Annotated in this window: 97 protein-coding genes (2 of these 97 only partly in view); 45 read left to right on the top strand and 52 right to left on the bottom strand. The window is 64.8% G+C overall.

Annotated features, from left to right (window positions below; all coding sequences use genetic code 11):
* From DBR47_RS10265 to DBR47_RS10280, 4 genes are all read right to left on the bottom strand, one after another.
* On the bottom strand, positions 1-1,394 hold the 5' portion of the coding sequence (locus tag DBR47_RS10265; RefSeq protein WP_197046981.1) for a cell wall metabolism sensor histidine kinase WalK. Its footprint begins 460 nt before the window's first position; the window shows 1,394 of its 1,854 coding nt (coding positions 1-1,394); its start codon is at positions 1,392-1,394; its stop codon lies beyond the left edge, outside the window.
* Between the two features lie 375 nt (positions 1,395-1,769).
* Positions 1,770-2,960, bottom strand: coding sequence for an ABC transporter permease (locus tag DBR47_RS10270; RefSeq protein ID WP_124449616.1), 1,191 nt, complete (start codon positions 2,958-2,960; stop codon positions 1,770-1,772).
* Positions 2,957-3,790, bottom strand: a complete 834-nt coding sequence (locus tag DBR47_RS10275) for an ATP-binding cassette domain-containing protein (protein WP_124449618.1) — start codon at positions 3,788-3,790, stop codon at positions 2,957-2,959. The genes DBR47_RS10270 and DBR47_RS10275 overlap by 4 nt, the downstream gene beginning before the upstream one ends.
* The gene (locus DBR47_RS10280; RefSeq protein ID WP_231512237.1) at positions 3,787-5,328 is read right to left on the bottom strand and encodes an alpha/beta fold hydrolase; all 1,542 of its coding nucleotides are present in this window, start codon (positions 5,326-5,328) and stop codon (positions 3,787-3,789) included. Before DBR47_RS10280 ends, DBR47_RS10275 begins: the two co-directional genes overlap by 4 nt.
* A gap of 286 nt (positions 5,329-5,614) precedes the next feature.
* Here DBR47_RS10280 and DBR47_RS10285 point away from each other — a divergent pair, with 286 nt between their 5' ends.
* Positions 5,615-5,968 (top strand): PspC domain-containing protein, encoded by a 354-nt coding sequence (locus DBR47_RS10285; protein WP_124449620.1) that lies wholly within the window; start codon positions 5,615-5,617, stop codon positions 5,966-5,968.
* Positions 5,969-6,050: 82 nt separating this feature from the next.
* On the opposite strand, the gene DBR47_RS10290 is transcribed toward DBR47_RS10285, so the two are convergent.
* A complete protein-coding gene (locus DBR47_RS10290) occupies positions 6,051-6,506 on the bottom strand; it encodes a MaoC family dehydratase (RefSeq protein ID WP_124449622.1) in 456 nt (151 codons plus the stop codon).
* 169 nt (positions 6,507-6,675) lie between these two features.
* Between DBR47_RS10290 and gstA the strand changes: the two genes are divergently transcribed.
* Positions 6,676-7,284: a glutathione transferase GstA gene (gstA, locus tag DBR47_RS10295; RefSeq protein WP_124449624.1), complete on the top strand. Its 609-nt coding sequence runs from the start codon at positions 6,676-6,678 to the stop codon at positions 7,282-7,284.
* Positions 7,285-7,480: 196 nt separating this feature from the next.
* On the opposite strand, the gene DBR47_RS10300 is transcribed toward gstA, so the two are convergent.
* The 6 genes from DBR47_RS10300 to DBR47_RS24990 all read right to left on the bottom strand — a co-directional run bounded on the left by DBR47_RS10300 (position 7,481) and on the right by DBR47_RS24990 (position 13,865).
* Positions 7,481-9,064: a thioredoxin family protein gene (locus tag DBR47_RS10300; RefSeq protein ID WP_124449626.1), complete on the bottom strand. Its 1,584-nt coding sequence runs from the start codon at positions 9,062-9,064 to the stop codon at positions 7,481-7,483.
* Between the two features lie 175 nt (positions 9,065-9,239).
* The gene (locus DBR47_RS10305; RefSeq protein WP_124449628.1) at positions 9,240-9,575 is read right to left on the bottom strand and encodes an antibiotic biosynthesis monooxygenase; all 336 of its coding nucleotides are present in this window, start codon (positions 9,573-9,575) and stop codon (positions 9,240-9,242) included.
* Positions 9,576-9,616: 41 nt separating this feature from the next.
* A complete protein-coding gene (locus DBR47_RS24565) occupies positions 9,617-9,766 on the bottom strand; it encodes a hypothetical protein (protein ID WP_156089042.1) in 150 nt (49 codons plus the stop codon).
* Between the two features lie 41 nt (positions 9,767-9,807).
* Positions 9,808-10,452 carry an NF038129 family PEP-CTERM protein gene (locus DBR47_RS10310; RefSeq protein ID WP_197046982.1) on the bottom strand — a complete coding sequence of 215 codons (645 nt, stop codon included), beginning with the start codon at positions 10,450-10,452 and terminating at the stop codon, positions 9,808-9,810.
* A gap of 35 nt (positions 10,453-10,487) precedes the next feature.
* A complete protein-coding gene (locus DBR47_RS10315; RefSeq protein WP_197046983.1) occupies positions 10,488-12,830 on the bottom strand; it encodes a CehA/McbA family metallohydrolase in 2,343 nt (780 codons plus the stop codon).
* 213 nt (positions 12,831-13,043) lie between these two features.
* A complete protein-coding gene (locus DBR47_RS24990; RefSeq protein ID WP_124449632.1) occupies positions 13,044-13,865 on the bottom strand; it encodes a PEP-CTERM sorting domain-containing protein in 822 nt (273 codons plus the stop codon).
* Between the two features lie 486 nt (positions 13,866-14,351).
* Between DBR47_RS24990 and DBR47_RS10325 the strand changes: the two genes are divergently transcribed.
* Complete coding sequence (locus DBR47_RS10325; RefSeq protein WP_197046984.1) at positions 14,352-15,074, top strand: DNA alkylation repair protein; 723 nt, start codon at positions 14,352-14,354, stop codon at positions 15,072-15,074.
* Here the strand turns inward: DBR47_RS10325 and DBR47_RS10330 are convergent.
* Positions 15,069-18,092 carry a response regulator gene (locus tag DBR47_RS10330; RefSeq protein WP_124449636.1) on the bottom strand — a complete coding sequence of 1,008 codons (3,024 nt, stop codon included), beginning with the start codon at positions 18,090-18,092 and terminating at the stop codon, positions 15,069-15,071. The genes DBR47_RS10325 and DBR47_RS10330 overlap by 6 nt on opposite strands.
* Before the next feature lie 242 nt (positions 18,093-18,334).
* Positions 18,335-19,705 (bottom strand): DUF4397 domain-containing protein, encoded by a 1,371-nt coding sequence (locus DBR47_RS10335; RefSeq protein WP_124449638.1) that lies wholly within the window; start codon positions 19,703-19,705, stop codon positions 18,335-18,337.
* 182 nt (positions 19,706-19,887) lie between these two features.
* Between DBR47_RS10335 and DBR47_RS10340 the strand changes: the two genes are divergently transcribed.
* Positions 19,888-21,951 (top strand): NADPH-dependent 2,4-dienoyl-CoA reductase, encoded by a 2,064-nt coding sequence (locus tag DBR47_RS10340; RefSeq protein ID WP_124449640.1) that lies wholly within the window; start codon positions 19,888-19,890, stop codon positions 21,949-21,951.
* Between the two features lie 208 nt (positions 21,952-22,159).
* Positions 22,160-24,505 (top strand): GGDEF domain-containing phosphodiesterase, encoded by a 2,346-nt coding sequence (locus DBR47_RS10345; protein ID WP_197046985.1) that lies wholly within the window; start codon positions 22,160-22,162, stop codon positions 24,503-24,505.
* Here DBR47_RS10345 and DBR47_RS10350 read toward each other — a convergent pair.
* Positions 24,485-25,393, bottom strand: a complete 909-nt coding sequence (locus DBR47_RS10350; protein WP_124449644.1) for an HDOD domain-containing protein — start codon at positions 25,391-25,393, stop codon at positions 24,485-24,487. The two genes, DBR47_RS10345 and DBR47_RS10350, sit on opposite strands and share 21 nt — an antisense overlap.
* Before the next feature lie 189 nt (positions 25,394-25,582).
* Between DBR47_RS10350 and DBR47_RS10355 the strand changes: the two genes are divergently transcribed.
* Complete coding sequence (locus DBR47_RS10355) at positions 25,583-26,014, top strand: BLUF domain-containing protein (protein WP_124449646.1); 432 nt, start codon at positions 25,583-25,585, stop codon at positions 26,012-26,014.
* 64 nt (positions 26,015-26,078) lie between these two features.
* Here the strand turns inward: DBR47_RS10355 and DBR47_RS10360 are convergent, their stop codons facing one another.
* Complete coding sequence (locus tag DBR47_RS10360; RefSeq protein ID WP_197046986.1) at positions 26,079-27,959, bottom strand: DUF885 domain-containing protein; 1,881 nt, start codon at positions 27,957-27,959, stop codon at positions 26,079-26,081.
* A 283-nt stretch (positions 27,960-28,242) separates the two neighbouring features.
* Here DBR47_RS10360 and ppk2 point away from each other — a divergent pair, with 283 nt between their 5' ends.
* The 5 genes from ppk2 to DBR47_RS10380 all read left to right on the top strand — a co-directional run bounded on the left by ppk2 (position 28,243) and on the right by DBR47_RS10380 (position 32,100).
* Positions 28,243-29,127, top strand: a complete 885-nt coding sequence (ppk2, locus tag DBR47_RS10365; RefSeq protein ID WP_124450074.1) for a polyphosphate kinase 2 — start codon at positions 28,243-28,245, stop codon at positions 29,125-29,127.
* Between the two features lie 67 nt (positions 29,128-29,194).
* The gene (locus DBR47_RS10370) at positions 29,195-29,926 is read left to right on the top strand and encodes a phosphatase PAP2 family protein (RefSeq protein ID WP_124449650.1); all 732 of its coding nucleotides are present in this window, start codon (positions 29,195-29,197) and stop codon (positions 29,924-29,926) included.
* 504 nt (positions 29,927-30,430) lie between these two features.
* Positions 30,431-30,817: a DUF6869 domain-containing protein gene (locus DBR47_RS25475; RefSeq protein WP_370454900.1), complete on the top strand. Its 387-nt coding sequence runs from the start codon at positions 30,431-30,433 to the stop codon at positions 30,815-30,817.
* Positions 30,818-30,885: 68 nt separating this feature from the next.
* On the top strand, positions 30,886-31,257 hold the full coding sequence (locus DBR47_RS10375) for a hypothetical protein (RefSeq protein WP_124449652.1): 372 nt from the start codon (positions 30,886-30,888) through the stop codon (positions 31,255-31,257).
* A 282-nt stretch (positions 31,258-31,539) separates the two neighbouring features.
* Positions 31,540-32,100: a hypothetical protein gene (locus DBR47_RS10380; RefSeq protein ID WP_124449654.1), complete on the top strand. Its 561-nt coding sequence runs from the start codon at positions 31,540-31,542 to the stop codon at positions 32,098-32,100.
* Positions 32,101-32,284: 184 nt separating this feature from the next.
* Here the strand turns inward: DBR47_RS10380 and DBR47_RS10385 are convergent, their stop codons facing one another.
* Positions 32,285-32,764: an Lrp/AsnC ligand binding domain-containing protein gene (locus DBR47_RS10385; protein WP_124449656.1), complete on the bottom strand. Its 480-nt coding sequence runs from the start codon at positions 32,762-32,764 to the stop codon at positions 32,285-32,287.
* A 161-nt stretch (positions 32,765-32,925) separates the two neighbouring features.
* On the opposite strand from DBR47_RS10385, the gene DBR47_RS10390 reads away from it, so the two are divergent.
* Together DBR47_RS10390 and DBR47_RS10395 are read left to right on the top strand one after the other, a co-directional pair.
* Positions 32,926-36,537 carry an L-glutamate gamma-semialdehyde dehydrogenase gene (locus DBR47_RS10390; RefSeq protein WP_124449658.1) on the top strand — a complete coding sequence of 1,204 codons (3,612 nt, stop codon included), beginning with the start codon at positions 32,926-32,928 and terminating at the stop codon, positions 36,535-36,537.
* Between the two features lie 134 nt (positions 36,538-36,671).
* Entirely contained in the window at positions 36,672-37,238 is a 567-nt protein-coding gene (locus tag DBR47_RS10395) for a hypothetical protein (protein ID WP_124449660.1), read from the top strand.
* Here DBR47_RS10395 and DBR47_RS10400 read toward each other — a convergent pair.
* Positions 37,189-37,560: a hypothetical protein gene (locus DBR47_RS10400; RefSeq protein WP_124449662.1), complete on the bottom strand. Its 372-nt coding sequence runs from the start codon at positions 37,558-37,560 to the stop codon at positions 37,189-37,191. The two genes, DBR47_RS10395 and DBR47_RS10400, sit on opposite strands and share 50 nt — an antisense overlap.
* 186 nt (positions 37,561-37,746) lie before the next feature.
* On the opposite strand from DBR47_RS10400, the gene DBR47_RS10405 reads away from it, so the two are divergent.
* The 6 genes from DBR47_RS10405 to DBR47_RS10430 all read left to right on the top strand — a co-directional run bounded on the left by DBR47_RS10405 (position 37,747) and on the right by DBR47_RS10430 (position 43,721).
* A complete protein-coding gene (locus DBR47_RS10405) occupies positions 37,747-39,225 on the top strand; it encodes a PLP-dependent aminotransferase family protein (protein WP_124449664.1) in 1,479 nt (492 codons plus the stop codon).
* A gap of 250 nt (positions 39,226-39,475) precedes the next feature.
* Positions 39,476-40,051: a YSC84-related protein gene (locus tag DBR47_RS10410; protein ID WP_124449666.1), complete on the top strand. Its 576-nt coding sequence runs from the start codon at positions 39,476-39,478 to the stop codon at positions 40,049-40,051.
* Between the two features lie 96 nt (positions 40,052-40,147).
* Complete coding sequence (locus DBR47_RS10415) at positions 40,148-41,683, top strand: carboxylesterase (RefSeq protein ID WP_197046987.1); 1,536 nt, start codon at positions 40,148-40,150, stop codon at positions 41,681-41,683.
* A gap of 54 nt (positions 41,684-41,737) precedes the next feature.
* On the top strand, positions 41,738-42,553 hold the full coding sequence (gene proC, locus DBR47_RS10420; protein ID WP_124449670.1) for a pyrroline-5-carboxylate reductase: 816 nt from the start codon (positions 41,738-41,740) through the stop codon (positions 42,551-42,553).
* Between the two features lie 12 nt (positions 42,554-42,565).
* Positions 42,566-43,144 (top strand): chorismate lyase, encoded by a 579-nt coding sequence (locus DBR47_RS25480; protein ID WP_124449672.1) that lies wholly within the window; start codon positions 42,566-42,568, stop codon positions 43,142-43,144.
* A gap of 37 nt (positions 43,145-43,181) precedes the next feature.
* A complete protein-coding gene (locus tag DBR47_RS10430) occupies positions 43,182-43,721 on the top strand; it encodes a hypothetical protein (RefSeq protein WP_124449674.1) in 540 nt (179 codons plus the stop codon).
* 62 nt (positions 43,722-43,783) lie between these two features.
* Here DBR47_RS10430 and ubiA read toward each other — a convergent pair whose 3' ends face one another.
* Together ubiA and DBR47_RS10440 are read right to left on the bottom strand one after the other, a co-directional pair.
* Complete coding sequence (ubiA, locus tag DBR47_RS10435) at positions 43,784-44,704, bottom strand: 4-hydroxybenzoate octaprenyltransferase (protein WP_124449676.1); 921 nt, start codon at positions 44,702-44,704, stop codon at positions 43,784-43,786.
* A gap of 31 nt (positions 44,705-44,735) precedes the next feature.
* Entirely contained in the window at positions 44,736-45,653 is a 918-nt protein-coding gene (locus DBR47_RS10440; RefSeq protein WP_231512238.1) for an AraC family transcriptional regulator, read from the bottom strand.
* Positions 45,654-45,783: 130 nt separating this feature from the next.
* On the opposite strand from DBR47_RS10440, the gene DBR47_RS10445 reads away from it, so the two are divergent.
* Positions 45,784-46,686: a DMT family transporter gene (locus DBR47_RS10445; protein ID WP_124449678.1), complete on the top strand. Its 903-nt coding sequence runs from the start codon at positions 45,784-45,786 to the stop codon at positions 46,684-46,686.
* Between the two features lie 5 nt (positions 46,687-46,691).
* On the opposite strand, the gene DBR47_RS10450 is transcribed toward DBR47_RS10445, so the two are convergent.
* The 4 genes from DBR47_RS10450 to DBR47_RS10465 all read right to left on the bottom strand — a co-directional run bounded on the left by DBR47_RS10450 (position 46,692) and on the right by DBR47_RS10465 (position 51,633).
* Positions 46,692-47,843, bottom strand: coding sequence for a sensor domain-containing diguanylate cyclase (locus DBR47_RS10450; protein WP_124449680.1), 1,152 nt, complete (start codon positions 47,841-47,843; stop codon positions 46,692-46,694).
* Between the two features lie 122 nt (positions 47,844-47,965).
* Positions 47,966-48,850, bottom strand: coding sequence for a 3-hydroxyisobutyrate dehydrogenase (gene mmsB / locus DBR47_RS10455; protein ID WP_124449682.1), 885 nt, complete (start codon positions 48,848-48,850; stop codon positions 47,966-47,968).
* A gap of 13 nt (positions 48,851-48,863) precedes the next feature.
* Positions 48,864-50,369: a CoA-acylating methylmalonate-semialdehyde dehydrogenase gene (locus DBR47_RS10460; protein ID WP_124449684.1), complete on the bottom strand. Its 1,506-nt coding sequence runs from the start codon at positions 50,367-50,369 to the stop codon at positions 48,864-48,866.
* 19 nt (positions 50,370-50,388) lie between these two features.
* The gene (locus tag DBR47_RS10465) at positions 50,389-51,633 is read right to left on the bottom strand and encodes an ABC transporter substrate-binding protein (protein ID WP_124449686.1); all 1,245 of its coding nucleotides are present in this window, start codon (positions 51,631-51,633) and stop codon (positions 50,389-50,391) included.
* A 150-nt stretch (positions 51,634-51,783) separates the two neighbouring features.
* Between DBR47_RS10465 and DBR47_RS10470 the strand changes: the two genes are divergently transcribed.
* A complete protein-coding gene (locus tag DBR47_RS10470; protein WP_124450078.1) occupies positions 51,784-52,674 on the top strand; it encodes a LysR family transcriptional regulator in 891 nt (296 codons plus the stop codon).
* A gap of 113 nt (positions 52,675-52,787) precedes the next feature.
* Here DBR47_RS10470 and DBR47_RS10475 read toward each other — a convergent pair whose 3' ends face one another.
* The 8 genes from DBR47_RS10475 to DBR47_RS10510 all read right to left on the bottom strand — a co-directional run bounded on the left by DBR47_RS10475 (position 52,788) and on the right by DBR47_RS10510 (position 61,038).
* Positions 52,788-53,255: a hypothetical protein gene (locus DBR47_RS10475; RefSeq protein WP_124449688.1), complete on the bottom strand. Its 468-nt coding sequence runs from the start codon at positions 53,253-53,255 to the stop codon at positions 52,788-52,790.
* Between the two features lie 234 nt (positions 53,256-53,489).
* Entirely contained in the window at positions 53,490-54,524 is a 1,035-nt protein-coding gene (locus DBR47_RS10480; RefSeq protein ID WP_124449690.1) for a branched-chain amino acid ABC transporter permease, read from the bottom strand.
* Positions 54,524-55,411 (bottom strand): branched-chain amino acid ABC transporter permease, encoded by an 888-nt coding sequence (locus tag DBR47_RS10485; RefSeq protein WP_124449692.1) that lies wholly within the window; start codon positions 55,409-55,411, stop codon positions 54,524-54,526. The genes DBR47_RS10480 and DBR47_RS10485 overlap by 1 nt, the downstream gene beginning before the upstream one ends.
* Before the next feature lie 89 nt (positions 55,412-55,500).
* The gene (locus tag DBR47_RS10490; protein WP_197046988.1) at positions 55,501-56,709 is read right to left on the bottom strand and encodes an ABC transporter substrate-binding protein; all 1,209 of its coding nucleotides are present in this window, start codon (positions 56,707-56,709) and stop codon (positions 55,501-55,503) included.
* 80 nt (positions 56,710-56,789) lie between these two features.
* Complete coding sequence (locus tag DBR47_RS10495; RefSeq protein ID WP_124449694.1) at positions 56,790-57,503, bottom strand: ABC transporter ATP-binding protein; 714 nt, start codon at positions 57,501-57,503, stop codon at positions 56,790-56,792.
* A gap of 2 nt (positions 57,504-57,505) precedes the next feature.
* Positions 57,506-58,276 (bottom strand): ABC transporter ATP-binding protein, encoded by a 771-nt coding sequence (locus DBR47_RS10500; protein WP_124449696.1) that lies wholly within the window; start codon positions 58,274-58,276, stop codon positions 57,506-57,508.
* A 254-nt stretch (positions 58,277-58,530) separates the two neighbouring features.
* Complete coding sequence (locus DBR47_RS10505; RefSeq protein ID WP_124449698.1) at positions 58,531-59,151, bottom strand: PEP-CTERM sorting domain-containing protein; 621 nt, start codon at positions 59,149-59,151, stop codon at positions 58,531-58,533.
* A gap of 258 nt (positions 59,152-59,409) precedes the next feature.
* Positions 59,410-61,038, bottom strand: a complete 1,629-nt coding sequence (locus DBR47_RS10510; RefSeq protein ID WP_124449700.1) for a peptide chain release factor 3 — start codon at positions 61,036-61,038, stop codon at positions 59,410-59,412.
* Positions 61,039-61,219: 181 nt separating this feature from the next.
* On the opposite strand from DBR47_RS10510, the gene DBR47_RS10515 reads away from it, so the two are divergent.
* Together DBR47_RS10515 and DBR47_RS10520 are read left to right on the top strand one after the other, a co-directional pair.
* On the top strand, positions 61,220-61,708 hold the full coding sequence (locus DBR47_RS10515) for a DUF1203 domain-containing protein (protein ID WP_124449702.1): 489 nt from the start codon (positions 61,220-61,222) through the stop codon (positions 61,706-61,708).
* 31 nt (positions 61,709-61,739) lie between these two features.
* Positions 61,740-62,720, top strand: coding sequence for a GyrI-like domain-containing protein (locus DBR47_RS10520; protein ID WP_124449704.1), 981 nt, complete (start codon positions 61,740-61,742; stop codon positions 62,718-62,720).
* Positions 62,721-62,738: 18 nt separating this feature from the next.
* Here the strand turns inward: DBR47_RS10520 and DBR47_RS10525 are convergent, their stop codons facing one another.
* The 3 genes from DBR47_RS10525 to DBR47_RS10535 form a co-directional block, all read right to left on the bottom strand.
* A complete protein-coding gene (locus DBR47_RS10525; RefSeq protein ID WP_124449706.1) occupies positions 62,739-64,220 on the bottom strand; it encodes a DUF1254 domain-containing protein in 1,482 nt (493 codons plus the stop codon).
* An 80-nt stretch (positions 64,221-64,300) separates the two neighbouring features.
* A complete protein-coding gene (locus tag DBR47_RS10530; protein ID WP_124449708.1) occupies positions 64,301-65,722 on the bottom strand; it encodes a hypothetical protein in 1,422 nt (473 codons plus the stop codon).
* Between the two features lie 22 nt (positions 65,723-65,744).
* Entirely contained in the window at positions 65,745-67,751 is a 2,007-nt protein-coding gene (locus DBR47_RS10535; RefSeq protein WP_231512239.1) for an alkyl/aryl-sulfatase, read from the bottom strand.
* Between the two features lie 164 nt (positions 67,752-67,915).
* On the opposite strand from DBR47_RS10535, the gene DBR47_RS10540 reads away from it, so the two are divergent.
* The gene (locus DBR47_RS10540) at positions 67,916-68,896 is read left to right on the top strand and encodes a LysR family transcriptional regulator (protein ID WP_124449710.1); all 981 of its coding nucleotides are present in this window, start codon (positions 67,916-67,918) and stop codon (positions 68,894-68,896) included.
* Here DBR47_RS10540 and DBR47_RS10545 read toward each other — a convergent pair.
* Positions 68,856-69,479: a DJ-1/PfpI family protein gene (locus DBR47_RS10545; protein WP_124449712.1), complete on the bottom strand. Its 624-nt coding sequence runs from the start codon at positions 69,477-69,479 to the stop codon at positions 68,856-68,858. The genes DBR47_RS10540 and DBR47_RS10545 overlap by 41 nt on opposite strands.
* 57 nt (positions 69,480-69,536) lie before the next feature.
* On the opposite strand from DBR47_RS10545, the gene DBR47_RS10550 reads away from it, so the two are divergent.
* Positions 69,537-71,363, top strand: a complete 1,827-nt coding sequence (locus DBR47_RS10550) for an OPT/YSL family transporter (protein WP_231512240.1) — start codon at positions 69,537-69,539, stop codon at positions 71,361-71,363.
* Between the two features lie 90 nt (positions 71,364-71,453).
* Here DBR47_RS10550 and DBR47_RS10555 read toward each other — a convergent pair whose 3' ends face one another.
* The 7 genes from DBR47_RS10555 to DBR47_RS10585 form a co-directional block, all read right to left on the bottom strand.
* Positions 71,454-74,102: a TonB-dependent siderophore receptor gene (locus DBR47_RS10555; protein WP_124449714.1), complete on the bottom strand. Its 2,649-nt coding sequence runs from the start codon at positions 74,100-74,102 to the stop codon at positions 71,454-71,456.
* Between the two features lie 457 nt (positions 74,103-74,559).
* Entirely contained in the window at positions 74,560-75,720 is a 1,161-nt protein-coding gene (locus DBR47_RS10560; protein ID WP_231512241.1) for an ABC transporter permease, read from the bottom strand.
* A gap of 2 nt (positions 75,721-75,722) precedes the next feature.
* On the bottom strand, positions 75,723-76,889 hold the full coding sequence (locus DBR47_RS10565) for an ABC transporter permease (protein ID WP_231512242.1): 1,167 nt from the start codon (positions 76,887-76,889) through the stop codon (positions 75,723-75,725).
* Between the two features lie 7 nt (positions 76,890-76,896).
* The gene (locus tag DBR47_RS10570) at positions 76,897-77,880 is read right to left on the bottom strand and encodes an HlyD family secretion protein (protein ID WP_231512243.1); all 984 of its coding nucleotides are present in this window, start codon (positions 77,878-77,880) and stop codon (positions 76,897-76,899) included.
* Between the two features lie 20 nt (positions 77,881-77,900).
* Positions 77,901-79,313: a TolC family protein gene (locus DBR47_RS10575; RefSeq protein ID WP_231512244.1), complete on the bottom strand. Its 1,413-nt coding sequence runs from the start codon at positions 79,311-79,313 to the stop codon at positions 77,901-77,903.
* Positions 79,310-79,819 carry a Dps family protein gene (locus DBR47_RS10580; RefSeq protein ID WP_124449720.1) on the bottom strand — a complete coding sequence of 170 codons (510 nt, stop codon included), beginning with the start codon at positions 79,817-79,819 and terminating at the stop codon, positions 79,310-79,312. Before DBR47_RS10580 ends, DBR47_RS10575 begins: the two co-directional genes overlap by 4 nt.
* A gap of 120 nt (positions 79,820-79,939) precedes the next feature.
* Entirely contained in the window at positions 79,940-80,947 is a 1,008-nt protein-coding gene (locus DBR47_RS10585; RefSeq protein WP_231512245.1) for a YafY family protein, read from the bottom strand.
* Between the two features lie 92 nt (positions 80,948-81,039).
* On the opposite strand from DBR47_RS10585, the gene DBR47_RS10590 reads away from it, so the two are divergent.
* Entirely contained in the window at positions 81,040-81,693 is a 654-nt protein-coding gene (locus tag DBR47_RS10590) for a LysE family translocator (protein WP_124449722.1), read from the top strand.
* Positions 81,694-81,863: 170 nt separating this feature from the next.
* Here the strand turns inward: DBR47_RS10590 and katG are convergent, their stop codons facing one another.
* Positions 81,864-84,071, bottom strand: coding sequence for a catalase/peroxidase HPI (gene katG, locus DBR47_RS10595; RefSeq protein ID WP_124449724.1), 2,208 nt, complete (start codon positions 84,069-84,071; stop codon positions 81,864-81,866).
* Positions 84,072-84,409: 338 nt separating this feature from the next.
* Between katG and DBR47_RS10600 the strand changes: the two genes are divergently transcribed.
* Positions 84,410-84,730 carry a DUF4148 domain-containing protein gene (locus DBR47_RS10600; protein WP_197046989.1) on the top strand — a complete coding sequence of 107 codons (321 nt, stop codon included), beginning with the start codon at positions 84,410-84,412 and terminating at the stop codon, positions 84,728-84,730.
* 59 nt (positions 84,731-84,789) lie between these two features.
* On the opposite strand, the gene DBR47_RS10605 is transcribed toward DBR47_RS10600, so the two are convergent.
* Complete coding sequence (locus tag DBR47_RS10605; protein ID WP_197046990.1) at positions 84,790-85,638, bottom strand: methylated-DNA--[protein]-cysteine S-methyltransferase; 849 nt, start codon at positions 85,636-85,638, stop codon at positions 84,790-84,792.
* Positions 85,639-85,846: 208 nt separating this feature from the next.
* Positions 85,847-86,770 (bottom strand): LysR substrate-binding domain-containing protein, encoded by a 924-nt coding sequence (locus DBR47_RS10610; RefSeq protein ID WP_124449730.1) that lies wholly within the window; start codon positions 86,768-86,770, stop codon positions 85,847-85,849.
* A 211-nt stretch (positions 86,771-86,981) separates the two neighbouring features.
* On the opposite strand from DBR47_RS10610, the gene panB reads away from it, so the two are divergent.
* Positions 86,982-87,788, top strand: a complete 807-nt coding sequence (panB, locus tag DBR47_RS10615; protein WP_124449732.1) for a 3-methyl-2-oxobutanoate hydroxymethyltransferase — start codon at positions 86,982-86,984, stop codon at positions 87,786-87,788.
* Between the two features lie 36 nt (positions 87,789-87,824).
* Positions 87,825-88,667 carry a pantoate--beta-alanine ligase gene (gene panC / locus DBR47_RS10620; RefSeq protein ID WP_124449734.1) on the top strand — a complete coding sequence of 281 codons (843 nt, stop codon included), beginning with the start codon at positions 87,825-87,827 and terminating at the stop codon, positions 88,665-88,667.
* Positions 88,668-88,753: 86 nt separating this feature from the next.
* Here the strand turns inward: panC and DBR47_RS10625 are convergent, their stop codons facing one another.
* Positions 88,754-89,233 carry an FKBP-type peptidyl-prolyl cis-trans isomerase gene (locus DBR47_RS10625; protein ID WP_370454901.1) on the bottom strand — a complete coding sequence of 160 codons (480 nt, stop codon included), beginning with the start codon at positions 89,231-89,233 and terminating at the stop codon, positions 88,754-88,756.
* Between the two features lie 242 nt (positions 89,234-89,475).
* Between DBR47_RS10625 and DBR47_RS10630 the strand changes: the two genes are divergently transcribed.
* The 6 genes from DBR47_RS10630 (at position 89,476) to DBR47_RS10655 (ending at position 94,446) form a co-directional block, all read left to right on the top strand.
* Positions 89,476-90,171, top strand: coding sequence for a peptidylprolyl isomerase (locus DBR47_RS10630; protein ID WP_231512246.1), 696 nt, complete (start codon positions 89,476-89,478; stop codon positions 90,169-90,171).
* On the top strand, positions 90,150-91,259 hold the full coding sequence (locus tag DBR47_RS10635) for a hypothetical protein (RefSeq protein WP_124449736.1): 1,110 nt from the start codon (positions 90,150-90,152) through the stop codon (positions 91,257-91,259). Before DBR47_RS10630 ends, DBR47_RS10635 begins: the two co-directional genes overlap by 22 nt.
* Before the next feature lie 21 nt (positions 91,260-91,280).
* The gene (locus DBR47_RS10640; RefSeq protein WP_124449738.1) at positions 91,281-91,901 is read left to right on the top strand and encodes an ATP-binding cassette domain-containing protein; all 621 of its coding nucleotides are present in this window, start codon (positions 91,281-91,283) and stop codon (positions 91,899-91,901) included.
* A gap of 69 nt (positions 91,902-91,970) precedes the next feature.
* A complete protein-coding gene (gene yegQ / locus DBR47_RS10645) occupies positions 91,971-93,374 on the top strand; it encodes a tRNA 5-hydroxyuridine modification protein YegQ (RefSeq protein WP_370454902.1) in 1,404 nt (467 codons plus the stop codon).
* 82 nt (positions 93,375-93,456) lie between these two features.
* Positions 93,457-93,897: an excalibur calcium-binding domain-containing protein gene (locus DBR47_RS25245; protein ID WP_124449740.1), complete on the top strand. Its 441-nt coding sequence runs from the start codon at positions 93,457-93,459 to the stop codon at positions 93,895-93,897.
* Between the two features lie 66 nt (positions 93,898-93,963).
* On the top strand, positions 93,964-94,446 hold the full coding sequence (locus DBR47_RS10655) for a GrpB family protein (protein ID WP_124449742.1): 483 nt from the start codon (positions 93,964-93,966) through the stop codon (positions 94,444-94,446).
* A 7-nt stretch (positions 94,447-94,453) separates the two neighbouring features.
* Here DBR47_RS10655 and DBR47_RS10660 read toward each other — a convergent pair whose 3' ends face one another.
* The gene (locus DBR47_RS10660; RefSeq protein ID WP_231512247.1) at positions 94,454-96,607 is read right to left on the bottom strand and encodes an ATP-dependent DNA helicase RecG; all 2,154 of its coding nucleotides are present in this window, start codon (positions 96,605-96,607) and stop codon (positions 94,454-94,456) included.
* Between the two features lie 143 nt (positions 96,608-96,750).
* On the opposite strand from DBR47_RS10660, the gene DBR47_RS10665 reads away from it, so the two are divergent.
* Complete coding sequence (locus tag DBR47_RS10665; protein ID WP_124449744.1) at positions 96,751-99,114, top strand: YCF48-related protein; 2,364 nt, start codon at positions 96,751-96,753, stop codon at positions 99,112-99,114.
* Between the two features lie 95 nt (positions 99,115-99,209).
* Here the strand turns inward: DBR47_RS10665 and DBR47_RS10670 are convergent, their stop codons facing one another.
* Entirely contained in the window at positions 99,210-99,779 is a 570-nt protein-coding gene (locus tag DBR47_RS10670) for a hypothetical protein (RefSeq protein ID WP_124449746.1), read from the bottom strand.
* A gap of 106 nt (positions 99,780-99,885) precedes the next feature.
* Here DBR47_RS10670 and DBR47_RS10675 point away from each other — a divergent pair, with 106 nt between their 5' ends.
* Positions 99,886-100,752, top strand: coding sequence for an alpha/beta hydrolase (locus tag DBR47_RS10675; RefSeq protein ID WP_197046991.1), 867 nt, complete (start codon positions 99,886-99,888; stop codon positions 100,750-100,752).
* Between the two features lies 1 nt (position 100,753).
* Here the strand turns inward: DBR47_RS10675 and DBR47_RS10680 are convergent, their stop codons facing one another.
* Both DBR47_RS10680 and DBR47_RS10685 read right to left on the bottom strand, forming a co-directional pair.
* Complete coding sequence (locus DBR47_RS10680) at positions 100,754-101,134, bottom strand: hypothetical protein (protein WP_124449749.1); 381 nt, start codon at positions 101,132-101,134, stop codon at positions 100,754-100,756.
* Between the two features lie 99 nt (positions 101,135-101,233).
* Entirely contained in the window at positions 101,234-101,635 is a 402-nt protein-coding gene (locus tag DBR47_RS10685) for a TraR/DksA C4-type zinc finger protein (protein ID WP_124449751.1), read from the bottom strand.
* A gap of 154 nt (positions 101,636-101,789) precedes the next feature.
* Here DBR47_RS10685 and queA point away from each other — a divergent pair, with 154 nt between their 5' ends.
* The 6 genes from queA to DBR47_RS10715 all read left to right on the top strand — a co-directional run bounded on the left by queA (position 101,790) and on the right by DBR47_RS10715 (position 109,500).
* A complete protein-coding gene (gene queA / locus DBR47_RS10690) occupies positions 101,790-102,851 on the top strand; it encodes a tRNA preQ1(34) S-adenosylmethionine ribosyltransferase-isomerase QueA (RefSeq protein WP_124449753.1) in 1,062 nt (353 codons plus the stop codon).
* 100 nt (positions 102,852-102,951) lie between these two features.
* Positions 102,952-104,718: a bifunctional diguanylate cyclase/phosphodiesterase gene (locus DBR47_RS10695; RefSeq protein ID WP_197046992.1), complete on the top strand. Its 1,767-nt coding sequence runs from the start codon at positions 102,952-102,954 to the stop codon at positions 104,716-104,718.
* A gap of 33 nt (positions 104,719-104,751) precedes the next feature.
* Entirely contained in the window at positions 104,752-105,939 is a 1,188-nt protein-coding gene (locus DBR47_RS10700) for an amino acid aminotransferase (RefSeq protein WP_124449757.1), read from the top strand.
* Positions 105,940-105,965: 26 nt separating this feature from the next.
* The gene (locus DBR47_RS10705; protein ID WP_124449759.1) at positions 105,966-106,889 is read left to right on the top strand and encodes a carboxylesterase; all 924 of its coding nucleotides are present in this window, start codon (positions 105,966-105,968) and stop codon (positions 106,887-106,889) included.
* Between the two features lie 108 nt (positions 106,890-106,997).
* The gene (locus tag DBR47_RS10710; RefSeq protein ID WP_124449761.1) at positions 106,998-108,248 is read left to right on the top strand and encodes a D-amino acid dehydrogenase; all 1,251 of its coding nucleotides are present in this window, start codon (positions 106,998-107,000) and stop codon (positions 108,246-108,248) included.
* A gap of 4 nt (positions 108,249-108,252) precedes the next feature.
* Positions 108,253-109,500, top strand: coding sequence for a hypothetical protein (locus DBR47_RS10715; RefSeq protein WP_124449763.1), 1,248 nt, complete (start codon positions 108,253-108,255; stop codon positions 109,498-109,500).
* A gap of 67 nt (positions 109,501-109,567) precedes the next feature.
* Here DBR47_RS10715 and DBR47_RS10720 read toward each other — a convergent pair whose 3' ends face one another.
* Complete coding sequence (locus DBR47_RS10720) at positions 109,568-109,870, bottom strand: hypothetical protein (protein WP_124449766.1); 303 nt, start codon at positions 109,868-109,870, stop codon at positions 109,568-109,570.
* Between the two features lie 414 nt (positions 109,871-110,284).
* Here DBR47_RS10720 and DBR47_RS10725 point away from each other — a divergent pair, with 414 nt between their 5' ends.
* Together DBR47_RS10725 and DBR47_RS10730 are read left to right on the top strand one after the other, a co-directional pair.
* Complete coding sequence (locus DBR47_RS10725; RefSeq protein WP_124449768.1) at positions 110,285-111,034, top strand: DUF6345 domain-containing protein; 750 nt, start codon at positions 110,285-110,287, stop codon at positions 111,032-111,034.
* A 3-nt stretch (positions 111,035-111,037) separates the two neighbouring features.
* Positions 111,038-111,997 carry a hypothetical protein gene (locus tag DBR47_RS10730; RefSeq protein ID WP_124449770.1) on the top strand — a complete coding sequence of 320 codons (960 nt, stop codon included), beginning with the start codon at positions 111,038-111,040 and terminating at the stop codon, positions 111,995-111,997.
* Between the two features lie 72 nt (positions 111,998-112,069).
* Here the strand turns inward: DBR47_RS10730 and DBR47_RS10735 are convergent, their stop codons facing one another.
* Positions 112,070-113,758: the 3' portion of a TonB-dependent receptor gene (locus tag DBR47_RS10735; protein ID WP_124449772.1), read on the bottom strand. It continues 1,122 nt past the right edge of the window; the window shows 1,689 of its 2,811 coding nt (coding positions 1,123-2,811); the start codon falls outside the window, past its right edge — the gene reads right to left on this strand; the stop codon is at positions 112,070-112,072.

The following is a 113,758-nucleotide window of genomic DNA, read 5'->3' on the forward strand; positions in this document are numbered from 1 at the left end:
ATATCGCTCAGATCCAGGGTCTCGAACTTGAAGTCGCTGGCGCCACGCGCCTCGATGCGGGCCAGGTCCAGCAGCTCGTTGAGGATGCTGATCATCAGCTTGCTCTGCCTGTGGATGCGCGAGAGCATGGCCTGGCGCTTGGGCTCGCTCATCTCGCGGTCCAGCATCAGCTCGATGAAGCCGAAGATGCTGGTCATGGGCGTGCGCAGCTCGTGCGCCGCCAGGGACAGGAACTCCGACTTCATCCGGTCCAGCTCATGCTGCTGGGTCACATCGCAAACATACAAGACCCGACTCACCGAGGCTGAGTAGCTGTGCTGGCCGCTGAGCGTGAGCACGCGGGGTTTTTCACCGCGCAAGGTCAGGGTTTGGGCCTCGCCGACCTCGGTGTCGGGGGCGGCGAAGCAGGCTTGCAGGCCGGCGAATTCCTCGCCATCAACGGCGCGGGCCAGCAGCAAGGACTCCAGTACCGTGTCGTTCTGGCCCAGCACATCGCCGGGCTGCAGATCGGTCAGGGTCAGAAAGGCGCGGTTGGCAAACTGCACCCGACCCAATGGGTCGAAGGTCAGCAAGCCGTCGGGGCTGAGGGCAAAGATGGCGCTGAGCTGGTCGTTTTGCTCCTCCATCTGCGCCTCGTGGGCCTGCTGGCGGTTCATGGCGTCCTGCAGCACGATCATCTGTTGCAGCAAGAGCACCGAGGCTTCGTTGAGGGCCCGGCCCAGCTCGACGAACTCGATCGGGCCCTCGTCCACGGGGTGGGTGACCCCGCGCGCATCGGCCAACTCATTGGCAAACTGACGGGCCTGTTCCAGCGCCCGCATAGGCCGGTTCAGCATGGCGTGCAGCAGCACGGCGCAAAGGCCGACCAGCAGCAGCGCCACCAGCACCGTGTCGCGCCAGATGTCCCGCTGCAATTGCTGCAGCGAGCTCAGGTCAAAGTCCAGCTTGACCCAGCCCAGCAGGCGCTCGCCAACCACTGGATGCCAGACCTCCAGATGCGAGCCGTCGGCCGCCGCCTTCAGGCTGGGCAGCACCTGGGCCGGGACGGCCTCCTGGGGTCGAGCCGCGCTGGCGCCTAGCGCCGCCTGCTTGAGCACCGGGTTGGCAAATGCCGCCTGGTGCATGGGCTTGACCATCTGCACCAGCAAGAGCCCCTCGGGGGAGATCACTTGCAAGGCGCGCACACCCTCAAAGCCGGCGTAGCTGAGCACCAGAGCGTCCAGCTCGGCGCGTTTGGAGGACTCAATCAGCTGCGCGCTGGCCACCGCCAGGCTGCGCGCCAGGGCCGCCGCCTGGGTTTGCATGGCTTGGTGGGCGTTCAGGCTTTGCTGCTTGACGGTGAAGGCCCCCAGCAAGGTAGTGGCCAGGATCAGCAGGCCCGCCACCAGCAGCATCAGGCGATGCTTGAATCGCCGCGGCCAAAGTTTGCTTGCGAGCGGGAATGAGGGCATTGAGCAGGCTCGGCTCAGGAATTCTGGGCCTGCGGACCTGCGCTGCCGAGCGCGCTCTCCCGCTCAGACTCAGCCGCGCGAATCCACAGGCCGGCTGCGTGCCGGCTGGACGGGCTTGAATCAGATGAGCAAGGGCAAGGCATCATGCGAGCTCCACGGGGCGAATTCCGACCTCCGCGGGCATTATGTGCATGAGCTGTCGATCCAGACAACGCCCCGCTGTTGCCCTCGCGCATCCGGCTGCCTGCTGCTTTACTTCAGCGCATGAAAAAAGCCTCAAGGAGGCCTTTTTCTTGTTCAAGCCGGGGGCTAGGGCGCTTACTTGGCCACCGCGCCCCGCATGGAGCGGGCCACAAAGACCAGGCTGCCCACGGTCAGGACCAGGCCGGTGATCACGCTGGGCAGCACCTGCAGCAGACGCAGGCTTTCGCCCTTGAGCACCTGCATCATCAAGGTGTTCTGGGCCAGACCCGGCACCCACAGATACCAGGGCGCATCGCCGCCGGGGTTGAGCAGGGTGACCATGGGCGCCATCGCCACCAGGGTGATGATCAGGCCGCTGCTGGCCTGCGCCTCCTTGAAGCTCTTGGTACGGATGGCGATGGCCATCAGCACCGCGCCCATGGCGGCGGCCAGCGGCAGCTGCAAGAGGAAGCAGGCGATGACTTCTTGCGCGCCGAACTGGAACATGGCTTGCAAGCTATCGCTTTGCAGCAGCCACTGGGCCGGGATGAAGCTCAGATTGGACAGCAAGGCCACGGCCAGGCCCAGGGCCGCCACGGCCCCCCATTTGCCCAGCACCAGGGCGAACTGCTGCACCGGGTTCATCAACAAGGGCTCCAGCGAGCCGCGTTCGCGCTCACCGGCCGTACTGTCCAGCGCAGCGGTGAGGGCGCCGTAGAGCACGGCCATGATGATGAACATGGGGATCATGCTGGTGATGCGGGCGGCGCGGGCTTGCGTGCTGGCCAGGTCACGCTCCTGCAGATCGACAGGCTGCAAAAGCTGCACCGAAACCCCGCGCAGGGCCAGATTGAGGCTGGCGCGCTCGCGGTTAAAGCTATTGATCAGGCGCTGCACGGGGGCTTGGCCGGCTTCGGCGCGTTGGTTGGCGCTGTCGCTGACCAGTTCCAGCGTGGGCTGTTCGCCCGCCAGCAACTCCTGCTCAAAGTTCTTGCCCACCACCAGCACCGGCTCCAGCAAGGTGTTGGCGCGCAGGCCTTTCTCATAGTCGGCCGGGGCGGTCTTGATGGTGTAGGTCTGGCGCTCGATGAAGTTGCGCAGGGTGGGGGCGTGCTCAATGCCGGCGATCAAGATCTCGCGCTTCTCGGCCCGGCTCTCGAAGGAGGAGATCAGGCCCGACATGGCCAGCAGCAGCAGCGGCCCCATCAGCACCGCGGGCACCATCAGGCGCAAGAGGGTGCGGCGGTCCCGCAGGGCGTCGCTGGCTTCCTTGAAAAAGACGATGCAGAAATTGCGCCAAAGGCTGGTCTTAGGACTTGTGCTCATGCGGCACTCCTGATGTTGTTTTGATCTGCGGCCTCAAGGCTTTCGAAGGCCAGTTTGACGAAGGCGTCCTCGAAGCGGGCTTCGCCCGCCAGCTCCAGCAGCTCGGGCACCGAGCCCTCGGCCACACTGCGCCCTTTGGCCACCACCACCACATGCTCACAGAGCTGTTCCACCTCCTGCATGATGTGGGTGGAGAAGATGATGGTTTTGTTGCCACCTGCCGCCGAGCGCAGATGGCGCAAGGCCTCGCGCAGAGCGCGGGTGGCCAGCACGTCCAGGCCGTTGGTGGGCTCGTCCAGCACGATATTGGCGGGGTCGTGCACCAGGGCACGGGCCAGGGCCGTCTTCATTCGCTCGCCCTGGCTGAAGCCCTCGGCGCGGCGGTCCAGGATGTGCTGCATTTCCAGCAAACGCGCCAGCTCCAGGGCGCGCTCGTTCGCGGCATCGGCTTCCATGCCTTGCAGGCGACCGAAGTAAATGATGTTCTCCCGGGCCGACAGGCGCGGGTAGAGGCCGTGGGCATCGCCCAGAATGCCCATGCGGGCCAGGGCTTCGCGCGGATGAGTGGCGACGGCGATGCCGTCCACCGTGATGTGGCCGCTATCGGGCTGGAACAGGCCGCCCAACATGCGCAAGGTCGTTGTCTTGCCCGCGCCGTTGGCGCCCAACAGGCCGGTGATGCGGCCGCTGGGCGCGTGCACGCTGACGTTTTTGACGGCCTGCACCATTTGCGGCGCACTGCGCTTGCCCAGCAGGCTAGCCAGGCTCAGGCCCGGCTTGCTGCCGCCACGCGAGGCGAACTGCTTGCTGACGTTGTCGATCTGGATCATGGGGCAACCTTTGCGTTGGCGGCGGCGCTTTGCACCGGCAGAAAAGCCGTGGGCCGCGGGATCTTGCTGGCGCAGCCGGCGTCCTGGGGCAGGGCGGCGGTGTCGGTCTTGGCGTCGATGAAGCGGAACAGCACATCGCGCATGCAGACGATGCTGCTGACGCCATGGCCAGCCTCGGGCACGACGATGTGCTGAGCGATGGCGGGATTTTTGGCGGCAAGGGCCTTGGCCGTGCGCTCACCGTGGCGGGGCGGCGTGGCCGGGTCGGCGCCGCCGCTGAGCAAGAGCACGGGGGAGGGCGCGGGCGGGATGCTGAAGAACTCGGGCGCCACCTGGGCGCGTGGCCAGTTTTTGCAGACCTGGGTGTAGAGCTTGGCGTCGTTGTCGGCGAAGTCGCGGCCCGGCGCGTCCTTGCTCAGACCGGCCTCCAGGCGCGGCACATCCTCGGCGCAAACCACGGAGAAGTGCATGCCCTCGGCCATGCGCATGCCCTTGCCTGAACCCATGGCACCGGACAAGCCCAGCAAGCCCTCCCAGCGGCCGGCAGAAGCGGCGTGGATGGCGGCGGGCAGGGCGGAGGCCAGGGTGGGGCTGTACAGCGGCATGCGCACGCTGCGCATGAGCTGCTCGCGCGTCAGGCTGAACTGCTCCACCCTGCCGGTCAGCGGGTCGCTGACGCTGATGGGGCGAGGCAGGCCTTGCTGCAGATTCGCCCATTCCTGGCGCAGCTTGGGGTATTGCTGGCTGCAGGCCGCATCCTTCTCGCAAAACTGCAGCATGGCGTTCAGCGCCTGCTGGCCGTCGGTCGAGAAGCTGGCGGGCAGCACCATATCCGGCGGCGCCACGCCGTCTAGCACCGTGCGGCGGACCTTGCTGGGGAACAGGCGCAGATACTCCAGCGCCGCGCGGGTGCCGTAGCTAGCGCCGATCAGATTCCACTGCGGTGCACCCAGGGTCGCGCGCACCGCGTCAAAGTCCTGCATGGCGATGGTGCTGCTGTACTGGCGCAGATCACCGTGCGGCAGCTTGCCCAAGTCCTGGCGGCACTGGGCCATATTCTTCAGCATGAACTGCGGATCCAGCACCTGGGTCACCGGCAGCTTGGAAACATCGGCGCATTGCAGGGGCGCGGACTTGCCGGTGCCACGCTGGTCGATGAAGACCAGATCGCGCCGATTGTTCAGGCGCGACAGCCGGCTCAGCACCATGGGCGCGATATCGATGGCGCTCTGGCCGGGGCCGCCGGCCAGCATCAGCACCGGGTCGGGCTGCTTGTTGCGCGCCATCGCGGGCACGATCAGAAAATGCACATCGATCTGTGTGCCCTGGGGCTGGGCCGGGTCCAGCGGCCGCTTGATGCTGCCGCATTGCAGCTCGTTGGCGATGCCGGCAATGCGGCAGGGCTGGGTGGCTTTGCCGCTGGCCGGGCTGCTTTGGGCCAGGGCCTGGCTGCTGGCGCCCAAGCTCATGGCGGCGGCCGTGGCCGCCAAGGTCAGGGCGCTCGTTAGCTGGCGCCCTTTGTTTTGTCTCACTCGCATTCCGCTGGTCCTTGATTGGTAGTTCTAGGATGGGGCGGATTATGGTGAGATTTATCCTCGCACTACCCCGTCAGGCGTTGAGTAGCGGATAGGCGAGATGAACGGTCGGGCCGCTGTTTGAATGGTTGCAGAACCGGGGCCAGCTTGTGATCCGTCCGGCCGCCCCAAGCTGCAGTTCATCGCATGGCTCTCGGCCGGCGGATCAACAGGGCTTAGGCTGAGCCTGTTTTCTTATCGATCCAATCATTCATTCATTCTCTTGCGCGCAAGAAGAAAGGAGTCGCCCATGTCCTTCAGCGAAGAACTGGCCAAGCTGGCCGAGTTGCATCAGCGCGGCGTTTTGTCCGACGATGAGTACGCCCGCGCCAAGGCCAAGGTGCTGGGCGCGGAAGGGCCGGCGGCTTCGGCTCCGTTCGGCGGCGGCAGCGGTGCAGGCTTAGGTGCCGGCGTGTCTTCCATCAATGCCTTCAGGCGCAGCCGCGAGGACCGCTGGTTGGGCGGCGTCTGCGGCGGCCTGGCCCAGCTGACGGCCACCCCCGCCTGGTTGTGGCGCTTGATGGTGACCTTGCTGGTCTTGTGCGCCGGCAGCGGCCTGCTGGTCTATTTGCTGCTTTGGATCTTTGTGCCTGAAGAAGACTGAGCCCGCACGGCCAAGCCGGAAGGCTTGGCCCGGCTGGCGAAGGCCCAGCCGCGATACAAGCGGATGGGCATGACTCGCTCCTTCAGCCGGCAGCCTCGCGCCGCCCAAACATGCCCCAGCCTTCCATGCTGAGCACCTGCTCGTCGTTTTGATTGAACACGGCCCAGGCCGAGCGCACCAGGCCGATCTGCGGGCGGCTATTGCTGGGGCGGGCTTCCTGCACCGTCATGCGCACCCGCAAGGTGTCGCCGGGGCGCACGGGCTTCAACCAGCGCAGATTGTCGATGCCGGGCGAGCCCTGGCTGGTGGAGTCCAGCAGATAGGCATCGCACATCATGCGCATCACCATGGCGCAGGTGTGCCAGCCGCTGACCGAGAGTCCGCCCAGCACCGAGGCCTCGGCGGCGACCTCGTCCAGATGCAGGGGCTGGGGGTCGTAGGCGGCGGCAAAGCGCAGGCCTTCTTCACGGTCCACGGTCATCCCGCCAAACTCGAACACGCGGCCGGGGGTGAAGTCTTCAAAAGCATAGCTAGGCATGGCGGCAATATAGCTAAGTTGATCGTTCCGCCGGCAGCACCTAGGTGACAGCCCGCGGGGCAATTTGGGCCGCGCTGCAAAGGCTGGAATTTCGGCGTATCGTGCAGCGGCTCGGTCATAGGCTCAAGCCATGGCCGTACCCCTTCTTGTTCAGGAAAAAGGATTTGCAATGAAGCTTTATTACAGCCCCGGTGCCTGCTCCCTGTCCCCCCATATCGCCCTGCGCGAGGCGGGCCTGCCTTTCGAGCTGGTGCAGGCCAGCACCAAGACCAAGAAGCTGGCGGACGGCAGTGATTTCTACGCCATCAACTCCAAGGGCTCGGTGCCGGTGCTGGAGCTGGACAATGGCCAGCGCCTGACCGAAGGCCCGGCCATCGTCCAGTACATCGCCGATCTGGCGCCGGCCTCCAAGCTGGCCCCGGCCAATGGCACTTGGGAGCGCTATCGCTTGCAGGAATGGCTGAACTACATCACCTCCGAGCTGCACAAAAGCTTCTCGCCTCTGTTCAACCCGGCCACGGTGGAAGAGACCAAGACGCAGGTCCGCGCCATGTTGCAAGCCCGTCTGAGCTGGGTCAATGAGCAGCTGGAAGGCAAGCAATACCTGCTGGGCGATCAGTTCAGCGTGGCCGACGCCTACCTCTTCGTCGTCTCCAACTGGGGCCAGTATGTGGGCGTGGAGATCGCCGAGCTGAGCAATTTGGTGGCGCTGCGCGGCCGTGTGGCGGCCCGCCCTGCGGTGCAGGAAGCGCTCAAGGCCGAAGGCCTGCTCAAGTAAGACTTAGAGCGGCTAACAAAACTCTCCTAGCCGCGTTGCATTGCCTTGCCGTACTTCTGTACTGTCTGCGGCAACGCGCCTTGCTAGGACCGCTGCGCTGAGTCTTGTTAGCCGCTCTTACCCCCTTGCCGACGCAAGGGCCAAGAAAAAAGGCGAGTCACTGACTCGCCTTTTCCATTCCCCGACAGCGGCCGAATCAGCCAGCCTTGCCGGGCTTGGGCAGCAAGGCCTCGCAGGTGGCGCGCTGCTTGTCGGCCACCTCGACCTTGGCGCAGATGCCGTCCAGCTGGGCGCGCAGGCGCTTGATGGAGGGATCAAACTGGCCCTTGGCATTCCACTGCTGCAGACTCTTGCCCACGCGCTGCAGGGAGCGCGCGCTGCGCTCGTAGAAACTGCCCTTGTCTTGCGCGGCCTCGTTGAACAGCAGGGCGGCGGTCTTCTCGATGCGCTCGCTGTCCTGCGGTGCCAGCTCGACCAGATTGGCCACATAGCCGGCGCCCCATTGCAGGCGGGTGGCCGGGCCTTGGCTCTTGTTGAAGGCTTCTTCCGACCAGCGCAGGGCCTCGTCCTTGCGGCCTTGCTTCTTGGCGTTATTGGCCAGACCGCTCATCAGGTAGTAGGGCGAGTGGCTCTTGGCCAGGCCGGCCTTGAGCAGCTCGTCGCTGTCCTTCCACTGGCCGGTTTGGCCCAGCAGATAGGCGGCCGAGCTGATCACGGCCTGGCGCTCGTAGCCGTCGGTGATTTCACGGTCGGCGCGGGCGGCCTGGTCCTTCACTTCCTTGACCAGGGCCGGGTTCAGCTTGGGATAAAGCTCGGTCTTGGCCACGTCCAGGCGGGCCAGGTCCACACGGGCGTTCAAAGCCTGCAGGCGGTCGGCCCGCGAGAGGCTGGTGTCGGCTTCAAAGCGCTTGAGTGCGGTTTCCAGCTGGGCTTGCAAAGCCGTGCGCTCGGGGCCGGCCTGCGGTGCCAGGGCGCGCAAGATGTCGGGCGCGCCGTTGCTGATCACATCGACCAGTGTGCGCGACTCGGTGGGACTGGCCAGCAGCTTGGCGACGCGTTCGCGCTGGGCGGCGTCGGCGCTGACGCCCTTGCCGTTCTCGCTTGCCGAGAGCGACTTCAGCCACAGCCGGGTGCCGGTCTCCGGGTCCACGCTCTGTGCCGCCGTGGCCAGCTGGGCCAGCAGGGCCGGCACCTGAGCCTGGGGCAGCAGCTGGTCTTGATCCGATTCCCAGGAGTAGAAGCCCAGCAAACGCCATTCATTGACGTTCAGCTTCTTGCCGGCACGGGCATCCGCCAGCACGGCCTTGACGGGGCGGCCACCGGCCAGACCCAGCTGCATGACTTTCAGCACCTGGGGAGCGTCGATCTCGCCCGGCAGGCGGGTCAGCTCGGCGCCATCGGCGGTGAACAGAATCATGGTCGGGTAGCCACGCACCTTGAAGCGGGTGCCCAGCTTTTGCGCGCCCGGCGAGTCACCGTCGATGTGGACGGCGACGAAGGCGCGGGTTTGCTCGATGAAGTCCTGGCGGTTGAACAGTGTGGCCTTGAGCTGATTGCAAGGCGGGCACCACTTGGCGCCCCAGTAGAGCAGCAGCGGTTTCTTTTCGCTGCGGGCCTGGGCGAAGGCGCGCTCGATATCGGCGTCCGCGCCGGCTTCTTGCCAGGCCACGGCCTGGCTGGTGGCGGTGGCCGGCGCGGCCGCATGAGACAGAACGGGTAGGGTCGCGGTCAGCAGACCGAGGCTGAGGCTGGCGGCCAGCAAGGTGGGCTTGAGTGTCATGGTCTTCGTCCAGTGTGTGCTGCGGATTCAGGTCCGCATTGTGAGGCTTGGCGCGCCCTGTTTCGCGCGAAAAGCGCGCAAGCAAATGCGCCTAGCGAGCAAGCCGCTTAGGGCAACGCTGAACAAGTCCCTCGTGTGCCGCGCATCCGCGCGTCGGGCGTCCAACGGCGTTGCTTTAGGCCTGGGCGGCGGCGCCGGCCGAGTTCGTCAAACCCAGCTGGGCCTGGCCATAACTGCGCAAGACCTCGGCAATCACCACCTTGTAGCCGTCCAGCCAATTGGCCTGGGCGGCCTTGGCCTGCAGATGGGCCGGGTGCTGCATCAGCTGCTGCAGGGCGTCCAGCGAGTCCCAGTAGTAGACGTTGGAGTAAACCCCCGTCGCCACGTTCTCCCAAGCTTCCTCGCCTAGATAGCCAGGCAGGGACTTGGCCGCCTCGGCAATGATCTGGTCCAGGCGATGGAACTCCGCGTCGTACTGCTTCTTGGCGAAGATGAAGGTGGAGGAGTACATGGTGGCAGAGGCCCTTCAAGCGAGTGAGGAAACGCGCCGCATTAGAGCAGCTTTGAAGGCGTCTCGCCGCTCGCCGTCAACAGCTCCTTGGCCTGGGTGGCCGCGCCCTCGGCCTCTTCCTCTTGGCGAAGCTTTTCGGCCGCCTTCGCATGGGCGGCGCCGTGGTTCTCATTGATGGAGATTCGCACCAAGGAGGCATGCTGTTGAGGACTGCTTTGTCGCAGGGCCCGCGTTAGGAAGGCATATGGATGCGATTGCTGTTGCTGCCACGGCGCTGGCGCAGCGCCGCCAAGCCCGCCAGACCGCAGGCCAGCAGCAGCAGGCTGGCCGGCTCGGGCACGGCTTGCGCCAAGGTCACGGTGCTGAAGCCTTGCGAGAAATTGCTCAGCGCGGCGGCCTGCTGTGGCCACAGATCGAACTGGAACAAGACGCCTTGCGGGTTGCCCAGATAGCTTGTCTGGTCTGCCGCCAAAAGGCCGACGCTGAAGGTGGTGGCCACCGTGCCGGGCGTGCTGGCCCAGGCGCCGCTGAACTCGATATCAAAGCTGATCTTGCCGCCCAAGCTGAGGGACTGAAAAGCGTTGTTGAAAAAGGCCTGATTGCCCAGGCTCAGGCCTTGAGCGAGCGAGCCCTGGGCCTCGCCCTCCAGGCTCAGCGCGCTGCCGAAGGCGCCGCTGAAATGGTTGAGCGAGACCTGCGCGGCCGGTGCGGGCAGGGCACCGGCCAGGAACTGCAGATCCAGCCAGCCTGTGCCTTGCAGGCCTTGGGTATCAATGACCGCGTGATAGCGCGGGCCGGCCGCCAGGGCTTGGGTCTGAGCGAGGCAGCCCAGCAGCAGGGCCAGGACGAGGGGTTTGAGCGATGAAGAAGAGATCATGGTTTTGTCGGTTTTCGTGCTGAGGGTGCCGCGCATCACAGAGCGCCGCGGTAGAGCTTGGCCGTGTAGCTGATGGCTTGCTTGCTGGGGTTGCTGAAGCTCACGGGGATGCTGAGCGAGCCGCCTGCTGTTAGGCCAGCGGGCAGGGCTAACAAGGGCGCGCCGGCATAGCTGCCATTGGCATTGACCAGGCTGACGCCGGCGGGCAAGTTCGTCAGGGCCAGCTGCAAGGGGCCGCTCAGGGCGCTGCCGCTGCCGTTGCTGATCAGCAGCGTGCCCGTGTAGAGCTGGGTGGCGCGGTTGAACACCAGGCCTGAGCTGCTCAGGCGCAGGGCGCTGCTGAGGTCTTGCACATTGCTGATGTTGAAGCTGAGCTCGCCCGAGCTGGCGCTATTGCCTGCGGCGTCAAAGGCCAGGGCCTTGAGGCTGTGGGCGCCATTGCTAAGCAGCTTGGAGTCCAGGCTCAGCGCGTAGGGCGCGCTGGTGGGGCTGCCGACGAGCTTGCCGTCCAGATAGAACTCCACCCGAACCACGCCCACATCGTCGCTGGCCGTGGCCTGGAGCTGAATCGTGCCGCTTGTGCCGCTGACCGAGGCGCTGACGCTAGGCGCTGTGGTGTCGGCTTTTTGGTTCACCCAGAGGGGCGCCGACCACAGGGTCTTGCCATCGTCTTGCGTCACCTTGGCGTAGTAAAAGTGCGCGCCCAGGCTGGGCGTTAGGGTGGTGGTGGCTTGGCTGCTCAGCACCGTCACCGTGCCCCGGCGTTTGGGCACGCCCTCGAAGATCTGCACCGCCGCGGCCTTGCGGCCGGCGCTATTGCTGAAGCTGGCTTGCAGCTTCAGCGGGCCGGCGTTGTCAAAGCTCTCGCCCATCAGATGGCCGTTGGCGCTGAGGATGAGCTGGGAGTTCTTGTCCAGCGTGGCGAAGACGCGGCGCGCCTTGATGGCGGCGGCAAAGCTGGCTGGACTCAGCGGCGTGCCATTGGGGATCAGCACCGCCGTGCGGTTGGTGGCGGAGGCACCCCAGTTGGCACAGTGGTTGTCTTGATTGCTGCTGAACGCGACGCGAAAGCCCGCTTCCAAGGCCTTTTTGCAAGCGCCCTCGTAGTTGCTGAAGCTGGTCTCGGTTTCGGTGGTGTTGGTGGAGAAGGCGCCGGAGTTGGCGACCTCGCACAAGGCCATGGCTTCCCCGCCGTCCGCCGTATAGCCCAGATCCACGCCCAAGGCCTTGAACTGGCCGCTGGCCGATGGGTGGTTGAACTGGCCCAGCAGGCCGCGCTGGCGCATCAAGGTGTAGAGCGCGGCGTAGTTGCCTTTCTCGCTGAAGGTATCGGCCAGCAGCTGTTGGCTGGCGTTGTACTCCCAGCCGAACAGCTCCTGGGCGTTGAGGATGTTGAGGTGACCGCCGTTGTTGATGACGCCCCATTCCTGGCCGTAGAGGGCCAGAAAGTCAGGGTGGCTGGTGTTGAAGCTCTTGGCCGTGCTCAGCCCGCTTTGGAACAGGTTCTTGGCATAGGCCGGGGTCTGGGCCGTGTTGGTGCCGTCGGAGCCGTCGAACATATGGTTGTGTTCGGACGCCATCAGAAAGTCCAGCTTGCGATCGCGGGCGTAGTTGAAGGCGTCGATGGGGCCGTAGGCGGCCGACTGCGGGGCTTGCGCGCCGCCGCAGCTGCTCAGATTGCCGCCGCCATCGCTGTGATTGGTCTGGCTGTGCAGATTGCCGTAGTAGACGGTGTAGGGCAGGGCGCCGTTCGCTGCAGTGGCGGCGGCCGAGCGGCCGATCGAGGCGGTCTGGCTGCGCGTCGTGGCCAGGGGCTGAAAGGCCGGCAGCTGGACCGCGGGCAAGGCACCGACCTGCATGTCCCAGCTTTGCTCGATCAGCTCGGGCGGCTCCTGGCCCTCGACTTCGCTTTGGGCCTGGGCCTGGGCCTCAGCCAGCACGCGCTCCACGAACTCGGGCTGCGCCGAGCTGGGCGGGAAGCCCGTGCTGGCCTCGCGTGAGACGGCGGTGAGGCGGAGTTGATAGATCCCGTCGGCCAGGCCGGGCTGGGCTTTGCGCCCGGCCCAGTCCACCTGCACAACGACGTCCTCCTGCAGCAGCGATTCGACGCCATACCAGCGCTGCAAGGCCTCACCCTTTGGGCTCAGCAGCTCCAGCCGCCAGGACACCGCCTGGGCCTGGGCCAGATGCGGGTACTCGAAGCGCAGGGTGAAGCGCCGGGCCTGGCTGGCATCTGTCGCGCGGAAGGGCACTTGCAGGGTGGCGTCGAACTCTTGGTGGTCGACGGCTCCGGCCTGGGCCTTGCCGCCGGCCAGGCTCAGCAGGGCGGGCAGCAAGGCGAGCGCCAGCGAGGTCTTGAGGAAAGGGTGGCGAGCCATGTGGTGGTTCTCGGGTGAGCCTGGTCGGGACGAGCGCAAGCCGGAGGGCGGTGCAGCGCACACGGCCATCCTGTCTGGATGAAAAGCGGTGGTGGGGGGCCCGGCTCCCAGAACGGGGCGGGCCAGCAACTTCGCCTGGCACCTCAGCCAGCCCCGTGGGGCTGACTGAGGCGCCAGGCTCATAAGCGCGGGCGAATCAGCCCGTGGGTCTTGTTAGGCCTTGCGGCGGCGAGCCACGAAGCCGATGGCGCCCAGGCCGGCCAGCAGCAGGGCATAGGTCTGGGGTTCAGGCACAGCGGCGGCAACGGCGCTGAAGCTCACGTTGTCGATGGCCAGGCCGTGGTCGTTGCCGGTTTCGTTGCGCTCGGTCCAACGAACCCACAAGGTGTCACCGGCAGCCCAGGCGGTGTTGATCTGACCGCCTCGGCCGGCGACCAAACCGGCGCCATTGCCATTGACGGTCGCAGCGGTCGTGCCGACCACGGGAGAAGTCCAGTCGAAGTTGGCGCCCGGAGCGGTCCAGCTGGTGACGGCGGCAAAGCTGGCGCCGAAGCCATATTCCAGCACCATGGAATGGGCGGTGGCATTGCCGCCATTGCGCCATTGCTCGCCGTCGAAGGCGAGATTGAAACCTGCCAAGGCGCTGCCGCTGTTATTGGTCAGGGACAGGGCAATCCAGCCGGCCACGGCGCCGTTGGCGGGTGAGCCGAAGTAAGTGCCGCCGGAACCCACGCCGCCCAGGGCGCGGTCGCTATTGCCGCTGACGCCAAAGCTGCGGAAGCCGCCGGTATTGGAGCCGCCGGCATCGGCCAGGTAGGAGGTAATGGCGGCTTTGTCCTTGTTGAACAAGCTCCAGCCAGCCAGGGTGCTGTCATTGGCCCAGGCGACGTTGCTGGTCGAGGTGGTCTTGGCCAGGCTGTCGAAAGACTGGCTGTAGACAAAGCTGCTGCTGTCCACCGACACGGCGGCTTGGGCGGGAGCGGTCAGGGCCAGAGCGCTCAGGGCGGCGGTCAGGAAGATGGTTTGCTTTTTCATCACGGTAGAGATCTCTTTGTGTTGCTTTGTTGGACAAGATTTGACAGAGACCAGGGCCTTGGGCGCCTGGAACGACGCCGCCGGGCCGACCTGTCCTCCGACAAGCCCCCCTGCTGCGCCCGGCGCTTCAAACAGCGGCGCCCGATCGCTTTCGCAAACGTTTGCCCTTCTGTTCGACTCGCGCAATTCCTGGCGTGAATCCGCAGGCCTCTCGTGCTCTGCGCTCAAGAGGCGGAGAAATTCCGACGACGCATCGTTGCCGGGCACCGGGCCCAACGTCTGACAAGACCTCAGCACTTCACCGAAGCGAAGAATAGCCAGCGAGCCGTGGCAGCTGTGTGTCAGCCCGTCCCATGTTCTGGCTTGTCCGGCCCCTCAAACGTGGGGGGTGTCGGCCGGATGAAACGCGACTTGACGGCGGGCCTGTCCTGCGTCACGCAAGAGCACAATGGCCCGCATTCCACGCAACTTGGCTCTGCTCGCCCCATGCCTGCCGCTTCTTCTCGTCGCTCGCCGGCCCGCACCGATACGGCGCCCTTATCGACCCTCAGCCTGGCCCAAGCCATGGCTCGCTTGCAGGCGCTCGCCAGGCCCGAGCAACTGGCCGGCATGCAGCGCTTTGCCATGCATGGTGAGGCGCGCCTGGGTGTGGCCGTGCCGCAGCTGCGCGCCCTGGGCAAGGCCTTGGGTCCGAATCATGAATTGGCTTTGCAGCTGTGGGACAGCGGTGTTCCGGACGCGCAAATCCTTGCCTCCCTGCTGGCCGAACCCCAGCGTCTCAGTCAAGCCCAGATGGATCATTGGACCTTGGGGTTGCAGGCCTGGGATGTGTGCGATCAGGCCTGCCTCAACGCCTTTCGCCGCTCACCCCTGGCCTGGGCCAGCATCCCGCGCTGGGCGGCGGCCGAGGCGGAATATGTGCGGCGTTGTGCCTTCTCCTTGCTGGCCGTGTTGGCGGTGCATGACAAGGGCCGCGCCGATGCCGACTTCATCGCTTGCCTGGGCTTGATCGAGGCGGCGGCGGGGGACGAACGCAACTTCGTCAAGAAGTCGGTCAACTGGGCTTTGCGTCAGATCGGCAAACGCAATCCGGTGCTCAGAACCGAAGCGATGGCCGCGGCCTTGCGCATCCAGGCCCAGGCGTCCCGCAGCGCGCGCTGGATCGCGGCCGACGCGCTGCGCGAGCTGCGCGGCAAAGCCGGCTCATAAAGGTTCGCGCAGCTTCAGAAAGCGCGCCAGCACCTGGCGGGCGGCGTCCAGTTCGGCGCGTTGGGCGGGGCCGGCTTCGGCCGCCTGAATCGCTCTTTGCAAGGCCTCGAACTCGGCGCCACCGGCGGCGCGCAGCAGGGCGCTGTGGCGGCTCAGCAGGGCCTGAGCCTGGGCGGCGTCGCGGCTGAGGGCGGTGTCCAGTTGCTCCAGCAGGGACTGCAGTTGCACCGCATCCATGCCGGCGGCCTCGCTGCTGGCATCGGGCTCGGCGTCCTGGCTGCGACGGTCGGGCAAGTGCAGGGTCAGGGACAGGATGAGATCGTCCAACTGCTTCTCGGCCACGCTCATCAAGGCGTGCAAGCGTGCCGGAGCCTGCGACTCGCGCAGGGCGATTTCCAGCGGCTCCAGCGCGTCTTGCAAGCTGGTGGCGCCGATATTCGCGGCCAGGCCTTTTAGCGTGCGGGTGTTGCGCTCGGCCAGCGGCCAGTCTTCGGCCATCACCGCGTCGCGAATCTCCACCAGGGCCAGGCGACGCGTGCCCATGAATTTGTGCAGCAGATCCAGATAGACGGTCGGGCGGCCCGCCACCCGGCGCAGGCCCAGGGCCATGTCCAGGCCGAGGATGTGGCTGGGCAGGCGTACCGTCTGCTCAGGCCGGCTGACCAGGGTGATGGGTTTCTCAAACACCGGCCGCGCCGGGTGTGGGTTGCCCAGGCCGGCGCGGGGTTTGATCCAGCGGGCCAGGGCCGTCCACAAGGCCTCGGGCTCGATGGGTTTGGCCAGATAGTCGTTCATGCCGGCGGCCAGGCAGCGCTCGCGGTCGCCGGGCAGGGCGTTGGCCGTCATGGCCACGATGGGCAGGCCGCTGTGGCGCCGCATGGCGCGGATCTGGCGGGTGGCGACCAGGCCGTCCATCTGCGGCATCTGCATGTCCATCAGCACCAGGTCGTAGCGCTGGCTGTCCACCCGGGCCAAGGCCGCCAGGCCGTGTTCGGCCAGATCGACCACAAAGCCGGCCTCCTCCAGCAATTCCTTGGCGATTTGCTGGTTCAAATCGTTGTCTTCCACCAGCAGAATGCGCGCACCCATCAGGCTTTGTAGCTTGGGCGGGGTGCTCAGCGTTTCCTTGGGGCTCAAGGCCTCGGCCTCCGGCGCCTGGCTGGTCTGGGCGGCGTCTTGCTCGCTGACCAGCTTGACCATGGTGTCAAAAAGCAGGGAGGCATTGATGGGCTTGAGCATCACCTCCACCATGCCCGAGGATTCGGCGCCGCGCAGAGATTCCTCGCGCCCATAGGCCGTCACCATCACTTGCTGGGGCATGTGTTTGAGGCCGAGCTCGCGGATGCGGCGGGCCGCTTCCAGGCCGTCCATGCCTGGCATCTGCCAGTCCATCATGACGATGTCGAAATGGCGGTCGGCCGCCTCGGCATCGCGCACCGCGTAGATGGCGGAGGCGCCGGAGCTGGCCGTCTCCACCTTGAAGCCAAGCGCGGCCAGCATATCGGTCAGCACCGTGGCAGCATGCTCGTTATCGTCCACCACCAGCACACGGCGGCCGCGCAGATCGACGCTGGGCAGCAGGGGCCTGGCCTTGAACTCGCCCACCTCCAGCTTGGCCGTGAACCAGAAGGTGGCGCCCTTGCCGGGCTGGCTTTCCACGCCCACCGTGCCGCCCATCAACTCGGCCAGGCCCTTGCTGATGGCCAGGCCCAGGCCCGTGCCGCCATGCTTGCGGCTGCTGCTGGTCTCGGCCTGGGAAAACTTCTGGAACAGGCGTCCGATCTGGGCGGGCCCCAAGCCGGGGCCGGTGTCCTTGACCTCGAAGCGCAGCAGCACATGGCTGGGCTTGCTCAGGGGTTCCTGGTCCTGGGCCAGGCGGACCCGCACGATGACCTCGCCCTGCTGGGTGAACTTGACTGCGTTATTGGCATAGTTGATCAGCACCTGCCCCAGACGCATGGGGTCGCCCAGCAGATAGGGCGGCACCTCGGGGGCGACCTCAAACACCAGTTCCAAGCCTTTGTCATTGGCCTTCTCGGCGATCACATTGGCCACGTTCTGCAGCATGGCGTCCAACTCGAAGGCGATGTGCTCGATGCTCAAGAGGCCGGACTCCACCTTGGAGAAGTCCAGGATATCGTTGATCAGGCCCAGCAGCTGCTCGCCGGAGAGGCGGATCTTGCCGACGTAGTCGCGCTGGCGCACCGTCAACTCGGTACGGCTGGCCAGATGGGACAGGCCGATGATGGCGTTCAGCGGCGTGCGGATCTCGTGGCTCATATTCGCCAGGAACAGGCTTTTGGCCTCGGTCGCCTCCTCGGCCTGGACGCGTGCCGCCTTCAGCTCGCCCAGGGTGAGCGCGAGGTGCCGCTGCATGGTGTCCACGGCCGTCAAGGCTTGCGAGTGCTTCAGCTCGGCAGGGTCCAGGGTGGTGTCCCACTCACCCCCGGCGATGCGCAAGACGGCGTCGCTGACGGCATGGGACTCCAGCACCAGGCGCCGCATACGGATGGCGATGAAGGACACGACGGCGGCCTGCACGCAGGCGTACAAGAGGTGTTGCCACAGGGGATGACTGCCAAACAGGCTGCGGCCGTCGTTGAACAAGGTGATGCCCAGCCCCATGGGCTGGAGCAGCAGGAAGACGAGGTGGTGGAGCAGCAAGGCCAGGGTGGCCACCACAATGGGGCGCCAGTCGCAGTAGACGACCAGGGCCGCCAGCATCACGAAAAAGCTGAAATGCGATTCCGGGTCGCCACCGGTTTGCTGAATCAGCAAGGCGGCGAGGACGATGAAGGCCAGGGCCATCACCAGGCGGGAAAGCAGCTTTTCGGGGTAGCGCCAGGCCAACCAGGCCGGGATGGCCAGGGCCGGCAAGCCAATCCCCAGAGCCAGGCCCCAGCTATGTGTGCTGGCCGCCAGCGCAAAACAGCACAGCAGATGCAGGCCGCCCAGGCCCAGCATCAAGCGATGGGCGTCGCGGTAGTAGGCGATCTCGCGAGCAGAGGGGGTACTCATTGCTGCGGCGGATCGGCTAGCTACTAAGACTAGGGTCTAGTTTGCGCGGCATACAAACCCCTTTTTTGAACGGCTGGTTGTGCTGGCTGGGTTCGGGGTCAGTATAGGGGGGCGTGCCTTAATCAATGCCAAATTGCGGGCAAGCGGCGAGCGATTGATGGGCTCAAAAAAAAACCGCCCGAAAAGGCGGTTTTGCTTGAAGCTTGGTGCGAACCCCCAGGGCCTGGGGGCGCACAAGCGACTTACTGGCTTGTGTCTTCGCGACGCAAGATGATGGGGTAGGGCAGCACTGGGTCACCCAGCACGAAGGCCGAGTAAACGCCGTTGGCGTAGAAGGGCTGGCCGACCTTTTCGGTCAGAGCCGGGTTGGCGGTCGACAGATTGATCATCACGCGCGAACCCAGGTTCGAATTGGTGATCAAGGAGAAGGGCGTCGACGAAGTGCCTGGCAGCACATTGCGGGCCACTTCGGCAAGATCAACCAACATGCCGGCGGAAGCCGTGGTGCTGGCCACGCCGTTGACCAGGCGCACCTTGGTGTAGCCGGAGGTCGGCAGACGGTTGTCGTCGGCGATCAGCGACACCACCGGCGCAGCGGCGGTGCCCGACACCAGGAAGCTGAAGTCACCGCCAGCGGCCAGAGCGGTCGTCGTGGGCATGGTGTAGCTGACTGCGGTGCCGTTGATCGACAGGTCCAGCTTGTAGGCGCCGGCCGCGGTGGTCACGTACTTGCCGATTGCCGGGGCCAGCGAAGAAGACATCAGCGACACGCCGTTGACGCTTGCCGTCACCGAAGTGCCATCCGAGGATGCCGAGCCGTCCGCGTTGTGTGCGGCCACAGAGGCCAGACCATTGATCAGGCGGGCACGGGCCGTGGTGGCCTTGTAGGAGGTCGCCGCACCTTGTTGTTCCAGCAGAATGGCGTCAACCAGTCGGCCACCGGTGGTCGAGGAGGTGGTGACGGCCGAGGTGGAAGTCACGGCAACCAGGGTGTAGACCTTGGTCGAATCCAGAGTCACGCTTGGAATATCCAGGCGAACGTCATCGGGCAGGCCGTTGCCGGTCAGGGTCAGGCGGAACTTGCCGCTGGTGAGCGGCAGGTAGTTCGTCGCGCTTTGGATATTGGACGCGGTGGCCGAATAGCGGCTCATCGGGTCCGTGTTCTTTTCAGCCGTGAGGTAGAGATCCAGCGAGCCTGCATCGGAGGCGCGGTTCAGCACCAGCAGCTTGGATTGGTTGGCGTTTGCAGCAGCCTCAGATTCCTGCAGCAAGGTTTGCTTGACCGACCCAGCGGCGCCAAAAGCAATGATGGTCGACTTGCTATTGCCGGCCAAAGTCGGCGTCCAGGACAGCAAGGTGCTGCCATTGCTGCTGTCCAGCAGCAGGGATGCGGTCGAGCCCGTGCTCACGCTGCTGTAGCTGCCCACGGAGCCGTAGGCCACCGAGGAATTGACCTTGGTGCTGTTGACGCTCAGATCGAGATTGGCATAACCCACGCTGGCGTTCAGCAAGCGGACATCGGTGTTATCGCCACTGCCACCGCCACCACCGCAAGCGGAAAGTAGTGCGGCGCTGGCCAGTGTCAGGCCGAGCGCCAAGGAATTGAATCGCATTGAAAAGCTCCGTTGAATGGTGTTGCGCGATTGGGCCAAGGCCTCATTGCTGGGTCATGTGGCTTGAGTTTCGCAATTGTGAAGTCAGACTCGCACAAGGCTTCATATTACAGGAGCCCGCTCTAATTCTCGGGCGGGCCCGCTGCTAGCATGCCCGGCACTCTAGTTCACCGGTCATCGCCATGTCCTACCCGCACCTGCTCAGCCCTCTGGATCTCGGCTTCACGACTCTGAAGAACCGCGTGTTGATGGGCAGCATGCACACCGGGCTGGAAGACGGACGCAAGCACTTTGAGCGCATGGCCGTTTATTTTGCCGAGCGGGCGCGGGGCGAGGTGGGTTTGATTGTGACCGGAGGTTTCGCGCCCAATATCGAGGGCTGGGCCAAGCCTTTCGCGGGCACCCTGGCCACCTCGGGCGCGGCGCGCCGCCATCAGCAGATCACTCGGGCCGTGCATGCCGAGGGCGGCAAGATCGCCTTGCAGATCCTGCACACAGGCCGCTACGGCTACCAGCCCTTTTGCGTGGCGCCCTCACGCATCCAGTCGCCCATCTCGCCTTTCACCCCGCGCGAGCTGTCGGCGCGCGGCATCGAGCGTCAAATCCGCGCCTTTGTGCGTTGTGCGAAGCTGGCGCGAGAGGCCGGCTACGACGGCGTGGAGGTGATGGGCTCGGAAGGCTATTTTCTGAACCAGTTCTTGGTGACCCACACCAATCAGCGCACGGACGAGTGGGGCGGCAGCTATGCCAACCGCATGCGCATCGTGATCGAGATCCTGACCCGCATGCGCGAGGCCGTGGGCCCGGACTTCATCATCATCTACCGCCTGTCCATGCTGGACCTGATTCCAAACGGCAGCAGCTGGGAAGAGGTGCTGGAACTGGGCCGTGCCGTGGCCAAGACCGGCGTCACCCTGATCAACACCGGCATCGGCTGGCATGAGGCGCGTGTTCCCACCATCGCCACCTCGGTGCCCCGCGCCGGTTTCACCTGGGTGACCAAGAAGCTGCGCGAGCAATTTCTGTTGGAAGGCATCAAGACGCCGCTGATCACCAGCAACCGTATCAACAGCCCCGAGGTGGCCGAGAACGTCTTGGCGGAGGGCAGTGCCGATATGGTCAGCATGGCCCGGCCCTTCCTGGCCGACCCCGAGTTCGTCAAGAAAGCGCGCCAGAACCGAGCCGATGAGATCAATACCTGCATCGCCTGCAACCAGGCCTGCCTGGACCACACTTTTGCGCAGAAGATCTCCACCTGCCTGGTCAACCCGCGAGCGGCTTATGAGCAGGAGTTCAAGTTCGTGCCCCTCTCTGCAACCCAGCAAAAGCGCAAGACGGTGGCCGTGGTGGGCGCCGGCCCGGCCGGCTTGGCGGCGGCCACCCAGCTGGCCGAGCGGGGGCACGAGGTGCATCTTTTTGATGCAGCGGACGCCATCGGTGGCCAGTTCAATCTGGCCCGCCGCATCCCCGGCAAGGAGGAGTTCAGCGAAACCCTGCGCTACTTTGCCCGCCGCATCGAGACCACCGGCGTGCATCTGCATCTGCGCCGCCGCGTCACGGCGGACGATTTGCTGAGCTTTGACGAGGTCATCCTGGCCACCGGCGTGACGCCGCGCAATCCGCGCATCAAGGGCCAGGACGACCTGGCTCTTGCCGGCAAGGTGGCCAGCTATATCGATGTGCTGACCGGCAAGGCACAGGTGGGCGAGCGGGTGGCCATCGTCGGGGCGGGCGGCATCGGTTTTGATGTGGCCGAATTCCTGGCCGAGCATCCGGGCCAGTCCCTGGCGCTGGACGCGCCCGCCTGGCGGCGCGAGTGGGGCGTGGCCGACCCGCAGGAATTGCGCGCCGGCCTGGCCCGCCCGCAGCCGGCCGCGCCGGCCCGCCAAATCACGCTCTTGCAGCGCAAGCCCGGCAAGCTGGGCGGCGGCCTGGGCAAGACCACCGGCTGGATTCACCGTGCGGCCCTGAAGATGAAGCAGGTGGAGATGCTGTCCGGCGTCAACTATGAGGCCATCACAGCCGAGGGCCTATGGGTCAGCTATGGCGAAAAGCGTGCCGACACGCAATTGATCGCCGTCGACACCATTGTTTTGTGCGCCGGCCAGGAGCCCTTGCGTGAGCTGGAAGCCCCGCTTCGTGCGGCTGGCGCCCGGGTGCATTTGATAGGTGGCGCCCTGGAAGCCGGCGAATTGGACGCAAAACGTGCAATTTTGCAGGGAACGCAGCTCGCTTACACCTTGTAAACCCTCGGCTAACTCAAGTCTGGCGCTGACACTACCGAAACGGTGAGACGAGGGGTCGCCTGTTGTCCCGGGCGGTCAAGATTTAAAAGAGCAGCGCTAGCCATGCCGACCTAACGGGTCAACCCGGCAGACGCTGACGTCAAAGTTTGGGTGGGGCATGAAAGCATTTTTCTTTTGCCGGTCGGCCGCCAGGTCGACAGGGAGGGGCGTGAGCGCCAGCCGCGTCTTCAGACCCGTGTTGAGCCAGGTGGCTGCTGTGGCGGCTGCGAGCTTGGCCACGCCGGTCTGGGCGGCCTCGCCGGTGCTGCTGGGTGTGGACCTGTCCTTTCTTCATGACCCCAGCTTCTGGTGGCTAGCCTTCAGCCTGCTGGGCGTGGTCGCCATGGCCCTGGCCCTGGGTCTGCTTTATATGTTGCGCCTGCGTTTGCGCCTGCGCCGCCGGGAACTGCAGGCCGTGCGGCGTGAGCGTAGCAAGCTCAGCGCCCTGCTCAATGCGATTCCCGACCCGGTCTATTTCAAGGATCAGCAAGGGGCTTACGAAGGCTGCAACCCCGCCTTCGTTACTTGCACCGGCCTGGCCGAGTCGCAGCTGCTGGGTTTCAGCGATCAGCAGCTGAGCCAGAGCCCGGACTGGAGCCTGGCCCTCAATCACAGCAGCCCGGCCGTGGGCGGCATGCAGCGCACCCTGGCCTGGTCGACCCGGCCGGATGGGCAGCGCGTCTGCCTGGACGTGGTGCAGGCACCGGTGTTTGCCGATGGCCAGAATATGGGCTCGGTGGGCGTGGCCCGCGATGTGACGGCCTTGCGCGAGGCCATGACCCAGCTGCACCGCGCCGTCACCGTGTTCGAGCATTGCGGCGAGGGCATCATGGTGCTGGATGCCGATCTGCTGATCCGCGACGTCAACCCGGCCCTGTGTGCCATCACCGGCTATAGCTGCGAAGAGCTGCTGGGCACCATGCCCCACTATCTGCAAATCGGTGAGCAAAACCCCGAGATCCTCAAGGAGCTGTGGGCCGAGGTGGCTGCCAAGGGCAAGTGGAGCGGCGAACTGCTGGAGCGCAACAAGGCCGGCGTCGCCGTGCCCCTGTGGGCCACCATCGTCTGCGTGCCGCCGGCCGAGGCGGGGGGCGAGGCGCATTACCTCTCGGTGCTGACCGATATCTCGCGCATCAAGGCCACCGAGGCCGAGCTGCTGCACCAGGAGCTGCATGACCGCCTGACCGGCCTGCCCAATCTGGCCCTGCTGCGTGACCGCATCGAGCGCCAGATCGGCATTGCCGAGCGCGAGCGCAGCAGCGTGGCCGTGCTTTACATCGATTTGGACGGCTTCCGCGAGGTCAACGATGTGGCCGGCCATGCGGCGGGTGACGCGGTGCTGAAAGAGGCCGCCGCGCGCTTCTTGAATGTGGTGCGCTTAAGCGACTCGGTGGCGCGGGTGGGGGCGGATGAATTCGTCATCGTCTTGTCCGGCCTGGTGGATGAGGAGACCGCCATGCGCCTGGGCGAGCGCCTGATCGATGCCATGCACGAGCCCATCGTCGTCAGCGAGGGCGAGCCCAGCCGCCATTTCAATCTGGGCGCCAGCATAGGCCTGGCCCTGTTCCCGGCCGATGGCGTGACGGTGGACGAGCTGCTGCGCAATGCCGAGGCGGCCATGTGCCGGGCCAAGGCCCATGCCCGCAACACGGTGCAGGCCTACCGGCCCGAGCTGACCCTGGCCGTGCAAAAGCGCTTCGAGCTGACCCATGCCTTGCGCCACGCCTGTGAGGTGGCGCAGTTCCGCCTGGAGTACCAGCCGCAGGTCCGTTTGACCGATGGTGCGCTGATCGGTGCCGAGGCCTTGCTGCGCTGGCGCCACCCCACCCGTGGCCCGGTCTCGCCTATGGAGTTCATCCCCCTGGCCGAGGAGACCGGTCTGATCGTGCCCATCGGACGCTGGGTGTTGGAAACCGCCTGCGCCCAAGCGGCGCGCTGGCAGGGCGTGGCCGGCAAGCCGCAGCAGGTGGCCGTCAATGTCTCGGCCCGCCAGCTGCGCCAGCCGGACTTTGTCGTGATGGTGGAGGCCATCCTGGCCGCCACTGGCTGCCCGGCCAAGGCCTTGGAGCTGGAGGTGACCGAGAGCCTGCTGCTGGAGGATGCCGAAGCCGCCATCCAGCTGCTGGGCGCCCTCAATCAGCGTGGCGTGCGGGTGGCCATCGACGACTTTGGCACCGGCTATTCCTCCCTGTCCTATCTGCGCCGCATGCCGGTGCAGACGCTCAAGATCGACCGCAGCTTCGTCAGCGAGCTGGGCAGTGACGCCAATGTGGCCGCCATTGCCCGCACCGTCATCGTGCTGGCGCGCAGTCTGAATCTGGATGTGCTGGCCGAGGGCGTGGAAACCGCCGAGCAAGCCGCTTGGTTGCGCCGCGAGGGTTGCGACTGGGCCCAGGGCTGGTACTACGGCCGACCCGTGCCGGCGCTGGACTTTGCCCTGACCTTGCCACAGTCTGCGCAGCAGACGCCAGCGCGCGCGCTGGTGGAAGGCGACCTACTGCTGGCCGCCCTCTGAGCTGAAGGCGGGCACGGCAGCCGCGCCCAGCTCCAGCTTGGGCAGCAGGCGCAGGGTGGGCTCCAGGCCCAGATGCAGCAGCTCGGCAATGTCTTGCACATCCTGCTCCAGGCCGGGGTGGTTCCAGCCCTCCCGGGTGTGGCGGGCCAGGCGCAGGCCCAGCATCACGCAGCGCACCTGGGCGCGATGGGCGTGGTCATCGTCGGTCAGCTGGGCCAGCACATCGGGCAGGCGCCAGGCCTTGATCAGGGCCAGGCGCAGCTCCAGCACATCGATGCCCAGTACCGAGCGGCAGGCCTGCCGGGTGCGCAGACCCGGTGTGGCGGCCTGCAAGGCGTCGATGCGTGCGGCCAGGGTGGGCGCATGCAGCCACATCAGCATCTCGACAAAATGATGGAGCAGGGTGGCTTCGTGGATCAGCGGGGCTTTCGGGTCGTCCAGCTGGGCGGCGAAGCCATGGGCAAAGCTGGCGGCGCGCTGGCCCAGCTCCAACACCCGCTCCAGGCCGGCCAGGGCCTCGGGTCGAGTCGCCAGCCAGTCCTGCGTTTGCGGCAGGCCGACCGAGGCGCGGAAGAAGGGGCCGGTGCCCATCAGGATCAGGGTCTCCAGCGAGTCCACGGTCTTGGGGTCGGCGGTGTTGCGGCTCTTGCTACCCAAGCTGCCGGCCTGGCGCAGCAGGCGCAGAATCATCAGCGGGTCGGCATTGATCAGGGCGGCCAGATCATTCATGTCCACGCTGTCTTCGTCCTGCGCCATCTCGTTCAGGCCTTGGGCCGTTTGGCCCTGGACGGGGATTTCGACACGACGGAAAAACTCCACCCAGCCCAGCAAGCTGTTCTTGGGGGTCTCCAGAAAGACAGGGGTGAAGAGGGTGGGGGTGTCGTCCATGCCGGATCTCTGGCCTGACGCGACCCAGGCCCTGCGTCTGTTTTATCGGATGCAGGGCCGGAAACTGTAGACGGGCGCCGCAGCGGCCCGGGAAGGCCTGCTTGCCCGCGGCAGGCCCGCCCAGTAGCATGGCCGCTTGTGAGTCGCAAGCCATTCGCAGCTTGCCCCCGCCCTGGAGTTGAGCCCCTCATGTCCGATCTGTGCACCTTGGTCTATGTCAGCACCGCCACCCGCTTGATGACGGATCAGGAATTGCAAGCCATGCTCAAGAAAGCCATGGCTCGCAATCACGTCAATGGCTTGACCGGCGTGCTGCTCTACGACGAGGGCAATTTCATGCAATGCCTGGAGGGGCCCCGCAGCGCCGTGATGGAAACCTATGGCCGCATCAAGGTCAACCCGGCGCATCGTGGCCTGACCGAGCTGCTGCTGGAGCCGATTGCCGCGCGCAGCTTTGAGGGCTGGGACATGGACTTTTTGCATTCCAGCCAGGAGGAGATGCAGAACTTGTCCCAGGCCAATTGGCGCCAGGTACGGGACAAGGCCGACCGGGCCGATGACAGCCCCGGTCTGATCCTCTTGCGCGACTTCTGGCGCAGCGCCCGCAAGCAGTGGGGCTAGGAGTCTGTGCGGCAGAAGAAGCATCGGCTGCGAAGTGGCCGCAGCGGCCCATCCCCTTGCTTTTTTAACGCGCCTGCTCAGGCTTGGGCGTCTGCGGCAGGCCGCGTTTGCTGGCGGCCTGGGCCTTCATCAGCTGGCTGACCATGGCCACCGGCGCGCTGCCATGGCTGAGGAATTCCTCGTGGAAGGCCTTCAGATTGAAGCCCAAGCCTTGGCTGGCTTTGAGCTGATCGCGCAGGGCCAGGATCTCCGAGAAGCCGGCGAAATAACTGCTCAGCTGCACCGAGCTGACCTGGGCGCGATGCCATTTCTCGGTCGCCTCGGTGTGTGACTGGAAGGCTTCTTTTTCCAGCAAGTGCAGGGCTTCCTTCTCGCTCATGCCCAGCACATGGACGCTGTAGTCCAGGATGGCGTTGCAGACCACGCGCAGATTCCACTTTGCGTACATCAATCCCATCTCGGGGCTGGGCTTGCCGTCTACATTGCCCCAGCCGCTCTCCATCATCATGCGTTCGGAGTAGACGGCCCAGCCTTCCACCATGGCCCCGTTGCCGAACAAGGCTTTGACCTTGGAGGGCGATTTATTGGAGTACAGCAGCTGCACATAGTGGCCAGGGATGGCCTCGTGGATGCTCAAAATCTGCAGCACCCAATGGTTGTACTCGCGCAGATAGGACTCGGTTTTCTCAGGCTTGCTGAGATCCAGCGGGTCGACGTTGTAATAGGTCACGCCTTGCGGATCCAGCGGGCCGGGCGCGCTGATGGAGGCACCGGCCAGGCCGCGCATATAGGCGGGGGTTTCGCGCACCTGTAGGGGGCGGCTCGGGTCCAAGGTCAGCAGATCATGTTTCGTGACCCAGTCGGCCAGGGCGGGTAGCTGGGCGCGGATTTCGTCGATATAGCCCTCGGCCGAGACATGGCGCTCGGACAGCTTGTCGATCACGCGGGCGATCTTGTCCAGGCGGGCGGCCGGGGGCGCCTCACCGGGGAAGAGCTGGGGCCACAGGCCATCGGCCAGCTCGCTCATGCGCTGATGCAGGGCGGCTTTTTGGTCCAAGGCGCGCTGGTAAAGCGTGGGCGCATCCACCTCGGCCTGGATCTCGTAGCGGAACTTCTCGTGGAAGGCCTCGCGGCCGATGCGGAAGGAGCGGCCGCTGCCCTCGGCCGTTTGGCGGGCATCAATTTTCTGCAAGGCCTTGATGAAGCCCTGCATGGACTGCAGGGCCAGATCGCGCTGGCGCAGCACGCGCTGAGTCGTCGCCGCATCGGCGGCGGCGGTTTTGAGCAGGGCGGGGATGTCCTGGGTGAAGAAATCCAGGCCGCCCTGGTTCTGCGAGATGGCCATCTGCAGCAGCGGCGGGCTGGGGTTCTTGATGTTTTGCAGGGCGGCGCGGTAATAGGCCGGCACCTGGCGCAGGCGCTGCTCCACCCACAGCAGTCTTTGCTGGGGCGTGTAGTCGCCCTTGTTGAGCAGATCGCTAAAACCACCCGAGACGTTGTAGCCCGTCGGGTCCCAGACATCGCTGCGCAAACTCTTCAGCGCCCACAGCCAGCCTTGCAGATGGTTGTCCAGCAGGGCCAGATCGCCCGTCTGGGAGGCATTGAGTGCCGCCTTTTTGGGCAGCTGGGCCAGGCGCTTCAGCCAGCTTTCGCAAAAGCGGATCTGCGCCTGGCGTGCCGCCTCGCTGGGGGCGGGCAGGCGGGCAGCGGCTTCGTACTGGCCGGCGGCTGCGGCGGCGTCGGGCACCAGCTGCCAGTAGGCCTTCAGAAAAGCATCGACCTCGGCATCGAACAGCTGCTGTACCTGGGCTTGCGCCTGCTCCTGTGCGCTCGGCGGTGGCAGGGCGGCAGCGGCGGGCAAGGGCAGGGTGGTAGCCAGGGCCAGGCAGGCCGCAGCCGCCAGATTCAGACGGAATTTCGAGAGCGGGCTGTGTCGTTGTTTCATGGGACGAGGCGTCGATCGCGCTTTTGAGGGTGAAGGGGCGAGAGGGCCGCAGCAGCCGGCCCTGTGGCCGGCTCGCCGCACTTGCGGCCGCCATTCTGCGCCTGTGGCTGCGGGGCAGGCGAAAGTTTGATTCACGAATTTGTCATGGGCCTGTGGCAGGCTGGCTTTCTGCCCCTCCAACGCATTCGCCCCCATGAGCAAAGACGAACAAAACCTGTTGCCCGCTGCCCCGGCCGCCGACGTCGGCGCCGCTGCGGCACAAGCCGCCGCAGACCATGCCGCCATGATGCAGCGCATGCAGGCCGATCTGATCGATAGCTATGACGAAGAGCTGGAGATGGAGATCGACGACCGCGCCTTCGATGCCGACCAAGGCTGTTTCACGACCGAGCAGCGCTCGCAGCGGCGCGACTATTTCAAGGAGCTGTTCCGACTGCAGGGCGAGCTGGTCAAGCTGCAGGACTGGGTGATGGCCACCAAGCACAAGGCCGTCATCATCTTTGAAGGTCGCGATGCCGCCGGCAAGGGCGGGGTGATCAAGCGCATCACCCAGCGCCTGAACCCGCGCGTCTGCCGGGTGGCAGCCCTGCCGGCGCCGAACGACCGCGAGCGCACCCAGTGGTACTTCCAGCGCTATATCTCGCATCTGCCGGCGGGGGGCGAGATCGTGTTGTTCGACCGCAGCTGGTACAACCGCGCCGGGGTCGAGCGGGTGATGGGTTTTTGCTCGGACGAGGAGTACGAAGAATTCTTCCGCTCGGTGCCCGAGTTCGAAAAAATGCTGGTGCGTGCCGGCATCCAGGTGATCAAGTACTGGTTTTCCATCTCCGACGAAGAGCAGCACACCCGCTTTCTGGGCCGCATCCATGACCCGCTCAAGCAGTGGAAGCTCAGCCCCATGGACCTGGAGTCCCGCCGCCGCTGGGAGGACTACACCAAGGCCAAGGAGGTGATGATGGAGCGCACCCACATCCATGAAGCGCCTTGGTGGGTGGTGCAGGCCGACGACAAGAAAAAAGCGCGCCTGAACTGCATGGCCCATCTCTTGGCCCAGATGCCGTATCACGAGATCCCACATCCCCCGGTGGTCCTGCCCTCGCGCGAGCGGCATGAGGACTATGAACGCCAGCCGGTGCCGCAGCAGATGGTGGTGCCCGAGCTTTACTGATCACGCCTTGTTACGCGTGGGAGGGGGGCGGAGCGGCTTTGACATGCCCTGCGATTAGCATGGCCGCATGATCGAGCGAATTTTTGCGGCCCCCTGGTTCAGCCTGACCCGTCTGGGCGAAGCCCAGATCCTGCTGCCCCTGGTCTTGCTAGCGGCCCTGTGGCTGTGGTGGCGGGCGGGCGAGCGGGTGTTTGCCCGGCGCTGGCTGTTTTGGCTTTGTGCCGCCGCCGGCCTCACGACGGCGAGCAAGCTGGCCTTCATAGGCTGGGGTTGGGGGGTGGAGGCCTGGGACTTCACCGGCATCTCCGGTCACGCCATGTTTGCCGCCGCCAGCCTGCCCGGCCTGGCCTGGGTCTTGAGCCGAGGCCGGAGCGAATGGATGCAGAAATGGGCCGTGGGCCTGGCCTTTGCCCTGGCCGCCTTGATCGCCTACTCCCGCCTGGAAGTTGGCGCGCACTCGCCCTCAGAGTCTTTGTTTGGCTTCTTCATCGGCAGCGCCGCCAGCCTGATGAGCCTGCGCCAAGCGCCCGCCCTGCGCCTGAACCCGCCGACCTGGCTGCCCACCGCCGTGCTGGCTTCGCTGATGCTGCTGCCCTTTCATGCGCCGCCATCCAAAAGCCACGATTGGGTGACGCGCCTGTCTTTGCAGCTGTCGGGCCGCAGTCTGCCCTTTCACCGGTGGGACGCGCATCGGCATCCTCCTCGCTCACCCGCTGCATTGCCCAGCAGCCCGTCTCAATCGGCGAAGCAAAGGCCGCTGTTCTCTTCGATCACTTCCAATCCGGCTGAAAGCTCGTAGCTCGAGTCAAACCAGCCGCAGCAGCGAGCTTCCTCAGCCGCCGCGTCAGGCCCGGAGCTGACTGCGGCCATCGCGGCCGCTCCGACCTTCTGCAAGAGGTTCTGGATCAGACTGGCAGGGACGCTGGCGTGGGCGGCGGCTTGAGCTTGAAACTGCATGGTGGGCTCCGTAGGGCTTGGGCTGTGGCGATTGCGATATCGCCGGGGCTATGCAGCAAATATTCGGCGACGCCGATCGCCTTTCCCATCACACGGGGGGAGGGGTGAGGGGGGAGGCGCTGGGGGGATAGGGGCGCTCGCGTGGCACGGTCTCCCCCATTCGGGTGAGCGGGAGATGGGCCCGGTCTGAGCGCACGTTTCGATGGAAATCCTCGCTGGGCTGTATTCAAGTGCTTTGAGGTCAACTAATTCAGAATGTCGACATCATGTCTTGGTGGGCTAGTGCTCTTCGTCAGCATTAGATCGTTGTCATGGGGCGGCAGTTGGTGGCCCTAAACATTCAGTTTTGGTCGGTGCCTTTCGGGTAGGCTGGTGGGCATGCTGGCAAGGCGCCCCGGAGAACAAGGGAAAAGAGAATGGTGAACTCATCGGGTTCGACGAGTTTGATTGGATTGTCCGAAAGCATCCTGAGCATGCGTGGCGGTGCATTCTCGCGACTGGCAGCGACCCTCGAGCTCAACCGTTTCTTGGCTTATTGGCCGCAGGCCCGATAGAAGACCTGCTCGGGATACATGGGGATATGTTCATCGAGCGTGTAGAGCAACTGGCGCGGCAGGATCCTGTTTTTGCCTGGACGCTTGGGGTTGTTTGGCAATGCCAGATGACCGACGAAATATGGGCCCGGGTCCAGCAAGTCTGGGATCGTCGAGGCTGGGATGGAATTCCTGAATGACCGCCAGAGACAATCGTCAGCCAGGAGCGGCCGGCAGGTCGGGGTTGCCATGAAGTAGGCTGAGACCTATGAACTACACCGAGACCAATCCCTACTGGGCACGACTAGAGCAAGCAATGGCCAGCGAGCCCCCGGTCATAGTGCCTCATGGTCGAGATCCTGAGGCGTATTTTGAAGAGTTGCGCCGGAGCATTCGAGAGAACGCGACGGCAGATCGACTCGTGTCTGCTGTAGTTGTTGAACCTGGCTTTTCTCACCGTTCCATAGGTTCAATCATTACTGGGCATTTGCTCGCCAGTAGCGCCGTGAACGGACAGGTCGGCTATTGGCTGGTCTATGAGGCAGAGGAAGACGAGTACTACTGCTTTTGGGGGAATGATGTGGACAGCCTTGCGGCGTACGGCGTGGTGGGCAATCCAATTTACTGCTGGTGGGCTTGATCGGATGAGGATGGACGGGGCCTGCCTGAATTCTCTCGGCGACCGTCTACTTCCTGGCTAGCAACTTCTCGACGCGATGGCAGGTCAGAGTCGAAATTTGCCCGTCAAACTTTCCCTCAAAACAGTTCTGGAACATCCAACAAAGCACCTGGCCGTGGTTTAGCCTGAATCCCGAAGGGCGTCCCAGTCTTTTGCGCCAACAAATATCCCTTTGCTGCAGCGGATGGATTCGTCATCCGCCGAACGTGAACATTAGACATTCACGATGTCTACGGTAACGCCATGAAAACAAGAACCAAGAAATTCGTTCAGCATTTGTCGCATGAGATCGAGGATGAGGACGTCGCGGAGTCCTACCTGGATGAGTCGCTGCCGCTCGTTGGCCTGGTCGTCATGTACTTCAACGCCGTAGAGAAGTCACTTGACTCGTTCATTTGCGAGACTATTTCTGATCGGAGTGACACTTTTGGCCTCATCGTGATTCAAAAGCTTATGTACAGCGCCAAACTGGATCTATTCAAGCGATTCGCTGATGAGTTTCACTTGACCTTTGAGAGCAAGCCCGACTCATTCGATCTTCTAGTTCAAGAACTTGGCGAGATCGCGAGACTGAGAAACCTTGTCGTTCATGCGGATTGGAGCAGTACGGACGAGGAGGGGTACACGTTCGTGCGTCTGAAAGGATCCAAGGAGGGCTTGCTCCAAGAGTACCGGCAGTTCTCTGTTGACTCCCTAGAGAATCTCATAGAGAGAATCATCGCCGCGAATCATCTCTTCTCGGACTATTGGGAGTGGCGCTCTGAACGCCTTTCCAATCATGGCATGCGTAAAGATGAGGCCTAACCTTGAGGTCACGCCGACCCGCAACGACTGGTTTCTTCAGGTCCCTATTTCATTCTCGGCCTTCTGACTGGCACCCGGCCGCTGATCGCGTTTCAGCTATTTCGTTGACCGACCGCTTCTGGGATGTGAGATTGCGCGCAGCGCATGTCCCTATCGGGTCGAAACCCGCCTGCCAAGCCATCCCTCAAAACGGCAAAGCATTCGTACTCTTCACCTCCTCCATCACCGCATACGTCCGCGTCTCCCGTACGCCGGGCAGGGTCCAGATCACGCTGCCGATGAATTCGCGGTAGGCGCTCATATCGGAGACACGGGTTTTGAGCAGGTAGTCAAAACCGCCCGCCACCAGATGGCATTCCAGGATTTCGGGGCGGGCTTGGACGGCGGCCTTGAAGTTGTCCATCACGTCTTGTACCGTGCGGTCCAGCAGGATCTCGATGAAGACCAGCATGGCCGCACCCAGTTTCTCGGGGTTGAGCCTGGCCTCGTAGCCGAGGATGAAGCCCTCGCGGGTCAGGCGCTTGACGCGCTCCAGCACCGCCGTGGGTGAGAGGTGCACCGCCTCGGCCAGCTTGAGATTGGAGATGCGGCCGTCGGCCTGCAGCACGCGCAGGATGCGGGCATCGATCTTGTCCAGGGTTGTTGATGTCGAATCGGCGGCCATGCCGAATTTTCCACCATCAATTGTCAGATGTTGCGAATTTAATTCATGGCAAAGACTTCTACAGTTCCGCCACTCGCTAGAAAGCGTGGTTTGCAACGGCCAAAAACCGTCCGCCAAGCGCACAGCACCCTCCTAACCGCCCCACCAGACTGCCGCCCATCATGAGCACATTCGCCCTTTTGCCCGAAGCCGCCCGCCTGCCCAGCCCCTACCGCGATGAGCAGGCTGTCGTGAATGCCCTGGTGCAATCCCTGGGCGAGCGCCTGGATTGGCCCGCCGTCATCGCCCTGGCCGGCCCCTGGGTGCAGCAGGTGCGCGCCAACCCTGCGCCCTTCTGGGCTATGGAGTCCTTGCTGCGCGAATACCCCATCACCAGCTCGGAAGGCCTGGCCCTGATGCGTCTGGCCGAAGCCTTGCTGCGCGTGCCGGATGCGCCCACCGCCATCGCGCTGACGGCCGATCAACTGGGCCGTGGCCAGTTTGACGGCGCCTCGGACGGCCCGCACAAGATGCTGGCCAGCCTGTCGGCCTCGGCCATCTCCTTGTCCAAGAAGTTCTTGCCCGATGCCGAAGGCCAGGGCGGCTTGATGACCCGCCTGGGCGCGCAGACCGTGGTGGCCGCCACCGTGCGCGCCATCCAGTTGCTGGGCCGCCAGTTTGTGCTGGGCCGCAATATCCAGGAGGCCATGAGCGAGGCGGCGGATGCCCGCAAGGTTCAGCCCATGCTGCGCTTCTCCTACGACATGCTGGGCGAGGGCGCCCGCACCGAGCATGACGCCGAGCGCTACCAAGCCGCTTACGTGGGTGCCATCAAGGCCATCGCCGCCAATGCCAAGGCCGATTCGCCGGAAGGCGCGGACGGCATCTCCATCAAGCTCAGCGCGCTGTTCTCGCGCTATGAAGTCTTGCAGCGCGAGCGCGTGTTCGCCGAGCTGTTGCCGCGGGTGTGGCAGTTGATCGAGCTGGCCGCCAGCGCCAATATCAATCTGACCATAGACGCCGAGGAGGTGGACCGCCTGGAGCTCTCGCTCGATGTGCTGGACGCCCTGGCTGCCCGCATCAAGGGCAGCTACCCGCAGTGGCGCGGCTTCGGCCTAGCCGTGCAGGCCTACCAAACGCGTGCCTTGCAGGTGATTCATGAGGTCGCCGCCATCGCCAAAAAGCACGGCCTGCGCTTTATGGTGCGCCTGGTCAAGGGCGCGTACTGGGACGGCGAAATCAAGCGCGCCCAAGAACTGGGCCTGGCCGCTTACCCGGTGTTCACCCACAAGCAGCACACCGATGTGTCTTATCTGGCCTGCGCCCAGGCCTTGATCGGCCATGCCGATGTGATCTACCCGCAGTTCGCCAGCCACAACGCCGGCACCATCGCCGCCATCGTGCAGATGGCCCGCAAGGCCGGTGCCAAGTTCGAGATGCAGCGCCTGCACGGCATGGGCGAGGGCGTCTACCGCGAGGTTTTGAAGGAAGGCACCATCCCCTGCCGCGTCTACGCCCCGGTGGGTGAGCATCGCGATCTGCTGGCTTATCTGGTGCGCCGCCTGCTGGAGAACGGCGCCAACTCCTCCTTCGTCCACCAGCTGGCCGATGTGAATGTGCAGGTGCCCGAGCTGCTGGGCTCGCCGCTGGAGCAGGTGCAGGCCCAAGGCGCCTTGCCGCTGCCGCCGAATCTGTATCTGGACCGTCTGGGCTTTGGCCGCCGCAATTCGACCGGCGCCGATCTGACCGATATCGCCCAACGCCAGCCCCTGCTGCAGGCCTTGGACGAGGTGAGCGTGGGCAGCGTCGCCGAGGCCAATGCCGAGGCGGTGGAGGCCGCCATGGCCAAGCTGCAAGCCGGCTTTGCCCGCTGGAACACCCAGCCGGTGGCCGAGCGCGCCGCCATCCTGCGCCGCGCCGCCGATGCCCTGGATGCCCGCCTGCCCGAGTTCTGCGCCCTGCTGGTGAAGGAAGCCTTCAAGACCCAGGGCGACTGTGTGGCCGAGGTGCGCGAGGCGGTGGATTTCCTGCGTTACTACGCCGACCAAGCCGAGAGCGACGCCCCGCGCATGCAAGGCCGCGGCGTGTTTGTTTGCATCAGCCCCTGGAACTTCCCTCTGGCCATCTTTGCCGGCCAGGTGGTGGCGGCCCTGGTGGCGGGCAATACCGTGGCGGCCAAGCCGGCCGAGCAAACGCCTTTTGTGGCCCAGCGCTTTGTCGACTTGTTGATCGAAGCCGGCCTGCCGCGTGATGCGCTGGTGCTGCTGCATGGTGCCGGTGAGACCGTCGGTGCCGGCCTGGTGGCCGATGCCCGCACGGCCGGTGTCTGCTTCACCGGCTCCACCCAGGTGGCGCAAATCATCAACCGCACTCTGGCCGCCAAGGAAGGCCCCGTCGTGCCCCTGATCGCCGAGACCGGCGGCCTGAACGCCATGGTGGTGGACTCTACCGCCCTGCCCGAGCAGGTGGTGGATGCCGTCGTGCAGTCGGCCTTCCGCTCGGCCGGCCAGCGCTGCTCGGCCCTGCGCCTGCTCTGCGTGCATGAAAGCATTGCCGACGGCGTGATCGAGATGCTGCGCGGCGCCCTGCAAGAGCTGTGGGTGGGCCAGCCTGATGAGTTGGCCACCGATGTGGGCCCGGTCATCGACGAGGAGGCTTACGACAATATTCAGCAGAACGTGGCTCGCCTCAAGCGCGAGGCCAAGCTGATCGCCGAGTCCAAGGTGCATGACCCCATGCCTCGCCTGGTGCAGCCGGTGGCCTTTGAGATTCCGCGCATCGACGCGCTGCGCCAGGAAATCTTCGGCCCGGTGCTGCACGTGGTGCGCTGGGGTGGCGATGTGGACGCGGTGCTGGAGCAGATCAATGCGCTGGGCTATGGCCTGACGCTGGGCATCCAGACCCGCATCGACAGCCGCGCCCTGCGCCTAGCCGACAAGGCCCGCATCGGCAATGTCTACGTCAACCGCAATGTGATCGGCGCCGTCGTCGGCGTCCAGCCCTTTGGTGGCGAAGGCATGTCGGGCACCGGTCCCAAGGCCGGCGGCCCCAACTATCTGCACCGCTTCTGCGCCTTGCCCGATGCCGCGGCGGCCTTTGGCGTGGCCGGCCTCAGCGCCCCGGCCAGCCCGGCACCTGCCGCCAGCTTCGATCTGCCCGCCTTGGCGGCCGCCCAGCAGGTATGGAGCGACACGGCCGTGTCCGAGCGGGTGGCCCTGCTGCGCCGTGCCTTTGACGGCCATGCCAGCTCGGCCGCGCTCTCGGCCCGCCTGAGCGTGAGCCAGCTACGGCTCAGCGATCAAAGCCTGCCCGGCCCCACGGGCGAGAGCAATGAGCTGCGCCTGCATGGTCGTGGCGTGCTGGCCCTGTTGGCCCAAGGTGCCAGCGAGGAAGCCCTGGCCCTGGCCTTGGTCGCTGCTCTGGCCTCTGGCAACAGCCTGGCCGTGCTGGCCCAAGGCCCGGCCTTGACCCTGGTGCAGACCCTGCAACAGCGCCTGCGCCAAGCCGGCCTGCCCGCTGCTCTGTTGCAGATCGAACAAGGCGGCCGCGAGGCTTTGGCGGGCCTGCTGGCCGATGCCCGCTTGGCCGGTGTGGTGCTGGCCGCGCAAGACCTGGCCACCGAGCGCGCCCTGTGGCGCCAGATGGCGGCCGACAAGGGCGCCATCCGCCCCCTGATTACCGCGGCGGAAGTGGCCCAGGCCAGCCAGCAATACCGCTTCAGCGCCGAGCAAACCCTGACCATCAACACGGCGGCGGCGGGCGGCAACGCGGCCTTGCTGGCGGGCATGCACTGAGGGCTAGAGGGCAGGCCTAGGCCGCCCCAGGCAAGCGCAAGAGCGTGTTTGCTTGGGGCAGAATGCCGCGAAGCTAACTTTTAAATCAGGCGGCACCTTGAGCGGTGCCGCCTTTCTTTTTCCCTCTTCCGTCTATGCCTTGTTTCATTGCCGGCGCTCGCAGCCTGCGAAGCAGCTCCCGCCCCCGTTCAAACACCTTTGCTACCCGCTTCTTGCTGCCCTTGGTGGCGGTCGGCGGCTTGCTAAGCCCAAGCGCCCAGGCCGGCGACTGGGTGGCCAGCCTGGGCTATGGCCAGTGGTTCAATATCAAGGGCTTGGAGTGGCAGCTGGGCTATCGCTTCAAAAGCGACCAGCTGGGTTTCAATCTGATTCCGCTCAGCGGCATCCTGCATGACCGCGACTCGGCATTCGGCAGTCTGCAAGCCGTGAGCGGCGCGAACGCCGCCGGCTCGGAGTCCTGCCAGAACAGCTCAAGCGCCCAGCCGCGCAGCAACTACTGCGCCGACTGGACCGACGACTATGCGGCCATGGCCTCGGCCGACTGGAGTTTCAAGTCCGGCATGAGCTTGGGGGCGGGGGCGCGTTTGTCGCGTCACTCCACCCTGTTTGCCACGGCTCGCTTCAGCCTCAGCAAAGAGCTGGCGCTGCAGGTCAATGGCGCTGCCAATTACTTTGCCGTGGGACTGAGCCTGGGCTTTTGAGCCCAGCCCGGAGCCAGGCTCGGGCGTGGGCCCACAGGCCGGCCGGAGCCTCAGCCTGCAACAGGCAGAGCTGGCATGCCTCGGCGGGTGTGTCCAAGCGCAGCCAAAGCGTCTCGGGCGCTTGCCAGACCTGACCAGGTCGCAGCTTGCACTGAGCCTGCCAGAGGCTGTCGGCCAAGCTCAGGCCGGGCAGCAAGCCGCTGAGGGCTTGGCAGAGCACGAGGCTGCCGCTGTGCAGCTGTAGCCGGCTGCCGGCCGGTAGTTGCAGCAGGCGCTGGCCGCCGCGTGGCAGCTGGAGGAGGGAGGCGTTCTGGGCATTCATGATGGGTCTGGGCCTCGCAGGCATGAGTCATGGGCTGGGATCCACTGTCGCCAGGCCTGGCTCGGGTGCACAGGCACAGAAGCCAGGCGATTGCAGCGGAACAGGGCTCTTTTTGCTTCTGTATCGCAATGCAGAGCGGCGATCTGTATCGCTAGGCTGCGGGCCGCTGCGCCGACAATCCTGGGAATGACGACGCTCACCACCGAGGACAGCCGGCTTTACGTTCGCCTGGCCACGCATTACCGCCAGGCCATCCGGCAGGGCACGCTGCCGCCGGGCGCGCGCATGCCCTCGGTGCGGGGCTTGATGGATTTGCATCAGGTCAGCATGTCCACCGCCTTGCAGGCCTGCCGCTGGCTGGAGAGTCAGGGTTTGCTGGAGGCCCGTGCCCGGGCCGGCTACTTCGTTGCCGAGGCGGGCCGGGCGCCGCCAAGCCAAGCGCCGCGACTCGCTCCGGCGCATGAGCCGGCCGCGGCGGCGCCGGTGGACGCGGCGCGCTATGTGGGCGTGCATCAGAAAGTCTCGTCGGTGCTGGAGCGTGCCTTGCGGGCCCAGGTGCGGGTCAATCTCTCCGGCGCCCAGGCCGCGCCCGAGCTTTATCCGCTGGAGCGCCTGCGCCAGTCCAGCCAGCGGGTCTTGCGCCAGCACGCGATTCGTCTGGTCACCCCGCCCCCGCCCGGCGGTGAGCCGGCGCTGCGCTCGGCCCTGGCCCGCCAGGCCCTGGAGCATCAGCTCAATCTGCGGGCAGACGAGATCGTCATCACCCATGGTTGCACCGAGTCCCTGACCCTGGCCCTGCGCGCCGTCACCCAACCGGGCGACGTGGTGGCGGTGGAGTCACCGACTTATTACGGCCTGCTGCAGATTCTGGAAAGCCTGTCCCTGCAGGCGCTGGAGATTCCGACCAGCCCGCATACCGGCATCTCCTTGCCCGCCCTGCAGGAGGCGGCCGCACGCACGCCGGGGCTGAAGGCGGTGGCGGTGATCCCCAATCTGCAGAACCCCCTGGGCGCCGTCATGCCCGATGCGGCCAAGCAGGCCTTGCTGACCTGGTGCGAGACCCAGGACCTGGCCTTGATCGAGGACGACACCTATACCGCGCTCTACGAGGGCCCCGGCACGCTGCGGCCCATCAAGTCTTTTGATCGCAGCGGGCAGGTGATTCTGTGCAGCTCCCTGCACAAGGTCTTGGCCCCAGGCATGCGCCTGGGCTGGATGACGGGCGGGCGCTGGCAGCAGCGCCTGGAGATGCTCAAGTACAGCCAGTCCCGCCCCAACGAGGCCATGGCCCAGCTGGCGGTGGCGGACTTTTTCAACGCCGGCCATATGGCCCGCCATCTGCGCGGCATGCGGGCACGCCTGGCCCAGCAGCGCGAACAGATGGCCGAAGCCCTGGCCCGCCACCTGCCACGCGAGTCGCGCATGAGTGTGCCCAGCGGCGGCTTGAATCTCTGGGTGGAGCTGCCCGAAGGATGTTCCTCCGAGGCCTTGTTCGAGGCGGCCCTGGCCCAAGGCATACGGCTGGCGCCCGGCGCCATGTTCTCCAACTCCATGCGCTACGACCGCTTCCTGCGCATCAACTGCGGCCTGCCTTTTGACGAGCCGGTGCGCGAGGCGGTGCTGTGTCTGGGGCGATTGCTACAGCCGAAATCTCTCTATTTGTAACAAGTGGCTTGGGCGCCACGCCGCCGTTTTCAAGGCAAAGTCCCGAATCGGAGTGACAGGATGTGGGCATGGACGCGCCTACGCCCAGCATGCGCTCAGCATCTGCTCGCTGCGGCCCGAGCTAACGACTCTTTCACCTGGGTTGCGCCCCCGCGCCGCCGGCTTACTTCCCTTCACAACGGCTAGGGTTTTCGCGGTATCGTCAAGGTCGTCCCTATTCCCTCACTTTCAAGAAGAATTGGAGCCAACCATGCTGCGCAGAAATCTGATGCTTGCCCCCCTCGCCCTGGGTCTGACCCTGGGTCTGATGTCCGGTTGCACGACCAATAAGGGCGCGAGTGCCAGCCCGGCCGAGCAAAAAGCTGAGATCGAAAAGGGCACGGACGCGACCCTGGCCACGCTGTACAGCAGCGTCAAGGGCTCGCAAGAGCTGGCCAGCAAGGCCCGCGCCATTCTGGTGTTTCCCAAGGTTTACGCCGCTGGCCTGGGCGTGGGCGGCGAGTACGGCGAAGGCGCTTTGCGCGTGGGTGGCCGCACGGTGGACTATTACAAGACCACCAGCGTGTCTTTCGGCTTCCAGGCCGGTGCTCAATCCAAGGCCCTGGTGCTGATGTTCATGACGCAGAACTCGATCGACGAGTTCCGCAAGAGCAAGGGCTGGACGGCCGGTGCCGACGCCTCGGTGGCCCTGGTCAAGGTCGGCGCCAACGGCACCATCGACACCACCAGCGTCGACAACGCGGTGAACGCTTTTGCCCTGACCAATGGCGGCTTGATGGCAGCGGCCACGATCAACGGCAGCAAGATCACAAAGATCGAATTCTGATTCGCTGCCTGACTTGATCGTTTAGTTCGGCAAGACGCGCCCCTGGGTGGGGCGCGTCCCGCACAATGTCCGCCTCCTCTTGAATATGGCTTGGACATGACCTTGCTGACGACGCTGTTGCGCCGCTTGACGGGCTCGCTGGCGCGCCTGGTTTTTTGGCTCTTGCTGCTCTGTTTGACGCTGTTGGCGGGCTACACCTTGTATGCCGTCACCGCCCTACCGCCGCTGCAGCCCTGGCATACCGAGAGGCTGCAGCAGGAGTTCACAGCAAGCCGCCATGCGGAGCTGGACTTCGACGGCTATCTCAAGCGCGAAGCGCTTTTGTTTGAGGAATTGGCCGCCAAGCAGGCCGAATGGCGAAGCGAGCGCACCGGCAAAAAGGGCCGGGACCTGGACGCCGCCTGGGTCGACAGCCGCTTCAACCCCAAGAGTCAGCTGATGCGCCTGGTGGACGGCGCACCGTTCAACCGTACTTTCCGTCTGAGCCCGCCCAAGCCCAAGGGCCAGGCCTTGCTGATCCACGGCCTGACGGACTCGCCCTATGTGATGAAGGCCCTGGCCGAAACCCTGCGCGCCCAGGGTCTGGCGGTGACGGTCTTGCGCCTGCCCGGCCATGGCACCTTGCCCTCCATGATGCTGGACATGCGCCTGGCCGACTGGCAGGCCGCCGTGCGCATCGCCGCTCGCGATGTGGCCGGCCGGGCCGGGCCGCAGCAGCCTTTCTATATTGGCGGCTTCTCCACCGGCGGCGCCCTGGCCCTGCTTTACAGCCTGGAGACTCTCAAGGACCCGGCCCTGCGCCGCCCCAGCCGCGTGCTCCTGGCCGCGCCCGCCATCAGCCTGCCGCCGGTGGCCGATCTGGCCGAGGTGGTGGATGTGCTGAGTGCCCTGCCGCTGCCGGCCTTGCAAAAAGTGCGCTGGCAAGAACTGGTGGCCGAGTACGACCCTTATAAATTCAACTCCTTCCCCTTCAACGCCGCCCGCGAAGTCAATCGCGCCACCCAGGCCTTGCAGCGCGAGCTGGCCGCGGCAGAGCAGGCGGGTCGCCTGGCGCAGATGCCGCCGGTGCTGAGCTGGCAGTCGGTGGTGGACGCGACCGTGGGTGCCGAGGGCGTGTTGGACCAGCTCTACGCCCGCTTGGCCCAGCCCCAGCATCGCCTGGTGATGTTTGACGTCAATCGCCAAGCCTATCTGCGCAGCATTTTGCGGCCCGAGTCCCAGGCTTTGCTGGACCGCGCCCTGGCCGGCCCGCGAGGCTTTACGCTGGACATCATCAGCAATGGCGCCAGCCAGGCGGCCGAGGTGCAGGCGCAACGCTGGGCGCCGGCCGCCAGCGAGCCCGAATGGCTGGCCGCCCCCAAGTCCGGTCTGGCCTGGCCGCCCTCGCTGGCCTCTCTGGGTCATCTGGCCTTGCTGTTGCCGCCGGACGATCCGGCTTACGGCTTCGAGCCCGGCAGCGGGCGTCATGGCATCCCCAGCATCGGCTCCTGGTTTTTGCGCGGGGAAAGCGGCGCGGTCAGCATTGAGCTGGGTTCGCTGAACCGCTTGCGCAGCAATCCTTTCTGGGCCTGGATCCAGGCCGACGTGGCCGCCACCGTGGCCCAGGATCTGGCCGCTGCCCAGCCACGCTGAGCCCGCCAGTGGCCTCGGCTTACACTGAAGTGCAGCGTCTCCCTCCCCAAACCCATGAGCCACACAAGCATTGCATTCATCGGCGGCGGCAATATGGCCAGCGCCATCATCGGCGGCCTGATCCGGGCCGGCCGCGCGCCGCAGCAAATCCTGGTCGTCGAGCCTTTTGACGAGGCGCGGGCGCGCCTCAGCCATGACTTCGGCGTGCGCGTGTTCGCCCGCCCCGAGGCGGCGCTCAGCGAGGCGGGGCTGCTGGTCTGGGCCGTCAAACCGCAGTTCTTTGCGGATGCGGCCGAACCCTGTGCGCCCTGGGTTGCGCAAGCTTTGCAGCTTTCGGTGATGGCCGGCATTCGCAGCGATGCGATCGCCCGCCTCAGCGGCACCGAGCGGGTGGTGCGCAGCATGCCCAACACGCCAGCCTTGATAGGCCAGGGCATCACCGGCTTGTTCGGCCGCGCCGCCGTGACCGAGTCAGACAAGCAGTGGGTGGAAGAGGTGTTGGCACCCACCGGGCGCAGCCTGTGGGTGAGCAAGGAAGCCGATCTGGACGCGGTGACCGCCGTCTCGGGTTCCGGCCCGGCCTACTTCTTTTATGTGGTCGAAGCCATGATGGCTGCCGCCGTGGAAATGGGCTTGACGGCCGAACAAGGCCGTCTGCTGGCCCTGGCGACCTGCTCGGGTGCCGCTGAACTGGCCTTGCAGTCGGTGGAAGACCCGGCCGTGTTGCGAGCCCGTGTCACCTCTAAAGGGGGCACAACCCAGGCCGCGATCAGCAGTCTGGAGGCCGACCAAGTGGCGCTTGCGCTGCGTCGCGCGGTGCTGGCCGCGCAGCGGCGCGCACGCGAATTGGGCGACGAATTCGGCGCCTGAATTTCATCCGATATGGGTATTGCGAGTCGAGACAGTTTGCGCGCCTGGTTGCGCGCGCCGGGCTCTTTGAGCCGTCGCCTGGCCCGTCTGGGTCAGCATTTCGAGGTCCAAATTCTGCGCCAGGGCACGCATCCTTTGCGCGCGCAGGAGCTCAAGGCCTTGGGTCTGCCGCGCCGCGGCTGTACGTTTGTTCGTGAAGTTATTCTGCGTGTTGATGGGGCTCCGCTGGTGTGGGCCCGCTCGTCTTTGCACACAACAGCCCTGGCCGGGCCATGGGCCGCACTGAAAGGTTTGGGCGCCAAGCCGCTGGCCAATTTGCTCTACGCCGACCCGCGCGTGAAGCGCAGCGAACTGCAGCCCAGGCGACTTTCCCGTAACGGCCACACTCGACGGCAGATGCAAAAACAGTGGTTGCACGCAACGGGCGCTCCGCCATCCGCACAAATGTTGTGGTCACGTAATTCGGTATTCAGTCGGGGCGGCGCGGACTTACGCGTGATGGAGCTTTTCGTGCCGGATTTGGCAGGCATCTCACCCAAACTAGGGGGGGGTAGGCAAGGCGTTAGGACGGGGTGCGGCTCTAAACTGTGAGCCACAGGGAGGTTCATCAAGCAGTTTGAGGAATCTCATGAAAACCCGAGATATTGTCATTTTCAGCGGTCAGCAATTTTCTGTTCCGCAGTGCATTCAACGTATCGATCATCAGTCCACCCATGGCTGGCAACTTCGCTACGGCGGCACCAAACTGTTCTCTGATCATTCGCAGGACGGTAGCGGCGCAGCAGCGGCGTTGGCGGCAGCCACCAAGGAATTGTTGAGTCGAATTGCCAAGTTGCCGGCGCCGTCACGCCTGCAACGTCGGCCCAGCGGCAACAAGGGCAGCAGCCTGCCGGTGGGTATCTCCGGCCCTATCGTGCGTCAGCGCGCCAGCAGCCGGGTACGTGATTGCAGCTTTGCCGTGTCTCTGCCGCGTTTCGGTGGTTCGCCACGTGGTCGCAGCGTCTACATCGGTACCGAAAACACCTACACGGTGGAGAAGTACCAAGCCGCTCTGGCCAAGGCCGTGGAGTTGCGTGAGCAGGCCGAAGAGGCTTACCAGCGCGCCGCCACCAAGGCCAAGCGGGTGGAGGCGAAAAACCTCAAGGCCGCGCTGAAGGGCTCGCAGTAAGCGCAAGCGGAGAAGAGGCATGCTTGCCTCGGCGTTGACGATCTTTGCCGCGTGCGGCAAGTTCAACGCATCGCCAGATCCAGCACCGTCCCCACGAAGACGGCGAAACCCAGCCAGTGGTTTTCGCGGAAGGCTTTGAAACATCCTTCGCGGCTGCGATCCTTGATCAAGCGGTAGTGCCAGAGCACCTGTGCGGCGGCCACGGCCACGCCCGTTAAGAAAATCCATCCCAGGCCCAAGCGCAGGCCCAGTGCGGCCCAGCTGCCCAGATAGATGGCGTAGAACGCCATCACACCGATCACATCGAAGCGGCCCAGCGTCAGCGCTGAGGTCTTGATGCCGATGCGGATGTCATCGTCGCGGTCGACCATGGCGTATTCGGTGTCATAGGCCAGCACCCAGAACAGATTGGCCACCAGCAGGGCCCAGGCCGAGCGCGGCACCGCCGCCTGGATGGCCGCGAGGCTCCATTCATTGCCGCCCAGCGCGGCCGCAAATGCCATGGGGATGCCGAAGCTGAAGGCCACGCCCAGCACCGCTTGCGGCATGTTCAGCACCCGCTTGGCATAGGGGTAGAGCAGGGTCACCGCCAGCGCGGCGAAGGACAGCAGAATCGTCGGCGCATTGGTCGTCAGCACCAGGCCGAAGGAGGCCAGGGCCAGCAGCGCGCCCAGGCCTAAGGCCTCTTTGACCGAGACCGCGCCGCTGGTGACGGGGCGATTGGCCGTGCGTTTGACATGCTTGTCGAAGTCGCGGTCGGCCACGTCGTTGACGCAGCAACCGGCCGAGCGCATCAACACGGTGCCCAGGGTGAAGACCGTCAGCAAATGCCAGCCCGGCCAGCCATCGGCCGCAATCCACAGAGCCGACAAAGTGGGCCACAAAAGCAGCAGCCAGCCGGCCGGCCTATCCCAGCGGATCAGCTGGAGGTAGAGCTGCAAGCGGGTGGGGGTGGCGCTGGAAGAAGAGGCGGTGGAACTCATGGCCGCCATTGTCGCGCTGGTCGCGCCCGTCTCAAGCCGGTGTGGCGAGGCGGCGCAACAGCGCCGGCGAGACACCGCGCAAGGCCTTGAAGCGATGGCTGAGATGGCTGGCGCTGGCAAAGCCGCAGTCGGCCGCAATTTGCGCTAGAGGCAGCTGGCCTTGCTGCAGCAGCAGGGCTTCGGCCCGGGCCAAGCGGCGTTGGCTGATCCAGGCGTGGACCGAGCAGCCCATGCTGAGCCGGAACATGCGGGCGAAGTGGAACTCCGACAGATTCACCAGCGCGGCCAAGTGGCTTAGGCCCAGCAGCTCTGGCCCTTCGGCCAGATGTTGCTCCACAAACTCCAGCACCCGGCGCCGCATGGGGCCGCTCAAGCCACCGCGCGTACGCAGGGCGGCCTGGGCGGCGCGTGGCCTGGCCGCTTGCAGCACCAGATGGTCCAGCGCGGCATGGCTGAGTTGATGAGCATGCAGGCGCGCGCTGGCCTGGTCTTGCCAGGCCAGGCCAGCGATGCGGGCCGCCCAGTCGCTCAGGCGAGGGTCCTCGCCAAAGATGCGTTCTTCCAGCGTGATGGCGCGGGGCTCGGCGTCCAGCAGGCGCACCACCCGATCGGCCCAGGCGATGTCGGAGACATAGAGGTGCACAAAGCGCAGCGGGCCGCGGATCTGCCACTCGGACTCATGCTCGGCCGGCAGCAGGCAGTAACGCCCGGGCGCGCCGGTGTCTTGCGGGTGGCCGCGGCGATGCGTGTCATGGCCGCCCTGCAGATAGACCGAGAGCGTGTGATGGCCGGGCTGGCGGTAGCTGGTTTGGTCGGCCTCGTTGCGCCACTGGGCCAGGCGCAGCGCATCGCCCAGCTCGGCGCTGCGCTCCAGCCGCGCGCGCGATTGGCTCAGCACCGCAAAGACTTGGGTGCTGCCGTCCTCGGGGCTGGGGGGCAGGCTGTTCACGGCCTGATGGTAGCGCCGGGTGCTGGGCCCGTAGCGGGCAGCTGCTGCAAAAGCGCAGGATTGTGCAAGCGCGCCTTGGCCCGGCCCGCCATGCTTGGCCAGGCCGCATGGGCGGCGCTGGAGTTACGCAATGAATCTCTTTCTGTACGGCCTGGTGGTGCTGATCTGGGGCACGACCTGGATCGCTCTGAAATGGCAGCTGGGCCCCGTGCCCATCCCCTTGTCCATCGCCTACCGCTTTGGCCTGGCGGCCTTGATCTTGTTTGCCTGGGCGCTTTGGACGCAGCGCCTGCGCTTGCCCAGAGGCCGGGTTGCCCTGTGGATAGGCGGGCAGGGCCTGTGCCTGTTCTGCCTCAACTTCGTCTGCTTTCTCAATGCCAGCCAGACCCTGGCCAGCGGCCTGGTGGCCGTGGTGTTTTCCAGCGCCACGCTTTGGAACGCCTTGCTGGCCCGGCTGATCCATGGCCGCCGCATCGCGCCCCAGGTGATGTGGGGTGGCGCCCTGGGTTTGACGGGTCTGCTCTGCCTGTTTTGGCCCGAGATCAGCGGCCATGGCGCGGGTGCGCCTACCTTGATCGGCCTGACCTGGGCCTTGGCGGGCACCCTGTGTTTCTCCAGCGGCAATCTGCTCTCGGCGGCCTTGCAAGCCGAGGGCTGGGCGCCGGTGCATAGCAATGCCTGGGGCATGTTGGTGGGCACCGTCGTCTTGCTGGTCTACTGCTTGTTGGCGGGCGTGCCCTGGGCTTACGACAGCAGCGGCTGGCTTTACACCGGGGCCTTGCTTTACCTGGCGATTCCGGGCTCGGTGATCGGCTTTACTGCCTATCTGACCCTGGTGGGGCGGCTGGGGCCGGAGCGGGCAGCGTACTGCACCGTCTTGTTCCCCATCGTGGCCTTGAATGTCTCGGCCTGGGCGGAGGGCTACCGCTGGACTTTGCCCGGCATGCTTGGCTTGGGCCTGGTGATGGCGGGCAATGTGCTGGTGTTCCGGCGGCCCAATGCGCCAGCGGCGGCGGCTTTGCGGCCGGCTTGATGAACTCAGTGGGCGGCGATCACGCGGTTGCGGCCTAGCTCCTTGGCTTGGTAAAGCGCCTGGTCGGCCGCCGCCACCAGGCGTTCGGCCACGGCCGAGGCCTCCACACCGGCGGTGTCACCCGGCAGCATGGCCAGGCCCAGCGAAGCGGTGACGCTCAACGCCGCGGGTGCGGCCGGGGCCTCGTTGCTGGCGCTGCCCAGCATGGGGGCGGCGGCGACAAAGCGCTGCTGGGCCACGCTGCCGCGTATGCGCTCGGCAATCTCGCGGGCGAACTCGGCCGAGGTCTGCGGCAGCAGCACGACGAACTCCTCGCCGCCGTAGCGGGCAATCGTGTCACCGGCACGCAGCTGGCCCTGGATCAGATGGCCGATGCCGCGCAAGACTTCGTCGCCGGTCGCATGGCCGAACTGGTCGTTGATGCTCTTGAACTTGTCCACATCGAGGAACAAGCAGGCCAGGGGGTGGCGATAGCGCCGCGCCTGGGCAATCTCGATCAGGCAGCGGTGCTCGAAATAGCGGCGGTTGTGCACGCCGGTCAGGGTGTCGGTGAGGCCCACGCGCTTGAGGCGTTCTTGGTTGAAGGCGCTCTCCAGGCAGACGGCCACGATATTGGCCAGGCGCTCCAGCAAATGGGTGCCGGTCGTGGCCTCATAACGCGCCGCATCGACGCTGCCGAAATGCAGGCCGCCGATCAGCTGGCCATGGCGGGCCAGGGGCAGCAAGGCCATGGAGCGGATCTCCGCGCTGGCCGCCGGTGCGAACAGCTGCGCATGCAGCGCGGCATCGAAGGCGCCCAGCAAGGGTTTGCGGGTGCCGCAGTAGACGGCTTCGAGTAGCTTGGCGCCGCTATGGGCCGGGTAGAGGCGCAAGCCGGGCAGGGCGTCCAGGGTGCCGGTCTCGGTCTGCAACATGCGGTCGACCTCGCCGGCTGGGTCGAGCAGCACCAAGGCCACATGGTCGATGGCGAAGGCTTGCTTGTAGGCCGTCAGCAGCAGGCTCACCAGGTCGAGCAGGGAGTGGGCAGCGATCAGCTGATGCTCTAGCCGCTCAAAGCGCCGCATCTTGTCTTCGTTGAGCCTGGCCTCTTGGAGCAAACCCTGCAGTTGCTGCTTGAGGACTTGGTTTTCTTCGGCCAGAAGTTCGCTGCTATTCATCCGGGGCGGCAATCGTGGGCTGCTGGTGATGCTGGCAGCTTAGCCCAGAAACGCTCGGCGTCCAGCGGCCCAGATGAGGGGGGATGGTGGCGGCGTTGGGGCGCCGCCACCCCGCCGCGCTCTCAGGGCTCCAGGTAGGCAAAAGCGCAGGAGAAATCCAGCCCGCCATGACCTTGCGCGCTGAGGCGTTGGTACTGCTGGCGGGCCAGCTCGCCCAGGGGCGTGGCGGCTGCATGGCTTTGTGCGGCCTCGACCGCCAAGCCCAAGTCCTTGAGCATCAAGTCCACGCCGAAGCCGCCCTGGTAGCCGCGCGAGGCCGGTGCAGTAGGCATCACGCCGGGGCAGGGGTTGTAGACCTCCAGCGCCCAGTTGCGGCCCGAGCTTTTGCTCATGATTTGCGATAGCGCCGCCGGGTCCATGCCGTTGGCCATGCCCAGCCGCAGGGCTTCGGAGGTGCCCAGCATCAGAATGCCCAAAAGCATGTTGTTGCAGACCTTGGCCGTCTGGCCGCAGCCGCTGGCACCGGCGTGAAAGATATTGCTGCCCATTTTTTCCAGCCAGGGCCGGGCGCGCTCCAGCGCTGCGGCTTCACCGCCCACCATAAAGGTCAGCGTGCCGGCCTGGGCGCCGGCCGTGCCACCCGAGACGGGCGCATCGATCATGACCATGCCGCATTCGGCAGCGGCCTGGGCGACGCGTATGGCCGCGGCCGGGGCGATGGTGGAGCAGTCGATCAAGAGCGCCCCCGCCTTGGCATGGGCCAGGATGCCGCCCTCGGCCTCCAGATAAGCGCCCTCCACATGGCGCGAGGCGGGCAGCATGGTGATGATCACATCGGCCCCGGTCACCGCATCGGCGATGGAGGCGGCGCGGCGCGCACCTGCGGCCTCGGCTTGAGTTAGCGGGGCCTCGGCGAGGTCGTAGCAGCTCAGGGCCAGGCCGGCCTTGAGCAGATTCAAGGCCATGGGCAGGCCCATATGGCCCAGGCCGATGAAGGCGGTTTTCATGCGCAGCTCCTTCTCACAAGGCTATGGTGGTGTTGACGCGGGCGCTGCTGCCCTGACCGGGCTCGTACCAGCGCGCGGTAACGGTCTTGCTCTGGGTCCAGAAGCTCAGGGCCTGTTTGCCGTTAGGCCCCAGATCGCCCAGCTTGGAGGCGCGTGAGCCGGTGAAGCTGAAGTAAGCCACCGGCACCGGGATGGGCACATTGATGCCGACCTGGCCTACATCGATCTCGTTCTGGTATTTGCGTGCCGCCCAGCCGCTGGAGGTGAAGATGGAGGTGCCGTTGCCATTCGGGTTGGCGTTGACGAAGGCGATGGCTTCATCCAGGCTGTCCACGGCGATGACGCAGAGCACGGGGCCGAAGATCTCCTCGTCGTAGATCGCCATGCCGGGCTTCACCTCTGAAAAAATGGTCGGGCCTATGAAGTTGCCGCGCTCGAAGCCGGGCACCACGCAATCGCGGCCGTCCAGCAGCAGGCGGGCGCCCTGGGCCTCGCCCGTGCCGACCAGGCGGCGCACCCGCTCCAGCGCGCGCGGGTTGACCAAGGGGCCCACATCGACCTGGCGGTCGGTGCCCGGGCCCACCTTCATGGCCTTGGACTTGGCGACGATCTCGGGCAGCCAGCTCTGCGCCTCGCCCACCAGCAGCAAGACCGAGTTGGCCATGCAGCGCTGGCCGGCCGCGCCAAAGGCCGAGCCGATCAGGTTGTTGATAGCCTGCTCCTTGTTGGCATCGGGCAAGACCACGCAATGGTTTTTGGCCCCCATCATGGCCTGCACCCGCTTGCCCGCCTCGCTGGCGCGGCGGTAGATATGCGTGCCGACCTGGGTCGAGCCGATGAAGGAAATGGCCTTGATGTCCGGGTGATCGCAAAGGGCGTCCGCCACCTCGGGCCCGCCGTGGATGACGTTGAGCACGCCCGGCGGCAGACCGGCCTGCTGGGCCAGCTCGGCCAGCAGCAGGGTGGCGCTGGGGTCTTGCTCCGAGGGCTTGAGCACAAAGCAGTTGCCGGTGGCCACGGCCAGCGGGAACATGAAGCAGGGCAGCATGACGGGGAAGTTGAAGGCGGTGATGCCCGCGCCCACGCCCAGAGGCTGCAGCAGGTTGTAGACCTCGACGCCGCTGGCGGCGTTCTCCGCGATCTCGCCCAGCTGCAAGGTAGGAATAGAGCAGGCATGCTCGATCACCTCCAGGCCTCGGCCGACCTCGCCCTCGGCATCGGGCAGGGTCTTGCCATGCTCGCGGGTGATCAGCTCGGCCAGGCGCGGCGTGTTCTCACGCACCAGCTGTTGCAGCTTGAGCATGATGCGCATGCGGCTGCCCAAGGAGCTATTGCGCCAGCTGGCAAAGGCCTTTTTGGCGCTGGCCACGGCCACGTCCACCTCGGCCGCCGTGGCCATGGGCACACGGGCCACGACTTCTTGCGTGGCGGGGTTGATCACGTCGCGCCACTGCGTGCTGGCGGAGGCATAGGGCTTGCCATCGATCAGATGGCTCAGGCGGGGGATGTTGTCGCTCATGGTGTGTGGAGGCTCGGGCTTATTTTTTGGTGACCAGCTCGCAGCTGGATTGCTCCAGCGGCTTGAAGGCTTGGGCGGCGGGGATGGTGTTGATCAGCTTGTAATAGTCCCAAGGCGCCTTGGACTCGGCCGGCTTCTTGACCTGGAAGAGGTACATATCGTGGATGACTCGGCCGTCCGGCCGAATGCTGGCATTGCGCATCACCGCGTCCTCGATGGGCAGCTCGCGCATCTTCTTGGCCACCAGGCTGGAGTCGTCGCTGCCCAGGGCCGCGACCGACTTCAGGTAATGCAAGACGCTGGAATAGACGCCCGCATGCACCATGGTCGGCTTGCCGCCCTTGTGCAGCTTGGCGAAGCGGGCGGCAAAGCCGCGGGTGGCCTCGTCCATATCCCAGTAAAAACCGTCGGTAAAGCTCAGGCCCTGCGCCGTCTCCAGGCCCAAGGCATGCACATCGGTGAGGAAGACCAGCAAGGCCGCGATCTGCTGATCCTTGCCGCCGACGCCGAACTCGCGCGCCGCCTTGATGGCATTGACCGTGTCCTGCGCGCCATTGGCCAGGCCGATGACCTGGGCCTTGGAGCTTTGCGCCTGCAGCAAGAAGGAAGAGAAATCGCTGGCGCCCAGCGGGTGCTTGACGCTGCCCAGCACCTTGCCGCCGTTGGCGCGCACGATCTCGCTGGTGTCCTTCTCCAGCGAGTGGCCGAAGGCGTAGTCCACGGTCAGGAAGTACCAGCTCTTCAGGCCGCTCTTGGTCAGCGTGGCCGCCGCGCCATTGGCCATGGCATAGGTGTCGAACATCCAGTGAAAGCCATTGGGCGCGCAGTCCTCATTGGTCAATCGGGTGGTCGCCGGGCCGCTGTAGAGGGCGATGCCGCCTTTTTCCTTGATCAGCTTTTGGACGGCCAAGGCACCGGCCGAGTTGGTCAGATCGGCCAGGGCATCGACCTTGTCGCGGTCCAGCCATTCGCGCGCCTTGCCGGAGGCGATGTCGGGCTTGTTCTGGTGGTCGGCCGAGAGCAGCTCGATCTTCATGCCCTTGCATGGCCCGCGCAGGCAGTCGTCCACCGCCATCTGCGCGGCCACCACCGAGCCCGGCCCGCCCATGCCCGAGTAGGCGCCAGACATATCGGTGAGGATGCCGATCTTGACCACGCCGTCCGAGATTTGGCCGGGTGCGGCGAAGGCTTGCAGGGGGCTGAGCAGGGCGAGCGTGCAGGCTGCAACAGCGCTGGCCTTCAACTTCAAGAGCTTGGGTGTCATGTCTTTGTCTCCGGTATTTTTTTGGCCCGGCCGGGGAGGCTGGTGGGCCGAATGTAGGCCGGTACGGATGCAAGGCGAAGCGAGGAAAATGCGCAGCAAGCTTGCAAATTTGCCCGCTCCTGGATAACCCGGAAGGACCCGACCTTGAACATGAATTGGGACAATCTGCGCGTCTTTCTGGCCGTGGCCCGCCAGGGTTCGGCCATGGAGGCGGCGGCCACGCTGGGCCTGGATCAGTCCACCATCACCCGCCGTCTCAAGCAACTGGAGCAAGACATAGGCACCCAGCTGTTCGATCGCAGCCCGCAAGGCCATCAGCTCACCGCCATGGGCCAGCGCCTGCTGGAGTCGGTGCAGCGCATCGAGGACACACTCGCCTTGGTGGACGCCGATATCGGCGGCGACAGCCATGTCTTGCACGGCCATGTGCGCCTGGGCGCGACCGAGGGCTTTGGCAGCTTTTTCCTGGCCCCGCATCTGGCGGACTTTTGCGCCCGCCATCCGGCCATCAGCGTGGACCTGCTAGCCGTGCCGCGCTTCGTCAATCTGTCCAAGCGCGAGGCCGACCTGGCCATCAGCATCGAGCGCCCGCGCCAGGGCGCGTACGTGGCCTGCAAGCTGACGGACTACCGCCTGGCCCTCTACGCCACGCCCGAGTACCTGGCCCGCCATGCGCCCATCCAACAGCTGGCCGACTTGCAACAGCACCGTCTGATTGGCTATGTGGACGAGCTGGCCTTCAGCACCGAGCTGCGTTACCTAGCCAAGCTGGCGCCCAATGCGCCCGTGCCCTTGCGCAGCACCAGCATCGTGGCCCAGATGCAGGCGGCTCGCCGCGGCCATGGCCTGGCCGTGCTGCCCTGCTTCATGGCCAGCAGCTGTGCCGATCTGCAAGCCGTGCTGCCGGGCCAGGCCTCGATCTTGCGCAGCTTCTGGCTTTATGCGCCCAAGGAGCAGCGCGATATCGCGCGCGTCAATGCCTTGTGGAAATTTCTGCGCGAGACGGTGGCGCAGCAGCAGGGCTTGTTGATGGAGGAGTGAATGAAGGATTTGTGTGGGAGTCAGCCTGGTGTCCGGGCACGGCCCGCTGCGAACCCGTGGGGTTGAGGGAGTGGTGGCTGCGAGTTAAGAGCTTCCGGCTAACCGACGGGGCCTCATGCTGGCGGGCAGGCTTGAACGTACTCGCGGCTTGGGCCAACTCTCTGGGCCAGTCGCTCGCAAAGTTCCCGATTCTCGAAAGAGCATGTTCTCAGCCGCTTCAGCAAACGGCAAGCGGTGTTGGACTTATTGATCTCAACGATTTCTGGATCGTAGAAGACGCCAAGAAGCACCCATTCAAGAAAGGCCGGGTCCTGAGAGGCGAGGCGCTTTAACTCGTCAAGTTTCGACCATTCGCGATCCAGGAGCCTTGTCTTGTAGGCGCTGAGTCGTTCCGCCTGCGCGCCGTCGGAGCACAAGCCTTTGTAGCGCTTGAAGTACGTATGGGCCTGGTTCCATGACTTGAAGGGGCCGAGATCGAGTTGTCTTTCTGCTCGCGTGCAGTCGACTTGCTGGTTCGAGTTCTGAGCGTATGCACCGAAGCTCAGAAAAATGGCGATGGAGGCGAGCAGGGCGCGTTTCATGAGGCCTCATGTGTTTTGTTGCGACAGCCCCAACCCCCTCTACCAGCACCCTGCTGTATAGAACCGGCGATTTAATCCGTCTACAGAATTTGGTCTGCTGGCACAAAATGTTTGATGGGCTGCAATTTACACCCCATCAAACTCTCGCCAAAAGCGGCAGCTTGCGCTAAGCCCCCAGCCCGGGTTAAGAGGCCGGGGCTGAGTGACGAAACCGCGCTTACCTGCTCTTCCCTCTCAATGCTTCCCGCCGCCGCGCCTCTCCCACAGCGCCAGGGCCTCACCCACCACACCACGCCTGAATGCCAGCACGCAGACGATGAAGATCAGGCCCGTCACCAGGCTGACCGACTCGCCCAGGCCGTTGAACCAGGCCACGCCGGTCAGCTCGGCCAGGGCCTTGCCCAGGTCGCCGATCTTGTTCTCCAGCGCGATGATGATCAGCGCGCCCACCATGGGGCCGATCAAGGTGCCCATGCCGCCCACCAGAGTCATCAGGATGACGGCGCCCGAGGTGGTCCACAAGGCATCGGTCAAAGTGGCAAAGCCCAGCACCAGGGTCTTGGTGGCCCCGGCCAGGCCGGCCAGGGTGGCCGAGAGCACAAAGGCCAAGAGCTTGAACTTGTCCACGTCATAGCCCAGCGAGGTGGCGCGGGCCTCGTTCTCGCGGATGGAGGTCAGCACCTGGCCGAAGGGCGAATTCACGGTGCGGTAGATCAACCAGAAGGCGGCGATAAAGATCGCCAGCACCACGTAGTAAAGCGTGAGGTCGTTCTCCAGATTGAGGCCGAAGAAAGTGCCGCGCGGCACCGACTGCAGGCCGTCCTCGCCGCCGGTGAAGGGCGCTTGCAGGAAGACGAAGTAAAGCATCTGGCTCAGGGCCAGGGTGATCATGGAAAAGTAAATGCCGGTGCGGCGGATCGCCAGCAGGCCAAACACCAGGCCCACGCCGCCCGCAGCCACAGCGCCCACGATCAGGCCCAGCGGCGCGGGCAGGCCCCAGACCTTGAGCGCGTGGCCGGTGGCATAGGCCGCCATGCCCAGAAAGGCGGCGTGGCCAAAGCTGAGCAAACCGGTGAAGCCGATCAGCAAATTGAAGGCGCAGGCAAACAGGGCAAAGCAAAGCACCTTCATCACGAAGATGGGGTAGACGCCCAGGGCCGGCAGCAGGGCGATGGCCAGGAAGAGGGCGCCGTAGCCCAGCAAGGGGTTCTTGTCTTTCACGGTGGGGCGGCTCGCGGCTGAGGTGGCGTTGGCGGTGGACGACGACATCATTTCTCTTTCCCAAACAGGCCAGCGGGACGCACCAGCAGAACAATCGCCATCACGACGAACACGACGGTGCTGGAGGCCTCGGGGTAGAAGACCTTGGTCAGGCCTTCAATCACGCCCAGGCCCAAGCCGGTGATGACCGAGCCCAGGATGGAGCCCATGCCGCCGATCACCACCACGGCGAAGACCACGATGATGAGGTTGGAGCCCATCAGGGCCGAGACCTGCAGAATCGGCGCGGCCAGCACGCCGGCAAAGGCCGCCAGGGCCACGCCGCCGGCGTAGGTCAGCGTGACCAGGCGCGGCACATTGATGCCGAAGGCCTGCACCAGCTTGGGGTTCTCGGTGCCAGCCCTCAGGGTCGCGCCCAGCGAGGTCTTCTCGATCAAGGCCCAGACGCCCAGGCAAACGATCAGCGAGGCCACCACCACCCAGGCGCGGTAATTGGGCAGGATCATGAAGCCGAGATTGGTGGCGCCTTGCAAGGCCTCGGGCACCGAGTACTGCTGGCCCGAGACGCCGTAAAAGGAGCGGAACACGCCCTCCATCACCAGGGTGATGCCGAAGGTCAGGAGCAGGCCGTAGATATGGTCTAACTTGTAAAGCCACTGCAAGAGCAGGCGCTCGATCAGAATGCCCAGCACGCCCACCACCAGGGGAGCGAGCAAAAGCATCATCCAGTAATTGAGGCCCAGGTATTCCAGCCCCATCCAGGCCAGAAAAGCGCCCATCATGTAAAGGGCGCCGTGGGCGAAGTTGATGATGTTGAGCATGCCGAAGATCACGGCCAAGCCCAGCGACAGCATCGCGTAGAAAGAACCATTGACCAGACCCAGCAAAAGCTGGCCCAGCAAAGCAGGCAGGGGGATGCCGAAGAAATCTGTCATGTCGTCAGTCCACGCGCAAAACGTTCAAAGTGGCCAGTGGGAGCTGACCCAGGCCCCGGCCTTGTCGGCCGGGACGCGGGATCAGAGAGTCACTTCTTGACCAGCGGGCACTTGCTGTCGGCCAGCTTGGTGAAGGCCTCGTCGCCAGGGATGCGGGTCACGACCTTGAAGTAGTCCCAAGGCTCGGTGGACTCCTTGGGCGACTTCACCTGCAGCAGGAACATATCGTGCACGCCGCGGCCATCTTCCTTGCGGATATGGCCCTTGGTGTAGAAGTCGTTGATGGGCGTGTCCTTCATCTTGGCCAGCACCTTGTCGGCGTCATCGGTCTTGAGCGCGTCGACGGCCTTCAGGTAATGGGTCACGGCCGAGTAGTCGGCAGCTTGCAGGGAGGAAGGCATGCGCTTCATCTTCTCGAAGAAGCGGCGGCTCCAGGCGCGGGCCTCGGGGCTTTGGTTCCAATACCAGCTATCGGTCAGGTACATGCCTTCGGTGGTCTTCAGGCCCAGCGAGTGGATGTCGTTGATGAACATCAGCAGGCCGGCCATCTTCATGGTCTTGGTGACGCCGAACTCATTGGCCGCCTTGATGGCGTTGATGGTGTCGCCGCCCGCATTGGCCAGGCCGAGGATCTGCGCGCCGCTGCCCTGGGCCTGCAGCAGGAAGGAGGAGAAGTCGTTGGCATTGAGCGGGTGCTTGACCGTGCCCACCACCTTGCCGCCCGAAGCGGCCACCACCTTGGCGGTGTCGGCCTGCAGGGCCTGGCCGAAGGCGTAGTCGGCCTGCAGGAAGTACCAGCTCTTGCCGCCGCCCTTGGTGACGGCCGCGCCCGTGCCATTGGCCAGGGCCACGGTGTCGTAGGCGTAGTGGATGGTGTAGGGCGTGCACTTGTCATTGGTCAGAGCCGAGCTGCCCGCGCCGATGGAGATGAAGGGGCGTTTCTTTTCCGCTGCCACCGTGGCCATGGCCAGATTGGCGCCGGAGTTGGTGCCGCCGATCAGCAGGTCCACGCCCTGGGTGTCTATCCACTCGCGCGCCTTGGAGGCGGCCACATCGGCCTTGTTCTGGTGGTCGGCGAAGATGATTTCGACTTTCTTGCCGGCGGCCATGCCCTTCATATCGGCAATGGCCAGCTTTATGGCTTCCACGCCTCCGGCGCCGTCGATGTCGGCGTAGACGCTGGACATATCGGTGATGAAGCCGATCTTCACCACATCGCCAGAGACTTGGGCCTGGGCAGCGAATGCGCCACAGGCGGTGAGGCTGGCCAAAGCGAGGTGTTTGAGCTTCAGGGTCATGGTTTTGTCTCCTTGGGTTTTGCTTTGAGGCAATCGGTCAACAGATCGGTCAACAGGTCAATCGAGGAAGGCTTGGGTCTTCAGACACTCAGCAACACGTCCAGCACCGCCTGCTTCTGGGGCAGGTCTGCGGCCGGGAAGGACTCCACCACCTCGCCATGCTCGACCACGATGAAGTGGTCGGCCAGCGGGGCGGCGAAGCGGAAGTTCTGCTCGACCATGATGATGGTGAAGCCCTGGGCCTTGAGCGTGGTGATCATGCGGGCCAGGGCCTGCACGATGACGGGGGCCAGGCCTTCGGAAATCTCGTCCAGCAAGAGGATGTCGGCGCCGGTGCGCAGGATGCGGGCCACGGCCAACATCTGCTGCTCGCCGCCCGAGAGCCGGGTGCCCGGGCTGTGCCGGCGTTCGGACAGATTGGGGAACATGGCGTAGATGTCGGCCTCGCTCATGGGCTTGGCGCGCTGATTCTTCAGGGCGGGGGGCAGGCGCAGGTTTTCCTCGGTGGTGAGCGAGGCGAAGATGCCGCGCTCCTCCGGGCAATAGCCCAGGCCCAGATGGGCGATGTGGTGGGTGGCCATATCAATGGTCTCCACCCCATGCACCTTGATGGAACCCTTGCGCTGGCCGGTCAAGCCCATGATGGCGCGCAGGGTGGTGGTGCGGCCGGCGCCGTTGCGGCCTAAGAGGGTCAAGACCTGACCCTTTTTGACGCTCAGATTGATGCCGTGCAGGATGTGGCTCTCGCCGTACCAGGCGTGCAGATCGGTGATCTGGAGTGCGACTTCGCTCATGCTCAATGGGCTCCCTGCAACTCGGCGGCTTCGCTGCCCATATAGGCTTCCAGCACAGCCGGGTGCTTGGACACGGTGGCGTAGTCGCCCTCGGCCAGCACGGCGCCGCGCGCCAGCACGGTGATGCGGTCGGCGATGCGCGAGACCACCTTCATATTGTGTTCAACCATCAAGACGGTGCGCCCCTCGGCCACGCGCTTGATCAGGTCGGTGACACGGTCCACATCCTCGTGGCCCATGCCCTGGGTCGGTTCGTCCAGCAGCATCAAGGTGGGCTCCATGGCCATGGTGGTGGCGATTTCCAGGGCGCGCTTGCGGCCGTAGGGCAGGTCGCCGGCCTTGAGCTGGGCCATTTCGCGTAGGTCCACCAATTCCAGCAAGGCCAGGACGCGAGCGTCTAACTGCTTCAATCCCGTGAGCCCTTTCCAGAAGTGGAAGCTGGTGCCGGTGAAGCGTTGCAGACCGATGCGCACGTTCTCCAACACGGTGAGGTGGGGAAAGACGGCGGAAATCTGAAAGCTGCGGATCACCCCGCGGCGGGCGATCTCGGCGGATTTTTCGCCGGTGATGTCCACCCCGTTGAGCAAAATCGTGCCGCGGGTGGGCTCCAGGAATTTGGTCAGCAGGTTGAAGCAGGTGGTTTTGCCCGCTCCGTTGGGGCCCAGCAAGGCGTGAATATGACCCCGCTGCACCTGCAGATTGACGGCGTCCACGGCGGTGAAGCCTTTGAACTCTTTGGTCAGGTCTTTTGTCTCTAGGATGAGTTCGCTCATCTGCTGGCCCGCACCGAATCAGGGTGCGGTTGTAGTTGAATCCCCAATGTAGGGCCGAAGCTCTAGAACGGACACCGGAACAACCTTTAAGTAGTATTGACCTAGGGTATTCACCGAGCGGGCAATTCAAGCACCGAAACCGATCGGCTGGTCATGTTCCTGTGCTTGGAAATCGACGCCCCCAAAAGAAAAAAGCCAGCAGCTTGCGCTGCTGGCTTCCCATGCCGGGGAGGCGCGGTTCAATCAATCAAACATCAAGCTTGCTGGCGATTGCGGCGGCGGGCCACAAAGCCCAGGGCGCCCAGGCCGGCCAGCATCAGGGCATAGGTTTGGGGCTCGGGCACGGCCGCGGTCAGGCTGACCTTGTCCAGCGAGCTCCCCAGGGTGTCGCTGGTGCCGGTGGCGCGGAAGCCGATGGTGGTCGAAGCGCCGGCAACAAAGCTGGTGCTGAAGGTGGTCCAGTTGTTATTGGTGGTCGCGGCGGGCAGGGCGGCCAGCGCCGTCCAGGTCGTGCCGCCGTCTACCGTGAAGTCCAGGCCATTGGTCGCGACCGCCGTGCCGGGGCGGTTGGCGTAGGCGAAGCTGAAGTTGTAGCTCTGACCGGCCTGGGTGGCGATGGTCTGGAACATGCTGCTGTTCTTGGTCGTGTCCAGCTCGACATAGTTCAGGCCGTCAAACGCGCTGCCAGCGATGTTGTTGCGCAGCTCGATGCCGGCGCCCACGCCGGTCCAGCCATTGATATTGCTGAAATTGCTCCAGGCGCCGTTGGCCAGGGCATTGTCTTCAAAGCTGCCGTTGACCACCAGATTCGGGGTCGCAGCCAGGGCGAACACAGGCGAAGCCAGCAGAGCGATGGTGGTGAGAACCTTTTTCATACGAATCCTTTTGGGTGGGGCGGCGCTATCGAAGCGCGACAGAAGCTATTGTTCAGAAGTCCCTGTCCATCGCCATCCCCGTGGACAAAGGGTTCTGGCGGCACATCGTGAATCGCATCACGTTTGCGGCCGAAACTTTGTCCCCTCGCAGCGGCTTGGTGCGATTGGCGTGCGCTTGGCGTGTGAAAAAAGCAGCAAGGCCGTTGCTGGCGCTTGCTGCTTTTTGGGGGGAAGGTGGGCGCTGGGCCGGACCGATCTTTACCCTTCCAGCCGCTTCTGGAACACCAGGCCGGCGTGTTCGCGCAAGGCGTGGAACTTGATCTTGGGCCAGTTGGCTTCGATGGCGCGCAGCTCGGGCGCGTACTCGACCAGCACGGTGGGTGCGTCCACCGCGTCGTAGGCCATGCGGTGGTCGTTGGCGTCGATGAAGCGTTTGAGCTCTTTCTCGTCGTCGCAAGTGACCCAGCGTGCCACCTGGAAGCGGCTGCCGCTGATGCGGGCCTTGCAGCCGTACTCATGCTCCAGGCGGTGCGCCACCACTTCAAACTGCAGTTGGCCGACGGCGCCCAGCAAAAGCACCGAACCGGCGATGGGGCGGAAGACCTGGATCGCGCCTTCTTCACCCAGCTGCTGCAGGCCGGCCTTGAGCTGCTTGGTCTTGAGTGGGTCGGCCACTTCGACGCTGCGGAACATTTCCGGGGCGAAGAAGGGCAGGCCGGTGAACTGCAGGGCCTCGCCCTCGGTGATGGTGTCACCCAGCTGCAGCACGCCGTGGTTGGGGATACCAATGATGTCGCCGCCGAAAGCCTCGTCCAGCAGCTCGCGGCGCTGGCTCAAAAAGCTCACCACCGTGTTGGGGCGCAATTCCTTGCCGGAGCGCACCACCTTGAGCCGCATACCGCGCTCGAAGTGGCCCGAGGCCACGCGCAGGAAAGCGATGCGGTCGCGGTGCGAGGGGTCCATATTGGCCTGAATCTTGAACACCACGCCGGTGAACTTGGGCTCCTCGGGCTTGACGACGCGCTGCATGGCGGCGCGCTCGCCGGGGGCGGGGGCCAGTTCGACCAGGGCGTCCAGAATTTCCTGCACGCCGAAGTTGTTGACGGCCGAGCCGAAGAACATGGGCGTTTGCTTGCCGGTCAGGAACTCGTCCAGATCAAAGGTCGCCGCGGCATCCTGCACCAGCTCGATCTCGCCCTGGGCCTGCTCGTACTGCATGCCGAAGCGCTCGGCATAAGCCGGGTTGTTGAGGCCGCTGAGGATTTCGTCGTCGCCGCCCACCCGGTCTTCACCGGGCGAGAACACCCGCATCTGTTCCTGGCGCAGGTCCATCACGCCGTGGAAATGCTTGCCCATGCCAACCGGCCAGGTGAAGGGCACGACGGTCATGCCCAGCTCGCGCTCGATCTCGTCCATCAGGGCCAGCGGGTCTTGCACCTCGCGGTCCATCTTGTTGACGAAGGTCAGGATGGGGGTGTTGCGGGCGCGGCAAACCTGCAGCAGGCGGCGGGTTTGCGGCTCCACGCCGTTGGCCGCATCGATCACCATCAGGGCCGCGTCCACGGCGGTCAGCACGCGGTAGGTGTCTTCCGAGAAGTCCTGGTGGCCGGGGGTGTCCAGCAGATTGATCACGCAGTCGCGGTACTCCATCTGCATCACCGAGGAGGCGACCGAGATGCCGCGCTGCTTTTCGATCTCCATCCAGTCCGAGGTCGCATGGCGCGAGGCCTTGCGAGCCTTGACCGAGCCGGCAATCTGGATCGCGCCCGAGAACAGCAAGAGCTTCTCGGTCAGCGTGGTCTTGCCCGCATCCGGGTGGGAGATGATGGCGAAGGTGCGGCGGCGCTTGACTTCGGTTTGAATGCGGGTCGGGAGATCGGCGGACATGGGGCTGGTGGGCGCGACAAGCCCCAAGGCCCACGCGCAGATTCGAAGGTAAGGGCGGGATTATCGCAGTGGCGGGCTGGGCGCGTGGCCTCAGGGCTCAGAGCCGAGCGCAAGAAGCGGGTGGCCGGGCCGCCACGCGCCGCCTAGGCTGTGGGCTTGTGAAACTTTGCGAGCCTCAAGCATGCTGCCATCGACCGCCTCCTACCGGGTCGTCCCTTTGCGTCAGGACTTTGTGCAACGCGCCCGTTCAGAGGGCTTGGACGATCTCGATCAGCCCGTGGAACATCACATCGCCCAGGGCGGCGAGCCCTGTCGCGACGCCTTGCGCCGCGCCCGCCCTGGCGAGCGCTTAATCCTGGCCAGCTACTGCCCGTTTGAGCAGGTCGGCCCCTACCGTGAGTACGGGCCCGTCTTTCTGCTGGCCGACCCTGCGGCCCAGCCCCTGGGCGCATCCCGCCTGCCTTTGCAAGGCGAGCCGCCTTATCTGAGGGACAGCTTTGTGCTGCGGGCCTACTCGGCCCAGCAGCGCATCGTGGCGGCCGAGATCGTCCACCCGGCCCAGGCCGAGCCTGCTTTGCTCGGCCTGCTGGCGCGTGCCGATGTGGACTTTGTGCTGGCGCGCTTCGCGGCCTACGGCTGCTATGCCTGCCGCGTCGAGCGAGGCGGCTAGTTGCGGGGCCAAGCGCAATAGACTGCGGGCCATGCAGCCCAACCCTACAGAACGCGACAGCTCGGCGCTCTACACCCAGCGCATGAACAAGGTGCTGGACCATATCGATCGGCATCTGGACCAGAACCTGGAACTGGCCGATCTGGCCGAGGTCGCTCACTTCTCAGCCTTCCATTTCCATCGCGTTTTCGCGGCCTGGATGGGCGAGACCTTGGGCGACTATCTGCGTCGCCGCCGTCTGGATGTGGCCGCGCTCTATCTGGTCATCGAACCCACCATGCCGGTCCTGGAGATCGCCCTGAACGTGGGCTTTGGCTCGGGCGAGGCCCTGGCGCGGGCCTTCAAGCTACGCTTTGCCAGCACGCCTAGCCAGTGGCGTGAGCAGGCTCCGCGGCGCTGGGCCGAGCAGCTGCATGCGGCGCGGCGCTTGGCAGAGCAGGCGCAGAGCAATCTGGATCAGGCGCTGAGCAATCCTGATCAGTTGCCGCAGCGGCATGCCGTGAATTATCAGGACTCCTCAATTTCGCATCCGGAGTTCTGCATGAAAGTCACCATCCAAACCCTGCCGCCCGTGCGCGTCGCCTATCTTCGCCATATCGGCCCCTACGGCCCAGCTATCAGCCGTTTCTGGCCCGAGCAGGTCATGCCTTGGCTGATCGCCCATGGCTTGGAGAAGGCGCCGCGCTACGGCATCGGCCATGACGATCCCTTGATCACCGAAGGCGCCAAATGCCGCTACGACGCCTGTGTGCCGGTGGCGCCGGACTTCGTCGCCAAGAACCCGGCGGGCATCGCGGAGCTGCCAGGCGGGCGCTATGCCTGCGCCGAGTTCTTCGGCGACGGCCCGGCTGCCAGCCTGGCCTGGACCGAGTTGCTGCGTGAGTGGCTGCCCAAGAGTGGGTATCAGGTGGACTCGCGCCCCTTCTTCGAGTACTACCCGGCCGATGCCCGCTACGACTTGGAGACCGGCCGATTTGAGTGCCAGCTTTGCGTGCCCTTGCGCGGCCTGTAGATCTGGGGGCAGCTGGCTTCAAGCCACCCGTGTCAGCGCCGGCGGGTCGTAGCGCTGCTCGATGATCTCCTTGGCGGGCATGTAGTTGCGCATGGTGAGGTTGAAATTGCCTTCCTTGGGCGCGGGCAGCCAGTTGCTGAGCTTGTCCTCGCTGGGGCGCTCGGCCTGGATGTAGATGCGCAGCGAGCCGTCGGCGTCGAACTTCAGGCCCTTCATGTTTTCGCGTATGGCCCAGCGATTGATCTCGTTCTCCACCAGATTGAAGTTCTGATACAGGGTGAAGGACCAGAAGGCCTCGACCTTGGGGAACTGGTCTTTGCGCATGAATAACTCGTAGCGACCCTTGCTATTGAGCCGTTCGCCGTTCTGGTCCTGCGAGGCCCATAGATAGGTGCATTCACGGGGCGGGTGGGCCACGATGCCCCACAGGCTTTGCCAGGCCGAACGCATGATGTAGTCATGGGTACTGGCCTGGCCAATGTCGGTGGGGAAGTAAAACCAGCCGTTGACGGCCCGCGCCCAGGGCCGCTCGACATGGCTGCGCAGCACGCGCAGGCCGTCGCGGGCGGCTCGGGCCAGGCCGCGGTTGGTCTCGGGCGAGTTCTTGCTCAGGTCCAGACCCGGGCCGATGCCGACGGTCTTGAAGCCCTCCAGCAGAATCTGCTCATGGGCCGGCGGCGGGTTCTCGATCAGCATCTGATTGAGGATGACAAAAGGCCGCAGCGGCTTGCCGGCCAGGGCGCTGACGTCGAACACATTCTTGTCGCTGGCAACGAACTCGCGCCCGGCCAGGAAGTCGGCCAGGGGCGTGATCTTGGTCTGGGCAAAGCGCTCCTTGGCCCAGGCAATCTCCTTGGCGTCGTCCTGGTCGATGCGCAAGCGCACCAGGGCGAAGACCCATTTCTGCGGGCACTCAATCACGCGATCGAAACGGCCCTTGGGCAGCTCGCCCTGCCAGCCCGGGGGCAGCAGCAGGAAGTTGCCATGCAAAGGCCCGCCGGAGCGCTTGCTGAGGTAGGCAAAGTTGTTGGTGTAGAGGTCGGACAGCTGGACCGAGAAGTAATGGCCTTGCGGGTCCACCGGGCTGATCACCATGGGGCCCGAACGCAGGTCGATGAAGGCGCCGGCATAGACGGTGTCGGTATTGAAGGAGCCGCCGTCTTGGTAGAAGGAGGTGGCGACGAAGTGCTTGGTGGTGATCCATGAGTTGATGGGGCGCTGCACCGACTTGGGGTTGACCGTCCATTGCCACATCAGATTGGCGAAGTAGATCAGCGGCCAGCCCCACTGAAAGGCTTGCAGACCCAGGGCATAGGCATGCAGTTCACGCGGGTCGGCGCCCGCGGCTTCTTGGCCGCCGAGGATGTCCAGTGCGCGCGCGGCCTTGGCCTCGGCACTCTCCTTGGGCGGGGTGGTTTGCTGGGCCAAGGCGTTTGTGCCGCTCAGGCCGACACCTGCTGTCAGCAGCGTTTGTTGCAACCAATTGCGACGTTTGAGCATGGTGGTTTTGCTTCCGTGGGTCTTGTCGGTGAAAGAGTCCTGGCCATGCAAGGTGGCCAGGAGATGTTGGCGAGCCGCTCTTAGCGAGCAGGGCAGCCCCTGGCCTCAAACGCGGCCTTGTCCTGGTAGGCCAAGTCGGGGTAGTAGTCGCCCAGCACCTGTCTTTCTTCGCCCGGTTTTTGCACCTTGGCCAAGCTGTGCGCAAAGGCAGGCGAGGGCAGCAGGTGGCGGAAGATCAGATAGCCGCCATGCGGATTGCCGATGCCATCGCCTTCGCCCCATGGCAGCCAAGCCACGCCACATTCGGCGCGGGCATTGGCGGGTCGATGGGCCGGGCTGCTGACGACGATGTTGTAGCGGCCCTGCTCGTTCAAAGGCACTTGTTCGTCAAACAGGCAGGCATCGACCGCGCCGTCGGCAATCGAGCGACCTTTGCACAGCGACCAGTAACGCATATCGAGCTCGCCAGTCATCTTGGGCCCGCCGCGCCAGGTCACCGCCGTGCGCGGCGCCTTGCCTCGTAGCAGCAAGGTCTGGCCATAACGGTCATCCAGATAGGTCGTCATATAGCTGTTGTCCAAGGTGCCGTAGAAACCGCTGCGGCGGCTGGCGTCGATGCGGCTGCGCATGCCTTCAAACGGCGTGTTGATCAAGACATTGCTCAGGGTGTGCAGGGGGTTGAAGAAGCTGTTCCAGGAGACCGGCGCGGGCTGGGCGGGGTGGTAGGGCGCGCGGGCACCGGGGATTTTGAAAAGGGCTCGATTGCCCTCGGCCGTGCTGCGGTAGTCCCGTACCGCGGCCTCAGGCACGCCAATGGCGCGGCAAAGGGCTTCGCCGTCCAGGCGGTGGCCACTGGCCAGCCTGAGTTGCGGCCGGGGCAGGGCCACGCCGCCCTTCACATCGCGGCCCTGGTCGGGCACATAGACGCGCATCCACAGCTGGTAGACACCGGCTTCATCGGGCATGAACAAGGTGTTGGGCGGGCGCTGAGCCTCGTCCACCCGCTGCCCCGCTTGCAGATCGCGCGGCTGCAGGGCCACGGTGTATTGGCGTTGCTTGGCTTGGCGGTCGGCGCCGGGCAGAAAAGGGTTGCTGCTGCCTGGGGCGGGCCGGATCAGGAGATCGCTGAGCGAGTCCACCGGCTGCCCCATGGGGTTGTAGGAGGCAAAAGACAGGTAGCGGGCATGGGGGAACTCGCCCTCCAGGCTCAGGCTGGCACCAACAGGCAGTTTGAATTGGGCGATCCAGTACACCACGCCCAGATCGGGTGAGAGGATGTTGAAGGTGTCGGACTTGAGCGTGCCGGTCCAGAAGCAGTCGCTCAGGCCTTTGCCGGCATGGCGGCGCGCGATTTCTTCGGCCGTATAGGGTTGCACGCTGGGCGTGGCCTGGCGTAGGCGCTGAGCCACATCGGCTGCGGCCGCGGCCTCGCCTTGCGCCGCGCTTGGACCGGCCGTGAACAGCAAGATCAGTCCGAGGCTGCTGAGAAGGTGCTTGGGCATGGTGATCTCTCTTCGATCGGAATCAACGCGTGACGATGGGGAAGGTGCCGGCGGCCTTGTCGATCAGGCTGAAGAAGCGGCCCAGATCCAGGGTGCTGCCTTCGATCTTGGTCTGGTCTGACAGCAGCAAGTCCTTGGCGCCGGCCGAGCCGGTCATCATGCGCAGGAAGAAGGGCTTGGTCAGCGTCAAGGTCGCGTTCGCATCGGTGGCGGCCGGCGCCTTTTTGTGGTGCAGGACCGAGTTGCTCAGCTGCAGCACATAGCTGTCCCCAGGGCTGTCCGAGAAGACCAGATTGATCTTCAGCTGCAGGCCATCGGCCTTCTCCGCATTGATGCCGGCGGCCATGGCTTCCAGGAAGCGCTCGATGGGGGTGTGCTGCAGCATATCGATCAGCATGGCCGAGGTAATGCCTTTGTCGGGCGGGCCCTGGCGCAGCTCCAGCGCGCCGGTCAGATAGAAATTGCGCCAGGGGGCCGACTCGGCCATATAGCCCAGCTGTTCAAAGCTGCGCGCCAGCAGCTCGCTGGCGGCCTTGTCCTTGGGCTGGGTGTAGACCAGCTGCTTGAGCAGTTCCGTGGCCCAGCGGAAGTCGCCGGCGTCAAAAGCTTGTTGGGCAGCGCTCATGGCCTTGTCCGGGCCACCGGCCAGTTTGATATAGCGCTGCGCCAGCTCCAGCGGCGGCAGGCCATCTAGATTGGCGGGGTGGGCATCGAACCAGCCCATGTAAAACTGGTAGACCGCCCGTGCGTTGTGCCGCACCGTGCCGTAGTAGCCGCGCACATGCAGATGGTCTTGCAAGGCCTTGGGCAGGCGCATGTTCTCGGCGATCTCGGCGCCGTTCAGGCCTGCGTTGATGCCACGCACCGTCTGGTCGTGGATGAATTTGTAGACATCGCGTTGCTTGGCGATGAAGTCGCGGATATTGGCCTCGCCCCACACCGGCCAGTGGTGCTGGTTGAACACCACCTCGGCGCCCTGGAGTTGCTTCAGAGAGCCGTCCAGATAGGCGGCCCATTTGAGCGCGTCCCGCACCTTGGCGCCGCGCAAGGTGTAGAGGTTGTGCAAGGTATGGCTCATCAACTCGGCGCCGCCATAGGCCTGCAGCTCGGGCAGGGCGAAGGTGAACTCGGAGGGCGCCTCGCTGCCCGGCACGTTGTAGAAGATGAAGCGCACGCCGTCCAGCGCCAGCTCCTGCTGCTCGCCCTCGACCAATTGGGTGGGCGGCAAGATGCCCACCTGGCCATAGGCCACGGCCTTGCCCAGGCCGTCGTCCACCAAGCCGGTGGCCGAGCGCGGCAGGCGGCTGCCGTACATATACATGGAGCGCCGCCCCATGGCGGCCCCCACCATCACGTTCTCACTGGTGGCCTCTTCCATGAAACCCGCCGGGGCGACGATGGGCACGGCGCGGGCCTTGGCCTCCTCCGCCGAGAGCACGCCCAGAGCCCCGCCGAAATGATCGGCATGGCTGTGGGTGAACACAATCGCCGACACCGGCTTATTGCCCAGGTGCTGGCGCGCAAACGCCATGGCGGCGGCGGCGGTCTCGCGCGAGGTCAGGGTGTCCACCACAATCCAGCCGCTCTTGCCCTCGATCAGGGTGATATTGGCCAGGTCAAAGCCGCGCAGCTGCCAGATGCCGTTGCGCACCTTGTAGAGGCCGATCTGGTTGTTCAGCAAGGCTTGGCGCCACAAGCTGGGGTTGACGGTGGCCGGAGCCGCGCCCTGCACAAAGGCAAAGGCCTCGTAGTCCCAGATCACTTCGCCCGCCGCATTCTTGACCTGGCCCTTGGGCGCGGCGATGAAGCCGCGCCTGGCGTCGGCAAAGGCCGCCGGGTCCGACAAGTCGGCCGCTCGAGCCGTGGCTTGCTGGGCCTCTTGCACCTGGCTTGTCACGCCCGAGGAGGCCGAAGGCGCGGCTTGGCGCCCACAGCCGGCCAGCAGGCCGACCAGGATGGTGGCGCCGACCAAGGCCTGGCAAGGCCTGATCCAAAGCGCGCGCGAACTTGCCAATTCATTTTTGTTCAAAGCTTGTCTCCTGCTTTGTTGTGGCCTTGTTTGGGCCTGCGACGGCTCTCTATTCACGGGGAATGGGCCGAAGTCAGGCGCATGATCAACAATCCGAAACAATGTGTCCAATGCATCTTCATCATCATGATGATGAGTTTGGGTAATTCACGGAGGCTCACCCCATGGTCGAACTCAGGCATCTACGCCATCTGCTGGTTTTGGCCGAGCATGGCAACTTCAGCCGCGCGGCGGAGGTCTTGCATCTGACTCAACCGGCGCTGACACGCAGCATTCAGGCCTTGGAGGCGCAGGTGGGGGCGGTCTTGTTCGAGCGCCGCCGTGGCCATATCGAAGCCACCGAAATGGGCCGCTTGCTGCTGCGCCATGCCAAGGCCTTTCAAACCTCGGCCTTGGACCTGGAGCATGAGATCCGCCTGGCCAAGGGGCTGGAGCTGGGTGAGCTGCGTATCGGTGTCGGCCCCTACGGCGGCGCGGCTCTGATCGGCCCGGTGGTGGGGCGATTGAATCAGCGCTATCCGCAGCTGCGGGTGCAGTTGGTGGTGGCGCCCTGGCAGGAGCTGCCCGAGCGCGCCCGTGCCCGCGATGTGGATCTGGTGGTGGCCGAGCTGAGTGAGATCGAGCGCCTGGAGGACTTTGCGCTGGAGCGATTGAGCGCCCACGAGACGGTGACGGTGTGTCGCCCAGGCCACCCCATGCTGGGGCTGGAGCGGCCCAGCCTGGCCGAGCTGTTTGCCTACCCGCTGGCCGGGCCGCGTCTGCCGCCCGGCGTGGCCGAAGCCTTGATCAAGGCCGCGCCCGCAGCCCAGCGCGAGCGCTTGCAAAGACTGGGTTTGCTCACCTTGCAATGCGACAGCTCAAGCCTGCTCAAAAGCATCGTGCAGGAATCCGACGCCTTGTCCACCATGCCGCGCTTCATGGTGCAGGCGGAGCTGAGCCTGGGTCGCCTCTGCGCCTTGCCCAGCCTGCTGCCCGAACTGCGCCCGCGCTTCGGCGCCGCCTGGCTGCAGCAGCGCAGCCTGTCTGGCGCGGCCCTGCAGTTTGTCGAACTCTTGCGCAGCCATGATGCGGCCTTGAGCCAGGCTGGCGCGCAGGCCAAGCAGGTCAAGCGCAGGGCGGCGGCAAAAAGGGCTGCACAGTCTTGAGCAGCCGCTCCACATACGCCTCTTTGTCGCCCACCGGCGCCACCGTGAGCAAGGCCTCGCGGGTGGCGGCCTCGCCCGCCTTCATCAGCATCACCCAGGTCGCCAAGTACTGAGAGGCCAGGCAGCCGCCGGCGGTGGCGATGGGGCCCTGGGCATGGAAGGGCTCGTCCAGCACCCGGGCGCCGGCTTCAAGCACCCAGGGCTTGCTGCTTGCATCGGTGCAAGCAGGCTGTTGGCCTAGCAAACCGAGCCGGGCCAACAGCAAGCTGCCCGAGCATTGGGCGCCGATCAGCTGGCGCAGCGGATCCAACTGCAGGCGATCCAGCAGGGCGGAATTTTCTGCAATCGCGCGGGTGTAAAGCCCAGAGCCGAACAGCACCACCTCGGCCTCATTGGCCCATTCCAGCGGGCGTTGTAGCTGGACTTGCACGCCGTGCATGGAGCTGATCGTGCCGCCCGGCCCGCACAGCTCGGCCTTGAAACCCTGGGCCTGCAAGCGGTTCAAGAGGCCCAGCGGGATAAAGCTGTCCAGCTCGTTGAAACCTTCAAAGCTGAGGATGGCGATGCGGGTGGAAGCACTCATGGGGCTTGATCCGGCTGAGGTCTACAGTGCGGCCCATCCTAGTCAATCCCGCCCCTCATGTCCTCTTTTGCTGATTCCGCCCCGGCCCTGCCGGATACCCGCCGCTGGGCCTGGCTGCCACCCGTGGGCTCGGCCGCTTACTACGCACTGCTGGCTGCCGTGGGCATGCTGGTGCTGGGCCCCTTGGGCGGCCTCACCGCCGCCTTCATGAATTTCTCCATCGGCTTCTACGTCGGTGGCCAGGTGCTGGCCGGCATTCTGGGCTCGGTGGTCACCTATGGCTACGGCAGCGAGGGCAAGCACGGCGCCAACTACATCCAGACGGCGGCCGCCTCGGTGGCCGGCATGATGGCCATGAGCACCTTGATCCAGGCCATGGTCTGGATGGGCATGCCGGCCGTGCCCTTCTGGCAGATGGTCACTTATATGCTTTGCATAGGCATGATGGGGGCGGGCATAGGCATGCTTTACACGCCCATCCTGGTCGAGCGCATGCAGCTGACCTTTCCCTCCGGCCTGGCGGTGGCCAATATCTTGCGTGCCTTGACCGACCCGGTCTTGCTGCGTCAATCGGTCTCGCGCTTGTTCGGCGGCCTGGCGGTGGGCGCCATCGGCGGCTGGGCTTCGGCCAAGGTGGCGCTGCTGGGGGTGATCGAGCTGTCCACCTCCACCTTTGGCGCCGGTTTGATCGTGGGCGCCCGGGTGGGCATCCCGGCGCTCACCGGCGGCCTGGTGTTCTGGGCCCTGGCGCCGTACTTCATCAGCATTGGCTGGCTGCAACCGGACGAGCCCTTTCGCAAGATCGCCTTTCTGATTGCACTCGGCATGATTCTGGGCGCGGCCCTCATCGATCTCAGCTTGATCTTCTGGCGCGCCGTCCATCGTCTGCGCGCGGTCTCCGAGGCCGATGCCGTGGCCGTGCCGGCCGAGCAGGTGGGGCGCGGCAGCGGCCCGCGCGCCAGCATGCCGCGCCTGCTGGCCTGGGTGGGGGTGTGGACGGTGGCCACCATCGTGGCGGGCATGAGCTTCTTCAATGAACCCCTGGGCTATATGGTGCTGGTGGTCGGCCTGGTCTATGTGTTTGCGGTCGTCAACGGCATCTCGGTGGGGCTGACCGATCAGAACCCGATCTCCTCGGCCTTTGTGGTGACGGTGCTGATTCTGGCCAGCGTGGGGCTCAAAGACCCCTTGCTGGGCCTGATGGCGGCCATGGTGGTGTTTGTCTCCAGCAGCGTGGCGGGTGATATGCAGCAGGACCGCTCGACCGGCTGGCGTCTGGGCTCCAACCGCACGCTGCAGTTCCGCTTCCAGGTGGCCGGCTTGCTGCTGGGTGCGGTGCTGGCGGTGGTGATCGCCCAGCTGTTCATGACGGCCTATCCGGTGCTCAAGCTGGACCAGACGGCCATGTCGGCCAGCGAGGCGCCCACCCAGTGGACCTCGGCCATGACTTACAAATTCGTCGGTGTCTTGCGCAGCCTGACCGAGCCCAAAGAGTTCCAGACCACGGCCATTCTGATCGGGCTGGGCATTGGCTTTGGCACCGAGTTGCTGCGCAAGCTGATCAAGCACCATGCGGCTTATCAGCGTTTTGCGCAAAGCGGCCGCAAGGGTTTTGCCATCGATTTCTGCCTGGACGCTTTGTTTTTGCCCAGCCCTTACGCCTCCTCCTTCGGTGGTTTTGTGAACCTGCCGACCTCGGCCTGGTTTGCGGCCGGCGGTATTGCGTCCAGCCTGATCAACAGCCTCAAGCCCAAAGCCCCGGCCACGGCCAGCGAATTGCCCGATGACATGAGCAGCACCTCCCTGGTCGGCGGCGGCTTGATCGCGGGCGATGCCTTGGCCGCCCTGGGTCTGGGTTTGGCGGGCTTGGCCGCGCTACTTTGACGGGTCGAAAAAAAGCCCCGGCTCAGCGGACTGAGCGGGGCTTGTGCTGCGCGGGCTAGCGGCCCGCGCTCGACTTGACGCTTCTTGCGATCAGAAGAACTTGTGCTCCAGCTTCAGGCTGAAGCCGCGGCCGTTTTCGCTGTCCAGGAAGTTGTTGTAGTGGCTGGAGAAACGCGGCGTCGCGTCAAACACATTCACCACCTGGGCGTTCAGCTTGGTCTTCTTGCCCAGCTGATAGATGGCGCCCAGATTCCAGCTGGTGTAGGCGCCGATCTTGTCGATCTCGGTGCCGGCAGGTGCTTGCGAGGGATCGTCATAGTTCAGCACGCCGGCCTTGGTGATGGCGGTGAGCACGCTTTCCAGGTCACCGGTCTTCAGGCTGAAGAAGGTGACGTTCTTCCAGTTCGGACGCTCGTAACCATTCAGACGGCTGGAGAGCGGAGTGCCTTCCACATCCGACTGCTTGTAGCTGAAGGTGTGGTTGTGCTGGCTCTCGGCCCTCAAGACGCCGAAGGGCAGCTTGACGCGGGCCTTCAGGGCGATGTCGATACCGCTGGTCTCGATGCGGCCCACATTGCGATAAGGCGTCACCAAGCCCTTCAGTCGGCCATCCTTCAGGCCGGGATTGGCCGCTTCCAGCGCTGGGTTGCGCGGGTCACGAATCACCATGTCCTTGAAGCCGTCCACCGTGAACTCGTTGTCCAGCAGGTACTGGGCGTTCAGGATGGAGATGGTGTCCTTCTGTTCCAGGCGGTAGACGTCAAAGCTGGCGAACAGATCGGAGGTCGGCTGCAGAGCCAGACCCAGGGCGAAGATCTTGGTGCGTTCGGGCTTGAGCTCCGGGTTGGCCAGAATTTTCAATTCGGGGCTGTACTTGCAGGACTTCACGTCATAGCCCAGGGGCTTGCAACGCACCCAGTCGGCCACCGTGGTGTAGGCCCTGGATTCCGACATATACATCTCGGGCAGCGAGGGGGCCTTGAAAGCGGTGTTGAAGTTACCGCGGATCAGGACTTCTTTGCTGGGCCGGAAGGCGATGGCCAGCTTGGGGTTGGTGGTGCCGCCGAAGTCGTTGTACTGGTCGTGGCGCAGGGCGGCCTGGATCTCGATCTGCTTGATGGGTTGCAGATTGAATTCACCATAGGCCGACACGGTGCGGCGCGAGCCATCGGCGCCGGTGCCGCCCAGGCCTTCGATTTCCTTGCGGATCACTTGGCCATCGGGCGTGTCCTTCAGGGTGTCGCGCATGGCTTGCACGCCCCAGGCGAAGCCCACCGGGCCGCCCAGGGTGAACAGCTCGCCATGGCTCATCTTGAAGTCCACCACGCTCAGCGTGGTCTTGGCTTCGCGATGGGTGCTGGTCATCAGGGGCCGCACCTTGTCTTGCGAGTTGGCGGCGATCCAGGGGTTGTAGCTGCCGGTCTTGAGCGCCTCAACAATGGCGGCCGACTTCAGACGGTTGGTTTCGTCGGTGCTGACCTTGTTGCTGCTGTACAGAGCGGCAGATTCCCAGTCCCAGTTGCCGAACACGCCGCGAGCGCCACCCAGGGCGCGCATGGAGTTGGACAGCTGCTTGGAGTTGACCTGGCCGGCTTCCTCAATGGCGCGGAACACGGCCAGGGGGGACTTGGCTTTGGTGCCATCGTTCAAAGTAATGGTGCCGAGGTCTTCACGCCAAGTGGCCCAGCCCGGCTGGATGAAGTTCTTGGTCTCGTAAGCGATGGAGGAGAAGCCCTTGTCCCAGTCGGCGGTGTTGCGCGACAGACCCAACTCGCCGAACAGCTCCAGGTTCTCGTTGATCAAGGCCTTGCCCAGCACCGACAGATTGACGCGCTCCAGGGCCGGGCCGGCCATGTCGCCTGCGGCCAGGTCGGTGTAGCAGTACTCTGCGCCCTTGTCATCGATGCCGATCTGCTCCTTGGGGCAGCCCGGCATGGCAAAACGGGTGTTGGCGGCGGTGGAGTTGCGGATCTCGTAGCTGCCGGGGCCGCGATTGCTGGCGCGGTTGTCACGGCCTCCGAAGGGGCGCAGATCATTGCTCTTGCTCCACTCGTGCAGGCCCAGCTCGGTCTTGTTCATCTTGAACAGGTCGAGGTTGAACAGCAGGTTGTAGCGGTCGCGGGTCAGGTCGCCCACGCCACCGGTCAGGCCGGCGGTGGTGGTGCCGGCATCGCCGGCTTGGTTGGCGGCGTAGCTCAGGCTGCCGTCCAGACCCTTGAAGTTCTGGCGCGTCTTGAAATTGATCACGCCGGCCACGGCGTCCGAGCCGTAGATGGCGGAGGCGCCGTCACGCAGGATTTCGATGGATTCGATGGCGTTCAGCGGCAAGGTGTTCAGGTCCACCGCGCTTTCCGACAGGCCGGCGGAATAGCCGAAGTTGGCCACACGGCGGCCGTTCAGCAAGATCAGCACATTCTTGGCGCCCATATTGCGCAGGCCCACATTGGCGGCGCCGGCGGCAAAGGAGCTGCCGTTATCGCCCTTGTCCAGGCTGGTGACCGAGCTCATATCGTTCAGCAGATCGGCCACGGTGGCCTTGCCGCTGGCTTCGATGGCGTCGCGCTTGACCACTTCAATCGCCAGCGGGCCTTCGGCCGAGATGCGCTTGATATTGGAGCCCACGACCTCGACGCGTTCGAGTTGCTGGGGTTCTTGCTGTGCGTGTGCCAGGGGGCTCAGAAGGCCGGCGCTGATGAGTGCCAGGGCCAGTCCGGTGGAGGGGATACGGGGAGTGGACATGCAGAAATCTCAGAGAACGATGACGAAATGCAGTCCTTGCGCACCGACCTGGGCATGGCTTGGGATCGATTTCTGGAAGGGGATTCCGCGCCCTGCTGTCGCCATGTCTGGCGCAAGTCGGGTCAATCCGCCGGCCTCAGCTGGGCTGTTCGGCGCTTAGCTGCGTGGAGCTGCGAGGCGCAAGACTAAGAGGCGGAACCCCATGCGTTTTAAGGGTAACTACTGAGGATATTGCGCTGCAATCGCTTGTTTTTCGCCGAGATAGCCGTAAGTAATGGGTAAGTGTGTTCAACACCATGACTTCTGCATGTATTTTTGTAATTTCCTCACACATCGGGTTTTCACGGATGGTCTATTCCTCGCACGCAGCTTCGCAACTGTTGCGTTTTCCATTCGCTATTGAGGTGTTTGTGGTCCAGGCGCGCTTGAGGCCAGGCCCGGTCGGGCCGAGCCCGGACTAAGCGATCTGAGCCGCCGCAGCCTTGCGTCGCCGCTGCAGCGCCCAGGCCGCCAGCAGGCTGAAGGCCAGGGCCTGGGCCAGCAGGGCCCAGCCGTAGGGGGCCACGGCTTGCAGCGGCGCCCCCATCTGGTTCAGGCGCACAAAGGCCTGGATGCCGACGACGGCGGGGATCGCCTCGCCCAGGCCTTGCAAGGCGGCCGGCAGGGATTCACGCGGCCAGGAAAAGCCGGCCAAAAAGGCGATGGGCAAGGAGGTGCAGAGCAGGGCTTGCATGGCCCGCTCGCGGTCGGCGAAGAGGGCACCCAAGGCCACGCCCAGGGCTGCCACGCCCCAGCAAAAAGGCAGCAAGAGCAGGGCCGTGCCCAAAGGATTGCCGCCGTGGGCATAGCCCAGAAAGGGGAACATCAGGCCAAAGAACCAGCCGGCCGAGAGCAGGCCGAAGAGGGCAAATGCCGTGGTGCGGGCCGACCAGGCCCAGAGCGAATCGGCGCTCTTGTCTGCGCGCGGCTTCTCGAACCAAGTGCCGACCCACAGCGCCGTGCCGATCAGCAGCAGCTGCTGGATGATCAGCACCGCCACGGCGGGCACCACATAGCTGCCATAGCCCTCGCTGAGGTTGTAGAGCGGCAGCAGCTGCACATTCAGCGGGCTGCGGCTTTGCGCGGCCTGCAGGGGCGGCTGGCCGCGGGCCTGCAATTGCTTGAGCTCTACCCCGGCCGAGACCGTGCCCAGCACCTCGCCAAAGCCGCTGAGCACCACCTTATTGGTCAGAAAGTAAGCGCCATTGGCCAGCACCGGCAGAACCACACCCTGGCCGCGCGCCACATCGCGCTTGAGTTGGGTGGGCAGGACGAGATAGCCCTCGATCTCGCGCCTGGCCATCAGCGCTTGCACCTCGGCCTCGTCGCCGCTGACCAGTCGCAGCTGCAGGCGTGGGCTGGCCTGGGCGAAGCGGCTGATCTGGCGGCTCAGATTGCTGTGGTCCAGGTCCACGATGGCCACCGGCACCCGCTGCAAGGCCTGGGTGCTGTAGGGCCAGGGGTAGAAGAAGGAGTAGATGATGGGCGCGGCCACCAGCAAGAGCAAAGCGCCTTGGTCGCGCAGGGCCGCCAGTAGGGTGCTGCCCAGCCAGCCCAGCCAGGATTTGTTTGGAGCCATCATCAACGCCGCCCCCAGCTCTTGGGATCGAGCGCGACCCGCGAAGCCAGGCCCCAGCTGGCCGCCAGCAGACCCAGGGTGGCCAGCAGCAGGCCGCCCAGCAGGGGCTGCAAGGCGGCGGCGCCCTGGCCCATTTGCAGCAAGCCCATCTGGCCCTGCAGGGTCCAGGTGAAGGGCAGGGCTTGGGCCCACAAGCGGGCACCCTCGGGCATGGCCATCAAGGGAAAGGCCAGCCCCGAGTAGGCAAAGGCGGGCGCGGTGATGAAGCCCGCCGCCGACAACACTAGGCGCAGGGAGCGGCCGGCCAGGGCAATCGCCGCGCCCAGGGCGAGGTAGAGCGCGATCATCAAAGCGTGCAGGGCCAGCAAGGGCGCCAGCGTGCCTTCGGGCACCAGGCCCAGGCGGGCGAAGATCAGCCAGAAGACGAGGTTGACGGCGTTGAGCAGCGCCCAGGCCGGCAGCAGCTTGGCCAGCAAGGCAGGCAAGACCTGACCCCCGCTGGCCGCCAGCCAATCGGGCGCCGTGGCATCGCGCAGCTCGCGGCCCACCGTCCAGCCGCCGGCCACCATGGCCAGCAGATGCAGCAGGGCCGGAATCAGGGCGGTGGCCAGGAATTGTTGGTAGTTGAGCGCGCCGTTGTAGAGCGCGCCCAGGCTGGCCCGCATGGGCTCGAACGCTTGCTTGGCGGCCTGCGGGCTTTGGCCGCGCTTGTTGCGCGCCGTCAGCTCGATGCCGGCCGACAAGGTGCCCACCACGGTGCGCACATCTTTCTGGATCAGACCGGAGTGGGTGGAAAACTGCGCGTTGTGCAGCAGGGCGAGCTGACCCGCCTGGCCACGCTTGATGTCGCGCGCCAACTCGGGCGGGATGATCAGGGCGGCATAAACCTCGCCGGCCCGCAGGCTGCGCTGCAAGGCCTGCTCATCGCTGTACTGGGCGGCGATGCGCAGACCCGGAGCGGCATCCAGCATGCGCTGCAGCTGGCGCGAGAGCCCGCTGTGATCGCCGTCCAGCACGCCTATGGGCAGACGCGTGGGCAGGCCCGCCGCAAAGCTCCAGATCATCATCAGACCCAGCAGCAGCGGCACCCAAGTGAGCATGGCCAGATCAAACTGCCGCTGCCACAGCAGGCGCAGCTCGCGCCGCAGGCCATCACCCCAAGGTTTCACGTGGAACTCAGGGCAGTTGGACCAAGACGCTCATGCCGGGGCGCGCCTCGGCAACAGCTTGCAAGGGCTTGGCCTTGATCTCGAAAGTGCGCACGTCATAGCCCTGGTTGGAGCGGGTGGCGCGCCAGGTGGCGAAGTCGGGCAGGGCCTGGCTGGCCGTGACCTTGAAGCGCACGATGCGGTTGGCCAGCGCGGGCAGCTTGGCCTCGAACTCCTTGCCGATGGCAAAGCGGCTCAGCTGGTCTTCGCGCACATTGAACAAAGCCCATTGGTTTTGCAGGTCCACCACCGTCACCACCGGCACACCGGCGGGTGAAAGCTCACCTTGCTTGGCCAATAGCTTGGCCACCTCGCCGGCCACCGGGCTCTTCAGCTCGGTCTCGGCGCGGGCGCTTTCCACCTCTTGCACCACGCCGGCCACCTGGCGGGCCTGGGCGGAAGCGGCGGCCTGGTCCTCGCTGCGGGCACCGGCGCGGGCCATCTCGGCTTGGGCCTTGGCGGCATCGGCCAGGCCTTGGGAGGCGCGCCAATTGGCCTCGGCTTCATCGCGTTTCTGCAGGGCCACCAGGCCGTCTTTGTAGAGGCTGTCGACCCGCTCGAAACTCTTTTTGGCCAGCTCGGCGCCGACCCGGGCGCGCTCGTAATTGCTCTGCGCCATGCGGATCTCTTCGGGCCGGGCGCCGTTCTTTGCCTTCAGGGCCACGGCCGCGGCAGCCGCCTCGGCATTGCTGGCCTGGGCCATCTTGGCGGCCACCTCGGGGCTGTCAATGCGCAGCAGCAGGGTGCCGGCGCTGATCTTCTGGCCCTCATGGACCAGCAGCTCGGCGATGCGGCCGGTCAGCTTCGGAGCCACGTCGGTCTCTTGCGCTTCCATCATGCCTTGCAGCTGCTGAGGTGGCTCGCGGCCGCCCTGCAGCAGGGCATAGACGCCCCAGGCACCCAGGCCCAGCAGCAGGAGGGGGGCGACGAACTGGCTTGCTTTTCTTTTCATGGAATTCTTGTCCTCCGACCTCATTCGACCCGCAGATCCGCCCGCGCCAGGTACTCACCCAGGCGATGGATCTGGCCGCTGGCCTGCAGCAGGCCCGTCAAGGCCATCACATAGTCGTAAGCCACCTGGGCGCGCTCGGTGCGCAGCTTGGCCAGATTGAGCTCGGCGTCGATCAGGTCCAGTGCGGTGCTGGTTCCCTGGCGCAGACCGGCTTCGCGCAGGCGCACCAGCTCGCGGCCTAGCTCATCTTGCGTGGCCAGGCTCAGGTATTGCTCACGCGCGCGCTCGGCGCTGCGCCATTGCTTTTCCACCAGCAGGGCGATGTCGCTGCGGGCTTGGGCATCGGCCGCATCCACCTGCGCGATCTGGCTGGCATGGGCCCGGTCCAGGGCCTCGTGGTCCAGCGAATCCCAAAGATTGACCCGCACGCCCAGGCCGGCCACCCAGTCGCGGTTGTGCGTGAGATTGGTCTGGCCGAAGGCGAAGACCTGGGGCTTGTTGAGCGCCTTGGAGGCCGCCTTCAGTTGCTCGGCCTGGCTGCGCTTGGCCGTCACCTTGGCCAGGCCGGGGTGATGGGCCAGGGCCTCGTTGATGAATTCGGGCAGGGGCGGCAAGGCCTGGCTGCTGAGGGCCAGCGGCGTGCTGGGCAGAGGGGCTGCGCCCTCCAGCTTGACGCTGCGCGCCAGGGCCAGGGCGGCTAACTCCGCATCGCTGCGGGCCTTGCGGGCCTGGTGGCGGGCATCTTCCAGGGCGGCGCGGGCCTGCAGGCGTTCCAGCTGCGAGACCACGCCGGCCTTGAGCATCTTCTCCACCGCCGCATCATGCTCGGCCACGCCGCTGGCGACGGCCTCGCGCAGATCGGCAGCACGCCGGGCCAGCTGGGTCTGGAAATAGCGCTGGGCCAACACACCCACGGCCTCGTCTTCCACATGGCCCAGATCGGCCTGCGCCTCATCGCCCTGAGCCTTGGAGAGCGCCCGCGCCGCATCCGCCGCACCGCCCACATAAATGGGCCAGATGGCGTTGAGGATGGCGGTTTGATTGCTATTGCTGCGCTCCAGCGTGTAGCTGGAGGGCAGCTGGGGCAGGGCCGGCAAGGCGCCAATGATGGAGGGCGGCAGCATGCCGATGACGCTGCCCAGGCCTTGGTTGAGCGGGTCCAGATTGAGGTCCAGGCTGGCCTTGTAGCTGTAGGCCAGGCCAAACACGCTGACCACCGGCCCGCCCAGATTGGCAATGCCCTCGGACTGCGCCTGGCGCTGGGCCAGCTGCGCACGCGCGCCACCCAATTGGTCGGAGCCCTGCTGCAAGCGCTGCAGGGCCTCCTCCCAGCTCAGGCGAGCGCCTTGCGGCATCTCCTCGGCGCTGGCGCCCGCACTTAGGGCACAAGCCAGCAGCAGCGCCAAAGGCTTCAGGCGGCGTCCTCGGTTCATTCTTCCAGAAGACTTCTGAGCATCCAGGCCGTCTGTTCATGCACGGTCAAGCGCTGAGTCAGCAGATCGGCGCTGGGCTCGTCCGAGGCCTTGTCGACGGCGGGGAAGAGGCTGCGCGCCGTGCGGGCCACGGCCTCATGGCCTTCGACCAGGATGCGCACCATCTCCAAAGCCTTGGGCGGCGTGGCGGGTGCGTCGGGCAGGGAGCTGAGCTGGGCGAACTGGGCGTAAGAGCCCGGTGCCACATGGCCCAGGGAGCGGATGCGCTCGGCGATCGGGTCCACCGCATTCCACAGCTCGGTGTACTGGGCCATGAACATGGCGTGCAAGGTGTTGAACATGGGCCCCGTCACATTCCAGTGGAAGTTGTGCGTGGTCAGGTAGAGGGTGTAGGTGTCAGCCAGCAGGCGCGAGAGGCCGGCGGCTATGGATGCGCGGTCTTTTTCAGAGATGCCGATATTGATGGCCGGGCCAGAAGATTTGGCGGGACTCGGTTTCTTTGCCATGGGCTGCTCCAAAGTATCGTTGGCTGGGTTTGGGCTCGTCAGGCTCCGGCAGGGCTTGAACCCTTCGGGGCGCGAACTCACCCTCGCAGCATAGACCAGGCTCATAGGGAGTTTGTGACCTTAGTTAGGGGAGCGGCTCTTTGCGGCGGTCTGGCCACCCGTGGCGGCCATTTTCTGGAGCCTTTGCGCCAAGCCCATCAAGGCTTCCCTCAAGGCATTGGGCTTGTGGATGGTGCAGGCAAAAGGCCAGCCCGCGATCTCACGCGCCATGGCGCTCAGGTCATCGATTTGTGCGTCCAGCCGGCAGCCTTGAGGCGAGGGGCTCAACAGACCCAGCTCGGGCGCGAGATGGGCGCGTGCCGTGGCGATGTCGGTGTGCAGGCTCAGGCGCACCGTGTGGGCGCGGGGCAGGGTGGCGATGGCCTGGCTCAGATGGGCCAGCACATCAAAACCGGCGGGGCGCAAAAAGCTGGCTGGGCGGGCTTCGACCGCTTCCACCCGGTCCAGACGAAAACAGCGCAAGGCCTGGCGCAGATGGCAATACCCGACGGCATACCAATGGCCGCCCCGGAAAGCCAGGCCGTAGACATCGACCTCCCTGTCCTCGGACACCGGCTCTTGCGCGCCGCTGCGGTAGCGCAGGCGCACCCGCTGCTGGGCGCGAGCGGCCGTGCTGAGGGCGGGCAGATGCTCGGTCAGCAAGCTGCTTGGCATCGACTTCTGGCCGGGTGTCAGGGCTACCGCCTCCACCACATCGCGCAGCCGGCGTTGCAAGGCCTTGGGGCTGACCCGCTCCAGCTTGGCCTGGGCGCTGGCCAGGGCGGGCAGGATGCCGTTCAGGCCCAGCTCGCGGGCGGCGCGCAAACCCATGGCCAAGGCCAGGGTCTCGTCCTTGCTGAACATCATGGGTGGCAGCTTGTGGCCGGGGCGCAGGCTGTAGCCACCGTCACGGCCGCGCTGGGCCTGCACCGGCACACCCAGCTCTTGCAAGTGGGCGATGTAGCGGCGCACGCTGCGCCGGTCCACCTCGCAGGCCAGTGCTAGCTCCGCGCCAGAGAGCTGCTTGTTGGACTGCAAAAGCTCCAGCATGGCCAGCACGCGGCTGGTGGGTTTGGTGGCTTGGGACACGGGCAGACTCTCAGCGCATCGATACAGGACCGATTTTGTCCTATATCGCTTCTAGACTGCGTTCAAGCCAAACAATGAGAAGACTTGAAATCATGGAACACGCCAACAGCCTCTGGATGTTTTTTGCACTCACCCTTGGCGTCATCGCCTTGCCGGGCCTGGACATGGCTTTTGTGGCCGGCAGTGCCAGCGCGCGGGGTTGGCGGGGTGGGGTGGCGGCCACGGCCGGCGTGGTGGCGGGCGGGCTGATCCATGTGATCGTCAATGTCACCGGCCTTGCCGCCTTGCTGATGTTGTGGCCCGGCGCCTTTCAGGTCTTGCTGGTGGCCGGCTCGGCCTATATGGCCTGGATAGGCTGGAGCATGTGGCGATTGCCGCTGGAGGCCGCGAGTGCGCCTCAGCCCGGGGCCCAGGCATCGCAGCTCTCGGCCTTGCCCACGCTTGCGCTGGTGTTCCGCCGTGGTGTGCTGAACTGCCTGCTCAATCCCAAGGCCTACGCCTTCATGCTGGCCGTGTTTCCTGCCTATCTGCAGGTGCCCGAGCGTGGCGTGGCGGCGCAGGCCATCTTGTTGGCGAGCATCATCGCGGCCAACCAAATCGTGGTTTACGGCGGAGTGGCGGCGGCCACCGTGGGGGCGCGCCAATGGCTGGGCGGCGAAGGGCGGCGGGCGGGCTGGATGACGCGGGCCGTCGGGGCTTTGCTGATGGTCGCGGCCGCGCTGACGCTGTGGAAGGCCTGGGCGTGAGCGAGCTCAGCTCGCGCTATGCCGCATCCAGTCCACGATGAATTGCGCGCCCAGGGCGGCACCGCTGAGGTTGATGGCCAGGCCTAGAAATTGGCGTGGTTTGTTGAACATGGTGACTCCTTGAATGAAAAGGGGACGGGCTTTTACCCGCCCCATGGATGCCTAGCGGATCAAGCCAGATCGAAGCGGTCCAGGTTCATGACCTTGACCCAGGCGGCCACGAAGTCATTGACGAACTTGGCCTGCGCATCTGCGCTGCCATAGACCTCGGCCAGGGCGCGCAGCTGGGCGTTGGAGCCGAAGACCAGATCGGCGCGCGTGCCCGTCCACTTCAGCGCACCCGTCTTGCGGTCGCGGCCCTCGAAGACGTCTTGCGCGGCCGAGCTCGACTTCCACTGCGTTCCCATGTCCAGCAGATGGACGAAGAAGTCATTGCTGAGCGTCTCCGGCCGCTGGGTCAGCAGACCTTGGGTAGAGCCAGCCACGCCAATATTCAGCACCCGCAGGCCGCCGACCAAGACCGTCAGCTCGGGCGCCGTCAGGCTCAGCAACTGGGCCTTGTCGATCAAGAAGGCCTCGGCCGGCACCGCAATGCCGGGCTTGAGATAGTTGCGGAAGCCATCGGCCACCGGCTCCAGCACGGCGAAGGAGCTCACATCGGTCTGCGCCTGCGAGGCGTCCATGCGGCCCGGTGTGAAGGGCACGCTGATGCTTTGGCCGCTCTTCTGCGCAGCCAGCTCGATGCCGACGCCGCCGGCCAGCACGATCAAGTCGGCCAGCGACACGGCCTTTTTGCCACCCGCCTGCGCTTGATTGAACTCGGCCTGAATGCTTTCGAGCACCTTCAGCACGCTGGCCAGCTGTTCGGGCTGGTTGACCGCCCAGTCCTTTTGCGGCGCCAGGCGGATGCGCGCACCGTTGGCGCCCCCGCGCTTGTCGGAGCTGCGGAAGGTGGAGGCCGAGGCCCAGGCGGTGCCCACCAGTTGCGCGATGGTCAAACCGGAGGCGGCGATCTTGGTCTTCAGGCCCGCGATGTCTTGCGCGTCCACCAGCTCGTGGTTCAGGGCCGGGATGGGGTCTTGCCAGATCAGTTCTTCGGCCGGCACCTCGGGGCCCAGATAGCGGCTGCGCGGGCCCATATCGCGGTGGGTCAGCTTGAACCAGGCGCGGGCAAAGGCATCGGCGAATTGATCCGGGTGGGCCAGGAAGCGGCGCGAGATCTTTTCGTAAGCCGGGTCCACACGCAGCGACAAGTCGGTGGTCAGCATGGTGGGCAGTTGCCGCTTGCTCGCGTCAAACGCATCGGGAACCGTTGCCTGCGCGTTTTTGGCCACCCACTGATGCGCACCGGCGGGGCTCTTGGTCAGCTCCCATTCATAGCCGAACAGGTTCTCGAAGAAGTTATTGCTCCAGGCCGTGGGCGTCGTCGTCCAGGTCACTTCCAGGCCGCTGCCGATGGCGTCGGCACCCTTGCCGGAGCCGAAGCTGTTGTGCCAGCCCAGGCCCTGGCTTTCCATGCCGGCGGCCTCGGGCTCGGCGCCCACATGCTTGGCGTCGGCTGCACCATGGGTCTTGCCGAAGGTGTGGCCACCGGCGATCAGGGCGACGGTTTCTTCGTCGTCCATGGCCATGCGGGCAAAGGTTTCGCGGATGTCTTGGGCGGCGGCCAGGGGGTCAGGGTTGCCGGCCGGGCCTTCGGGGTTCACATAGATCAGACCCATCTGCACGGCGGCCAGGGGGTTCTCCAGCTCGCGCTCTTTCGCCTCGGCGCTGTAGCGCTTGTCGTCCGCCAGCCAGGTGGTCTCGGAACCCCAGTACACGTCTTCCTGCGGCTCCCAGGTGTCGGCGCGGCCACCGGCAAAGCCGAAGGTCTTGAAGCCCATGGATTCCAGCGCGACGTTGCCGGTCAGGATCATCAGATCGGCCCAGGAGATGCTTTGGCCGTACTTCTGCTTGATGGGCCAGAGCAGGCGGCGCGCCTTGTCGAGGTTGACGTTGTCGGGCCAGCTGTTCAGGGGCGCAAAACGCTGTTGCCCGCCGCCTGCACCGCCACGGCCATCACCTGTGCGATAGGTGCCGGCGCTGTGCCAGGCCATGCGCACGAACAAGGGGCCGTAGTGACCGAAGTCGGCCGGCCACCAGTCTTGCGAGTCCGTCATCAAGGCGTGCAAGTCCTTCTTCAGGGCGGCCAGGTCCAGGCGCTTGAAGGCTTGGGCGTAGTCGAAGCCGGGGTCCAGCGGGTCGGACAGGGCGGAGTGCTGATGCAGCACGCCCAGCTTCATTTGTTGGGGCCACCAGTCGCGGCTGGATTTGGCCAGGGCGGCGCTGGCGCTGGCGGCGGCGGAATGATTGAAGGGGCACTTGGCTTCGGTGGACATCGCTTTTCTCCTTTGAGGTTGGGGGCTCATCCAGGCTGGGCTGGGTGAGCGACTTCAACCGGGGTGGGCCAGCCGGGCTGACATAGACGCTAGCTTAGGTTTTGACCTTGAATAGCGCAATTCAATTGAATTAACTATCGCGATAGCAATTTGCAAAGACGCCTGATTTCTCGTCTCTTGCTCGGCAGCCGGCCCAACGCTTGGCGCCGTGAGCCCGCTGTTTCGCGACGTCGCGACAGGGTTCAGTCGCAAGACTGTGGTCCTGGATGAAGGACTTGCGGACATTGAGCACATCGGGCCAACCCGATGTACCCATCAATCGTCAGGAGTCTCAAATCATGCAAGCCAATCGTCAATCCCTGTCCTTCGTTTCTTTCAAGCCCCTGGCCGCCGTGGCGCTGAGCCTGGGCCTGTGGGGCGCGCTGGCCGCGCCGGCCTTGGCGGCCGATGCCGTTCAAGCCACGGCCGAGCGCACACGCGCCGAGGTCATCGCGGACTTGGTCAAGGCGCGTGCTGAAGGCATGTTGCAAGCCGAGAATGAGGTCGATCCCTTCACCACGCAGCGCCGAGCCGAGGCCAAGCAGCGTGAAGAGATCCGTCTGGCCGCGCTCAACAATGCGCAGGCCAAGGCCGGTGGCAAGAGCCCCAGCCCGCAGTAATCGTAGAAAGCAGTTGGCGGCGTCTGGCCCGATTTCAAGGGCAGGGTGCCGAGCGAGTGCTAACCCGCGCGCGCCAGCTCCAGGCCTAGCAAGGCTTTTTTGGTCTGCGGACCCCAGCGGTATTCGCCAAAGTCGGCATTGGCGCGTATGACCCGGTGGCAGGGGATCAGGTAGGCAATCGGGTTGGCCGCCAAGCAGCTGGCCACGGCCCGTACCGCCTGAGGGGCGCCCGCCAGCCGGGCCAGCTGGGTGTAGGACAAGACCTGACCCTCAGGGATGCTCAGCAAGGCCTGCCAGACCTTCAGGCGCAGCGGTGTGCCGCTCATCAAGAGGCCCAGGGGCTGGCTGGGCGCAGCGCCGGCCAGGCGGCGGCCGATTTCCTCGGCAATCGGGGCCAGGTCTTGCCTGGCCTCTTGCCAGCGCGCCTCGGGCAGGGCCGTGCTTGCCTCGGCCATCAAGGCCTGGGCCGTGGCGCCGCGCATAAAGGCCATGCGCAAGATGCCGCGCGAGGTGGCCGCCAGCCATAGCGGGCCCAGCAAGGTGTCGACCGTGGTCCATTGCAGCAACAAGCCGCGCCCGGCCCGCTTGAACTCGCCCGGCGTCAGCCCTTCCAGGCTGATGAACAAATCGTGCAGCCGCGAGGGCCCCGACAAGCCCGCCGCGAAAGAGGCCTCCAGCACCGACTCGGCCGCCAGCAGGCTTTGCTTGGCGCGGTCCAGGGTCAGGGCCTGGCAGAACTCCTTGGGCGTGACCCCGGCCATGCTGACAAAGCTGCGCTGGAAATGAAACACGCTCTGACCGGCTTCATCGGCCAAGTCCTGCAAGGCCGGTGCCTCGCTCGCCAGCGCCAAGCGCTCGATGGCCCGCTGCATGCGCTGGTACTTGAGCGTCGTAGATGGGGGATTCACGGAAGAAACACTTGCCTCGGCCATGGTGATGCACTCGCTGACAGGTCCAAAGACGATGCGCCAATTTTGCGCAGGCCCCAGCGGCCCGCCCACCCGTTTCTTGCGCCGTCTTGCTCGAACAACCCTAAATTGGGGTCAAACCCTAAATTGGGGTCAGAGTCAATTAATTGAAAAATTCACTCTGACCCCATTTTCGAGGGTGAGAGGCTTAGGCGCTGAGCAGGGTCGCGCCTTCGAGCGAGCAGGCGTAGACCGCATTGCGCAGGGCGGCGATGGCCTCATAGCGGGTGAAGGTGCGGCGCCAGGCCAGCACGACGCGGCGGGTGGGCACCGGTTCGGCGAAGGGGATGAAGCGCAGATGGGGCTGCTGCTCTTTCGGAACGCTGAGCGTCGGCACCACCGTTACGCCCATGCCCGAGGCGACCATGTGCTTGATGGTTTCCAGCGAGCTGCCTTCAAAGCTCTTGCGTATGCCTTCGGCGTCGCTGGAGAAGCGGGCGAACTCGGGGCAGACCTCCAGCACCTGGTCTCGGAAGCAGTGGCCGGCGCCCAGCAGCAACATGGTCTCGCTCTTGAGTTCCTCGGCCGTGACCTGCTCACGCTTGGCAAAGGGATGGGTGCTGGGCGCTGCGATCATGAAAGGCTCGTCGTAGAGCGGTGCCAGGGCCAGGCCGGTGTCCGGGAAGGGCTCAGCCAGGATGGCGCAGTCCAGCTCCCCGGTGCGCAGCATCTCCAACAGCTTGACGGTGAAGTTCTCCTGCAGCATCAAAGGCATCTGCGGGTAGTCTTCAATCACCCGTTTGACCAACTCCGGCAGCAGATAGGGGCCGATGGTGTAGATGATGCCCAGGCGCAGGGCGCCGGCCAGCGGGTCTTTGCCGCGCTTGGCGATGTCTCTGATGGCGCTGGCTTGCTCCAGCACCGACTGGGCCTGGCGCACGATGTCCGCCCCCAGCGGCGTGACCGAGACCTCGGCGGCGCCGCGCTCGAAGATCTTCACGTCCAACTCTTCTTCCAGCTTCTTGATGGCCACGCTCAGCGTGGGCTGGGAGACGTGGCAGGCCTCGGCCGCACGGCCGAAATGGCGCTCGCGGGCCACGGCAACGATGTAACGCAACTCGGTCAGGGTCATAGGCTTGCCTGGTTCAGAAGTGGGCTTGGCCCAACGCGTACTTGAATAGGGAGCAAAGCCTATATTGTCCGCCCTCCGCCAGCTGGGGCCAGCCCCGCATGGCAAGGGCGCAAAACGCCCCACAGGGCTACACTGCGGCCGCTGTTCAAGGACAATCCCGGCCCTTGCCCTCGTCCTTCACAGATTCTCAACCCAAGCCCAGGTAGCCCCCATGACCGACCGCAAACCCGTGACGCTCCAACGCTTGTTGGACATGCATGCCAGCGGCGACAAGATCGCCATGCTGACCTGCTACGACGCCGCCTTCGCCACTTTGCTGGACGAGGCCGGTGTGGACGTGCTGCTGGTCGGCGACTCCCTGGGCAATGTGCTGCAGGGCGAGACCAGCACCGTGCCGGTGAGCTTGGAAGCCATGGTCTATCACACCCGCTGCGTGGCCCGTGGCCGCAAAAATGCCTGGGTGATCGGTGACCTGCCTTTCGATAGCTACCAGGCCTCGCCCCAAGAAGCCTGGAAGAGCGCTGCCGCCCTGTTCAAGGCCGGCGCGCATATGGTCAAGCTGGAAGGCGGCGGTTGGACCGCGCCCGTCGTGCGCTTTCTGGTCGAGCGCGGCATCCCCGTCTGCGCCCACCTGGGCCTGACCCCGCAAACCGTCACCATGCTGGGCGGCTTCAAGGTGCAGGGCCGCGACGACGCGGCCGCCGCCCATCTGAAGCGCCAGGCGATCGAGTTGGCCGAGGCTGGCGCTCAGATGCTGGTGCTGGAAATGGTGCCCGCCCCCTTGGCCGCCGATCTGGCCAAGACCTTGAAGATCCCGGTCATCGGCATCGGTGCCGGTGTGGGCTGCTCCGGCCAGGTGCTGGTGCTGCACGATATGCTGGACGTGACCCCGGGCCGCCGCCCACGCTTCGTCAAGAACTTCATGGCCGGTGCCAGCTCGGTGCAAGACGCCGTGGCCCGCTATGTGGCCGAGGTGAAGGCGCAGACCTTCCCGCAGAACGATCTGCATAGCTACTAAGAATCTCGTTCCCTGTTTCCCCTCCCTGCTGTTTTCATGAAACTGATCCACGACATCGCCGGCCTGCGCCAGACTTTGCAGCCCACGCCGCGGCGCGCCTTTGTGCCCACCATGGGCAATCTGCACGAAGGCCATCTGAGCCTGGTGCGCCAGGCTCGCGCCGCCTTGGACGAGCAAGGGGAGGGCGGGGTGGTGGTGGCCAGCATCTTCGTCAACCGCCTGCAGTTCGCGCCGCATGAGGACTTTGACCGTTATCCCCGCACCCTGGCGCGCGATTGCGAGTTGCTGCAAAGCGCCGGCTGCGATGTGGTGTTCGCGCCCGACGAAGAAGAGCTCTACCCTGAGCCCCAGGGCTATAAGGTGCAGCCGCCCAACGAGCTGGCCAATATTTTGGAAGGCCATTTCCGCCCTGGCTTTTTCGTCGGCGTCTGCACCGTGGTGGCCAAGCTCTTCAATATCGTGCAGCCCAGCGTCGCCGTGTTCGGCAAGAAGGACTATCAGCAACTGATGGTCTTGCGTCGCATGGTGGACCAGATGGCCCTGCCCATCACCATCCTGGGCGGTGAGACCACGCGCAGCGAGCTGGGCTTGGCGCTTTCATCCCGCAACGGCTACCTTAGCGACGTCGAGCGCGAAGAGGCCTTGCGCCTGAGCCGCACGCTCAAGACCCTGCTGGCCCGCTGGGCCGCCGGCGAGCAAGACCTGACTCTGCTGGAAGCCGAGGCCATGGCCCATCTGCGTGAACATGGCTGGCAGCCCGACTATGTCTGCCTGCGTCGCCAGCATGATCTGAGCCCGGCCGTGGCCGGCCAACCGGTGGTCGCGCTGGCCGCGGCCAAGCTAGGCAATACCCGCCTGATCGACAATATCGAAGCCTGAGTCCGCGCACGCAAAGCCGGGAGGCTTTGCGGGGCTGACGAAGGCCCAGACGCGCTACACGCGGCTGGGCAGCGGGCGTCTCGCCCTTACTTGACTTCCAGCAACTGGACGTCAAACACCAGCGCTGCATTGGGCGGGATGACGCCACGGCCCGCGCTGCCGTAGGCCAGGCTGGCGGGGATCAGCAAGGTGCGTTTGCCGCCAACCTTCATGCCTGCCACGCCCTGGTCCCAGCCGGCGATGACTTCACCGGCGCCGAGCTTGAAGCTGAAGGGCGTGCCGCGATCCACCGAGCTGTCGAACTTGGCTCCGCGCTGATCCGTGGCCTTCACGTCGTACAGCCAGCCGGTGTAATGCACGCTGACGGTTTGATCCTTGGCCGCCACGGGGCCGGTGCCGACGAGGGTGTCGGTGATCTTCAGGGTGGTGATGGCGGCGGAGCCCGAGGTATCGGCCGGGAAATTGCTCGACGTGTCGCCCCCACCGCCGCAGGCGCTCAGGCCGGCGGTGCAAATCAAGGCCAGGGCGATGGCCGATGCGCGAAAGCTTGACTGGATCATCTTCATGAGTTTCTCGGGGTCCTGTGGGTGGGGTTGACGGGGAATGTGGCCGCCCTGTGGCAAGCCGGGGCGTGGCGGATTTTGCGCGCGAATTGAGCTGATTCCCGTGCTCGGCCCTGCACGCGTTCGCTGGCCGCTCAAAGCCGGGGCGCGTAACAGGCGGTAAGACTCATTTCCCGGGTCAACGCGCTAGCGAGTGTTGGCGTTGGGCTGAGACCTTCAGGGATAAGAAAAAAGGACTCAGCACCATGCGCCCAACTTTTATGCGCGCGGCCGCAGCCGCGGCCCTCGCTGTCTTCTTGACCGCTTGCGGTGGCGGGGCCGCCTATGACGATGGCTACACGCCTTACCCGCCGACACCACCGTCCCCGGTCCCGAATCCCAAGCCCTATCCCCCCACGCTCAGCTGCAGCAATGAAGGCCTGGCTCAGTCCGCCTTGAGTGCTTACTCCACCGTCTGCATGCTCACCAGCAGCGGTGAGATCGTGTTCGAGCTCTACACACCTTACGCGCCCATCACCGTTAACAACTTTCTGCGCTATGTGGCCGACGGCGCCTACCGCAACACCTTGTTCAGCCGGGTGGACCGCGACTTCGTGATCCAGGGTGGCGGCTATACCAGTGGCATGGTGCCCGTTGTGCCGACCTATGCGCCCATCGTCTCGGAGAGCAATAACGGCCTGGCCAATCTGCCCGGCACCCTGGCCATGGCGCGTCGCTCCGACCCCAATAGCGCCACCAACCAGTTCTTCATCAACGTCCGCGACAACCCCAGCCTCGACTACCTCGCAGGCGTTCGCTCTGGCTACACTGTCTTCGGCCGGGTGATCTCGGGCATGTCTACGGTGCAAGCCATCAACGCCGTGCCCACCTATTACTACAGCGATGTCGACATCCGGCCCCAGCAAGAGGTGTTGATCTATTGGGTGCAAAGACTGAAGTAATCGCTGCGCCGCTGGGCCTGACCCGCATGCGCGTGCGCGGCAGCGCCGTCGAGTTGCGGGCCTTGCTGCGGCGCTGGTGGGGCTTCTTCTTCGTGGTCTTGGCGGTCACGCTGCCTTACTTCAGCACCGTCATTGGTCTGCCGGCCTTGCCCCTGTTCTGGGCCGTGCAACAAGGCCTTGAGCTGCGGGCTTTGCTGGCGCTGCTGGCTCATGCCTTGCCCGCCTTGCTCTTGTGCTGGGCCTTGCGCGAGCAGATGCTGCCCACGCGATGGTTGCAAGCAGAGCGAGCCCTGCCTTTGACAGATGCGCAAATCCGGCGCGCCGATCTGGCCGTGCTGCTGCTGGCCCAAACGCCTTGGATCTTGCTGACCGCCGGCTCCATGCTGGCCTGGCGTCTCGCCAGTCCGGCCTGGATGCGTGGCTTGTGGTGGGGGGCTGGCCTGGGCTTTGTGATCTCTTTGCTGCTGTCCAGCGGCCTGGGCCTGTTGCTGATGCAAGCGCATCGGCGCCGTCTTGTGCAGACCCAAGTGCCAAGCCGCATCGCCGTCCAGACGCCGATCAAGCGGCGCGCGAACACGCCCATCAGCACCTGGCGCGTCCTGCTTTGGCTGCCCTTGTGGCGGGGGCCTGCGCGGCCGGTGCTGGTGGCTCAGCTGCAGGGCCTGCTGCTGGCTGGCTTGAGCCTCGCCCTGGCCTGGGCCTGGCCTCTGCATGCCGCCTGGTTTTTGGCCTTGTTTACTCTGGTGGTGATGGGATTTGCCGCGCGTGTTCACAGCTTGGCCATGCGTTGCTACGAGCCCTTGCGCATGGCCAGCCACAGCCTGCCGGTGGCGGACGAGGGCTGGGTTTGGCGCTTGATGGTCTTGGCCTGGGTGCCGGCGGGCCTCAGCTGGTTTGCGCTCTTACTCACCCTGCTTGCCGGGCCCTGGGCCTTGGCGCCCCGCGCCGCGCCTCTCTTCCTGCTCTTCGGCCTGGTGGCCCCGCTGCTGGCCATCGTGTTTCGCGGCGGCACGGCCGATTTGCGCGCGGGCCGATGGCTGCTGAGCTGGGGCGTTTGGGTGGCTTTGGCCAGCGAAGCACTGCTGTAAATCATTGGACTGACTCGCTAGATGACCGCAACTCCTTTTCTGCATTGCGAAGCCCTGAGCTTTGCCTACCCCGGCTCGCGCCGCGTGGTGGACCTGTGGACACATGACTTCACCGCTGGCCTGTGCTGGCTGCGCGGAGCCAATGGCACGGGCAAGTCCACCCGGCTCAAACTCTTGGCGGGCGCGCTGACGCCGCAGTACGGCTCGGTCCAGTTACTGGGGCTTGATCTCTTGAAGCAGCCCTTGGACTACCGCCGCCAAGCCGCCTGGGTGGGCGCCGAGCCGCCCGCGTTTGAACATCTGAGCCCGGCCGAGCGCTTCGCCTTTTTGGCCGGGCTTTACCCCCGAGCCGATGCCGCGCAGTGGCAGGCCCATGTGGAGGGTTTCGGCCTCACGCCCTTTCTGGCTCAGCCCATGAGCCAACTATCAACCGGCACCCAACACAAGGCCGCCTTGGCCGCAGCCCTGGCCTTGCAGACGCCCTTGCTCCTGCAGGACGAGCCGCTCAATGCCCTGGATGCCGCCTCGGTGGACTATCTGCGCGGCCTGATGCGGCTGGCCGCCCAGGCCAGCGATCGCCTCTGGCTGGTGGTCAGCCATGAGGATTTGGGCCTAGCCCCTAGCGCGACTCTTGATCTGTAGCAAGGCGCGGCGAGGCGCTGGGCCTTAACCTGTGCGGTTGGTTTTTCAGCCCCCCCGCTTGCCAACATCATGAATCAGCCCCCCAGCAGCCGCAGCAGCAGCACTCCCCTGCGCGCACCCGAACTTCTTTTGCCCGCCGGCGACTTGGAGCGCATGCGAGCGGCCTTCGACTTCGGTGCTGATGCGGTGTACGCGGGCCAGCCGCGTTACTCCTTGCGCGCGCGCAACAACGATTTCAAGCTGGAGAACCTGCGCACCGGCATTGCCGAGGCCCATGCACGCGGCAAGAAGTTTCTGGTGGCCAGCAATATCCTGCCCCACAACGGCAAGCTGAAGAACTACCTCGCCGATATGGAGCCCGTGGTGGAGATGGCGCCCGACGCCCTCATCATGGCCGACCCCGGCCTCATCATGATGGTGCGCGAGCGCTGGCCCGAGCTGCCGGTGCACCTCTCGGTGCAGGCCAACACGGTCAACTACGCCGGGGTCAAGTTCTGGCAAAAGCTGGGGCTCAAGCGCATCATTCTTTCGCGCGAGCTGAGCCTGGACGAGGTGGCGCAGATCCGCCAGGAGTGCCCGGATATCGAGCTGGAGGTGTTTGTGCACGGCGCCCTTTGCATCGCCTACTCGGGCCGTTGCCTCTTGTCCGGCTACTTCAACCACCGCGACGCCAACCAGGGCACGTGCACCAATGCTTGCCGTTGGGATTACAAGTTGGGCGATGCCTTCGAGGATGAGGCAGGCCAAGCGCAGCAAATCAATTTCGACTTCCGCAAGGCTTCGGAGCTAGCCGACCAAAGCTTTGCCTCTGCCGGTGGCACGGCGCGCCACCCCGCTGCCGATGGTGTTTATCTGATCGAAGAATCGCAGCGCCCCGGCGAGCTGATGCCCATTATGGAGGATGAGCACGGCACCTACATCATGAACTCCAAAGACCTGCGCGCCGTGGAGCATGTGCAGCGCCTGGTGGAGATCGGTGTGGACTCGCTCAAGATCGAAGGCCGCACCAAGAGCCGCTACTACGTTTCGCGCGCCGCCCAGGTCTACCGCCGCGCCATCGACGACACCGTGGCCGGCCGTGCCTTCGACCCCAGCCTGCTGGCCGAGCTGGACGGCCTGTCCAACCGCGGCTACACCAGTGGCTTTTATCAACGCCACCGCAGCCAGGACACGCAAAACTATCTGGACGGCCACTCCAAGGCCAGACGCAGCCAGTACGTCGGCGAGGTGCGCAGCATCGACGCCGAGGGCTGGGCCGATATCGAGGTCAAGAACCGCTTTGAAGTCGGCGACCGCCTGGAGATCATCCACCCCAGCGGCAATGTGATCGTTGAAGTGAAGCAGCTGCGCGGCAAGCTGGGCGAGCCCGTCAGCGAGGCGGCCGGCAACGGCGTGGTGATCAGCATGCCGTTGGAGAGGCGTTTTGAGGGGGCGCTGATGGCACGCTTGTTGGATGAACAAGTTGACGTCTGAATAAGAAGTTATGAACTGCTTGGGTCTGCCTCAGAATACGGACTTCCTATCGCTTCTCATCTGAGCCGCTCAGAGCCCGTTCATGACCCCAGCGCTGCCATCTCTTCGTTTGCTTTCTTTGTTGTTCTGCTCGCTTGCGCTGCTGACGACCCCTGCGACGGCACAGGTTCGCAAATGCGAGATTGATGGGAAGACGGTTTATCAGCAGACACCCTGCCCCGTGACAGGACCGATTGAGCGGCCCACGGCTCAGCAGCTCAATGCCCAGAGAAAAGAGGCGGCGCCAAGAAGCCATGATGCTGCGTCCAGGGCGCCAATCGCAGCGAAAGAATCACCCTCAGCAAAGTCGCCTGAGGCAACGACTCAGTCGCGCGTTTTGAGTGCTCGCTGTGATGGGCGGACTCATTGCTCACAAATGAGCTCTTGCGAAGAAGCCAAGTTCTTTCTGGCCAACTGCCCAGGGGTTGAGATGGATGGTGATGGAGACGGGAAACCCTGTGAAAAACAGTGGTGCAAATGGTGAAATGAAGGCGGTGGCCTTGCATCACGATGCGCTGCCGCAAGACCTGACCTTTCCCTAAGCCAAGGCATGAAGCTCTTCCCCGCTCACAGCTACCAAGCCGAACTGCAGCTGCGTTTCGCCGCAGTGGAACGCAAGCTTGGCCAAAGCTTCCCCGGCACCCAGATCGAACACATCGGCGCCTCGTCCATACCCGGCGCCGTTTCAAAAGGCGATCTGGATATTTGCTTGCTCGTGGCGCCTGAGCGTTTGGAGGCCTGTGTCGTGGCCTTGCAAGCTCAGGGCTATCAAGAGAAGCAAGAGACTCTGCGCAGCGAAGCGCTGTGCATGTTGGAGTGGCTGGAGCCTGCGCAAGCCCATGCGGTGCAGGTGGTCGCCCAGGGGTCAAAGTTCGTCGAACTTTTTATCGGTTTTCGCGATCGGCTGCGGGCCAGCCCGGCCTTGGTCGAGGCCTACAACCAGCTCAAGACGGAATGGGCCGTGCAGGGCGAGGATGCCTATCGAGCGGCCAAGTCCAAATTCATTGAAGCGGTTCTGGCTGCGCCGACCTGAGGGCACTTCAAGCCTTCAAAAACTCCGCCTTAGACCCCAACCAGCGCGCCACCTGTTTGTGGGCGGCATCCGGGTGTTGATCCAAGAGCATAGGCGCCAGGCGGCGGGCGGCTTGGAGCAAAACGGAATCTTCTTGCAGGTCGGCAAAGCGCAGCAACTCGGCGCCGCTTTGGCGTGAGCCCATGAACTCGCCGGGGCCACGGATGTCCAGGTCGCGGCGGGCGATCTCGAAGCCGTCATTCGTCTCGGCCATGGCGCGCAAACGGTCCTTGCCGGTCTGCGAGAGCGGCCCGGTGTAGAGCAGCACGCAGACGCTGGCCTTGGCGCCCCGGCCGACGCGGCCGCGCAGCTGGTGCAGCTGCGAGAGGCCGAAGCGCTCCGCATGCTCGATCACCATCAGGCTGGCATTGGGCACGTCCACGCCCACCTCGATCACCGTGGTGGCAACGAGCAGCTTCATCTCACCGCCGCTGAACTGGGCCATTACGGCTGCCTTCTCGGCCGGCGCCATGCGACCGTGCAGCAGGCCGACGCTGTAGCCTTCTAGCGCCGCGCTCAGCTCTGCGTGCGTCTCGGTGGCATTGCTGAGGTCCATGGCCTCGCTCTCTTCGATCAGCGGGCAGACCCAGTAGACCTGGGCGCCGCGAGCCACCTCTTCCTGGATTTTTTCGATCACATTCCAGCGCTTGGCATCGGCAAACACCTTGGTGACGATGGGGCTGCGGCCAGGGGGTAACTCATCAATCGTGCTGACCGCCAGGTCGGCAAAATAGGTCATGGCCAGGGTGCGCGGGATGGGCGTGGCGCTCATCATCAGCATATGCGGTTCCAGCTCCATGCTGGCTAATTTCTTCCTCAATGCGAGGCGCTGCGCGACGCCAAAGCGATGCTGCTCGTCGATGATGGCCAGGCCTAATTTGGCGAACTTGACCTTGTCTTCGATCACCGCATGGGTGCCTATGACCAAATGCGCCGAACCGTCGGCCGCCGCGTCCAGCATCTTCTGCCGTGCCTTGCCCTTGACGCTGCCGGTCAGCCAGGCCACCTTGAGCCCCAGCGGCTCCAACCAGCCAATCAGTTTCTTGAAATGCTGTTCGGCCAGGATCTCGGTCGGCGCCATCAGGGCGCATTGCCAGCCGGCATCGATGGCCACGGCCGCAGCCAGGGCGGCCACCACGGTTTTTCCTGAACCCACATCGCCTTGCAGCAAGCGATGCATGGGCTGAGCCAGGGCCAAGAAGCCTCCTGAGGAGGCTTCGCCGCCTGGCGAAGGACTGCCAGCGTCTCGTGCTGGCAGGCTGGGGTGCGGAAGTGCCAGGTCTTGCGCAATCTCTTCGCTGACGCGCTGCTGCGCGCCGGTCAGGCCAAAGGGCAGGGCGGCCAGAAGCCGTTCGACCAGGCCGCCGGGCTGGGCGCGCAGGGCCGGCGCATGCAGCAGGGCGCGTTCGCGCTGGGCCTGGATCTGGCTCAGCTGCTGAGCCAGCAGCTCCTCGAATTTGAGGCGTTGCCAGGCCGGGTGGCTGTGATCTTCCAGCGTGCTCAGCTGGGCTTGCGGGGGCGGGTGGTGCAGGTAGTTGAGTGCGTCGCGCAAGCTGGGCAGCTTGGCCGGCACCACGCCGGGCGGCAGCAGCTCGCGCAGATCGGCGCGCTTCAGCCCCGCCGCCACCGCCTTGCGCAGATAGGCTTGCGGCAGGCTGGCGCTGGCCGGGTAGACGGGGGTGAGCGAGGCGGCCAGCGGTGTGTCCTCCTGCACCGCCTTGAATTGCGGGTGCACCATCTCGCGGCCGAAGAAGCCGTGGCGGATCTCGCCGCGCACACGCACCCGTTTGCCCACCGCCAGCGTCTTCTGGTGCGAGGGGTAGAAATGGATGAAGCGCAGCAAAAGCTCGTCGGAGTCGTCTTGAATGCGCACGATCAACACCCGGCGCCCGCGCTGGTCGACGCGGCATTCCATCACCTCGCCCTCGCACTGCACGTTCTCGCCCTCATGCGCCTCTGAAATGGGCGTGATGCGGGTTTCGTCCTCATAGCGCAGGGGCAGGTGCAGGGCGAAGTCGATATCGCGCAGCAGGCCCAGCTTTTCCATGGCCTTTTGCGGCAGGGACTTGGCTGGAGCCGATGGCTTGGGCGCGGGTGCAGCGGATTGAGGTGCGTCAGACATTGGCGCCATTCTGCCGTGCGGCCCGGGCAGTATTCACAAGGCCAGGCCGGAATCGCCCGCAGCCTGCCTAGAATCCGCGCCTGCTCGGCGCTGCCGCCTTCGATCGCGCGCCGTCACCCAATGAAAAACACAAGGGCTAGGGAATGAAATACGCAAGAACGGCCGCGGCCGCATCGACCTTGATCGCCAGCATGATGCTGGCCGCCTGCGGAGGCGGCGGTGACGACGCTCCCGCGCCCCCACCGGCCGTGACGCCGACCACCATCCCCGCCGATCTCAGCATCAAGGCAGCAGCCGTTGCCGATGTGGGCAGCCCCGCGACTTTTGACAGCAGCGCCTCGGCCCTCAGCGGCCTGAGCTTTGCTTGGAACTTTGGTGACGGCAAGACCAGCACCGAGGCCTCGCCCAAGCATGACTACGCCCAGGTGGGCGACTACGAGGTCAGGCTCAAGGTCAGCAACGCGGCCGGTTCTTTCAAGGAGCTGAGCTGGCGCGTTAGCGTCAACAACCGCAGCCATGTGCGTGGCCTCAATTGCAGCGACGCGGCCGACTCCGGCTGGTGCTGGCAGCAGCCACGCCCCAGCGGCAATGCGCTCAACGATGTCTTCTTCCTCGACGCCCTGACTGGCTGGCGGGTGGGCGACAGCGGCGAAATCCTCAAGACCGTGGACGGCGGCAAAAGCTGGCTGCGGCAGAACAGCGGCTTGCGCACGCCTTTGACGAGCGTGAAGTTCCTGGACGCCAAGAACGGTTGGGCCCAAGGTAGCCAGGGTGCTTTGCTGAAGACGGTGGATGGTGGCGCGAACTGGGTGCAGCAGGGCAGTTCGACGGATCAGGCCGATGGGGCCAGGCTGCATCTCGTGCAGCCCAATACGGTGCTGCTGGTGGGGGGCTATAACGGCGTGCGGGTCAGCACCGATGGTGGCGCCAGCTGGGCGAACAACACCATGACGGTGAGCGATGTGGGCCCCGATGGCAGCCTTTGGAATCTGAGCTATTACGGCTTGAGCCGCTCCACCGACCAAGGCAAGACCGCGACCGAGGTGTTGAGGCTGGACGGCAGTTATTCGCCGCGCCTGAGCTTTTTGGACGACACGGGTCGGGCCCTGCTTGTGAGCAACTGGAGTGGCAGCTATGACTACATCAACTACCAGTGGCGTTACACCCTGACGCTGCAGCGCAGCCTGGACGGTGGCAACAGCTGGGAGCGTTTTGAAGCCCTGGGCCTGTCGGGCCAAGAAACGGGCAATGTCAGCTTTGCCGACAAAGATCAGGGATTGATGATCTTGGGCGACAAGGTCTATCGCAGCGTCGATGGCGGTCGCAACTGGCAGGCCCTGGCCAATGAGCCGCAGGGCAGTACCCGCAACAAGATTCTTGCCAAGAACACGATTTTGCGAGCCATCGAGGTGAGCGGCCAGAAGCTGCGCTTCAGCCTGAGTGAAGATGCCGGCCAGAGCTGGGCTGCGATCAGCTTGCCCGGATTGCTCAGTGGTTATGAGCTGGACTATCTGGAGCTGCGCAAGCAGGCGCCTGGCGTGTGGACGCAGCGCCGCAGCGACGGCTCGCAAAGTCTGAGTACCGACGGCATGGCCAACTGGCAGGTGCTGAATGACAGCGCGGCCGCCGCCTCGCGTGCCCTGCGCGCCAGCTGGTTCTTCGACGCCAAACGCGGCCAGGCCTTGAATGCCGCCGGCGAGTTGCTTGAAACCAGCGATGGCGGTCTGCAATGGAGCGTCAAGCTCAAGGGTTTGCAGACCAGCGGTTCTACGCAGCAGCGCTTCCAGTTCATCAATGCCAGCAAGGGTTGGCTCTTGAACGGCGATGGCAAGGTCTATCGGACACTGGATGGCGGTGCCAGCTGGTCAACGCCCTTGCAGAGCTCGTCGCCGATTCTGGCCTTTCAATTTGTCGATGAGAACAATGGCTTTGCCTTGGCCTATGCCAGCAATCAGGTCAACGCCTATTTGTCTGGCACGGTCGTGCTGGCGACCACCGATGGGGGTTTGAGCTGGACCCAGCGCGCTGCCGATAGCACGATCAGGTATGCCACCAAGCTGGCCTTTAGCAATGCCAAGCAAGGTCTCTTGGTCGGTTCGGCCGGGCGTATCTTCAGTACCGAAGATGGCGGCCAGACTTGGACCCCGCGTTTCAGCGGCAGTTCGCAGAACCTGACGGCCGTGCGCTTCACTCCCTCCGGCGAGGCCTGGGTGACCGGCGATAGCGGTGCGCTGCTGCAGTCCACGGACGGCGGCAAGACTTGGGTTAACAATCTGCCCGCCTCCACGCAGGCGCTGCGCGATGTGTTCTTCCTGGACGCCAAGCTGGGCTGGGCCGTGGGCGACCAGGGGGCGGTGTTAAGCACCACCGACGGCGGCAAGTCCTGGCGCCAGCAGTTCAGCGGCAGCAAGGACACGCTCAATCAAGTGCTCTTCGTTGACGCACGCACGGGTTGGATCTCGGGCGCGGGCGGCAGCTTGCTGGCCACCGGCACCGGCGGCAACTGAGGGTGAGGGGCTCGTTAACGCCGAGTCCTGTCCAAAATGAGAAAGGCCGGTCCATGCGTGGACCGGCCTTTTTTCGTGATCGGAGCGCCGAGGGTTTAGCGCAACTCGTGCGAGAACTGCAGCATCAAGCCCGCGTCACCCAGGGCATGAATGGTGACCGAGTTCTTGGGTGTGAATTCCCAGCCCAGGGAGATCAGGGCGCCGGGCGAGAAGCCGTTGTAATTGAAGGGCACCTTGTCCTTGAACTCGCCGCGGTAGCCATAGAGCAGGCCGGCCGACCATTGGGCGAAGACGTTTTGCGGGGCGTAGCCGAACACGCCGGGATAGCGCTTGCCCACATAGAGGTAGCCGCTGGGCTGACCAAAGGAGTTGCTGAAATAGGAGCCGCCGACCAACCAGTTGCTCTCGTCCCATTGCTTCTCAGCGCCAATGGCCCAGACGCGCCGGTGCTCCGGGCTGGGATGAAAGTGCAGGGTGTAGGGCGAAGCCAGCACGCGCCAGTGCGAAGGACCGCCGAAGCGGGGCGTTTCGCTGGCATCATCCTCGGCATGCACCAGGCCCGGCGCCAGCGCGCAGAGCAGGGCACACAAGGGGGCGACCAGAATCTTGGACGGGCTGGGCAAAGAAAATGCCCCAGAGGGCATGGACAGCAAAGGAACTTTCATGGCGCGCATTATTGCCGCAGCAAATGTCGGCGAGAGATTTGATTCGAGCGGACCTGTGACTTGTTGCGTCGATCGAACTCAGGCCCTGGGTCGACGAAGCCTGCTGATGGCCGGGGCAAGTCTGGGCCTGAGCGCTTTGTCCGGCTGTGCCTGGCTGAGTGCCAAGGAGCGCGAGGCCGTGTTGCGACCCTCGCCCGGGCGCCCGGCGGCCTTTGCCCAAGAGGGTGCCGGCTTGCGGCCGGGCGATCAGCGCTATGTCTTGCGGGTCAAGGGCGAGCAGGGCCGCGAGGAAGCACTGGCCCTTTGGTACCTGCCCCAGGCCGACCCCGCCGCGCCAACCCTGCTCTATCTGCACGGCACTTTGCGCAATCTCTACGAGAACCTGCCCAAGATCGACGCCTTGCGCGAGGCCGGTTTTGCCATCGTGGCGGTGGACTACCGCGGCTGGGGCGATAGCGAGCCCATCATCCCCTCCGAGGCCACCATTGCGGCCGACAGCCGGACGGCTTTTGCCGAGCTGGTCAAGCATCAGCCCGATCCGCGCAAACGAGTGATTTTTGGCCACTCCATGGGTGGCTCGGCGGCCGTGACCCTGGCCAGCGGCCTGCACCGCGGGCAGGACTACGGGGCGCTGATTTTGGAGTCCACCTTCACCCGCATGCCCGATGTGGCGCGCGAGGCCGGCACCATTGGCCGGGTGGCCGCGGCCGTGACCAGCTTGGAGTTTGATTCCATCGGCAAGATAGGCCGGGTGGATGCACCCATCCTGATGCTGCACGGCAGCGCGGACAAGACCGTGCCCGTGGTCCTGGGCCGCCGCTTGCGCGATGCTGCCAATAAAGCCGCCGACGCGGCGGGCAACCCCGGTGTGCGCTGGGTCGAGTTCCCCGAAGGTTCACACAGCGGCCTGCACCGGGAGTCGCCCGATCTGTATCAGGCGGCGCTGAAGAGTCTGATCTCGACCCTGAAATGATTTACATCGGCGAGGGCGTGCCGGCCATGCGGTCGTACTTCAGAAAGTATTTGCGCGCAAAGGCGATCAGCTGATTGTCGGTGGGGTGATCCACCGTTTCGTAAGCCACGATCTGCTTGGCGGCAGCCGCGCGGTGCTTCTCGACGTAATGCTTGAAGTCGGCCTGCGCGGTGCTGGAGCCCACGATCAGCACCTCGGTGATGCCATTCAGCGCGTCCACCACCTCGCCAAAGAATTCATGCTCGGTGCGCACCGCGCTGGCGCGTTGCTTGGTGTGATGGCTGTGCGCCTTGATCTTCTCGGCCTGCACATGCTCTGCGTCGAACTGCAAGACCTTGGCCTGTTGGTGATCGAGCCAGACGACGGCGTGGAAAGTGCTCATGGAATAAGTTCTCCTGGGTTTGTTGGTGGATGGAAGACAAAGAAGCCATGACGGCGCGGCAAAGCCAGCGTCAAGAAGGCACGAAATGGGGCACGGAACTCAAAGGCTGCGGCTGGCCAGGCTGGCACCGGAGCGCTGTTCCAGCGCCGTTTGGCAGGCAATGCAGCGCAGCACGGCCGGGCTGTGGGCCAGGCGTTCAAAGGCGATGGGGGCTTCGCAGTCGCTGCACAGTCCGTAGTCCGGGCCGCGCAGGCGCTGCAAGGCTTCGTTGACCTGGCGCAGTGCCTCCAGGTTTTGGTCGCTGCGAGCCAGATCGACCTCGCGATCGGCATCGTGGCCGCGGTCACCCTCGGTGTCTTGCAGCAATTGCTCGCGGGCGTGGACGGCACGTTCCTCGCCGCCCAATTGGCTTTGCAGCGCCTGCTCCAGGGCCGCTTGCTGGCTCAGTAACAAGCCTTCCAGCTGCGCTCTTTGCGCGATGTTCAGAGTCGATGGTGCCATGGGAAGCCTCCCTTTCTGATGCGATCTGCTCGCTTCTTGCTTGTCTTGATGCTCGCACCGCTGCGGGCCCCGGCGCTTGACGCCGATCAAAAGGAGTGGGCATGGGAAAATGCGCTTTTTTCATTGGTACGGGTCTGTCCGGCCCTCAACTCCCATGTCCGCAAGCCCCGCAGCGGCTGACCGTCACTACACGGTCAGCGATTTCGATTTCTTCCTTCCCCCAGAGCTGATCGCTCAACACCCTGCCGCCGAGCGCAGCGCCTCCCGCCTGCTGGATGGCCGCTCCCAGCCCCCGGTCGACCGCGTGTTCCGCGAGCTGCCCGATCTGCTGGAACCCGGCGATCTGCTGATCTTCAACAACACCCGCGTCATCAAGGCGCGGCTGTATGGCCAAAAGGCCACGGGTGGTTCGGTGGAAGGCTTGATCGAGCGGGTCCTGCCCGGCACGCACGAGGTCTGGGCCCATCTGCGCGCCAGCAAATCGCCAAAGCCCGGCAGCTGGGTGCGCTTCAACAATGCGTTTGACGCCGAGGTGCTGGGCCGCTGCGGGCCGGACGCTGGCATGTTCCATCTGCGCTTCCCCAGCGAGCCCTTTGCCCTGCTGGAGCAGCACGGCCATGTGCCCTTGCCGCCCTATATCGAGCATGCGGACGAGGCCGACGATGTGCGCCGTTACCAGACCGTGTTCGCCCGCGAACCCGGCGCCGTGGCCGCGCCCACGGCGGCCCTGCATTTCGACGAGGCCTTGCTGGAGCGACTGGCCGCGCGTGGCATCAGCACGGCGCATGTGACCCTGCATGTGGGCGCCGGCACCTTCCAGCCGGTGCGGGTCGAGGCCTTGAGCGAGCACAAGATGCACAGCGAGTGGTTCGAGGTGCCGGCCGAGACGGTGGCGGCCGTGGCCGCCTGCCGTGCCCGCGGTGGCCGCGTCATCGCGGTGGGCACCACCACCTTGCGCGCATTGGAATCAGCTGCTTTGCCTGGCGAGCTGCAAGCCGGCGCACGTGAAACCGCCATCTTCATCACGCCGGGCTTTCAGTTCCGCGTGGTGGACGTGCTGGTCACCAACTTCCACCTGCCCAAGAGCACCTTGATGATGCTGGTCAGCGCCTTTGCGGGCTATGAGTCCATCATGGCGCTGTACGACCACGCCATCGCCGCGCAGTACCGCTTCTTCAGCTATGGCGATGCCATGCTTTTGCAGCGCCGGACCTAATGCCTAAAGCCTAAGGCCCGAGGTCATCTGTCATCTAAGCCCCCTTTTGACGGGCTTTTCGAGCCTCCAAAGGGCTCGGAGCTGACCTAATATGGCAGGCATGATGCCGCCCCTGACTTCGCTGAACTGGGTGCGCCTGCGTCAGCTGGCCTTCTGCGTCGGCCTGGGCCTGGTCACGCATACCTTGTGGCACCACCCCTCGGCTTGGATGCGTGGCCTTTACCTGCTTTACCCGGCCGCTATGCTGCTTGCGCTGTGGGGGCGCCGGCTACTGTGGCGGCGCGCTGGGGCCTTGCTGGCCTCGGCCCTGCTGGTGGGCGGTGCTTTGCTAAGCCCGCTGGGCATCGAGGTCATTGAGGAAAGCTTCATCCTCTGCCCGCTGCTGCTGATCCTGTTGTTCCCGGGCTCTTTGTGGCCGATTCCTTTTTCCGTCTGCCTGCTGCTGCCCTACTACCTGGGCCTGGAGGCGGGGGATCTGGAGGGCTTTATCGAGGATGCCGTCGAGCTGCTGCTGATCACCAGCTTCGCCGCCAGCATGGCCTTGTTTCAGCAGCGCACCCAGCGTCAGGCCGAGGCTTACCGTAAAGACAGCCTGACCGACTATCTGACGGCGCTGGAAAACCGCCCCGCCTTCTCGGCCGCCCTGCGCGAGCTGGATGCGGGGCCGGCTGTGGAGCGCGCCCGCTATGCCCTGCTGATGCTGGATATGGACGACTTCAAGCGTGTCAACGACGTGCTCGGCCATCTCTATGGCGACAAGCTCTTGCGTCAATTCGCCGATCGACTGCGCGGCTTGTCCGGCGTGCGCAGTTTTCGTCTCGGTGGCGATGAGTTTGCAGTGCTGCTGCTGGCCCAGGAGGATGCGCGGGCCGAGTCCGAACAGCTTGCCCGTCGGGTGCTGGCCAAGACTCAACGTGCCTATGAATTCGAGGGGCGAGCCTTTCAGGTCTCGGTCAGCGTGGGCATTGCCCTGGCCGATGGCTTGGGCTCGCCCAGCGAGGACTTGAGCCGCTATGCCGATCTGGCCCTGTATGCCGCCAAATCCGCGGGAAAAAACAGTTACGCCTTCTTCACGCACGAGCTGCTGCGGGCCCGCACCGAGCGTGACTTTATGGAACAGGAGCTGCGCCAAGCCATCGCGCGCGACCAGCTGCACCTGCTCTACCAGCCCAAGGTGGAGCTGGCCGGCGGGCGCATCGTGGGCGTGGAGGCCTTGCTGCGCTGGCAGCACCCTTCGCTAGGCCTGGTCTCGCCGGCCCGCTTTATCCCGCTGGCCGAGGAGAGCCGGGCGATTGTGGAGATCGGCCGCTGGGTTTTGAATGAGGCTTGTGCAGAGGCGGTGCGCTGGCAGGCGCAGGGCTATGCGCTTGACTTGTCGGTCAATGTGTCGGCGGTACAGCTGGCGCATGACGATGTGGTGGCCGCTGTCGGCCAGGCCCTGCAGCTCAGCGGCCTGGCCGCCGAGCGTTTGGAGCTGGAGATCACCGAAACCAGCATGATGAGCGAGCTGGGCGAGGTGCTGCCCATCTTGCACGAGCTGCGTGGGCGCGGCGTCAAGATCGCCCTGGACGATTTCGGCGTGGCTTTCTCTTCGCTGAACCAGCTCAGCCGCCTGCCGCTGGACACGCTCAAGATCGACAAGGCCTTTGTCGATCAATGCGTGCTGACCCACCGCGACCACATGATTGTGCGCACCGTCTTGCAGCTGGGTCGCAATCTGGCACTGCGGGTGGTGGCCGAAGGCATTGAAAGCTCGGCCCAGGCGCAGCTCTTGCACGACGAGGGCTGCGCACAGGCACAGGGCTTTTTGTTCGCCCCGCCGCTCACACCCGAGGCCTTGTTGGCCCGTTTGCGCCAGCAGAGATAATGCATTGATTCATTGGCCCGGAGTCTCACCACCATGTTCAAGCACGTTGACGCCTACGCTGGCGATCCCATCCTGAGCCTTAACGAGGCTTTCCAGAAAGACCCACGCGCAGGCAAGATCAATCTGTCCATCGGCATCTATTTCGACGACGACGGCCGCATCCCCATGCTGGACTCGGTGCGCCGTGCCGAACTGGCCGTGGTGGCCGAGGCCGGTGCCCGCCCTTATCTGCCCATGGAAGGCGCGGCCAATTTCCGCGCCGCCGTGCAAGGCCTGCTCTTCGGTGAGAACAACCCCGTGCGCCAGCGCACCGTGACGATCCAGAGCGTGGGCTCCAGCGGTGGCCTCAAGGTGGGTGCCGATTTCATCAAGCGTTACTTCCCCGAGAGCGCCATCTACGTCTCCGACCCGACCTGGGACAACCACCGCGCGGTGTTTGAAGGTTCTGGCATCGAGGTCAAGACCTATCCTTATTACGACCCCGTCACCGGCGGCGTGCGCTTTGCCGACATGCTGGCTGCGATTGAGGCCCTGCCGCCCAAGAGCGTGGTGCTGCTGCATGCTTGCTGCCACAACCCGACCGGCGTGGACCTCACGCCCATGCAGTGGGACGAGCTGATCCCGGTCTTGAAGGCGCGTGAGTTGCTGCCCTTTCTGGACCTGGCCTACCAAGGCTATGGTGAGGGTATCGAGGAAGACGCCTTTGCCATCCGCGCCATGGCCGAGGCCGGCCTGCCCTTCTTCGTCGCCAACAGCTTCTCCAAGAGCATGAGCTTGTACGGCGAGCGTTGCGGCGCTTTAAGCGTGGTCTGCCCCGACGCGGCCCAAGCCGTCAATGTGCTGGGTCAGCTGAAGTTCCTGATCCGCCGCAATTACTCCAACCCGCCTCTGCACGGCGGCCAGATCGTCGCCCGCGTGCTGAGCGACCCGGAGCTGCGCAGCCTGTGGGAAGGCGAGGTGAGCGAGATGCGCGAGCGCATCCACGCCATGCGCAATGCCTTGTACGAGGTGCTGAGCGCCAAGCTGCCGGGCCGTAATTTCGACTACTTCCTGACCCAGCGCGGCATGTTCAGCTACACCGGTCTGAGCGCCGCTCAGGTCGACCGCCTGAAGGACGAGTTCGGCGTCTACCTGGTGCGCTCGGGCCGTATGTGCGTGGCCGGTCTGAACAACAAGAATGTGGAAGCAACGGCCGCCGCCATGGCCGCCGTCCTGGCCTGAGCCCGGCCTTGCGCTGAAGCCCCGGCATGTCCCGTCATGCCGATTTGGCCGACCAGCTGCCCAAGCGATTGGACCAGCTGGACGATTACTTTGCCGCTCAGGAAGCCCGGCTGGGTGATGTGCGGCCGGGTACCGAGAAGCTGATCGTTTGGGGCCCCAGCGGTCCCGACGGCCACAAGCGGCGCGCCCCCTGGGCCGTTGTCTATCTGCACGGCTTCACCGCCACCCGCCAGGAGCTGGCCCCGGTGCCCGAGCTGGTGGCCCAAGGCCTGGGCGGGCATTTGTTCTACACCCGCCTGAGCGGCCACGGCCGCCCCGGCGAGGCCATGGAGCGCATGAAGCTGTCCCAGTGGAAGGCCGATGCGTTGGAAGCTCTGGCCGTGGGCCGCATGCTGGGTGAGCGGGTGTTGGTGATAGGCATGTCCACCGGCGCCACCCTGGCCGCCTGGGCGGCACAGAAAAAAGCCGGACGCGAGGTGGCGGCCTGGATCATGGTCTCGCCCAACTTCAGCCCCAAAGATCCTTTGGCCCCCTTGCTGAACTGGCCGATTGGCCGCTGGTTGGTGCGCAAGGTGCACGGCCCGCAGATGGGCTTACCGGCCAGGGACGAGTTGCGCGCCCGGGTCTGGACCTCGCCCCACCCGACGGCGGCGCTCTTCCCCATGATGGCCTTGGTGGCGCAGGTGCGTGCCAGCCGGCTGGAGAGCATCACGGCGCCCCTGCAAATCCTTTACTCCCCACGCGACACGGTCATCGATGTGAAAGCCGTGCGCGCCGCCTTCGCCCGCTTTGGCAGCCACAGCAAGCAGCTGGTGGAGGTGAACTACAGCGAAAGCCCGGGCCAACATGTTTTGGGCGGCGCGATTGAAGCGCCGCTGGCCAGCGCACCGCTGGCGGCCGAGATGCTGGCCTTTGTGCAGGGCCTGTCGGCGCAGGCTCACAGCTCATAGGGCGGGGTTATAGCCGCCGCGTGCGCTTTCATTGGCGGGATGGGTTCGGCCTCCTTACCCTCGGCGAGGTGACAAACAAGGGGCGCGGTCTCGCCGCCCGAGGGATCGATGAAGCACTGTGTGGTGATAGGCGGCGGCGTGGTGGGTTTGACCACGGCCTGGGCCTTGCTGGAGCGCGGCCATGCCGTCAGCTTGGTGGAGCGCGAGGCCGGCGTCGGCCTGGGGGCCAGCCATGCCAATGGGGGGCAGCTGAGCTACCGCTACGTCTCGCCCCTGGCCGACGAGGGCGTGCCCTTCAAGGCCTTGCGCTGGTTGCTGGATGCCGACGGCCCGCTGCGTTTCAAGCCCGAGTTCAGCCGCCATCAATGGGCTTGGTTGCTGGCTTTTTTGCGAGCCTGCCGGGGCCCGGTCAATCGCCGAATGACCGCCCGCTTGCTGGCCTTGGGGGCTTTCAGCCAGGCCTCGTTTGCCCAGATGCAGCAAGCCGCACGTCTGGATCTGGCGCATTTGCGCGCCCCGGGCAAGCTGGTCGTCTACCGCAAAGCGGCCGAGTTCCGCCGCGTCGCGGCTCGCCTGCAGGGCATGGCCGGCGGGCTGGAGCAAGCGCTCTCGCACGCCGAATGCCTGAGCCTGGAGCCGGCCCTGGCGGACAGCCAAGCTGTTCTGGCCGGCGGCATCTTCACCCCCGGCGAGGCGGTGGCCGACTGCTATTTGCTCTGCGAAACCCTGGCCCAGCGCTTGCGCGCGCATGCCAATTTCCGCGGCTTTGTCCATGCCCGGGCGCTAGGCTTGCGTCAGGGCGGCGGCCGAGCCCAGGCTTTGCTGAGCAGCCAGGGCGAGATCGTGGCCGACGAGTTTGTGCTGGCCGCCGGCCTGCACAGCCGTGAGCTGGCCCGCGGCGTTGGCCTGCATCTGCCGCTCTACCCGCTCAAGGGCTATAGCTTGACGGCCCCCATCGCCGCCCAGCACCGCCCGCCCGAGCTCAGCGTGACCGATTTCGAGAAGAAAGTGGTGTACGCCCGCATCGGCGATCAGATGCGGGTGGCGGCCATGGTCGACCTGGTGGGCGATGACCCCCGCATCGCGCCCGCTCGTATTGCTTCCCTGCGCCGCCATGTGCAGGCCACTTTTCCCCACTCGGCCGACTACACCCAAGCCAGCGAATGGGCCGGCCTGCGCCCGGCCACGCCCAGCGGCGCGCCGATTCTGGGCGCCACGGCCCTGCGCAATCTCTGGCTCAATGTGGGTCATGGTGCCCTGGGCTTTACCTTCTCCTTCGGCACGGCCAATATCCTGGCCGAGCTGGTCTCCGGCCGCCCCAGCCCCATCGCCTTGGACGGTTTTGAGCTGAGGCAATGAAGTGATGAGCAGCCAGCCCGCCCTGAATCCCCTGAGCCTGGCCCAGGCCCTGCTAGACGCCGTGAGGGCCCAGCGCTTTGAGCTGACGCCCGATGCCTTGCAAGGCGGCGCGCCGGTGGGCCTGCACCCCAGCATCGACTTGGCGGTGGCGGCCTTCCCCGCCGGGGCGGACCCGGTGTTCGCCAATGTGCTGTTTTCGCGCGAGCACCCGCGTGGCCTGGTGGCGCAGATGGATGGTCAGGCCGGGCCGGTGCGCAATATCCGCTATTTGGCGGATGTGCAGGATGCGCAGGGAAACTCCATCGCCTGGCTGCCGGGCAGTGATTGGTCGGATATTCTCTGGCGCCCTGTGACTGGCGAGGGCGGGGCGCAGATGCAGCGCTTTGTCTCCCCTTATCCGGCCTCTTTGTTGAAACTGATGATTTTGGTCAGCCTGGGTGTTTTGGTGGATGCCGGCCGAACGGACTGGGAGTTTCCACTGGGCCAAGCCGCCCGCCCTTTGGCAGATTGGGCCTTTGATATGACGGCCAGCAGCAGCAATGAGGCAACCACGGTTTTGGTAGCGCATTTGCACGCTCTGGGTGCAATTCGCCGTGAAGGCGGGGTAGAGGTCCACAACGAGTTGCATGAGTTATTTGAAAACCTCGGCCTCAGCACTTTGCGGCTTGCAAATACCCGCGCTGATGGCGGCTGGGGCAATGCGGCGGGTTCCGGCGTCGGCCATATTCAAATGACGGCCTGGGACAGTTTGCGTCTGCTCTGGTGGTTGGATCCGCAGGCGCCACCACCACCGTGGCTGAATCTTGCTCAAGCACCAAGCTTGAGTGATCGCAGTCGCTGCATGATTTTGCATGCCTTGCGAGAACAAGGTTTGCACGAGGTATTGTCTAGCGGGCTCTTGGCGGGTTTGCCGGGCTGGGTGGCGGGTATTCCTGCACGCTTGCCCGCGCGCTGGATAAACCCTGGGGCTGGCGCGGCCAAGGTGGGCGATCAATATTTTCCAGGTGATTTAGCAGCCGCAAACAGGCGGGCCGAATTATTGTTTAGCCATAAAACAGGCAATACCCAAAACTACAGCGCCGACGCCGGCATGGTGCTGGGGATTCCACCGGCCCGGCGCCATTATCTGATCGCCATGATCAGCAATTTAGGCAGTCGTTATGCCGCCGACCCGCGCGCGGCCACCACCTGGCGCCTGCCCGCCTTGGGTGGCGCAATTGATGCATTTCTGCGCCAGCATCTTGAAGCCTGAGTCAATCGCCGGGTTTCGCAGACTCGTCGCGGAGGCGATGATTTCAATCAATTAGTGATGTTGCCTTTCATATTCCAGACATGAAATATTTGCCGCGCGAAAGATGGCCGTCTGGATTTCCTGTGGCGCTGAGCTTTGGCATGGCAAACCAGGGAAGAGCGCATGTGTTTGAAATTGGCAGGCCAAGGGCCTGTTCGCTTTCCTGACAGATGAAGCCTTGCGCAAGCTTTGCTGATCTGGGCGGCTCTTGAAGAGCCGCTCGATGGTGAGCAAGCTCGATCTCCCGCCAAGAAGGGGCCAGCGTCTGTTTCTGGATCGCACGCTCATCCATAAAAAAATTCAGCGTTAAATTGAGAGTGGGCGCAAACATTGCAAGAGGAATCTCTGAAGTTTCGTGCCTGAAAGGCCGTTAAGCCCCTGATTCCGTCCAGTTTTGTTGGTGTGCGCTCACTGGTGCTTGCCTGCGCCAAAGCCGCTAGGCCGCGTGGCTCTCCCACGTTTCCGCTTTGACAGAGCGAGTTCGTCGCCAAATCGCCAAAGCCCTCCATCAGGGATGTGGAGATGAATCATTTCATTTCAAAAGATGGCTTCACCTCGGCTAGTGAATTTCGGTGATTTGTTCGCAAGAAACCCAGGTAAAACAAGCCTCCCCCTAGAAACCGCAGGCTCCGCAAACTTGACGATGGAGTGTCCTGCCGCTGGCCGCTAAGGTTTAGACAAGGGCTTGTGATCACCCCGGGTGAGCATCCCCTGTTTTGATTCTTTGAACCGGCAAGGAGGCTTTATGGCCAGTTTTGGTATTGACGGCATTCGCTACTTCAATCACGCCAGAGCAGCGGGCGTGAGCACGGCGAGCGACCTCAGCTACACCTTCAATCGCTGCAATGGTTTCGACGCGAAATTGCGCAGCGCGGGTCATGCCCGTAATTTCTACTGGGCCAACACCGATTGTTGGGAGACCGATATCCGCGATAGCGATCGTGGCGGCGACGATGTGCATTACGTCGACAACGTGGATATCTTTTGGATAGAAACCCACGGTGGCCATGAATCGAATGGCCAGGCGCGTATGTTGTTTGATGCGCAGCAAACCGCTTGGCGCACTTACTCAGGCAGCTGGCAATTGGGCGAGAACTGGAATGCCGAGTGGATCATGGCCTATTCCTGCGATACGGTGGATCGCGGCAATGTGGCAGGCCTTTGGAATATCTTCGCCGGCCTGCACATTTATTGTGGCGCTTGGGATAATATGTACGACGGCATCACCACCGATGAATGCGGCGAGGATGTGGGTGACAACCTGATCCACGGCCATACCGTTTGCCATGCCTGGCATGACGGGGTTTCGGACTGGTGGGTGGACAACCACCCCATCACGGTTTGCGTGGGTGATTCGGCCACCTGGAATAACGGCAATATCCAGTGGGGGCGGAGTTATTTGAATCGCGATCATTTATGGGGCCACGGCAATGTGGACCCCGATTTGCCGCCCAGCCGGCAGGCTTGCATTCTCTTTATGTGGACGGAGGGCTGAATCATGGATACCCACGCATCGTTGATGGAATCGTTAGCCTCCTCGCAGAAAGAGCCGCCGACCGAGGTCAATGTTTTCGAGTTGGGCCGGCCCTCGGTGGAGGACTTGCAACGCCGCCTGCGCAAATGGCTGCGTCTGGGCGGCGAGGTCTGTGAGAAGAGTTTTGACCGGGGTGAATGGACCCGCTATGAAGACCATACCCTGGTGCGCCTGCCCCAGGGCGCCCAGGCCTTGATGTACCACGCCTCGGGCGCCTTCAAGCTCAGCAGCGGGCGCGCGCCCATGGAGGCCTTGTTCAAGGAAATGGAGCCGGCCGCCAAGCTGACCGAGCGGGCCGAGGCCTTGGTCAAAAGCCTGGGTGTGCAGGACAGTTTGGGCCGGGGTGAGAGCCTGAGCTTCGAGCGTCTGTGGCAAACCAAGGCGGCCGCCCAGGACCGCGAGGGCAAGGCAGTGGAGCCGGTGCTGTGCCGGGCGATCGGCGCTTTTCGCCACCATGTGGAGGGCATTCCGGTGCTGGGCCCGGCCTCGCTGGCGGTGCAAATGGCTGCAGGCGGCGCCTTGGATTCTCTGTCGGTGCTGATGCGGGGCCCGGCGCCCGAGGCCATGGAGTCGGCCAAGGTGGTGCACCCCGAGCGCGCCGCTCGCGCCCTGGTGCAGCAGCTGGCTGGGCAATTGGATCTGGCGGCGAGCACGGCGGCTTACACCCGCAAGCCCACGAACGAGATCAAGATCGAATGCCCGGGCGGCATGCTGTTCGGCTACCTCAGCCTGCCCAAGCGCAAGGCCCAGCGCTTGCTGGCGCCGGTCTATATCGCCATGTTTCAGCTGGATCATGGGCAGGAGAAACAGGCCATGGTCTTGGCGGTTTCGGCCACCGAAAAAAGCTATCTGAACTTGAACGCCCCCGGCAGCGAGAGCCTGGTGAGTGCCAGCAGCAAGACGGCGGCGCGTCGATGCTGTTGATCCGCCCTGCATAAAGGGCAAAAGAAAAGGGCAGACCCTCGGGGTCTGCCCTTTGACGCTGTGAGCTGCGGATTACTTGAACTCGTAGCGCAGCGACAGGGTGAACGTGCGACCAAAGGGGTCGGCCACGCGCGGGTCCCAACCGGCGCCCACCACATCGTCCACATCGTGGTGGGTGAAGGGCGGTTGCTTGTCGAAGAGGTTGCGCAGACCCAGGGTCAGCTTGGTGTTCTTGAAGCCGCTGTAGCTGCCGTAGAGGCCGAAGATGGCGTAGCTGTCCACATTCTTGTTGGCGGTGGCGGGCTGCGTGCCCTTGGCCGACATGTCCTGATCCACATAGCCGGACTTGTAGGTGCCGGTGAAGGTGCTGGCCCAGTCGCCGCGGCTCCAGTTCAGGCTGGCGGTGAACTTGTTGCGCAGATAGATGGTGCGGGTGCCGAACTGGCCCACGTACTCCACCAGGGGCAGGGTCTCGATGGCCCGTTCCTGGTGGCTGATCATATAAGTGCCATTGATGTCCGCACGCCATTTGCCCAGCTCGGTGTTGAGCAGGTAGCTGGCGCCCCAGTCCACCCCCCTGGTCGAGCTGCCCGCGGCATTGATCCAGCCGGCGTTGACCTGTGTCACATTGCCGTTGGCGTCGCGCACAAAGCGCTCGGGGAAGAGGCTGTAGTTGTTCAGCACATCGTTGATGGTGAGCTTGCGAATGCGGTCATCCAGATCGACGCGCCAGTAGTCGGCGCTGAACGTGAGGTCCTTCAGCGGGGAGAACACCAAACCAATCGTGCCCTGCTTGGACTTCTCGGGCGTCAGATTGGGGTTGCCGCTGTCGGTGTAGTCCAGGCCGATGATGTCGCACTGGGTCGGATCGCTGGGGCAGCGGGTGGGGTCCGACCATTTGCCTGTGTAGTCGCGCGGGGCCACATTGGGGCTCAGCTGCTGGAAGCTGGGAGCCTTGAAGCCGGTGTTCACCGAGCCGCGCAGCAGCAGCGATTCGGTCGGCAGATAACGGAAGGCCACCTTGGGATTGGTGCTGCCGCCAAAGTCGCTGTAGCGGTCGTGGCGCAAGGCCAGTTGCAGGTCAAAGCCCTTGAAGACCGGCACGGCCAGCTCGGCGTACAAGGCCTTCACATCGCGGCTGACCTTGGGCACGGCGGAGTTGCCCGGGCACAGCAAGACATCGGTGGCGACCGTGGTTGCCAGGGAGGAGACGCAGGTGAAGCCGCCCTCGCTCATGGCAAATTCATAGGTCTCGCGGCGCAGATCGAAGCCGGTGGCGAACTCCACCATGCCCGCCGGCAGCTTGAACAACTCGCCCGACAGGGCGCCGTCAAACTGCGTCAGGCCGGTCTTGCCGCCCATCAGCTCGCCCCGCGCCTTGGTGGATTCGATCAAGGCCATGGCCTCGGCCGACTGCTGCTCGCCCGGCTTGAGCCAGGGGTTGATCTTGCCGGTCTTGAGTGCCTCGTTGAGCTTGGCGGCGTAGGCATAGCCATCGATCAGCTCTGACTTGCCCTCGGCCTTGGCGCTGGACAGGCCCAGCTTGTAGGAGTACTTGCCCAGCTCGCCGTCCAGGCCGACCAGCAGGCGCTGGTTGTCGGAGATGTTGTTGATCACCCGGTTGCCAAAGTCCTGCATGCGCCAGCGGTAGGAAATGGGCTTGCTCGGGTCGAAATCGTTGACGCCGTAGTTCTTCAGGTTCAGATAGTAGGGGCCGTTCACCGGGTAGAAGTTGCCGGCCGCCGCCGTGGTGCTGAACTG

The organism is Paucibacter sp. KBW04, from assembly GCF_003852425.1.
Lineage (GTDB): Bacteria > Pseudomonadota > Gammaproteobacteria > Burkholderiales > Burkholderiaceae_C > Paucibacter_A.

Coding starts and splice junctions, on each gene's coding strand:
- DBR47_RS10270 (WP_124449616.1), bottom strand. CDS start 2,960: ATGAGCACAAGTCCTAAGACCAGCCTTTGGCGCAATTTCTGCATCGTC.
- DBR47_RS10275 (WP_124449618.1), bottom strand. CDS start 3,790: ATGATCCAGATCGACAACGTCAGCAAGCAGTTCGCCTCGCGTGGCGGC.
- DBR47_RS10280 (WP_231512237.1), bottom strand. CDS start 5,328: ATGCGAGTGAGACAAAACAAAGGGCGCCAGCTAACGAGCGCCCTGACC.
- DBR47_RS10285 (WP_124449620.1), top strand. CDS start 5,615: ATGTCCTTCAGCGAAGAACTGGCCAAGCTGGCCGAGTTGCATCAGCGC.
- DBR47_RS10290 (WP_124449622.1), bottom strand. CDS start 6,506: ATGCCTAGCTATGCTTTTGAAGACTTCACCCCCGGCCGCGTGTTCGAG.
- gstA (WP_124449624.1), top strand. CDS start 6,676: ATGAAGCTTTATTACAGCCCCGGTGCCTGCTCCCTGTCCCCCCATATC.
- DBR47_RS10300 (WP_124449626.1), bottom strand. CDS start 9,064: ATGACACTCAAGCCCACCTTGCTGGCCGCCAGCCTCAGCCTCGGTCTG.
- DBR47_RS10305 (WP_124449628.1), bottom strand. CDS start 9,575: ATGTACTCCTCCACCTTCATCTTCGCCAAGAAGCAGTACGACGCGGAG.
- DBR47_RS10310 (WP_197046982.1), bottom strand. CDS start 10,452: ATGATCTCTTCTTCATCGCTCAAACCCCTCGTCCTGGCCCTGCTGCTG.
- DBR47_RS10315 (WP_197046983.1), bottom strand. CDS start 12,830: ATGGCTCGCCACCCTTTCCTCAAGACCTCGCTGGCGCTCGCCTTGCTG.
- DBR47_RS24990 (WP_124449632.1), bottom strand. CDS start 13,865: ATGAAAAAGCAAACCATCTTCCTGACCGCCGCCCTGAGCGCTCTGGCC.
- DBR47_RS10325 (WP_197046984.1), top strand. CDS start 14,352: ATGCCTGCCGCTTCTTCTCGTCGCTCGCCGGCCCGCACCGATACGGCG.
- DBR47_RS10330 (WP_124449636.1), bottom strand. CDS start 18,092: ATGAGTACCCCCTCTGCTCGCGAGATCGCCTACTACCGCGACGCCCAT.
- DBR47_RS10335 (WP_124449638.1), bottom strand. CDS start 19,705: ATGCGATTCAATTCCTTGGCGCTCGGCCTGACACTGGCCAGCGCCGCA.
- DBR47_RS10340 (WP_124449640.1), top strand. CDS start 19,888: ATGTCCTACCCGCACCTGCTCAGCCCTCTGGATCTCGGCTTCACGACT.
- DBR47_RS10350 (WP_124449644.1), bottom strand. CDS start 25,393: ATGGACGACACCCCCACCCTCTTCACCCCTGTCTTTCTGGAGACCCCC.
- DBR47_RS10355 (WP_124449646.1), top strand. CDS start 25,583: ATGTCCGATCTGTGCACCTTGGTCTATGTCAGCACCGCCACCCGCTTG.
- DBR47_RS10360 (WP_197046986.1), bottom strand. CDS start 27,959: ATGAAACAACGACACAGCCCGCTCTCGAAATTCCGTCTGAATCTGGCG.
- ppk2 (WP_124450074.1), top strand. CDS start 28,243: ATGATGCAGCGCATGCAGGCCGATCTGATCGATAGCTATGACGAAGAG.
- DBR47_RS10370 (WP_124449650.1), top strand. CDS start 29,195: ATGATCGAGCGAATTTTTGCGGCCCCCTGGTTCAGCCTGACCCGTCTG.
- DBR47_RS10375 (WP_124449652.1), top strand. CDS start 30,886: ATGAACTACACCGAGACCAATCCCTACTGGGCACGACTAGAGCAAGCA.
- DBR47_RS10380 (WP_124449654.1), top strand. CDS start 31,540: ATGAAAACAAGAACCAAGAAATTCGTTCAGCATTTGTCGCATGAGATC.
- DBR47_RS10385 (WP_124449656.1), bottom strand. CDS start 32,764: ATGGCCGCCGATTCGACATCAACAACCCTGGACAAGATCGATGCCCGC.
- DBR47_RS10390 (WP_124449658.1), top strand. CDS start 32,926: ATGAGCACATTCGCCCTTTTGCCCGAAGCCGCCCGCCTGCCCAGCCCC.
- DBR47_RS10395 (WP_124449660.1), top strand. CDS start 36,672: ATGCCTTGTTTCATTGCCGGCGCTCGCAGCCTGCGAAGCAGCTCCCGC.
- DBR47_RS10400 (WP_124449662.1), bottom strand. CDS start 37,560: ATGAATGCCCAGAACGCCTCCCTCCTCCAGCTGCCACGCGGCGGCCAG.
- DBR47_RS10405 (WP_124449664.1), top strand. CDS start 37,747: ATGACGACGCTCACCACCGAGGACAGCCGGCTTTACGTTCGCCTGGCC.
- DBR47_RS10410 (WP_124449666.1), top strand. CDS start 39,476: ATGCTGCGCAGAAATCTGATGCTTGCCCCCCTCGCCCTGGGTCTGACC.
- DBR47_RS10415 (WP_197046987.1), top strand. CDS start 40,148: ATGACCTTGCTGACGACGCTGTTGCGCCGCTTGACGGGCTCGCTGGCG.
- proC (WP_124449670.1), top strand. CDS start 41,738: ATGAGCCACACAAGCATTGCATTCATCGGCGGCGGCAATATGGCCAGC.
- DBR47_RS25480 (WP_124449672.1), top strand. CDS start 42,566: ATGGGTATTGCGAGTCGAGACAGTTTGCGCGCCTGGTTGCGCGCGCCG.
- DBR47_RS10430 (WP_124449674.1), top strand. CDS start 43,182: ATGAAAACCCGAGATATTGTCATTTTCAGCGGTCAGCAATTTTCTGTT.
- ubiA (WP_124449676.1), bottom strand. CDS start 44,704: ATGAGTTCCACCGCCTCTTCTTCCAGCGCCACCCCCACCCGCTTGCAG.
- DBR47_RS10445 (WP_124449678.1), top strand. CDS start 45,784: ATGAATCTCTTTCTGTACGGCCTGGTGGTGCTGATCTGGGGCACGACC.
- DBR47_RS10450 (WP_124449680.1), bottom strand. CDS start 47,843: ATGAATAGCAGCGAACTTCTGGCCGAAGAAAACCAAGTCCTCAAGCAG.
- mmsB (WP_124449682.1), bottom strand. CDS start 48,850: ATGAAAACCGCCTTCATCGGCCTGGGCCATATGGGCCTGCCCATGGCC.
- DBR47_RS10460 (WP_124449684.1), bottom strand. CDS start 50,369: ATGAGCGACAACATCCCCCGCCTGAGCCATCTGATCGATGGCAAGCCC.
- DBR47_RS10465 (WP_124449686.1), bottom strand. CDS start 51,633: ATGACACCCAAGCTCTTGAAGTTGAAGGCCAGCGCTGTTGCAGCCTGC.
- DBR47_RS10470 (WP_124450078.1), top strand. CDS start 51,784: ATGAATTGGGACAATCTGCGCGTCTTTCTGGCCGTGGCCCGCCAGGGT.
- DBR47_RS10475 (WP_124449688.1), bottom strand. CDS start 53,255: ATGAAACGCGCCCTGCTCGCCTCCATCGCCATTTTTCTGAGCTTCGGT.
- DBR47_RS10480 (WP_124449690.1), bottom strand. CDS start 54,524: ATGTCGTCGTCCACCGCCAACGCCACCTCAGCCGCGAGCCGCCCCACC.
- DBR47_RS10485 (WP_124449692.1), bottom strand. CDS start 55,411: ATGACAGATTTCTTCGGCATCCCCCTGCCTGCTTTGCTGGGCCAGCTT.
- DBR47_RS10490 (WP_197046988.1), bottom strand. CDS start 56,709: ATGACCCTGAAGCTCAAACACCTCGCTTTGGCCAGCCTCACCGCCTGT.
- DBR47_RS10495 (WP_124449694.1), bottom strand. CDS start 57,503: ATGAGCGAAGTCGCACTCCAGATCACCGATCTGCACGCCTGGTACGGC.
- DBR47_RS10500 (WP_124449696.1), bottom strand. CDS start 58,276: ATGAGCGAACTCATCCTAGAGACAAAAGACCTGACCAAAGAGTTCAAA.
- DBR47_RS10505 (WP_124449698.1), bottom strand. CDS start 59,151: ATGAAAAAGGTTCTCACCACCATCGCTCTGCTGGCTTCGCCTGTGTTC.
- DBR47_RS10510 (WP_124449700.1), bottom strand. CDS start 61,038: ATGTCCGCCGATCTCCCGACCCGCATTCAAACCGAAGTCAAGCGCCGC.
- DBR47_RS10515 (WP_124449702.1), top strand. CDS start 61,220: ATGCTGCCATCGACCGCCTCCTACCGGGTCGTCCCTTTGCGTCAGGAC.
- DBR47_RS10520 (WP_124449704.1), top strand. CDS start 61,740: ATGCAGCCCAACCCTACAGAACGCGACAGCTCGGCGCTCTACACCCAG.
- DBR47_RS10525 (WP_124449706.1), bottom strand. CDS start 64,220: ATGCTCAAACGTCGCAATTGGTTGCAACAAACGCTGCTGACAGCAGGT.
- DBR47_RS10530 (WP_124449708.1), bottom strand. CDS start 65,722: ATGCCCAAGCACCTTCTCAGCAGCCTCGGACTGATCTTGCTGTTCACG.
- DBR47_RS10540 (WP_124449710.1), top strand. CDS start 67,916: ATGGTCGAACTCAGGCATCTACGCCATCTGCTGGTTTTGGCCGAGCAT.
- DBR47_RS10545 (WP_124449712.1), bottom strand. CDS start 69,479: ATGAGTGCTTCCACCCGCATCGCCATCCTCAGCTTTGAAGGTTTCAAC.
- DBR47_RS10550 (WP_231512240.1), top strand. CDS start 69,537: ATGTCCTCTTTTGCTGATTCCGCCCCGGCCCTGCCGGATACCCGCCGC.
- DBR47_RS10555 (WP_124449714.1), bottom strand. CDS start 74,102: ATGTCCACTCCCCGTATCCCCTCCACCGGACTGGCCCTGGCACTCATC.
- DBR47_RS10560 (WP_231512241.1), bottom strand. CDS start 75,720: ATGGCTCCAAACAAATCCTGGCTGGGCTGGCTGGGCAGCACCCTACTG.
- DBR47_RS10570 (WP_231512243.1), bottom strand. CDS start 77,880: ATGAAAAGAAAAGCAAGCCAGTTCGTCGCCCCCCTCCTGCTGCTGGGC.
- DBR47_RS10575 (WP_231512244.1), bottom strand. CDS start 79,313: ATGAACCGAGGACGCCGCCTGAAGCCTTTGGCGCTGCTGCTGGCTTGT.
- DBR47_RS10580 (WP_124449720.1), bottom strand. CDS start 79,819: ATGGCAAAGAAACCGAGTCCCGCCAAATCTTCTGGCCCGGCCATCAAT.
- DBR47_RS10590 (WP_124449722.1), top strand. CDS start 81,040: ATGGAACACGCCAACAGCCTCTGGATGTTTTTTGCACTCACCCTTGGC.
- katG (WP_124449724.1), bottom strand. CDS start 84,071: ATGTCCACCGAAGCCAAGTGCCCCTTCAATCATTCCGCCGCCGCCAGC.
- DBR47_RS10600 (WP_197046989.1), top strand. CDS start 84,410: ATGCAAGCCAATCGTCAATCCCTGTCCTTCGTTTCTTTCAAGCCCCTG.
- DBR47_RS10610 (WP_124449730.1), bottom strand. CDS start 86,770: ATGACCCTGACCGAGTTGCGTTACATCGTTGCCGTGGCCCGCGAGCGC.
- panB (WP_124449732.1), top strand. CDS start 86,982: ATGACCGACCGCAAACCCGTGACGCTCCAACGCTTGTTGGACATGCAT.
- panC (WP_124449734.1), top strand. CDS start 87,825: ATGAAACTGATCCACGACATCGCCGGCCTGCGCCAGACTTTGCAGCCC.
- DBR47_RS10625 (WP_370454901.1), bottom strand. CDS start 89,233: ATGAAGATGATCCAGTCAAGCTTTCGCGCATCGGCCATCGCCCTGGCC.
- DBR47_RS10630 (WP_231512246.1), top strand. CDS start 89,476: ATGCGCCCAACTTTTATGCGCGCGGCCGCAGCCGCGGCCCTCGCTGTC.
- DBR47_RS10640 (WP_124449738.1), top strand. CDS start 91,281: ATGACCGCAACTCCTTTTCTGCATTGCGAAGCCCTGAGCTTTGCCTAC.
- yegQ (WP_370454902.1), top strand. CDS start 91,971: ATGAATCAGCCCCCCAGCAGCCGCAGCAGCAGCACTCCCCTGCGCGCA.
- DBR47_RS25245 (WP_124449740.1), top strand. CDS start 93,457: ATGACCCCAGCGCTGCCATCTCTTCGTTTGCTTTCTTTGTTGTTCTGC.
- DBR47_RS10655 (WP_124449742.1), top strand. CDS start 93,964: ATGAAGCTCTTCCCCGCTCACAGCTACCAAGCCGAACTGCAGCTGCGT.
- DBR47_RS10660 (WP_231512247.1), bottom strand. CDS start 96,607: ATGTCTGACGCACCTCAATCCGCTGCACCCGCGCCCAAGCCATCGGCT.
- DBR47_RS10665 (WP_124449744.1), top strand. CDS start 96,751: ATGAAATACGCAAGAACGGCCGCGGCCGCATCGACCTTGATCGCCAGC.
- DBR47_RS10670 (WP_124449746.1), bottom strand. CDS start 99,779: ATGAAAGTTCCTTTGCTGTCCATGCCCTCTGGGGCATTTTCTTTGCCC.
- DBR47_RS10675 (WP_197046991.1), top strand. CDS start 99,886: ATGGCCGGGGCAAGTCTGGGCCTGAGCGCTTTGTCCGGCTGTGCCTGG.
- DBR47_RS10680 (WP_124449749.1), bottom strand. CDS start 101,134: ATGAGCACTTTCCACGCCGTCGTCTGGCTCGATCACCAACAGGCCAAG.
- DBR47_RS10685 (WP_124449751.1), bottom strand. CDS start 101,635: ATGGCACCATCGACTCTGAACATCGCGCAAAGAGCGCAGCTGGAAGGC.
- queA (WP_124449753.1), top strand. CDS start 101,790: ATGTCCGCAAGCCCCGCAGCGGCTGACCGTCACTACACGGTCAGCGAT.
- DBR47_RS10695 (WP_197046992.1), top strand. CDS start 102,952: ATGATGCCGCCCCTGACTTCGCTGAACTGGGTGCGCCTGCGTCAGCTG.
- DBR47_RS10700 (WP_124449757.1), top strand. CDS start 104,752: ATGTTCAAGCACGTTGACGCCTACGCTGGCGATCCCATCCTGAGCCTT.
- DBR47_RS10705 (WP_124449759.1), top strand. CDS start 105,966: ATGTCCCGTCATGCCGATTTGGCCGACCAGCTGCCCAAGCGATTGGAC.
- DBR47_RS10710 (WP_124449761.1), top strand. CDS start 106,998: ATGAAGCACTGTGTGGTGATAGGCGGCGGCGTGGTGGGTTTGACCACG.
- DBR47_RS10715 (WP_124449763.1), top strand. CDS start 108,253: ATGAGCAGCCAGCCCGCCCTGAATCCCCTGAGCCTGGCCCAGGCCCTG.
- DBR47_RS10720 (WP_124449766.1), bottom strand. CDS start 109,870: ATGTTTGCGCCCACTCTCAATTTAACGCTGAATTTTTTTATGGATGAG.
- DBR47_RS10725 (WP_124449768.1), top strand. CDS start 110,285: ATGGCCAGTTTTGGTATTGACGGCATTCGCTACTTCAATCACGCCAGA.
- DBR47_RS10730 (WP_124449770.1), top strand. CDS start 111,038: ATGGATACCCACGCATCGTTGATGGAATCGTTAGCCTCCTCGCAGAAA.